Origin of the sequence: Christiangramia sp. OXR-203 (genome assembly GCF_034372165.1) — a bacterium.
GTDB lineage: Bacteria > Bacteroidota > Bacteroidia > Flavobacteriales > Flavobacteriaceae > Christiangramia.
The window spans coordinates 2190788-2306130 of record NZ_CP139698.1; the positions used below are offsets into that span (position 1 = coordinate 2190788).

At 37.5% G+C, this 115343-nt stretch carries 108 protein-coding genes (1 of these 108 cut by a window edge); 67 read left to right on the forward strand and 41 right to left on the reverse strand.

Going from position 1 to position 115343, the window contains the following annotated elements; translation table 11 throughout:
• Window positions 1–442, forward strand: the 3' end of a protein-coding gene (locus T8I65_RS10105; protein ID WP_322300488.1) for a mechanosensitive ion channel family protein. Its footprint begins 608 nt before the window's first position; the window shows 442 of its 1050 coding nt (coding positions 609–1050); the start codon falls outside the window, past its left edge; the stop codon is at window positions 440–442.
• Here T8I65_RS10105 and T8I65_RS10110 read toward each other — a convergent pair.
• The gene (locus T8I65_RS10110; protein ID WP_322300489.1) at window positions 439–2235 is read right to left on the reverse strand and encodes a glycoside hydrolase family 15 protein; all 1797 of its coding nucleotides are present in this window, start codon (window positions 2233–2235) and stop codon (window positions 439–441) included. The two genes, T8I65_RS10105 and T8I65_RS10110, sit on opposite strands and share 4 nt — an antisense overlap.
• Window positions 2236–2330: 95 nt before the next feature.
• Between T8I65_RS10110 and T8I65_RS10115 the strand changes: the two genes are divergently transcribed.
• From T8I65_RS10115 to T8I65_RS10140, 6 genes are all read left to right on the forward strand, one after another.
• Window positions 2331–4544, forward strand: a complete 2214-nt coding sequence (locus tag T8I65_RS10115; protein ID WP_322300490.1) for a bifunctional alpha,alpha-trehalose-phosphate synthase (UDP-forming)/trehalose-phosphatase — start codon at window positions 2331–2333, stop codon at window positions 4542–4544.
• A gap of 137 nt (window positions 4545–4681) precedes the next feature.
• On the forward strand, window positions 4682–4966 hold the full coding sequence (locus T8I65_RS10120) for a YtxH domain-containing protein (RefSeq protein WP_322300491.1): 285 nt from the start codon (window positions 4682–4684) through the stop codon (window positions 4964–4966).
• A 106-nt stretch (window positions 4967–5072) separates the two neighbouring features.
• Window positions 5073–6428, forward strand: a complete 1356-nt coding sequence (locus T8I65_RS10125) for a M28 family metallopeptidase (RefSeq protein WP_322300492.1) — start codon at window positions 5073–5075, stop codon at window positions 6426–6428.
• 148 nt (window positions 6429–6576) lie between these two features.
• Window positions 6577–6768 (forward strand): hypothetical protein, encoded by a 192-nt coding sequence (locus tag T8I65_RS10130; RefSeq protein ID WP_322300493.1) that lies wholly within the window; start codon window positions 6577–6579, stop codon window positions 6766–6768.
• A gap of 10 nt (window positions 6769–6778) precedes the next feature.
• Window positions 6779–7702, forward strand: coding sequence for a PRC-barrel domain-containing protein (locus T8I65_RS10135; protein ID WP_322300494.1), 924 nt, complete (start codon window positions 6779–6781; stop codon window positions 7700–7702).
• A gap of 102 nt (window positions 7703–7804) precedes the next feature.
• Window positions 7805–11026, forward strand: a complete 3222-nt coding sequence (locus T8I65_RS10140) for a VPS10 domain-containing protein (protein WP_322300495.1) — start codon at window positions 7805–7807, stop codon at window positions 11024–11026.
• A gap of 46 nt (window positions 11027–11072) precedes the next feature.
• On the opposite strand, the gene T8I65_RS10145 is transcribed toward T8I65_RS10140, so the two are convergent.
• Window positions 11073–12038, reverse strand: coding sequence for an App1 family protein (locus T8I65_RS10145; RefSeq protein WP_322300496.1), 966 nt, complete (start codon window positions 12036–12038; stop codon window positions 11073–11075).
• Between the two features lie 70 nt (window positions 12039–12108).
• Between T8I65_RS10145 and T8I65_RS10150 the strand changes: the two genes are divergently transcribed.
• Entirely contained in the window at window positions 12109–13011 is a 903-nt protein-coding gene (locus tag T8I65_RS10150; protein WP_322300497.1) for a diacylglycerol/lipid kinase family protein, read from the forward strand.
• Here T8I65_RS10150 and T8I65_RS10155 read toward each other — a convergent pair.
• From T8I65_RS10155 to T8I65_RS10195, 9 genes are all read right to left on the reverse strand, one after another.
• Window positions 12986–13909: a hypothetical protein gene (locus T8I65_RS10155; RefSeq protein ID WP_322300498.1), complete on the reverse strand. Its 924-nt coding sequence runs from the start codon at window positions 13907–13909 to the stop codon at window positions 12986–12988. The two genes, T8I65_RS10150 and T8I65_RS10155, sit on opposite strands and share 26 nt — an antisense overlap.
• A 1-nt stretch (window position 13910) precedes the next feature.
• The gene (locus T8I65_RS10160; RefSeq protein ID WP_322300499.1) at window positions 13911–15275 is read right to left on the reverse strand and encodes a vanadium-dependent haloperoxidase; all 1365 of its coding nucleotides are present in this window, start codon (window positions 15273–15275) and stop codon (window positions 13911–13913) included.
• Window positions 15259–18561, reverse strand: a complete 3303-nt coding sequence (locus T8I65_RS10165; protein ID WP_416173197.1) for a VCBS repeat-containing protein — start codon at window positions 18559–18561, stop codon at window positions 15259–15261. The genes T8I65_RS10160 and T8I65_RS10165 overlap by 17 nt, the downstream gene beginning before the upstream one ends.
• Window positions 18521–21892 carry a VCBS repeat-containing protein gene (locus T8I65_RS10170; RefSeq protein WP_322300501.1) on the reverse strand — a complete coding sequence of 1124 codons (3372 nt, stop codon included), beginning with the start codon at window positions 21890–21892 and terminating at the stop codon, window positions 18521–18523. Before T8I65_RS10170 ends, T8I65_RS10165 begins: the two co-directional genes overlap by 41 nt.
• Window positions 21885–25169, reverse strand: a complete 3285-nt coding sequence (locus T8I65_RS10175) for a VCBS repeat-containing protein (RefSeq protein ID WP_322300502.1) — start codon at window positions 25167–25169, stop codon at window positions 21885–21887. Before T8I65_RS10175 ends, T8I65_RS10170 begins: the two co-directional genes overlap by 8 nt.
• 104 nt (window positions 25170–25273) lie before the next feature.
• Window positions 25274–26878: a RagB/SusD family nutrient uptake outer membrane protein gene (locus T8I65_RS10180; protein WP_322300503.1), complete on the reverse strand. Its 1605-nt coding sequence runs from the start codon at window positions 26876–26878 to the stop codon at window positions 25274–25276.
• 10 nt (window positions 26879–26888) lie between these two features.
• Window positions 26889–29987: a SusC/RagA family TonB-linked outer membrane protein gene (locus T8I65_RS10185; protein WP_322300504.1), complete on the reverse strand. Its 3099-nt coding sequence runs from the start codon at window positions 29985–29987 to the stop codon at window positions 26889–26891.
• Between the two features lie 284 nt (window positions 29988–30271).
• Window positions 30272–30916 (reverse strand): gluconate 2-dehydrogenase subunit 3 family protein, encoded by a 645-nt coding sequence (locus tag T8I65_RS10190; protein WP_322300505.1) that lies wholly within the window; start codon window positions 30914–30916, stop codon window positions 30272–30274.
• A gap of 11 nt (window positions 30917–30927) precedes the next feature.
• Window positions 30928–32628, reverse strand: a complete 1701-nt coding sequence (locus tag T8I65_RS10195; protein ID WP_322300506.1) for a GMC family oxidoreductase — start codon at window positions 32626–32628, stop codon at window positions 30928–30930.
• Window positions 32629–32777: 149 nt separating this feature from the next.
• Here T8I65_RS10195 and T8I65_RS10200 point away from each other — a divergent pair, with 149 nt between their 5' ends.
• The 9 genes from T8I65_RS10200 to T8I65_RS10240 all read left to right on the forward strand — a co-directional run bounded on the left by T8I65_RS10200 (window position 32778) and on the right by T8I65_RS10240 (window position 41433).
• Window positions 32778–33776: a sugar phosphate isomerase/epimerase family protein gene (locus tag T8I65_RS10200; protein ID WP_322300507.1), complete on the forward strand. Its 999-nt coding sequence runs from the start codon at window positions 32778–32780 to the stop codon at window positions 33774–33776.
• A 23-nt stretch (window positions 33777–33799) separates the two neighbouring features.
• Window positions 33800–35038, forward strand: coding sequence for a nucleoside permease (locus T8I65_RS10205; protein ID WP_322300508.1), 1239 nt, complete (start codon window positions 33800–33802; stop codon window positions 35036–35038).
• Window positions 35039–35045: 7 nt separating this feature from the next.
• Entirely contained in the window at window positions 35046–36188 is a 1143-nt protein-coding gene (locus T8I65_RS10210) for a Gfo/Idh/MocA family oxidoreductase (protein ID WP_322302795.1), read from the forward strand.
• A 4-nt stretch (window positions 36189–36192) separates the two neighbouring features.
• Window positions 36193–37245, forward strand: a complete 1053-nt coding sequence (locus T8I65_RS10215) for a sugar phosphate isomerase/epimerase (protein WP_322302796.1) — start codon at window positions 36193–36195, stop codon at window positions 37243–37245.
• Between the two features lie 10 nt (window positions 37246–37255).
• Window positions 37256–38005, forward strand: coding sequence for a DUF1080 domain-containing protein (locus T8I65_RS10220; protein WP_322300509.1), 750 nt, complete (start codon window positions 37256–37258; stop codon window positions 38003–38005).
• Window positions 38006–38099: 94 nt separating this feature from the next.
• Window positions 38100–39311 (forward strand): alpha/beta fold hydrolase, encoded by a 1212-nt coding sequence (locus T8I65_RS10225; RefSeq protein WP_322300510.1) that lies wholly within the window; start codon window positions 38100–38102, stop codon window positions 39309–39311.
• A 102-nt stretch (window positions 39312–39413) separates the two neighbouring features.
• Window positions 39414–40007 (forward strand): superoxide dismutase family protein, encoded by a 594-nt coding sequence (locus T8I65_RS10230; RefSeq protein ID WP_322300511.1) that lies wholly within the window; start codon window positions 39414–39416, stop codon window positions 40005–40007.
• A gap of 89 nt (window positions 40008–40096) precedes the next feature.
• Complete coding sequence (locus T8I65_RS10235) at window positions 40097–40627, forward strand: RNA polymerase sigma factor (protein ID WP_295179557.1); 531 nt, start codon at window positions 40097–40099, stop codon at window positions 40625–40627.
• A gap of 2 nt (window positions 40628–40629) precedes the next feature.
• A complete protein-coding gene (locus T8I65_RS10240) occupies window positions 40630–41433 on the forward strand; it encodes an anti-sigma factor (protein ID WP_322300512.1) in 804 nt (267 codons plus the stop codon).
• Window positions 41434–41739: 306 nt separating this feature from the next.
• Here the strand turns inward: T8I65_RS10240 and T8I65_RS10245 are convergent, their stop codons facing one another.
• The 3 genes from T8I65_RS10245 to T8I65_RS10255 form a co-directional block, all read right to left on the reverse strand.
• On the reverse strand, window positions 41740–42438 hold the full coding sequence (locus tag T8I65_RS10245; protein WP_322302797.1) for a LytTR family DNA-binding domain-containing protein: 699 nt from the start codon (window positions 42436–42438) through the stop codon (window positions 41740–41742).
• Between the two features lie 66 nt (window positions 42439–42504).
• The gene (locus tag T8I65_RS10250) at window positions 42505–42819 is read right to left on the reverse strand and encodes a 2TM domain-containing protein (protein ID WP_322300513.1); all 315 of its coding nucleotides are present in this window, start codon (window positions 42817–42819) and stop codon (window positions 42505–42507) included.
• Window positions 42819–44144: a 2TM domain-containing protein gene (locus T8I65_RS10255; RefSeq protein ID WP_322300514.1), complete on the reverse strand. Its 1326-nt coding sequence runs from the start codon at window positions 44142–44144 to the stop codon at window positions 42819–42821. Before T8I65_RS10255 ends, T8I65_RS10250 begins: the two co-directional genes overlap by 1 nt.
• A gap of 174 nt (window positions 44145–44318) precedes the next feature.
• Here T8I65_RS10255 and T8I65_RS10260 point away from each other — a divergent pair, with 174 nt between their 5' ends.
• Window positions 44319–44753 (forward strand): hemerythrin domain-containing protein, encoded by a 435-nt coding sequence (locus T8I65_RS10260; protein ID WP_322300515.1) that lies wholly within the window; start codon window positions 44319–44321, stop codon window positions 44751–44753.
• Window positions 44754–44783: 30 nt separating this feature from the next.
• Here T8I65_RS10260 and T8I65_RS10265 read toward each other — a convergent pair whose 3' ends face one another.
• A complete protein-coding gene (locus T8I65_RS10265; RefSeq protein WP_322300516.1) occupies window positions 44784–46091 on the reverse strand; it encodes an NAD(P)/FAD-dependent oxidoreductase in 1308 nt (435 codons plus the stop codon).
• A gap of 125 nt (window positions 46092–46216) precedes the next feature.
• On the opposite strand from T8I65_RS10265, the gene T8I65_RS10270 reads away from it, so the two are divergent.
• Entirely contained in the window at window positions 46217–46711 is a 495-nt protein-coding gene (locus T8I65_RS10270; protein WP_141877963.1) for an RNA polymerase sigma factor, read from the forward strand.
• A 9-nt stretch (window positions 46712–46720) separates the two neighbouring features.
• Window positions 46721–47356 carry a hypothetical protein gene (locus T8I65_RS10275; RefSeq protein WP_322300517.1) on the forward strand — a complete coding sequence of 212 codons (636 nt, stop codon included), beginning with the start codon at window positions 46721–46723 and terminating at the stop codon, window positions 47354–47356.
• 34 nt (window positions 47357–47390) lie between these two features.
• Here the strand turns inward: T8I65_RS10275 and T8I65_RS10280 are convergent, their stop codons facing one another.
• Window positions 47391–48194 (reverse strand): lysophospholipid acyltransferase family protein, encoded by an 804-nt coding sequence (locus tag T8I65_RS10280; protein WP_322300518.1) that lies wholly within the window; start codon window positions 48192–48194, stop codon window positions 47391–47393.
• A 73-nt stretch (window positions 48195–48267) separates the two neighbouring features.
• Entirely contained in the window at window positions 48268–48906 is a 639-nt protein-coding gene (locus T8I65_RS10285; protein WP_322300519.1) for a CoA pyrophosphatase, read from the reverse strand.
• Here T8I65_RS10285 and T8I65_RS10290 point away from each other — a divergent pair.
• Complete coding sequence (locus T8I65_RS10290) at window positions 48905–49678, forward strand: peptidylprolyl isomerase (protein WP_322300520.1); 774 nt, start codon at window positions 48905–48907, stop codon at window positions 49676–49678. The two genes, T8I65_RS10285 and T8I65_RS10290, sit on opposite strands and share 2 nt — an antisense overlap.
• Here the strand turns inward: T8I65_RS10290 and T8I65_RS10295 are convergent, their stop codons facing one another.
• On the reverse strand, window positions 49679–50392 hold the full coding sequence (locus tag T8I65_RS10295) for an RDD family protein (protein ID WP_322300521.1): 714 nt from the start codon (window positions 50390–50392) through the stop codon (window positions 49679–49681).
• A gap of 34 nt (window positions 50393–50426) precedes the next feature.
• On the opposite strand from T8I65_RS10295, the gene T8I65_RS10300 reads away from it, so the two are divergent.
• From T8I65_RS10300 to T8I65_RS10335, 8 genes are all read left to right on the forward strand, one after another.
• On the forward strand, window positions 50427–51389 hold the full coding sequence (locus T8I65_RS10300) for a stage II sporulation protein M (RefSeq protein WP_322300522.1): 963 nt from the start codon (window positions 50427–50429) through the stop codon (window positions 51387–51389).
• A complete protein-coding gene (locus T8I65_RS10305; protein ID WP_322300523.1) occupies window positions 51382–52242 on the forward strand; it encodes a hypothetical protein in 861 nt (286 codons plus the stop codon). Before T8I65_RS10300 ends, T8I65_RS10305 begins: the two co-directional genes overlap by 8 nt.
• A 1-nt stretch (window position 52243) precedes the next feature.
• Entirely contained in the window at window positions 52244–53002 is a 759-nt protein-coding gene (locus T8I65_RS10310; RefSeq protein ID WP_322300524.1) for a DUF4129 domain-containing protein, read from the forward strand.
• Window positions 52995–54200, forward strand: a complete 1206-nt coding sequence (locus T8I65_RS10315; protein WP_322300525.1) for a DUF4350 domain-containing protein — start codon at window positions 52995–52997, stop codon at window positions 54198–54200. The genes T8I65_RS10310 and T8I65_RS10315 overlap by 8 nt, the downstream gene beginning before the upstream one ends.
• On the forward strand, window positions 54178–55182 hold the full coding sequence (locus T8I65_RS10320) for a MoxR family ATPase (protein ID WP_322300526.1): 1005 nt from the start codon (window positions 54178–54180) through the stop codon (window positions 55180–55182). The genes T8I65_RS10315 and T8I65_RS10320 overlap by 23 nt, the downstream gene beginning before the upstream one ends.
• Window positions 55182–56516: a DUF58 domain-containing protein gene (locus T8I65_RS10325; RefSeq protein ID WP_322300527.1), complete on the forward strand. Its 1335-nt coding sequence runs from the start codon at window positions 55182–55184 to the stop codon at window positions 56514–56516. Before T8I65_RS10320 ends, T8I65_RS10325 begins: the two co-directional genes overlap by 1 nt.
• A 94-nt stretch (window positions 56517–56610) precedes the next feature.
• Window positions 56611–57024, forward strand: coding sequence for a DUF2141 domain-containing protein (locus T8I65_RS10330; RefSeq protein ID WP_322300528.1), 414 nt, complete (start codon window positions 56611–56613; stop codon window positions 57022–57024).
• Window positions 57025–57142: 118 nt separating this feature from the next.
• Complete coding sequence (locus tag T8I65_RS10335; RefSeq protein WP_322300529.1) at window positions 57143–58102, forward strand: LysR substrate-binding domain-containing protein; 960 nt, start codon at window positions 57143–57145, stop codon at window positions 58100–58102.
• Window positions 58103–58129: 27 nt separating this feature from the next.
• Here the strand turns inward: T8I65_RS10335 and T8I65_RS10340 are convergent, their stop codons facing one another.
• From T8I65_RS10340 to T8I65_RS10350, 3 genes are all read right to left on the reverse strand, one after another.
• Complete coding sequence (locus T8I65_RS10340; protein WP_322300530.1) at window positions 58130–58327, reverse strand: hypothetical protein; 198 nt, start codon at window positions 58325–58327, stop codon at window positions 58130–58132.
• Window positions 58328–58460: 133 nt separating this feature from the next.
• Entirely contained in the window at window positions 58461–59261 is an 801-nt protein-coding gene (locus tag T8I65_RS10345) for a TIGR00266 family protein (RefSeq protein WP_322300531.1), read from the reverse strand.
• 60 nt (window positions 59262–59321) lie between these two features.
• Entirely contained in the window at window positions 59322–59783 is a 462-nt protein-coding gene (locus T8I65_RS10350; protein ID WP_322300532.1) for a DUF4442 domain-containing protein, read from the reverse strand.
• Between the two features lie 165 nt (window positions 59784–59948).
• On the opposite strand from T8I65_RS10350, the gene T8I65_RS10355 reads away from it, so the two are divergent.
• The 7 genes from T8I65_RS10355 to T8I65_RS10385 all read left to right on the forward strand — a co-directional run bounded on the left by T8I65_RS10355 (window position 59949) and on the right by T8I65_RS10385 (window position 64326).
• Window positions 59949–60074 carry a hypothetical protein gene (locus T8I65_RS10355; protein ID WP_322300533.1) on the forward strand — a complete coding sequence of 42 codons (126 nt, stop codon included), beginning with the start codon at window positions 59949–59951 and terminating at the stop codon, window positions 60072–60074.
• 17 nt (window positions 60075–60091) lie between these two features.
• Window positions 60092–60628 carry a DUF4870 domain-containing protein gene (locus T8I65_RS10360; RefSeq protein ID WP_322300534.1) on the forward strand — a complete coding sequence of 179 codons (537 nt, stop codon included), beginning with the start codon at window positions 60092–60094 and terminating at the stop codon, window positions 60626–60628.
• Window positions 60625–60969: a PadR family transcriptional regulator gene (locus T8I65_RS10365; RefSeq protein ID WP_322300535.1), complete on the forward strand. Its 345-nt coding sequence runs from the start codon at window positions 60625–60627 to the stop codon at window positions 60967–60969. Before T8I65_RS10360 ends, T8I65_RS10365 begins: the two co-directional genes overlap by 4 nt.
• Window positions 60962–62734, forward strand: a complete 1773-nt coding sequence (locus T8I65_RS10370) for a PspC domain-containing protein (RefSeq protein ID WP_322300536.1) — start codon at window positions 60962–60964, stop codon at window positions 62732–62734. The genes T8I65_RS10365 and T8I65_RS10370 overlap by 8 nt, the downstream gene beginning before the upstream one ends.
• A gap of 1 nt (window position 62735) precedes the next feature.
• A complete protein-coding gene (locus T8I65_RS10375) occupies window positions 62736–62891 on the forward strand; it encodes a hypothetical protein (protein WP_322300537.1) in 156 nt (51 codons plus the stop codon).
• Between the two features lie 212 nt (window positions 62892–63103).
• A complete protein-coding gene (locus T8I65_RS10380; RefSeq protein WP_322300538.1) occupies window positions 63104–63946 on the forward strand; it encodes a GIN domain-containing protein in 843 nt (280 codons plus the stop codon).
• Between the two features lie 77 nt (window positions 63947–64023).
• Window positions 64024–64326, forward strand: a complete 303-nt coding sequence (locus tag T8I65_RS10385; RefSeq protein ID WP_322300539.1) for a hypothetical protein — start codon at window positions 64024–64026, stop codon at window positions 64324–64326.
• Between the two features lie 66 nt (window positions 64327–64392).
• Here T8I65_RS10385 and trxB read toward each other — a convergent pair whose 3' ends face one another.
• Complete coding sequence (gene trxB, locus T8I65_RS10390) at window positions 64393–65385, reverse strand: thioredoxin-disulfide reductase (protein ID WP_295181966.1); 993 nt, start codon at window positions 65383–65385, stop codon at window positions 64393–64395.
• A gap of 155 nt (window positions 65386–65540) precedes the next feature.
• On the opposite strand from trxB, the gene T8I65_RS10395 reads away from it, so the two are divergent.
• From T8I65_RS10395 to T8I65_RS10415, 5 genes are all read left to right on the forward strand, one after another.
• Entirely contained in the window at window positions 65541–66179 is a 639-nt protein-coding gene (locus T8I65_RS10395; RefSeq protein ID WP_322300540.1) for a trimeric intracellular cation channel family protein, read from the forward strand.
• A 106-nt stretch (window positions 66180–66285) separates the two neighbouring features.
• Window positions 66286–66933 carry a response regulator transcription factor gene (locus T8I65_RS10400; RefSeq protein ID WP_322300541.1) on the forward strand — a complete coding sequence of 216 codons (648 nt, stop codon included), beginning with the start codon at window positions 66286–66288 and terminating at the stop codon, window positions 66931–66933.
• A gap of 155 nt (window positions 66934–67088) precedes the next feature.
• Window positions 67089–67856, forward strand: coding sequence for a hypothetical protein (locus T8I65_RS10405; RefSeq protein ID WP_322300542.1), 768 nt, complete (start codon window positions 67089–67091; stop codon window positions 67854–67856).
• Window positions 67857–67860: 4 nt separating this feature from the next.
• A complete protein-coding gene (locus T8I65_RS10410) occupies window positions 67861–68385 on the forward strand; it encodes a nuclear transport factor 2 family protein (protein WP_322300543.1) in 525 nt (174 codons plus the stop codon).
• Between the two features lie 94 nt (window positions 68386–68479).
• Window positions 68480–69172 carry a hypothetical protein gene (locus T8I65_RS10415; protein WP_322300544.1) on the forward strand — a complete coding sequence of 231 codons (693 nt, stop codon included), beginning with the start codon at window positions 68480–68482 and terminating at the stop codon, window positions 69170–69172.
• Window positions 69173–69262: 90 nt separating this feature from the next.
• Here T8I65_RS10415 and T8I65_RS10420 read toward each other — a convergent pair whose 3' ends face one another.
• From T8I65_RS10420 to T8I65_RS10455, 8 genes are all read right to left on the reverse strand, one after another.
• Entirely contained in the window at window positions 69263–69676 is a 414-nt protein-coding gene (locus T8I65_RS10420; protein WP_322300545.1) for a DUF6691 family protein, read from the reverse strand.
• 3 nt (window positions 69677–69679) lie between these two features.
• Window positions 69680–70237, reverse strand: a complete 558-nt coding sequence (locus T8I65_RS10425; protein ID WP_322300546.1) for a YeeE/YedE family protein — start codon at window positions 70235–70237, stop codon at window positions 69680–69682.
• 64 nt (window positions 70238–70301) lie between these two features.
• Window positions 70302–71204 carry an NAD(P)-dependent oxidoreductase gene (locus T8I65_RS10430; protein WP_322300547.1) on the reverse strand — a complete coding sequence of 301 codons (903 nt, stop codon included), beginning with the start codon at window positions 71202–71204 and terminating at the stop codon, window positions 70302–70304.
• Between the two features lie 69 nt (window positions 71205–71273).
• Complete coding sequence (locus T8I65_RS10435; RefSeq protein WP_322300548.1) at window positions 71274–72815, reverse strand: acyl-CoA carboxylase subunit beta; 1542 nt, start codon at window positions 72813–72815, stop codon at window positions 71274–71276.
• A gap of 25 nt (window positions 72816–72840) precedes the next feature.
• Window positions 72841–74283 (reverse strand): acetyl-CoA carboxylase biotin carboxylase subunit, encoded by a 1443-nt coding sequence (gene accC / locus T8I65_RS10440; RefSeq protein ID WP_322300549.1) that lies wholly within the window; start codon window positions 74281–74283, stop codon window positions 72841–72843.
• Between the two features lie 31 nt (window positions 74284–74314).
• Window positions 74315–74800, reverse strand: coding sequence for an acetyl-CoA carboxylase biotin carboxyl carrier protein subunit (locus T8I65_RS10445; RefSeq protein ID WP_141877994.1), 486 nt, complete (start codon window positions 74798–74800; stop codon window positions 74315–74317).
• 211 nt (window positions 74801–75011) lie between these two features.
• Window positions 75012–76352 (reverse strand): MBL fold metallo-hydrolase, encoded by a 1341-nt coding sequence (locus T8I65_RS10450; protein WP_322300550.1) that lies wholly within the window; start codon window positions 76350–76352, stop codon window positions 75012–75014.
• A gap of 30 nt (window positions 76353–76382) precedes the next feature.
• Window positions 76383–77255 carry a sterol desaturase family protein gene (locus T8I65_RS10455; RefSeq protein WP_322302798.1) on the reverse strand — a complete coding sequence of 291 codons (873 nt, stop codon included), beginning with the start codon at window positions 77253–77255 and terminating at the stop codon, window positions 76383–76385.
• Between the two features lie 168 nt (window positions 77256–77423).
• On the opposite strand from T8I65_RS10455, the gene T8I65_RS10460 reads away from it, so the two are divergent.
• On the forward strand, window positions 77424–78422 hold the full coding sequence (locus tag T8I65_RS10460) for an aldo/keto reductase (protein ID WP_322300551.1): 999 nt from the start codon (window positions 77424–77426) through the stop codon (window positions 78420–78422).
• A 29-nt stretch (window positions 78423–78451) separates the two neighbouring features.
• On the opposite strand, the gene T8I65_RS10465 is transcribed toward T8I65_RS10460, so the two are convergent.
• From T8I65_RS10465 to T8I65_RS10510, 10 genes are all read right to left on the reverse strand, one after another.
• Window positions 78452–78862, reverse strand: coding sequence for a hypothetical protein (locus T8I65_RS10465; RefSeq protein WP_322300552.1), 411 nt, complete (start codon window positions 78860–78862; stop codon window positions 78452–78454).
• A gap of 131 nt (window positions 78863–78993) precedes the next feature.
• Window positions 78994–79695, reverse strand: coding sequence for a nitroreductase family protein (locus T8I65_RS10470; RefSeq protein ID WP_322300553.1), 702 nt, complete (start codon window positions 79693–79695; stop codon window positions 78994–78996).
• A 7-nt stretch (window positions 79696–79702) separates the two neighbouring features.
• Window positions 79703–81109, reverse strand: a complete 1407-nt coding sequence (locus T8I65_RS10475; protein WP_322300554.1) for a coniferyl aldehyde dehydrogenase — start codon at window positions 81107–81109, stop codon at window positions 79703–79705.
• Window positions 81110–81181: 72 nt separating this feature from the next.
• Window positions 81182–81793 (reverse strand): class I SAM-dependent methyltransferase, encoded by a 612-nt coding sequence (locus tag T8I65_RS10480; protein ID WP_322300555.1) that lies wholly within the window; start codon window positions 81791–81793, stop codon window positions 81182–81184.
• Between the two features lie 2 nt (window positions 81794–81795).
• A complete protein-coding gene (locus T8I65_RS10485) occupies window positions 81796–82284 on the reverse strand; it encodes a DUF2231 domain-containing protein (protein ID WP_322300556.1) in 489 nt (162 codons plus the stop codon).
• Entirely contained in the window at window positions 82284–82598 is a 315-nt protein-coding gene (locus tag T8I65_RS10490; protein WP_322300557.1) for a hypothetical protein, read from the reverse strand. The genes T8I65_RS10485 and T8I65_RS10490 overlap by 1 nt, the downstream gene beginning before the upstream one ends.
• Before the next feature lie 77 nt (window positions 82599–82675).
• Window positions 82676–83719: a cytochrome d ubiquinol oxidase subunit II gene (locus T8I65_RS10495; RefSeq protein WP_322300558.1), complete on the reverse strand. Its 1044-nt coding sequence runs from the start codon at window positions 83717–83719 to the stop codon at window positions 82676–82678.
• A gap of 2 nt (window positions 83720–83721) precedes the next feature.
• Window positions 83722–85023, reverse strand: coding sequence for a cytochrome ubiquinol oxidase subunit I (locus tag T8I65_RS10500; RefSeq protein WP_322300559.1), 1302 nt, complete (start codon window positions 85021–85023; stop codon window positions 83722–83724).
• A gap of 196 nt (window positions 85024–85219) precedes the next feature.
• The gene (locus T8I65_RS10505; RefSeq protein ID WP_322300560.1) at window positions 85220–86020 is read right to left on the reverse strand and encodes a sulfite exporter TauE/SafE family protein; all 801 of its coding nucleotides are present in this window, start codon (window positions 86018–86020) and stop codon (window positions 85220–85222) included.
• Between the two features lie 69 nt (window positions 86021–86089).
• Window positions 86090–86587 carry a Crp/Fnr family transcriptional regulator gene (locus tag T8I65_RS10510; RefSeq protein ID WP_416173216.1) on the reverse strand — a complete coding sequence of 166 codons (498 nt, stop codon included), beginning with the start codon at window positions 86585–86587 and terminating at the stop codon, window positions 86090–86092.
• A gap of 381 nt (window positions 86588–86968) precedes the next feature.
• Here T8I65_RS10510 and T8I65_RS10515 point away from each other — a divergent pair, with 381 nt between their 5' ends.
• From T8I65_RS10515 to T8I65_RS10625, 23 genes are all read left to right on the forward strand, one after another.
• Window positions 86969–88351, forward strand: a complete 1383-nt coding sequence (locus T8I65_RS10515) for an NAD-dependent succinate-semialdehyde dehydrogenase (RefSeq protein WP_322300561.1) — start codon at window positions 86969–86971, stop codon at window positions 88349–88351.
• 164 nt (window positions 88352–88515) lie between these two features.
• The gene (gene xerA / locus T8I65_RS10520; protein ID WP_322300562.1) at window positions 88516–89673 is read left to right on the forward strand and encodes a site-specific tyrosine recombinase/integron integrase; all 1158 of its coding nucleotides are present in this window, start codon (window positions 88516–88518) and stop codon (window positions 89671–89673) included.
• Window positions 89674–90419: 746 nt separating this feature from the next.
• Window positions 90420–91307, forward strand: a complete 888-nt coding sequence (locus T8I65_RS10525; RefSeq protein WP_322300563.1) for a carboxypeptidase-like regulatory domain-containing protein — start codon at window positions 90420–90422, stop codon at window positions 91305–91307.
• 1029 nt (window positions 91308–92336) lie between these two features.
• Window positions 92337–92630, forward strand: coding sequence for a type II toxin-antitoxin system HigB family toxin (locus tag T8I65_RS10530; RefSeq protein WP_322300564.1), 294 nt, complete (start codon window positions 92337–92339; stop codon window positions 92628–92630).
• Between the two features lie 4 nt (window positions 92631–92634).
• Window positions 92635–92991, forward strand: coding sequence for a helix-turn-helix domain-containing protein (locus T8I65_RS10535; RefSeq protein ID WP_322300565.1), 357 nt, complete (start codon window positions 92635–92637; stop codon window positions 92989–92991).
• A 170-nt stretch (window positions 92992–93161) separates the two neighbouring features.
• The gene (locus T8I65_RS10540) at window positions 93162–93761 is read left to right on the forward strand and encodes a hypothetical protein (RefSeq protein WP_322300566.1); all 600 of its coding nucleotides are present in this window, start codon (window positions 93162–93164) and stop codon (window positions 93759–93761) included.
• 281 nt (window positions 93762–94042) lie between these two features.
• On the forward strand, window positions 94043–94612 hold the full coding sequence (locus T8I65_RS10545; protein WP_322300567.1) for a hypothetical protein: 570 nt from the start codon (window positions 94043–94045) through the stop codon (window positions 94610–94612).
• 214 nt (window positions 94613–94826) lie between these two features.
• Window positions 94827–95642: an RNA helicase gene (locus T8I65_RS10550; RefSeq protein WP_322300568.1), complete on the forward strand. Its 816-nt coding sequence runs from the start codon at window positions 94827–94829 to the stop codon at window positions 95640–95642.
• A 1462-nt stretch (window positions 95643–97104) separates the two neighbouring features.
• A complete protein-coding gene (locus T8I65_RS10555) occupies window positions 97105–98256 on the forward strand; it encodes an alpha/beta hydrolase (RefSeq protein ID WP_322300569.1) in 1152 nt (383 codons plus the stop codon).
• A gap of 171 nt (window positions 98257–98427) precedes the next feature.
• On the forward strand, window positions 98428–99228 hold the full coding sequence (locus T8I65_RS10560) for a hypothetical protein (protein ID WP_322300570.1): 801 nt from the start codon (window positions 98428–98430) through the stop codon (window positions 99226–99228).
• A 788-nt stretch (window positions 99229–100016) separates the two neighbouring features.
• The gene (locus T8I65_RS10565; protein WP_322300571.1) at window positions 100017–101288 is read left to right on the forward strand and encodes a reverse transcriptase domain-containing protein; all 1272 of its coding nucleotides are present in this window, start codon (window positions 100017–100019) and stop codon (window positions 101286–101288) included.
• Between the two features lie 142 nt (window positions 101289–101430).
• Complete coding sequence (locus tag T8I65_RS10570; RefSeq protein ID WP_322300572.1) at window positions 101431–102495, forward strand: hypothetical protein; 1065 nt, start codon at window positions 101431–101433, stop codon at window positions 102493–102495.
• 50 nt (window positions 102496–102545) lie between these two features.
• Window positions 102546–103304 carry a phospholipase D family protein gene (locus T8I65_RS10575; protein ID WP_322300573.1) on the forward strand — a complete coding sequence of 253 codons (759 nt, stop codon included), beginning with the start codon at window positions 102546–102548 and terminating at the stop codon, window positions 103302–103304.
• 163 nt (window positions 103305–103467) lie between these two features.
• Window positions 103468–103980 (forward strand): hypothetical protein, encoded by a 513-nt coding sequence (locus tag T8I65_RS10580; protein WP_322300574.1) that lies wholly within the window; start codon window positions 103468–103470, stop codon window positions 103978–103980.
• A 167-nt stretch (window positions 103981–104147) separates the two neighbouring features.
• The gene (locus tag T8I65_RS10585; protein WP_322300575.1) at window positions 104148–104843 is read left to right on the forward strand and encodes an HNH endonuclease signature motif containing protein; all 696 of its coding nucleotides are present in this window, start codon (window positions 104148–104150) and stop codon (window positions 104841–104843) included.
• A 2-nt stretch (window positions 104844–104845) separates the two neighbouring features.
• Complete coding sequence (locus T8I65_RS10590; protein WP_322300576.1) at window positions 104846–105505, forward strand: hypothetical protein; 660 nt, start codon at window positions 104846–104848, stop codon at window positions 105503–105505.
• Entirely contained in the window at window positions 105487–105780 is a 294-nt protein-coding gene (locus tag T8I65_RS10595) for a nucleotidyltransferase domain-containing protein (protein WP_322300577.1), read from the forward strand. The genes T8I65_RS10590 and T8I65_RS10595 overlap by 19 nt, the downstream gene beginning before the upstream one ends.
• A 193-nt stretch (window positions 105781–105973) precedes the next feature.
• Window positions 105974–106546, forward strand: a complete 573-nt coding sequence (locus T8I65_RS10600; protein ID WP_322300578.1) for a hypothetical protein — start codon at window positions 105974–105976, stop codon at window positions 106544–106546.
• A gap of 186 nt (window positions 106547–106732) precedes the next feature.
• Entirely contained in the window at window positions 106733–107353 is a 621-nt protein-coding gene (locus T8I65_RS10605; protein WP_322300579.1) for a hypothetical protein, read from the forward strand.
• Window positions 107354–107514: 161 nt separating this feature from the next.
• Window positions 107515–108300, forward strand: coding sequence for a hypothetical protein (locus T8I65_RS10610; RefSeq protein ID WP_322300580.1), 786 nt, complete (start codon window positions 107515–107517; stop codon window positions 108298–108300).
• Window positions 108301–108471: 171 nt separating this feature from the next.
• The gene (locus T8I65_RS10615) at window positions 108472–109290 is read left to right on the forward strand and encodes a sulfurtransferase (RefSeq protein ID WP_322300581.1); all 819 of its coding nucleotides are present in this window, start codon (window positions 108472–108474) and stop codon (window positions 109288–109290) included.
• A 225-nt stretch (window positions 109291–109515) separates the two neighbouring features.
• Window positions 109516–110928 carry a S41 family peptidase gene (locus T8I65_RS10620; protein ID WP_322300582.1) on the forward strand — a complete coding sequence of 471 codons (1413 nt, stop codon included), beginning with the start codon at window positions 109516–109518 and terminating at the stop codon, window positions 110926–110928.
• A 56-nt stretch (window positions 110929–110984) separates the two neighbouring features.
• On the forward strand, window positions 110985–111677 hold the full coding sequence (locus tag T8I65_RS10625; RefSeq protein WP_322300583.1) for an aspartate/glutamate racemase family protein: 693 nt from the start codon (window positions 110985–110987) through the stop codon (window positions 111675–111677).
• A 559-nt stretch (window positions 111678–112236) separates the two neighbouring features.
• On the opposite strand, the gene T8I65_RS10630 is transcribed toward T8I65_RS10625, so the two are convergent.
• Window positions 112237–113484 (reverse strand): IS256 family transposase, encoded by a 1248-nt coding sequence (locus T8I65_RS10630; protein ID WP_322300584.1) that lies wholly within the window; start codon window positions 113482–113484, stop codon window positions 112237–112239.
• 124 nt (window positions 113485–113608) lie between these two features.
• On the opposite strand from T8I65_RS10630, the gene T8I65_RS10635 reads away from it, so the two are divergent.
• Together T8I65_RS10635 and T8I65_RS10640 are read left to right on the forward strand one after the other, a co-directional pair.
• Entirely contained in the window at window positions 113609–114034 is a 426-nt protein-coding gene (locus T8I65_RS10635) for a hypothetical protein (protein WP_322300585.1), read from the forward strand.
• A gap of 707 nt (window positions 114035–114741) precedes the next feature.
• Entirely contained in the window at window positions 114742–115221 is a 480-nt protein-coding gene (locus T8I65_RS10640) for a hypothetical protein (RefSeq protein WP_322300586.1), read from the forward strand.
• Window positions 115222–115343 lie beyond the last annotated feature (122 nt).

Here is a 115343-nt window from a genome sequence, read left to right on the forward strand (position 1 = left end):
TGAAGGTGAATGGGGTTGGATCGAAGAGATCAATCTTACTTATGTGGTGGTTCGGGTTTGGGATAAAAGACGACTCGTTGTTCCCACAACATATTTTATTGAAAAAACCTTCCAGAACTGGACAAGAAGTTCCGCAGATATACTGGGAACAGTTTTTATTTATGCAGATTATGGTTTGCCTTTAGAACCGCTTCGGGAAGAACTCACAAGACTATTAAATAATACTCCTCTCTGGGATGGTAATGTAAATGTACTTCAGGTTACAAATGCTTCGGAAAAGACTGTGGAGCTAAGAATACTGGTAAGTGCAAAAAATTCACCTACAGCCTGGGATCTTCGTGTACATCTAAGAGAGAAATTGCTTGATTTCATACAAAAAAATTACCCGGGACATCTTCCGAAGGCCCGGGTAAGTATAGAAAAGGATCAGGAATTAAATTAATCCTGAAATAAGGCATTTTCCGCAGAAATTCCTTTTGAGAAATTCGCAGCTGTTTCAATAAGTGCTAAATGTGAATATGCCTGTGGGAAATTCCCGAGCAGGCGTTTGGTTTTAAAATCGATATCCTCACTAAATAAACCTAAATGGTTACTGTATGATAACAACTGGTCAAACATATCTTTTGCTTTCTTCTTCTCTCCAATTTTATATAGACTATCAATTAGCCAGAAGGTACAGATCGTAAAGGATGAGGTTGGTTTCCCAAAATCATCATTATTCTTATATCTATACATCAGTCCGTCTTCACAAAGCTCCCTTTCAGTAGCCTGAACAGTGCTCACAAATCGTGGATCATTTGCCTCTATAAAACCATAAGGCTGCATCAAAAGCGTAGATGCATCAAGATCTGCCGAACCATAGGATTGTGTATAAGCCTGTTTTTCCTCGTTCCATCCATTCTCATAGATATCCTGGTAAATTTCTTCTCTTAACGCGATCCATTTGGTATCGTTAATTCCCATTCTTAGGACCTCACCAATTTTTATAGCTCTGTCCACAGCTACCCAGCAAAGCAGTTTTGAAAATACAAAGTGTCTGTCCTCTGTACGAAGCTCCCAGATACCTTTATCTGGTTTCTTCCAGTTTTCTTCCACGATCATGACAATACCGCGAACCACGGTCCACAGCGCTTCAGAGTTTTCAAGTGAAGTTTCAAACATGAGAAATTGCTGGTAGATCACTTCCATCAAAATCCCGTAAATATCGTTCTGCTTTTGGATATAAGCGGCATTACCAGTACGAACGGGACTGGATCCTTCATAGCCTTTTAAATGACTTAAAATATGTTCGGTTAGTTCCTTTTCACCGTTGATCCCGTACATGATCTGGATCTTCTCATCCTTATGCGGAATAATATCTATAATGAACTGAAGGAAATCCTTGGCAGATTTAATATGCCCCAGACCTGCCATCACCTTGATCACCATGGAAGCATCACGAATCCAGCAAAAACGGTAATCCCAGTTTCGCTCCTCTCCTATAGTTTCCGGAAGACTTGTAGTCGCGGCGGCAAGTACAGCACCTGACTTTTTATAGCTCAATGCTTTAAGTACAAGCGCACTTCTCATGATCTCTTTCCCATAATGCGTATATCTGGTTGTATTATCTGCCCAATTCATCCAGTAAACCTTCGTTCTCTGGAATTTCAAATAAGACCTGTCCAGGGTCTGTTCTACCAGTTTTTCGTGATAGCCTACCAGGCAATATGCATTTCCAGAAAGAGTGATCTCCTTTTGTTCCAGAATATCATTCAGGTTCAAACTTGAATATAGATATGCAGAATCATATTTACCTTCTTTGGTAAAACTCTTTATATAATCACCCTTATTCTCGTTATAGGTTTTCTCTCTTGCAAAATCCAGTTTTGGATCATATTTGATCCTGAATTTTGGTTCGCCTTTCATTAATCTGAAGAATCTAATAACATCTGGCGGCGCATAATAAGATCCATCTTCACGAGGATACCTGGGCATAAAATCTATTAGCTGAAAGGCATCAGTTCCATTATCGAACACCGTACTTAAGATATTAGTGTCCCAAAGATATTCTTGCTTCACATTATAATCGTCGCCGATAAGTATTTCAAAACTTCCTCCAATTTCATCATCAAGTATTTTTGCGAAAACTGCCGAGGAGTTAAAATTTGGCATACAGCACCAATCCAGAGAGCCTGTTTTGGAGATTAAAGCTGCACTTTTACAATTACTTATTATTCCGTAGTCGAGATTATCCATATATCTTAAAAATCTTATAAATCAATGGCTGTCTTAAATGATTTTCGGAAATTTAATAAAAATCAATTTCGCGACCACGGCATTTATAATTAATTATGAGCAAAACAATCATTATTTCCAACCGCTTACCATTGCAAATTTCTATTTCTGAAGATCATCTCGAAGTAACACCTAGTGTGGGAGGACTCGCAACAGGCTTAAAATCATTTCATAAAGATGGAGACAGTATCTGGATAGGATGGCCAGGAATGACTGAAGAGGAAATTCCCGAAAATCTGAAGGATGAAGTTCAGCAGAAGGCCCGGGAAGAAAATTGTGTAGCCGTCCATCTAAATGCCAATGAGATCGACGGCTTTTATTATGGCTTTAGTAATCGTACTATCTGGCCTCTATTCCATTATTTTATGGAGTATACTGAATCTGACGATGATTACTGGCATACCTACAAGGAAGTAAATCAAAAGTATGCAGATGAAATATTGAAACATTATAAAGAAGGTGATGTCATCTGGGTTCATGATTATCAACTTTTACTGGTTCCTAATATGGTAAGAGAACAGGCACCAGATGCTATCATTGGATTCTTCAATCATATCCCATTCCCTTCTTATGAAGTTTTTAGAACGCTTCCATGGAGAGATGAAGTTTTACAGGGAATGCTTGGGGCTGATCTTATTGGTTTTCACACCTATGATTATGAAAGACATTTTTTAAGTTCGGTAAGTCGTATTCTGCGACACCAGGTAGATTTTAACCAGATCACCCTCCCAGACAGGATCGTTAAAGTAGATTCTTTCCCTATGGGTATCGATTACAAGAAGTTTGAGCAGGCTGCACTTGATCATTACGAAAGCACTTCCGCAGACCAGTCTGAATTACAAAAAAGACTGGACCACCATTTAGAATCTACACCAGATGCCAAATTGATCCTTAGTATAGACAGACTGGATTATACTAAAGGTATTGCACACCGTATAAGAGCTTATGAATACTTCCTGGACAAGAACCCGGAGTATATTGAAAAAGTAAGGCTGGTGATGCTGGCTGTGCCATCGAGATCTAATGTACCACAGTATAGAAGGCTGAAACGTGAAATTGATGAATTGGTTGGACGCATCAACGGTAAATTTTCTACCGTGAGCTGGACACCTATCTGGTATTTCTATCGTTCCATGCCTTTTGAAAACCTGATCGACCTTTATACTACCTGTGAGATCGCCCTACTAACACCAATTCGTGATGGAATGAATCTGGTAGCTAAGGAGTATATCGCAACGCGAACAGATCATACAGGAGTTCTGATCCTAAGTGAAATGGCCGGAGCTGCCCATGAAATGAACGAAGCGCTAATAATTAATCCTAATAATTTTGAGCAGGTGGCCGAAGCCTTAAAAACCGCGTTTGAAATGCCTAAGGAAGAGCAGATCGAAAGAAATAAGATGCTTCAGAAGCGATTAAGGCGGTATAGTGTAGAAAAATGGGCAGGTGATTTTATGAAATCTCTTAGATCCACCAAAGAGAACAGAGAGTCCTTTCAATCCATTAAGATCAATTCTGAAATTTCACAGGAGATCATGACTAAATTTCAGCAAGCCAAAAGAAGGATTTTATTTATTGATTATGATGGAACATTAGTGAACTTTACAGACAAACCAGAGAACGCCCGCCCAGATGCCGATCTTAAAGAACTTATACGTGAACTTAATGCAGATGATAAAACCGATGTTATATTAATAAGCGGTAGAGATAAAGATACTTTGGGAACATGGTGGAAAGATGTACCGATAGAACTAATTTCTGAACATGGAGTTTGGATGAGACAGATTGATGGAGAATGGGAACTTTCAGAGAATGTAAAAAGTGAATGGATGGATGCAGTTCGTCCTGTGATCGAAAATTTTGTGGATAGAACACCAGGTACATTCATAGAAGAAAAGAATTACTCTCTGGCATGGCACTACAGAAAGGCAGATCCAGAACTAGGAGAGATTCGTGCCAATGAATTGAGCAACACTTTAAAAGAGCTTATTTCCAATCGTGGACTAAGCGTTCTGGAAGGAAATAAAGTGTTGGAGATTAAGAGTAGCGGTGTGAATAAAGGAAAGGCCTCTACTAAAAAACTGGTAGGTAAGGATTACGATTTTATTTTCGCAATTGGTGACGATTGGACAGATGAGTATATGTTTGAAGATCTTCCGGAAGATAGCGTTACCGTTAAAGTAGGTATTAAGAAAACAAGTGCCAGATACTATGTGGAGGGTACTCCGAAAGTTCGAACCTTACTGGAAAAATTCAGAGCAAATAGTTGAACGATTTTAGGTGTTAAATAATTTGTGAATTCTATTTAAAGTTTAGATATACATTAACTAGCAGAAGATGGCCTAGGTTCAAATTCTCTTTAATTTAGCAGCTGAATTTAAATCGAACCAATTTAAAACCAAATTCTATGAAATCAGGAAAATTATTATTGGGACTAGTATCAGGAGCAGCTGCAGGAGCAGTACTTGGATTACTATACGCACCAAAAAAAGGAACAGAAACGAGAAAAACTATTGCTGATACCAGCAACGGTTATATCAAAGACGCTAACAAAGGAATCAACGATTTTACTGATTCTTTGAGCCACAAGATGGAAGCTCTTAAATCTAAGACTAAGGCAGGTTTTGCCAGCAATAAGTCTGAAGAAAAGATCAACCAGGCTAAAGCAGAAATGCACGAAATGCAAGCCTAATTTTATTGGATCATAAAGATCAATAAATTAAAGCTCCGGTAACACCGGGGCTTTCTTATTTTATAGAGTTAAATAACTTCCCTATTTTTAAAAGAAATTTCCATTTATGATGAAAACTACCTTTAAGACTGCTATCCTAATACTAGGATTATGCATCATATCCATTAATTCCAAAGCTCAGAACACAGATCAAAAAATCTACGAGATCATTCAGAATGTAAGTGCAGATCGTATCGAAAACGATATCCGTAAACTTGCGGGTTTCGGTACACGAAATACGTTTAGTGATACAGTATCTGAAACTCGTGGAATTGGGGCTGCCAGACGTTGGATAAAATCTGAATTTGACAAAATCTCTACAGATTGTAATGATTGTCTCGATGTGTTTTATCAAAAAGATTATGTGACTCCCAAAGACGGACAAAGAATTCCAAAGGAAGCATGGGTAGTTAACGTAGTTGCGATCCAGAAAGGAAGTAAGTACCCTAATCGTTATGTCATCATGAGCGGTGATATTGATTCAAGAAATGGCGATACCATGGATTTCACTACAGATGCTCCCGGAGCGAACGATAATGCCAGCGGAATGGCTGGAACCTTGGAAGCCGCGAGAGTCTTATCAAATTATGATTTTGAAAGTAGTATTATCTATGTAGGTTTATCTGGAGAAGAACAAGGTCTTTTTGGCGGGAAAGGTCTGGCAGAATATGCAAAAAAAGAAGGCTGGGATATTATTGGTATTCTGAATAATGATATGATCGGAAATATTGAAGGTGTAGATGGAGTGATCGATAACCGCAGTTTCCGAATCTTTTCTGAACCAGTTCCACCTACCGAAACGGAGAATGAAAGAAGAATGAGAAGATTCTATGGTGGAGAAGTTGATGGAATTTCAAGACAGTTGGCAAGATATATACATTCAAATGTAGAGACATATATGCCAGAAATGAACCCAATGATGATCTACAGACTGGATAGATTTGGCCGTGGTGGGCACCACCGACCTTTTAATGATCTTGGATTTGCTGGGGTTCGTATAATGGAAGCTCATGAGAACTATAATAGGCAACACCAGGATATTCGAACAGAGCATGGCATAGAATACGGCGATGTGGTCTCTGGCGTTAATTTTGACTATGCTAAGAAATTAACAGCGGTAAATGCTATCAACCTTGCCTCTCTGGCCTGGGCACCACCTGCACCTGAAAAAGTTGAAATTGGTGGAATTGTTGAACCCAATACAAAGTTGAGATGGGAAGCGGTTGATGCTGAGATCGCTGGTTACAAGATCTATTGGAGAGACACAACTTCACCGCAATGGCAATACTCCAGGTTCGTAGGTGATATCACAGATTTTACTTTAGAGGGAATTGTTATAGATAATTACCTGTTTGGAGTTGCTGCAGTAGGTAAGAATGGCCATGAAAGTCTGGTTGTTTTCCCAAGTGGCACTTTTAGATAGATTATAACCTAAGAACTATACGTGAAGAGCCGGGGCATTAGTCCTGGCTTTTTTTATGCGTTGTTTCTAATTAACAATACTTTACACAATACTTACAGCTTTTTGGCACTGCTCTGTAGTACATTAGAATAACCAAAAAATCAACAATATGGCAGAAATAAAAATTAGAAAGAAAAAACCAGTTTGGCCGTGGATTCTCTTAGTGATTATCCTCGCAATTCTTGCGTTCTTATATTTCTACGGAAGTATGGCTGAAAACGATGATAACGAAATTGATGAGACTGATGATATTACTTTGATATTTGAGAGATCTAATGAAAACACAAACCTCCTGAGTTAAAATATTAGTTATGAGTACAAAAGAAAAACACCTGGTACATTTAAGCCAGCTAAAAGGATACAAAGTAGACAATCATGATCATGATATTCGTGGTTGGAAACTACTGGATCGAGATAAAAAGACAATAGGAAAAGTAGATAACCTCTTAGTGAATAAAGAATTGGGAAAAGTAGTCTATGTAGATGTTCAGGTAGAACAGGACATTATAGACAAAAACCACGACCCCTACTCCACTCAGCATCAAAGTGAGTTTAAGGAGTTTATCAACAAAGAAGGTGAAAATCATATCATCATTCCAATTGGACTAATCGATATCAACGCTACTGAAAAGTACGTATTTACAGATGGAATAGATTACCAGACTTTCGCCGAAACCAAGCGCTATAGATCCGGGACAGATATTAGCAGAAATTATGAGCAGCATGTATTGGGATCCTACAATAGAGATAGAGATCATAACAATCATGATGAGTTACACAAGACCGAAAACACTGATCATAATCATACTACTTTAGATGAATCTATAATGAATGAAAATCGCGATCACAGATATGATAAGCTTTCCGAAGAAGAAAGGCGGGTTGAGAGAGAACGAGAAAATATGCAATATTCTTCAGAAGACCGTAAAGCTGCGGTGGATACAAACATTGATACCGGCCGGGACGATCGCCAATTCTTAGATCGTAAGGCTGGTGAAGAGCTAAACACTTCGGAAAAAAGAATTTCGCAGGATGATTCCTATTCCGGGCGAGCATTAAATGAATCGAGAAAACCTATAGATGATCACCATCGTTCCCAGGATTTTCACGATAAACATAAAGGATTCAAACCTGAAAAGTCAATCGACGAAGATCATCAATGGCAGCATGATGACCGAAACTTAGATGATCCTGAAGATTTTTATAGTCGGAGGGAATTCAACAGAAGAAAATAATACGAAGGGACTTTAAAAAGTCCCTTTTTTTTGATTTGTGTTTAAAAATCGATTAATAGAAAATTGCTAACTTGAGATCATATTAAAAATTTGAACATTTTCATGAAATATTCCTACCTATTAAAGCTTTTTGCTTTAATAATTACCACCAATCTTACAGCACAGAACTTCGATCTTGAACTTTTTAAAAACAAAACTCCCCGAAATATTGGTCCAGCCGGGATGAGTGGACGTGTAACTTCCATAGATGTGGTTACCAGCGACCCAGATATTATGTACGCAGGGACAGCATCCGGTGGATTATGGAAATCTACCAGTGCAGGTATTAAATGGGAACCTGTATTTGATAATGAAGTTACCGCTTCTATAGGAGCTGTTGCGGTGCAGCAATCAAATCCATCGGTTATCTGGGTTGGAACTGGTGAAGGTAATCCCAGAAATAGCCTCAATGGTGGCTACGGAATTTATAAAAGTCTTGATGGAGGCAGAACCTGGAATAGTATGGGCCTGGAAAAAACCCGTCATATCCACCGTGTTATCATACATCCCGATAATCCCGATATAGTTTATGCAGCGGCAATAGGTTCACCCTGGGGTGCGCACGAGGAAAGAGGAGTTTACAAAACTACCGATGGTGGTGAATCCTGGAACAAAATTCTGTATACCAATAATCTTTCTGGTGCTGCAGACCTGGTGATGGATCCAAATAATCCCAATAAACTGGTGGCTGCGATGTGGGAACATAAGAGGGATCCCTGGTTTTTTAAATCGGGTGGTGAAGGTTCCGGGCTTTACATAACCTTCGATGGTGGAAAGACATGGAAAATGAAAACAGAAAAGGACGGACTTCCCAAGGGAGAACTGGGTAGAATTGGACTTGCCATCGCAGCTTCCGATTCCAATATTATGTATGCTTTAGTTGAGTCGAAAAAGAATGCTCTCTACAAATCTGAAGATGGTGGGTATAGCTGGAAAATGATAAACGATAAGGATGAAATTGGAAACCGACCATTTTATTATTCAGATTTGTTTGTAGACCCTCAGAATGAGAATCGTTTGTATTCTGTTTTTACCTACGTAAACGTTTCTGAAGATGGCGGTAATAGTTTTAAAGAATTGATGCCGGCTTATGGCGTAGACAATGGTATACATCCAGATCATCACGCCTTCTGGATTCATCCGGAAGATGGAAGTTTTTTAATGGACGGGAATGATGGCGGACTCAATATTTCTAAAGATCGTGGAAAAAGCTGGAGATTTGTAGCCAATCTTCCTGTTGCACAGTTCTATCATATTGCTGTGGACAATGAATTTCCATACAATGTGTATGGCGGAATGCAGGACAATGGAAGCTGGAGAGGTCCCGCCTACGTATGGAAAGCACAGGGAATCCGAAATTCTTACTGGCAGGAAATTAGCTTTGGTGATGGCTTTGATGTCGTTCCAGATCCAGATGACAGCAGATATGGATGGAGTATGAGTCAGCAGGGATATGTTAGCAGATACGATCATGAAACCGGGAATAACTATTCGGTAAGACCTACACATCCAGATCCTGATGTGGAACTTCGATTTAATTGGAATTCAGCTATAAATATTGATCCGTTCAATAACAATACTATTTACTTCGGAAGTCAATTTGTTCACAAAAGCACAGATAAAGGCTTAACCTGGGAGATTATTTCACCAGACCTAACTACCAATGATCCTGAAAAGCAGAAGCAAACTGAAAGTGGCGGACTTACCATGGATGCCACCGGAGCTGAAAACTTTACCACCATCCTTGTTATTGAGCCTTCTCCATTAGAAGAAGATATGTTATGGGTTGGGACAGATGATGGGAAAGTTCAATATACCCGCGATGGTGGCGCAAACTGGACAGACGTATCAGATAACTTACCAAAACTACCGGAAGGGAGCTGGATCGTACAAATTAAGGCTAGTAATAAGCGAAAAGGCGAAGCATTGCTAGTCGCAAATGATTACCGAAGATTCAATTATGAGCCTTACGCTTATAGAACCAGAAATTATGGAAAAAGCTGGGAGCGAATTGTTGGCAACAAGGATACTGAGAGCTATGCCCTTAGCATTGTAGAAGACCCGGTGGAAGAAAATCTATTGTTCCTGGGAACTGATGATGGACTGTATATTTCGCTTGATGCAGGTAAGAACTGGGAGAAATACACCCATGGTTTCCCTACAGTTTCAGTAAAGGATTTGGTGATACATCCACGTGAGCATGATCTGGTCATTGGAACCTTTGGGCGTGCAGCCTGGGTTCTTGACGATATCAGGCCATTTAGAAAACTTGCAGGCGAAAATACGATCCTGGAGAATAAACTAACCTTGTTTGAACCACCTGTAGCTTATCACAATGCCACACAGCAACCAACTGGAAGTAGATTTGGTGGTGATGCAGTCTATCAGGGTGAAAATCGCGAGCAGGGAGCACGAATCTCTTACTTTATAAAAATCGATTCTTCGGAAGAGAAAATTAAGGATGAGAAAGCGAATATAATAAAAGATAAAACTGCTGATGAAGAGGTAGATAAAAAAGCTAATGCCGATAGTATAAATCTGAAGATCTACGATGCAGACCGTTTGATAAGAACCTTGAAGCAGAAGGCTCCGGATAGCACTGGAATTTACACTATAAAATGGTATCTGGATGAAAAGGGAGCAGACAGGCCTTCAAGATCTATCAGAGAATCGAAAAGAGAACCAGGCGGTGTCGCTGTAAAACCGGGCGATTACCGACTCGTGATGAGTTTTAACGGAGAAACTTCCGAAGAAATGATGGAGGTGAAATCAGATCCTCGTCTGGAGGTTTCAGAAAAGAGTATTTCAGAAGTATACGAAGCAGCCCAGAAGATCGAAAAATGGCAACAAACCGCTGCAGATGCAGTAGAACAATTAATAAAGAGTAAGAACAAAGCAGAAAATTTCGCCGAAGATCTTAAACAAAACCTGAAAGATACTTCAGAAAGGAAGTCGGCAATAAGGAGTGTAGACTCCATTAAAAAGAAACTGGAGGAACATATCGCGCTCTTTTTAGGAAAAGTTGATGATAGACAGGGTATAACAAGAAATAGAGATAATACAGTGATGACAAGGCTTGGTACGGCATCCAGTTATGTACGATCCAGGCAGAATGGTATCACTAAAACTGAAGAAATCCTTATGAATCAGGCGCGGGAAGAGCTTCAGGAAGCTTTGAACAAAACGAACAAATTCTATAGGGATGTATGGCCAGATTTTAAGGAAGAAATGAACCAAATAGAAATGTCGGCTTTTAAAGAAACCAAAATATTTGAAATAGAATAAGCAGATTAAAAGCTCTTCTCCGGAAGGGCTTTTTTTCCAATGCACTCTAGATTATTCCGATCTTCTCAGAATGTTCTATGGCAAGCTTACTATCCCTGAAATAGCAGGTTTTTACATTCATACTTTCAATATTAGCCAGCACTTCCTGAATTTCTTTTTTTGGAGATTTAGAAGTCTGCCGTATATAGATCGCTCTAATATTTTTTGGAAATGTTTTGCAAATTCGTTCGTATAAATAAGGATCATGCTGAGAGTCATCACCTAAAAGGACATATTCCAGATGTGGATAAAATGATATAATATCTTTGATCTTAACAAACTTATGATCGTGATCTCCCCTACCCGTTTTAATGAAATCCATCAATCCGGTCTTTATCTGCTTTAATTTGATCACAGCTTTAGGAAGATCGTGCAAACGTGCGAATTCATCAATAAAATCGTATAGATTCCATTCACTGGATGACACATAAAAAAATGAATTAAACGAATTATCTTCTTCTCTACCCGCCCTGCTTAGCTTATGATAATGATCCTTTACCTCTTCAAATATCTTACGATTGTTGATATTCTTAGACAGCATTACGTAGATCTTTTTAAAAAACTTACTGCTGTGTGAAACAAGGAAAGTATCATCGATATCTGAAATGATAGCAAGTTTGCCAGGATGCGGCTTTAGCAGCTCACCTTTTTCTATCATTCCAATATCGCCAGTGTTACAGGTAACTTCATACTCGTGCCAACCCGGCTCTATCTTAGAGTCATAGGGTACAGTAAATCTAAAATATCCATCATCCAAGGTTCTTGTGCTAACTTCCATATCCTGAAATTTTAAATGAACTTCATAGTTGGGTAACGGTTCAATACGAAATTTATGAAGTAAAGCATAAGCGTGTTTAATTCCTTTCCTGTCTACACTATATTTATCTGGAGCCCAGGATTGGAACAGATGTCCAAAAACAACTAGTTCTTCTTCATTTACATAACCCCGATAAAGTTTAAGATCAAGCTTCAAAATTTGGCCTTTTTTTAAAATCACTCCGTTCCAAAATACTTAATTTTAGAGGTATATCAACCAATAACACATGAATTTTAACCAAGTTTTATTGATAGTGAACCCGATTTCCGGTGATTTGGATAAAAAGCAGATTATCCAACAGGCACGTGATTATGCAAAAACTCATCAAATAACTATACATCTTTTCGCTACTACTGGAAAAGAGGACGTTCAGAAGATCCAGGATCGCTTGAAATCGCTAAAGATCGAAAGGATCATTGCAATAGGTGGGGATGGGACTATTAACCTGGTAGCCAAAGCGATAAAAAGCTATAGTATTCCCTTAGGCATTATTCCCGCAGGATCTGCAAATGGATTAGCTACAAATTTTGGGATTCCCGAATCTCTTGAAGAACAGGTGAAAATAGCCTTTGGTGACACTATTTTTGAAATGGATCTACTAAAAATGAATGACGATATCTGTCTTCATCTCAGTGATTTTGGTGTAAATGCTGAACTTATTCAGAATTATGAAGATTCCAAATTTCGTGGGAAATTCGGGTATTTATTGCAATCACTTCCAACATTAATAAATAGTGAATATCCTTTTGATTTTGAAGTAGAAACCAACTTTAAAAAACGACAAACCAGCGGTGCACTTCTTGCCATAGCGAATGCAAATAAGTATGGTACTGGGGCTAATATCAATCCCACTGGAAAGATGGACGATGGTAAGTTTGAGATCATTATTTATAAAAAACTAGATTTGGTAGAAATAGTTAAGACTGTACGTAATGAAACCGATATTAATTCTGATGTTGTGGAAACCTTTCAGGTAAAAGAAGCAAAGATCACCTGTAAAAAGCCTGTAGCCTTTCAGATCGATGGAGAATTCAAAGGAGAAAGTTCTGAAGTGAAAATTTGTATTATGGATGACAAACTAAAGGTTGTGGTACCGGCAGATTTTAATTCTCAGGCTTCACAGGCATAAAGATCTCGGCTTTCCAGCTTAATGCTTCACCACCAGTTTTAGGATTGTTCCAGAAGATCTCCAGTGGTAAATTACTTGTCTTAAGGTCCCTGTTCTTAGCTTCAGAAAGCAATTCGTGCCATGCAAGATCTGAGCTTCTGTAATTCCCATTATAGATCGCTTTCAAAGATGTAGTAGCTGGAAATTGCTGAAATTCAATAAATGTATTGGGTCTTATATCCTGGGCAAGATTTACCGGGAAACAAAAATTGTAATCTATGGTCCCCGCCTCCTGATCCCAGGCTCGAATTTTTACAAAAGGGTATCCGGTCAGTTTTAACCGATGAGCTATCTGGAAGTCTTCGAGATAACCAATATCCCTGACCATCTGCATTGCCTTGTTCTCAACCTTAATATCTTCAGCAGGTTTGCAAATACAATCTAGTGCCGGGGAATAAACAATACTGTCTATAACCTGCACTTTATAAGCCGACTGCTTTATAAGAAGCTCCTTACCAAATTTGAGAAATGAATTTTCGAGGCTATCTATATATTCACTTCTAGAAAATGGATTCAATAACGCCAGTCTGTTTTTAATTTTCTCACCCGATGCTACATTTAAAGAAATATTAGTAACGGTATCTTCTTGATTTTCAAGCTCCCAAAGAAGATCAAGTTCCCGCTCTCCAAATTGCAGGGTTTGTTTTAGTGCATCATATCCGTCAGTTTGCTGATAGGAGACTGCCGGTTCACTATCAAAAATGCTATAACTTTCTATTTTTTTAAGTTCTTGCTGAACCATGGCAGGTGAATGATTTGCCCGAAATCTAAACTGGTAATCGTATTCTTTTATAAATAAAAACCAAACCAGGCTAAAGAGTAGAACACCCAGCAGGATAATAATAAACTTCTTCATCATGTTATTTGGAAGCTAATTCAGAATTTTCAGTAGATTTTGTCATTTGAAGATTATCGATGACATATTTTCCAAGATCCTGTCCCTGGGCCAAGCCAACTTCAATGGCAGCCCGGTAATGAATACCTCCGTATAATCTGCTGTTTGCCGCCTCTTGTGAAGCTTTATTGAATGATTCGAAGCTTCTAACCGGTAGTCCATAATCTACTTCAGTATCATCATCAAATGCAAAGTTATCACCAAAAATATCTGTCAAAGCCGTGGCTGCAGCCGCAGAAATTACAGAATGTCCACTTGTATATTCTGGAAATGGCGGTGTTTGCAGTACAGATGTCCAGTTCTCGTCTATATATTTATTGATAATCGTTTCAGGTCTAACAAGGTTGCTACGATACTTTTCATCCCAGCAACTAATAAAACCATCTGCGATAGCTATGGCAGTCTTAGAATACGCATAAACAGATTTACTGAAGTCGGCTTCATCCTTCTGGCAGGCAATTTTTACAATTCCCATCCAGTGACCTCCCGGAGTGATCTTTTTAGTAGCAAACATTAAGTGTCCTCTTAATATCGAAACATAAGGATTGCAGTCCCAGAACTTAGCGATCGCCATTTCTTCGCTGTTCTCCTCGTCTTTAGCGATTTTCTCTCTAATATTATAAACTTCCATGAGTTCTGTGTGAAATCTAGAGCCTTCTTCCATAGAAAATTCTGGTGGTGGTGCCGGTTTAAACTGATCAGCTTCTTTGATCACGAAAGGTCTGATTTTCATCCAGTGCGGTTCGATCCCATCCATATAAGAAGGAGGCGTTGGCTGCCATCTGCTTTCATCATCTGTAAGAATAGAAAATTTGGGCATGGTTCGCGTTTCAGAATAATTATCCTTTTTTAACCAATCCTTTATATGAGCGGCTACCCTTTTCCCATAAGCTTCGGAAACTTTAAAGGATCTTTCATTCGTATTTTTCCACTTGGTAAATAAACTATCACTTTTGATAGTCACTTTATCTTCTGAAAATACCAGGCTGGTTGCTATGTCGTAAAATGCTACAATTGCAGCAACTTCAGGGTTTGTGAGATCAGATTCTGGAGCCGGAACTTCCTCGAGATTGGTCAACTGACCTGAAAGACTTTGATAATTCTCATCAAACTGCGCCATGACTTCATAAGCAGCGATATTGGAATATGCATATACTCTACTTGCCACAGGAGGTGAAAAGATATCGTGCACCATCGTTTTACTGATGTGTTCATTGGCAGTATGAAAATCATCTGCTGTTACAACGATCTCTTTCTCTTCCTTTGAACAGGAAATGAAAAGAAGCAGACAACATGATAAGATGGTAATATTTTTAAAAACTGAATTCATAGATTTCAATTTCTGAATTATTTATGGTCACTATAAGATAGGACTTGTTAGCAATTTTAATAATCGAAAAATCTTTAACAGATTTTTGTGATAAATTTAAACCAATTTCATCAGAATCGAGAATTTTATCCTGATTTAACATCAGCATTCCACCCATCGCATCAAATCTACCATGATACGGCGTTATCCCAAAATAATTACCACCTACCAGCACTTCCGTCCTGCCATCTTCATTGAAATCATAACTGAGCATTGCACGTATAGGAGCTGTTTGCAGCTCTTTATCAAAAGCCCTAAAACTGAATTTCCCATTGTTATTCTCCAGGTAGCCAGATGATAATGTATGTACTTCCAGCAGGCTTGCAGAGTCTAGTTCTTCTTTAGAAAAGATCTCATCAATGCTTTTTCCTGCATAGTCTTTATACTGAGGGAACTTCTTACGCATCTGGTTCAGCTGTGCGCTCAATTCGTCAAGACCATACGGCATATAATACTTCCCACCCTTTTCCATTGCGATGATGGTTTCAGTCAGGCCATTTTGATCAAAATCCTTATGATATAATTTTAGAGGATGCTCGGCAGAAGCTTTTAGTTTAGTATTTAGGCCCCAGTTACCCAAAAGGTAATCCATATCTCCATCGTGATCAATATCAGAAGCTATCAAGGTTTGCCATAATCCATTGAGTGGCATATTTTCCAAAGCAGCCGATTTTGCAAATGTTCCGTTGTTATTTTCAAGGATTTGAGGAGACATCCACTCGCCTACCATCATCATATCCAGATCTTGATCACTATCAATATCTGTCCAGATCATATCATTCACCATTCCAATGTTCTCAAAAATCCCAGGTTGTACTTCAGTAAATTTGCCGTTGTCATTTCGTAATAGTACCGACTTTGGGATCGCTCCATACTGATAATTCTGTGCGTTACTGCCGATAAAAATATCCACATCACCGTCATCATCATAATCGGCAGTTTTGATCACAGAAGAATTAAGGAATAGTTGAGGAAGCAACTCCGACTTCTGGAAATCCCCTTCTTTAGAATTATAATAGATCCTGTCCTGCAACCACTTATTCTTACCAACAGATTCTCCTCCGCCTGAAGCTATCAGGATATCCTGGAGTCCGTTACTATTGAGATCTGCAATAGTTATCGAAGCGTCTTCGGCCAATGAGTCACTTGATATTGCCTTAAAATTCTTTTTTCTGAATTCACCTTTTTGCTGATAATATACAGCTGTAGGCTTAAACCTGGATGCTCCAAAAATGATATCTTCTGCCCCGTCATTATTCAAATCTGCTACCTGAACGGCAGGTCCAAGATCTGAAGTTTGATGTGGTATCAATTTTTGCACATCAAAATCATTATAAATATTCTCCTTATGCTCATAATCGATCCCAAAGTTTTCAGTTCTTTTGAATTGAAAATCGCTTCGGGATTTAAATATTTCAGAAGTTTTGATACTATCATTTGCATTGGAAAAATTGAGCGAAAGAGTAGAATTTAATTCTGGTGAAATGATACGTTGAGAACGATTTCCAGGCCAGAATAGTCTTAGACTATCTACAGTTTCTCCTTGTTTTAAGCCGAAATGTATCAAAGGTTCAGATGAAGACTGAAAAGCTTTAGTGCTATATAATTGTCGTACTTGAAAACCTTCAGAAGTAAAAATAACAGCTTTGGTGCCTATTCCGAAGAAATTCAAATCTGGTCCCTGAAGTTTCAGTTTTAAATAATTTCCTTCAACAAAATCATTGATATAGATACTGGCAGGTGCATTAATGTTATTGGTTACAATATCGAGATCGCCATCATTATCCAGATCGCCATAGGCCACTCCCGTTGAAATAATGGAATCATTTGCGATCCATTTATTGGTTACATTTTCAAACTGTCCACTCCCAGAACCCTTAAAGGCATAATTTGTTACTGCTCCTGAAGGCATTTTATCGAGCACTTCATTATCTACGATCGTGGTTTTATCAAGCTTCTTCTGAATTTGCTCGTTAGAAGTATATTTCACGTAATCCAGATCATTAGGACGTCTGGGAATCCCGTTACTTATAAAAAGATCCTGAGATCCATCCTGATCAAAATCTGCAAAAAGAGGTCCCCAACTCCAGTCTGTAGCTGCTACTCCGCTCATCAAAGCTGTTTCCGCAAAGAATTTACCGCCTTTATTGATCTGCAACATATTACGGGTGTATTGCGGGTGATAACCGAGTTTCTCTATACGAAAACGGTCAAGGTTCACATTGTCATCTCCTGCGGAAGATTTTAGAACGGTTTCGTCTTCTGGAAGCATGTCCAGTGTGATCAAGTCTACGAATCCATCATTATTGATATCCGCCGCGTCATTTCCCATAGAAAACCTGGAAGTATGACCAAATCTGGTTTTCAATTCCTCGCTGAAAGTACCGTCCCCGTTATTAAGGTAGTAGTAATCATCTTCATGAAAATCATTTCCTATATAAACATCTGTAAAGCCATCGTTATTAAAATCGGCAGTAGTAATACCAAGTCCATACGAATTCGCGCCACCATAGATTCCCGCTTGCTCACTGACGTCCCTAAACTTACCGTTTTCGTTAAGCATCAATTTATCACCGCTTTCATAAACCCGGTTATTCCTGATATTTGCCGGCCCGAATGATTCATTGGTATGTACGGCATGATTCAAAATATATGCATCAAGATCACCATCATTGTCAAGGTCAAAAAATGAAGTCTGGGAACTGTAAGTGTCCAGATCAAGACCATATTCAGCCGCCCTTTCGGTAAAAGTAAGATCACCGTTATTGATGAATAATTCGTTATGGCCGAGAAATCCATTCACGCCTACTACTGCAGAAACGTAGATATCCAATAATCCATCGCCATTTACATCGGCCATGGTGGTACCTGTATTCCATGTGCTTTGACCACCAACTCCAGCCGTTTCAGTAATATCTTCAAATTTCAGGGATCCCTTATTGAGATACAACCGATTTTGAACCTGGTTTCCGGTGAAATAAATATCTGGAAGTCCGTCGTTATTGATGTCTCCAATACTTACGCCTCCTCCATTGTAGAAATAGAGATAATCCAGAATGTTCTGGTCCCGGGTTTCTGTAAGCTCGTTGATAAAATCAATGCCAGTTACCTCTGCCTTGAGATTACTGAAAAACAGTGATTCCTGCTCCTTTTCTCTGTCCTTAGCACAGGAGAAAAGAAAAATAACCAGGAAAGAAAGAAAGAATCTACGGATTGCTGATTTCAAAAATTCGAGGTTTTTGGTCATTAATAGCAGCGATTATAAAAGTCTTCCCATTCTTATCACGAATACGTTTCAGGAACTTGACTTCGTCCCGAATATGAAAACCACTTTCTTTAAAATCTTTCCATTCAAAATTCATATTTCCGTCGCCAAGCAATACGTTACCATAACCAGCATCAAGTCGGCTAAATTGTGGTTTAAATTCAAAATCATTACCGGCCATCACCAAATCAAGATTGCCATCATTGTTCACATCTACGCAGGAAATTCCGCAAACGCATGAAAACTGAACTCTTCCCGGAAGTTTCTGAATTTTAAACTGACCTGTCCCGTCATTGATAGCAATAATAGTTTCTGAAATATTTGCCTGCTTCACGATGGAATTCTGAATTTTTTGATCGGGAATTAATTCCTGCACGGTTCTCTTAGCGTATTCTGAAGCTTTTATATTTTCCTTTTTCAGAAAAACCAGCTGGGAGATCATCTCTTTCTTCATATGCAATGGATAGTCCTTGCCTTCACTATGCAGGGTTACGATCTGCTCGATAGTTCCGTTATCATCATAATCGTTGACCCATAATTTCATTGGATTTTCAAAACTGGTCTCATACGTCAGGTTCGCTCCCTTATTCCCTAAAACCAGGTCCATATCGCCATCATTATCCAGATCTGCAGCTTCCACAGTATTCCACCATCCCGTATACTTTTCCAGGTCATTCTTTAGCAAGCTTAATCTTTTTCCGGAATTTGTATAAACATGAGGTGCACCCCAATCTGAAACTGTGATCAAATCTTTTTTTCCGTCGCCATCGATATCTTCCCAGGTGGCATCAGTAATCATTCCGGCATATTTAACATCATAAGCGACCCTTTCTGTAGCGTTTACAAATTCACCATTCCCTTGATTTTCGAGAAATAAATGTTGTGGATCAATTCCATAATTTACCGCAACACTTCTGGATCCTATAAAAATATCCACATCGCCATCGTTGTCGAAATCATGGGGAGCGATCGTAGCCACGTTTTGTTCTACAGAAGGGATCTTCGCCTGAGTTGGTTTAAAATTTCCGCGACCATCGTTGAGGTAAAGTCTTGGACGGTAATTCGTCGATTCACCAATCTCATTACCTCCAGAGCCTATCATTAGATCTATTTTACCGTCGCCATTTGCATCAAAGAATGCAGCTGCAGTATCTTCGAACATAGCATCGGCAGTTAAAGCGGGTTGATTCATCTTCTGCAGATTTCCATTTCCACGATTCAGATAAATAGTTCCAGCTTGTTTTTTAGCACCTCCAATAAATACATCCTCATTTCCATCATTGTTGATATCACCAACTGCCATTGCCGGACCTTCCTGACTCAATTTTTTATAGATCATTCCTTCAAAATCGAAATCTGTGTATTGATTTTCGGAATGACTTTCCAGTTTATCGTTGGAAACTTCGGTAAGCAGGGTTTTTGATTTTGTTTGCTTCCTGATCTTAAACTGATCTTTAGCTTCGGAATGATCCAGCACCAGAGTTTGATTGGCTTTTACATTTTCAAGCAATTGAGTTGCATTGTCTGGCCAAATCACTCTCAAGGAATCAAGATTCTGTTTCTTGCCTAAGCCAATATTCATCACATAATCCATGGAGGACTGAAAGCCGCGAGAAGGATTTTGATCCTGCAAAATAATCTCTTCTCCGGTATATATCTTGACAACTGCTCCAATCGCAAACCTGTTCTTATCGGCACCCTTCAGCTTAATTCTAAGGTAATTGTGAACTGCAATTTTTTCAGAATTGTTTCTGTAAATAAAGGAATTCATATTTACGTTATTTACGACCAGATCAAGATCTCCATCATTATCAAGATCACCGTAAGCGCTACCGTTACTAAGACCTGGCAAACCTAATCCCCATTCTTCAGCTTTATTCTTAAATTTCAGATTACCCTGATTTTGAAAAGCATAATTAGGCAGTTTGGTTACCGGCATCTTATTGATAATAGAATCAATTGCTTCCTTTTTACCAGTTAATGCCATTTTCTGAATGATCTCATTGGCAAAGAATTCAACAAAATCGAGATCGGTTAGATCATGATTAATTCCGTTCGTGACATATATATCACGGTTTCCATCATTATCCATATCAAAAATAAGACCTGCCCAACTCCAGTCTGTACTTTCAACGCCACTAAAATGAGCGATCTCTGAAAATGACTCGTTCCCATTATTTAATTGCAGCGTATTATGAATGTATTGCTGGAAAAAATCCTTGCTTTGCTTCAGTTTAAAGACGTTGTAACCTTCGAATTCCATCACAGATTTCACCCTTTCTTCACTATCGGGAAGCATATCGGTGATAAAAATATCAGCAAAACCATCATTATTGATATCTGCCATATCCACTCCCATCGCAGAAAGACATAAGTGCTGCGTCCAGTTTTCAATTTCTTCAGTAAAGGTGCCATCCTGATTATTGATGTATAAATAATCACGCTCGTAGAAATCATTGGACACATAAATATCTGGATACAGGTCGTTGTTGAAATCACTAACCATCACACCAAGCCCAAAACCTATCAGACTTCCGAAGATACCTGCGTCCTCGCTTACATCGGTAAATACGCCGTCATCATTTCTAAGCAGCATATCTCCTACTCCTCTGAAAATTTTTGGCACTCCCTCCCAGTCTTGCGCTCGAATATTCCTTTGCTCGGCAAAACCAAGAGTACTCACAGGAATGTTGGAATTATTTAAAATATAGGCATCCAGATCACCATCCTTATCATAATCAAAGAAGGATGCATGAGTGCTAAATCCGGTTTCCGCAAGGTTATATTCCTGAGCTCTTTGAGTAAAAGTTAAATCACCATTATTTATATACAGATCATTATCGTGATTATCGCCTTCCATATTTCCGGCATTACTTACATAAATATCGAGGAGGCCGTCGTTATTGATATCTACCATATTGACTCCGGTGGACCATGGTTTGTTACCTTCCACGCCAGCAGATTCACTAATATCTTCAAACTCGAAATTACCCTTGTTAAGATATAATTTGTTCGGCTTCATATTGGCGGTTAGATAGATGTCTGGGAGTCCGTCATTATTAATATCACCAATGGCAACACCACCACCATTATAAAAGTTCCGGTACTTGAAAATATTGAAGTCTGGCTGATTCTTGACTTCGTTGATAAAATCAATTCCTGTTTCTTCTGGAAGCATTTCGGTAAAAAGAGTATTCTGAGAGCGGATTTTTTCTTCGGAATCATTCTCTTCACTTTTTTTATTTGAATCGCAAGAGACTATAAATATTGAAAAGCAAATAGCTAAAACCTGAAAGTAACTGGTTCTATTCATTTTTATTCGTTGATTTTAAAATTACAGGAGTATCGTCGTTCCTGGTAATGACCACGTATTCCTGGTTCCCCACACATATTTTCCCTATGTCACGTGCTGACCCGGAGATCGCTGGAAATTCTTTCGAAACTGTGAAATTCGCGTTGCCATCATTTAATAGTAAAACACCGTGTGAAGCATCTAATCTACCTAATTGAGTGCTTATTTCATAGTTATTTCCTGCCAAAAGAATGTCTTGGAGACCATCAGCATTATAATCTGAAACTTCTATAGACATCATTACTGAAACCTGAGCTTCAAAAGCTAATTCATGTTTTTTGAAGGTTCCATTTCCTAGATTTTCAAAATAGCAGGAGGCTAGCTCCGTGACGTTTTTCAGCTGAGCTTCTTCTAATTTTTCCTTCGGAAATATATCTGAAAGCTCTGCATTCGCAAACTGTTCATAGGTATTGAATCTTTTCTTCAAATATGGCAGTTGTTGATCCAGTTCATCTTTTGAAGCAAATACGGTTTCTTCACCTTTATAGAAATATGTTAGAATAGGATCTGAAGTAGCGTTCCCATCAAAGTCATTCAGGTAAAGATTTACGGGCTCTTCCCGCGATGCAGTAAGCCTGGAATTAAGACCCCAATTCGCAGCCACAAGATCAAGGTCTCCATCGTTATCAAAGTCGGCCAGCTCCAGATCATTCCACCAACCTTGATAATCTGATAAATTACTATCCATTCTCGAAAAAGACTTGCCGCTATTATTGAGATAGATCTCCGGTGCATTCCAATGTCCTGCCAGTATTACGTCCAAATAACCATCTCTGTTGAAATCAACCCATTTTGATGTTTGAACGCTCCCGGGAAGTTCTTTGAAGTATTTCCTGGTGGCATCTCTAAATTTACCTTTATCGTTGATAAAAAAAAACTGTTCTGAAGTGGAACCAAATTCATGCGGTTTAATACTGGAGGAGATAAAGACGTCCTGAAATCCATCATTATTAATGTCTGCCACACTAACCCCTGAAGCATTTAAGGAAATTCCGTTAAAATTGTTACTGTCTTTTCTGAATTGACCATCTTCGTTCACATATAGTTTTGGTTGAATTGCATCACCAGATCTAAATTCATTTCCACCGCTTACCACCAGAATATCGAGATCGCCATCATTATCGTGATCCAGCAAAGCGATGCCGGTATTTTCTGAAATGGCATCAGCCTCAAATGCTGGAGTCTCAAATTTTTCAAAAGTTTCATCGTTCTGGAAGAAAACCTGCAGTGGCTGTGACTTGCCACCGCCCAGAACCAGATCCATTTGGCCATCTCCATTTAAATCCCCAGTCGCCATCGTTGGTCCTGGGTTTGAATACGCAAACAAGCTCAAAGGTTGCCTATTGAAATCAAGACTTGCCTGTTCAACATGCTTGTAGTTCAAAATAGAATCGTTAGCAATTTCATATGCTGGTAGTTTAGCGGTTTCTTTTCTATTCTTTTCTGAAGCTGAATACTTAACAGTTACTTTTTGATTTGCATTCACTTTTCCTAATACCGTTTTGCTGCCATCATACCATTTGACCGTAACAGAATCTACTACTGTATTCGATCCCAAACCAAAATGCAATCCTGGAGCGAGTGAAGACAAATAACCTCTGGTCAGGTAATGTTCTTTCATCTGTGTTACTTCCTTTGTATGAACAGTGACCTTTGCTCCAATCCCGAATCTATTTCTATCAGGACCTTGTAGATCGATCTTTAGGAAGTTGCTTTCAGTTGTAGTGTTTTCAAAAATAAAGGCAGCATCTTCAGTATTATTGGTAACCAGATCAAGATCGCCATCATTGTCAAGATCTACATAAACACTACCATGACTAAAGCTTTTTTGAGCAGGTAACCACTCTTCAGAAGCATTTGTGAACTTTTGATCACCGCTATTCTGGAAAATGTAATTATTAACCTTTTTTTCTGGAAGTCGTTTAGTAAGATTCTCGAGGTCTATTTTTTCACCGGTGCTAATTTGTTGCTGAATCTCTTCCGTAGAAATGAATTTTATATAATCCATATTATTGGTTGCACCTTTGATACCATTGGTGATGAATAGATCCTGATGCAAATCGTTATCAAAATCGGCAAACAAAGCACTCCAGGACCATTCGGTTGCAGCAATGCCACTCAGGTAAGCTACTTCAGAAAACTTCAGATCTCCGCGATTCATATGCAATGTGTTTTGCATATACTGCGGAGCAAATCCATTTCTTAGATAATTGGAATATGTCTGAAAGGGAAACTCCAGTCCGGAAGTCTTATAGGTATGTAAATCTTCGGGTAGCATATCAAGGGATACAATATCTGCCAGTCCATCATTGTTCATGTCGGCAATATCATTTCCCATGGAGTAATGCGAGGTATGACCAAAACTATCTGGGCTGCTGGTAATTAGATCCTGAAATGTACCATCCTGCTGATTGATATAGACGTAATCGTTCTCGAAGAAATCATTTCCAACGTAGATATCGGGATAATTGTCATTATTTAGATCACCAACGGCGACACCAAGGCCATAGCCCGTAGGACCCTGAAATATGCCTGTTTCTTCGGAAACATCTACAAAAGTTCCTCCGTCATTTCTGAAGATTCGATCTCCTGCCCGGGTATCGAATGAACTACGTTTATTGCCCCGACCATAATTTCTATTGGGATGAATGGAATGATTGAGTAAGAAAAGATCCAGGTCTCCATCCAGATCATAATCCAGGAAGACTGATTGAGTAGAGAACCCACTGAAATCCAGGCCGTATTCCTTAGAGCTTTCCTTAAATTTCAAATTCCCGTCGTCATCAACTCCCTTATTTATGTATAATAAGTTATGACCTTGAAGCCCTAAAATGCCTGCTACTTTTGAAAGATAGAGATCCATGAGCCCATCATTGTTAATATCGATATTGGAAACTCCTGTGGTCCAGCCTTCAGAATTATCAATATTACATTGAGCTGTTACATCCTGAAATTTAAAATTTCCAAGATTGAGATAGAGTTTATCTGATGCTTCATTAGAGGTGAAATATAGATCTGGAAGTCCATCATTATTATAATCTGCAGTAGCCACTCCAGCGCCATTATAGTAATATAAATAATTAAGGATGTTTAGGTTAGAGTCCGGATCAAGCTGATTGCTGAAATCAATTCCGGTTGATTCACTGCTTTTTTTAAGAAAAAGAGTTTGCTTTTTCTCACAGGCTGAGAACAGGATAAAGATAAAAATGAAATATGTAAGCCGAATGGCTTTTTCCATAATAAATCGCTTTGAGGAGCAGGTTGAAAGATAAATAATTTTAACAAATGTATAACAAAAAAAGAGGGCTAAAATAGCCCTCTTTTCATTCAATTTTTAAAAGTTTAGTAACCCTCGTTCTGAGTTAAATTCGGGTTAGATATAATCGCCGACGCCGGGATTGGGTATAATGTTCTGTAATCTTCAGAAGCATCTTTATAACCCCATGCTTCAGTAAACTTACCAAAACGGATCAGGTCATTTCTTCTCCAGAATTCAGAGTAAAGTTCTCTACCACGTTCATCGATAATATCTTCAGAAGTAACTGAACTAAGAGGAGAAGCCTTACGTATCGTTCTAAGTTCATTCACCAATTCTGTAGCGTCTCCACCACCGCCGTTAAGTGCAGCTTCAGCTTTCATGAGATGAGCATCCGCATATCTGAAAACGATCTTGTGCCCGGTGAAAGAACCATTCGTTGGGTGGTACTTGATCACACGAACCCCGGTAGACTGACCATTACCTAAAAGTCCAGGAAGTTCTTTTGTAAAACTAAGATCTTTACCAGCTTCAGCCTGTAGTTTAGAACCATCGATCCCGTATTGCTGTCCTATTAACATCCCAAATCCTATTTGAGAACCATCAAGCATACCATCACCATCTTCATCAATCTCGTCTGCTACACCATCACCATCAAAGTCAACTCCTACAGGCGATCCTTCCGTTGGAACGTATCCTCTACGCTCTTCCTGACCATCTCCCATAAAATTTGAATTTGGATCACCTTCGAAAAGGTCATAAAATTCAGCTAGAGTGGTAAAACCATTCCAACCACCACCACCATTCGCTGGTGTATTCTGGTTATAGTGTAATGTATGCCACATAACGTTTCCAACTCCGGAATTTGTATACCAGATAGTTTCATTATCAAGTTTTGGAGAGAAGATTCCAAAGTAACCTTCTTCCAGACCAAAGCCCATAGCACTAATTGCGTCCACATTGCTAATCACCTGTTGCATGTCCCCAGCGTCTGGTGAACCCGTCCCTGTATAGATATGCTTATTAAGATACATTTTAGCAAGCATAAAGTGAACTGCTGCTTTAGTCGCACGATTCGTAGCTTCTGTTCCTGGCGAGGCCGTAGCAATATTCGCCGCAGCTGTATTCAGATCTTCCATGATAAAGTCGAAAGCTTCTGCTCTGGACATTACCGTAGGATCTACTTCAATTCCTTCATCTGGTCCTCTAAACGGCACCTGACCGTAAAGATCCATCACCCAGAATGTAGCGAAAGCTCTTAAAAACCTTGCTTCTGCTTCCTGTTGTGGAGTAGCATTACTCCTCTCGTCAATGATTTCAGTAGTTCTGAAAATGATAGAGTTCTGCTCATTCCAGGTATCTCTTACATGCTGGTGAATTGGAGACCAGCTGTGCTGATGTAATGTTCTCCAAACACCATTATCACCCCAGTCTGTTCCTCTGGTGGGCACCAGGAATTCATCTGTACTTACCTCGTTAAGAGCGTAAAGGTTAGCCTGATTTTCTAATTGTCCCCGTACAGCATCATAGATACCGCTCAAGGTCGCATCTACGTCACCAACTCCGGTAAATTCTCCGGTCTGGTTTACGATGATCGAATCTGTTTCCTCAATTTCCAGGTCTGTACATGCACTAAAGACGAACAGTGCGCAGGCTGGAATTAAAGTAAAATACTTTCTATTTTTCATCATTAATTTTTTTTTAAAATTTAGCATTTAATCCAAATGTTACCGTTCTAGGTCTAGGGAATGCTGTATAATCGATACCAGCTGTTGGTAAACCATTTAGTGACTTATCTACACTAACTTCCGGATCAAGACCTGAATAGTCTGTGATCACGAAAAGGTTTTGACCGTTTACATAAACCCTTAGATTTTCTACGAAAGAGTCTTCAGCAAGAGGAATAGTATAACCAAGACTTGCATTTTGTAATCTTAAGAAATCACCTTTTTCAAGAAATCTTGTAGATACATCTGGAGCATTCGCTGGAAGTTCTCCGTTTGTAAGTACATCTGTAGTTACGTTTCTACCACTGTTTATACTACCTGCAGTAAAGAATGCATTGGCAGTATTGTTATAGATATAGTGACCAAACTGTCCTGCAAAGAAAATTGAGGCATCAAAGTTTCCAAATTCAGCTCTGGTATTAATACCAAGGTTTGTAGTTGGAAGTGCACTCTTATCAACGAACTGCTGCTCATCTCCATTAGGATAGATAGAAAGACCATTTTCATCAAATCCACCGAACTCTCTTAAGTAGTAAGAAAACAATGGACGCCCTTCAGCTAATAGCTGAGCAAAAGCTCCGGTAAGACCCTGACCTGAAATTTGAGCCGTCTGGATCAGACCATCAAAATCCTGAAGTTCATTATCGTTATAAGCTACGTTGAAACCAAAGTTCCAGAAGAAATTGTCATTATCAATGATATCATAATCAATTGCGAATTCAACACCCTTATTAATTACACTAGCATCAAGATTCTGGAAAGTGAAAGGTACCGGTGAAGGCTGAGCCTGTTCTGCCACAAGAAGAAGATCCTGTGTATCCTTATAGTAAAAATCAAGACTACCAGATAATCTATCATTCATGAATCCATAATCGATCCCGACATTAGCCTGAGCAGTTTCTTCCCATTTCAATCCTGGGTTAGCGAATCCTGCAGTTCCAAGTCCACCACCATTTATGTTTCCACCATTATCAATTCCGTAGCCATTAAGCACACGACGAATAGTAAAGTTTCCATATCCAAGACCTTCCTGGTTACCAGTGATACCATAACCAAGTCTAAGTTTCAAGGTAGATAAAGCGTCTGGAGAAAAATCTTCCTGGTCGATCTTCCATGCAAATGCACCTGAAGGGAAGTAACCATATCTATTGTCTGGACCAAATCTTGAAGATCCATCTGCTCTCATGGTAAATGTAAATAAGTATTTATCCATCAAAGAATAGTTCAACCTGGTAAAGAATGATTGAATTTCATCTGTATTATCGTAAGTTCCACTTGTAAGTACTCTGGTATTGATTCCACCTGGACCGTTTACAGATTCTCCTAATACAGGACCATTGTCTGTAAATAATCTATCTACAAGCAAGCCATCAGCATTGTAACGTAACTGGTTAAAACCACCATTTATCGCTCCATATAACGCATCAATATCGCTTCTTAATTCTGAAGACATTGCCCCATTATCTGTGGATACAAATCCAAAACCATTAGCATATCTACCTTCTCTCTGGAAATCCTGGAAAGAATAACCAACTAAAGCTGAAAAAGTAGAGTTATCAAACTGCTTATCGTAGTTCACTACAAACTCCATCAATCTGTTCGTAGCTTCAAGATCGTTTAACTGAGCACGACCATTTCCTGGTGATCCATTATCAAAGTTGATCACATTTCCTGAAACTGAAGCATTCTGCTCAGATTCAGCTCTGTCATAACCTAAAGTTACTTTTGCATTCAGGTTTTCAAGAATGTCATAATCTGCAGAAAGGTTTAAAAGGATTCTGTCGGTTTCTGTTTCATTCTTAACATACTCAAGAATTTCTAATGGGTTTCTACTGTTTCCAACCGGGTCAAAACCTACTTCAGCAGGCCATGTTGGATTTGCGTAATACGCTGCTCCCAGCAAGTCACCTGTAGATGGACCATCATTACCAATAGGCGCCGCTTCATCCTGTACATTGGAAAGTGTCAATTGTAAACCAAGATTTAACTTATCATCAAAGAATCTTTGATTAGCATTTAAACGACCTGTTAGACGTTCCATTTTTGAGTTCTCAACAACACCTTCAATTCCATTATATCCTAAAGATACACGAAGGTTACCGGAACTATAACTATTCATATAAGATAAAGCATGGTTTTGAGAGATCGCAGTTCTTAGGATCTGATCCTGCCAGTCTGTATCTGCACCAAAATCCTGTGCCTCTCTGTCTCCACCATATTGCTCTACAGCATCCAGGAATTGTTCAGCGTTTAATAGATCAAATTCATTTGCTGCATTTGCAATACTTACAGAACCATCATAAGTAAATGAACCGCCCTGGGCTCCTCTACCAGACTTGGTCTGTATAATTACCACCCCATTCGCACCTCTGGAACCATAAATTGCAGTTGCAGACGCATCCTTTAAAACACTGATGCTTTCAATATCGCTAGGGTTTAAGAAGTTTAATGGGTTTCTTGAAGAGCTAGACCCAATTCCAAGGTCACCACCACCTGCAGCGGTAGCATCACCAGCTAATGGTACACCATCCACAACGAATAATGGATTGTTATTAGATCTTACTGAAGTTGTTCCTCGAATACGAAGCGCAATCCCAGCTCCAGGTTCACCACTTGCCTGCGTAATCTGTACACCAGCCGTTTTACCCTGAATTAATTCTTCCGGTGAAGAAATATTACCTTTATTAAATTCTTCGGATGTTACCGAAGCAACTGCACCGGTCGCATCCCTTACAGTTGTGGTTCCATAACCAATTAAAACTACCTCTTCCAGTTCAGAAGCATCTGTTTCAAGGTTTACATCGATAGTGTTACGACCGCTAACCTTTATCTCCTGTGTTACATAACCAACGAAGCTATACATAAGTATAGCGTCTGCCGGAACATTATTAATGGTGTAATTACCATCAAAATCTGTAGTGGTACCCGTCGATGTTCCCTTGATGGAAACAGTTGCACCGGGCAGCGGACCACTCTCATCTGTCACTGTTCCGGTTACAGTTTGCGCTTTTGCCATACCGAAGGTAATAAGTGCTCCGATGAACAAAAGGCTCCTGAAAATCAATTTTCTCATAAGTTAAAGTTTTAGTTGGAATCGCTCAATTACACGTTGAGCACGATAAATTTATATAATTTATTGTTAACAAAACAATCGGCATTCTGAATTTATAGGATTTCGCAAACGTTTGAAATTTATAAATGTCAATTTCTTGAAGCAATTTTTAAGGAATCCACAAAAAGATGGCGATAATGCAATGTAATGAGCATTATCGCCATAATATTAAAAATTTCATAATTTGATTTTTTTTACCAACAACTGTTGATAAATCTCAAATTTTTGTGATTCTGACTAAGAATCTATAAAGACATCGCTTTTCCGCCACCAAGTTCACTAACCGGGCCGCAAGGGATGTACTCTCCAGGAATTGGATCATACCACATAACATTCTCACCTACTTCTTCGCTGTTCTTCCATGCCCAGATTGCCATATCTCTAACATTATTTAGGTATGCATAAGCTCCAGCATCTGAATCCATTTCAACATCAGGCTCCTGATTTTGAGCATCCTGAGTTTCGGTATTACGCTTCATGTATTTCTCCCGATCTGCCGGAGTCGCTTTCAGATACTTTTTAAGTATTAGATCATATTCTTCTTTAGTTCCATTATCCTGAGATTTTTCAAATTCTTTTTCAAAGGATTTCGCAAAAGCATCTGCAGATCGATTAAATTCTTCAGCCCTTTCCGGCTCAGCTACGGTGTCCATATAAGAATCAATGAACTGTGCAATATTCAGGTCTGAAGCTCCTGGCGTATCTGTTGCGGGTAAAATTGTATCAAGAACCTGCTTTAATGCTAGTCCGTTTGAAGCACTTAGGTACACGGGTTGCCAGTCATAATCAGGTTCATTCTTGCAACTTTGCAAAAGACTTAATACCGAAGGCCCTACGACAAAAACTCCTGCACCCAGTCCGAGATTTTTTATTAATTGTCTTCTATTCATGATTAAAACTATTATGCATTAGACTTTTTAAAGTTTTTGGAAGCATGATCTGCCGCTCTTGCAGTCATGGCCATATAGGTCAAGGAAGGGTTCTGGCAACCGGCAGAAGTCATAAATGCACCATCGGTTACATATACGTTTTTAGCTTCGTGAACCTGGTTGTTTCCATTAAGTACAGATGTCTTTGGATCTCTACCCATTCTGGCCATTCCCATTTCGTGAATTCCAAGACCTGGAGCCCCAATATCATCGTAACCACTAACATCTTTAAATCCAGCTTTTTCAAGCATCTGTACTGCCTGATCCACCATATCCTTACGCATCTTCAGCTCATTCTCTTTAAACTCGGCATCAAAAGTTACGGTTGGTAGCCCCCATTCGTCCAGTTTATTGTAATCAAGACTCATTTTATTTTCGTGATATGGTAGAGTTTCTCCAAAGCCCATCAATCCCATGTTCCAGCCTCCTGGTTCTGTTACCGCTTTCTTAAGGTCTTCACCAAAGCCTGCTTCCGCAACGCTATCTGTCCAATTGGTACGGCTGGCTCCACCCTGGTAACCATAACCTCTTAAGAAATCAACTTCACTATTACCGTTAAGGTTTCTGAATCTGGGCAGATATATTCCATTAGGCTTTCTTCCTTTATAGTACATGTTCTGGAAACCATCATAATTTCCGGAAGCTCCTGCTTTAAAATGGTGATCCATCACATTATGCCCCAGTTCTCCTGAGTCATTCCCCATTCCCTCAGGAAAACGATCAGATTTTGACTGCATAAGGATACTAGTAGACGCCACGGCTGAAGCACATAAGAAAACGACATTGGCTTTAAACTCCATAGCCTCTCCACTTTCAGTATCTACAACTTTTACTCCAGTAGCAAGTTTGGTATCTGCATCATACAGCACTTCGCTCACGATGGAATTTGGTCTTAAGGTCATGTTCCCGGTTCTTTCCGCAGCAGGTAAAGTAGAAGAATTACTGCTAAAATACCCTCCATAAGGACAACCACGAATACATCTATTTCTAAACTGACATTTAGAACGGCCTTCGAACTTCTTATCACCGGTAATATGGGCAACACGACCGGAAGTCATTACCCGACCGTTGAAATTTTCAGAAATACTTTGTCTAAGATGATCCTCCACACAATTTAATTCCATTGGTGGTAAGAACTGACCATCTGGCAATTGACTCAAACCTAACTTCTCACCGCAAACTCCTATATAAGATTCTACATAATCGTACCAGGGTGAAATATCCTTATAACGAATAGGCCAGTCCACTCCTACTCCGTCATTTTTATTCGCTTCAAAATCAAGATCGCTTAATCTGTAACTATGTCTTCCCCACATGATCGATCTACCTCCAACGTGGTATCCACGCATCCAGTCAAATCTTTTAGTTTCATTATAGGGATGCTTAATATCATCTACAAACCAGTGTTTGCTAGGTTCAGCAACAGTATAGCCGGTTCTTGCCTGCTTGAGTTGTCGTTGTTTCTCTTCACGTGGAACCTGTCCTTTAAATTTGTAATCCCATGGATCATCATTCATAGTTGGATAGTCCTTGACATGCTCTACCATACGACCACGCTCCAGAACAAGTGTTTTAAAACCCTTCTCTGTGAGCTCTTTAGCTGCCCATCCACCACTAATACCTGTTCCAACAACTATGGCATCATAGCTGTCATTTTCATAATAGTTATTCACAATTCATTGATTTATCGTTGAAAAAATAGTTCGAAGTCTACCAAATATATAAATTAATGACTATAATTTTACATCTTTAAAAAAAAGACTACATTTAATTTTCAATCTATCAATGGCATTAAAGCCATACAACCTAAGCATACCAAAAAATGAATTTTAGATCACTTAGAGCCTGCAGTCTCTTTCTTGCTATTAGCCTTTCCCTATCCTTAACCTCTTGTAAAGATCAAACTGAATCCAGCAAAGAGAATGAATCCCAGGAAGTTGCAGAAAAAACAAATGATTCTTTATTCTTCAAGATTTCACTAGCACAATGGTCCCTTCACCGTCCAATTTTTGAAGGCAGCCTGAACCCAATGGATTTTGCCGAAAAATCCAGTGAAATGGGTTTTGAAGGGGTTGAATATGTTACAAGTTTTTATGCTGAAAAAGTAAAGGATTCCAAAACTCCTGAAGAGGATTTACAAAAAGTACTGGACACACTTAAAAACAGAAGTGAAGAATTTGGTGTTCAAAACTTACTACTTATGATCGATGGCGAAGGAGATCTTGCAACCAATGACTCTGTAGCAAGAAACCAGGCAGTAGAAAATCATAAAAAATGGGTGGATGCCGCTCAATTTCTGGGTTGTCATTCTATAAGAGTGAATCTGTTTGGTGACGAGGAAAGAGAGAACTGGAAAAATAATTCTATAGATGCCCTCAAAAAGCTATCTGAATATGCCGCAACCAAGGATATTAATGTATTAGTAGAAAATCACGGATACTTATCTTCAGATGCAGATCTTCTGGTTAGTGTAATGGATGCCGTTAACATGGAAAACTGCGGAACTTTGCCAGATTTTGGGAATTTCTGTTTAAAACGTGAAGGCGGTGCCAGATGGCAGGCAGAATGTATCGAAGAATTCCCAAAATATGAAGGCGTGGAGAAATTGATGAAACATGCAAAAGCTGTAAGTGCAAAATCTTACACCTTCGACATGGAAGGCAATGAAGAAGTTATCGATTATAAAAAGATGCTACAAATCGTTAAAGATGGTGGCTATACAGGCTTTATCGGTATTGAATATGAAGGTACAGACATGGATCCTGAAAAAGGGATCAATGCCACCAGAGATCTACTTATCAAAGCAGGAAAGCAAATTTAAACCAATTCCAACAAGTCCTATTTATGAGCAAATTAGTCCGCTTCCAACTATCCTTAATGATGTTCTTAGAATTTTTCATTTGGGGTGGCTGGTTCGTTACACTGGGAACCTATCTCGGTTACAATTTAGATGCAACAGACGTTCAGATCTCAACCGCTTTTTCTACGCAATCCTGGGGAGCTATCATCGCACCTTTTATTGTAGGAATGATTGCCGACAGGTTTTTTAACGCTGAAAAGATCCTCGGAATTTTACATCTTACCGGTGCAATTTTGATGTACTTCATGTATCAAAGCACAGATTTTGCTGAATTCTATCCATTGGTACTTGCTTACATGATCGCCTATATGCCAACACTGGCTCTTGTTAACTCGGTTAGCTTTAACCAGATGAAAGATCCCGCAAAAGAGTTCTCCTTTATACGCGTTTTTGGGACAATTGGATGGATCATAGCAGGGCTGGTTATCAGTTATATTTTCTTCTGGGATTCTCCGGAATCCAGACAGGAAGGAATGCTGAAAAACACATTTTTGATGGTAAGTATTGCTTCAGCATTTTTAGGAATTTTCAGTTTTACGCTTCCAAAAACACCACCATCTGCAGATAAATCTAAAAAGGTAAGTGTAGTAGAAACACTAGGACTGGATGCGTTGGGATTACTGAAAGACAGAAATTTTCTCATGTTCTTCCTGGCATCTGTACTAATATGCATACCGCTAGCCTTTTATTATCAAAATACAAATCCATTCCTTTCTGAAGTTGGAGTAGAAAACCCAACCGGTTTAATGACCATCGGGCAGGCATCTGAAGTTTTATTCCTGTTACTACTACCCTTCTTCTTTAAGAGATTTGGTTTCAAATTGACCATTATCGCTGGAATGCTGGCCTGGACCCTGCGTTACCTGCTTTTCGCTTATGGAAATTCCGGAGAACTTATATTTATGCTCATTACCGGGATCGCCTTACATGGGATCTGTTATGATTTCTTTTTCGTTTCGGGACAGATCTATACAGATTTTAAAGCCGGTTCAAAATATAAAAGTTCAGCACAGGGATTGATCACTCTCGCTACCTATGGCGTGGGAATGTTGATAGGTTTCTATGTGGCTGGTTTGATCACCAATGCTTACGTTACCGGAAATAAAATGCATGATTGGGAAACTATTTGGGTATATCCTGCGGCATTTGCATTTGGAGTCCTGCTCCTTTTTGCCTTATTTTTCAGGAACGAAAAGATCGACAAAAAAGATATTGAAATTTAAACATTGAATTATGAGTAAGATCAAACTCGGAATATTAGGTGGCGGTGAAGAATCTCTTATTGGAATTCTGCACAGAGTCGCGGCCAATATGTTCGACCAGTTTGAAATTGTAGGTGGTGTATTTGATACCAATCATCAAAAAAGTATTGATTTTGGTGGAAAACTTCAGCTTGATACCTCAAGAGTCTATCGTGATCTAGACCACCTTGTAGATGAAGAAGCAAAGCTTTCAGAAGAAGATAGAATGCAGGTGGTTTCGGTACTCACTCCTAATTTTCTGCATTTCCCAATGGCAAAACAGTTGCTTGAGAATGGATATAATGTGATTTGCGAAAAACCATTGACAACCACTTTCGAAGAAGCTAAGATCCTGAATGAACTTCAGAAGAAAAATAATAAGATTTTCGCGGTAACTTACACTTACACTGGATATCCAATGATCAGGCAGATGAAAACGATGATCGCAAATGGTGAAATAGGTGAAATTCAGAAAGTAGATGTACAATACTACCAGGGATGGATCAATCCTTTAATTCATGATAAGGAGAAACGAGCGTCCACATGGAGACTAGATCCGGAAAAGTCCGGAATTAGCTGTTGTATTGGTGACATTGGGACACACGCATTTAATATGGCGGAGTACGTTACCGGAATGCAGGTGAAAAATATCCTATCAGACCTTAATTATCTATATGAAGATAATCCTATGGATATTGACGGAACCGTTCTTTTACGCTTTTCTGAAAAGATCAAAGGTGTTCTAAGAGCAAGCCAGATCGCTACAGGTGAAGAGAATAATTTTTCAGTCAAGATATATGGAGATAAAGGCGGTTTAAAATGGGAACAGGAAAATCCGAATTATCTCTATTTACTGAAGGAGGATCAACCACTACAAGTCCTTAAACCAGGTCATGCTTATAACAGCGACTTCTCTCTTGAAGGCACTAAACTTCCTGCAGGACATCCTGAAGGGATTTTTGACTCTATGGGGAATATCTATTATGGAGTTGCGCAGGCAATAAAAGATAACAGCAAATTTGAAGGAGCTTATCCTAAATTACATGATGGTTACAGAGGGATGCATTTTATAGAACAAACAGTAGCTTCCCACAAACAGGGTAATGTTTGGGTAAGCATGGAAGAAGAATAATATGATGAAGACAATAAAAGGACCGGCAGTTTTTCTGGCTCAGTTTATGGACGATCATGCGCCTTTCAATTCCCTGGAAGGTTTGTGCAAATGGGCTGCAGACTTAGGCTATAAAGGAATTCAGATCCCTACCTGGGAAACCAGGCTTATAGATCTTAAAAAGGCTGCTGAAAGTAAAACATATTGCGATGAACTTGCAGGAACCGTAGGATCTTATGGACTTGAGATCACCGAACTAAGCACACACCTGCAGGGACAGCTAGTTGCTGTACATCCTGCTTATGATTTAATGTTCGATAATTTTGCTCCAGATGATTATAAGAATAATCCAAAAGCAAGAACCGAATGGGCAGTAGATCAATTAAAATATGCGGCTAAGGCCAGTAGAAATTTAGGAATTGATGTTCATGGAACCTTTAGTGGAGCTTTGTTATGGCACACCTTTCACCCATGGCCTCAGCGACCTGAAGGACTTGTGGAAATGGGTTTTAAAGAACTTGCAGACAGATGGATGCCAATCCTGAATACTTTTGATGAACAGGGAGTTGACGTTTGTTATGAGATACATCCTGGAGAGGACCTGCATGATGGGGTGACCTTTGAACGCTTTCTGGAGGCTACCAATAATCATAAACGAGTGAATATTCTTTATGACCCAAGCCATTTTGTTTTACAGCAACTGGATTACCTGGAGTACATAGATCATTACCATGAGTTCATAAAAATGTTCCATGTCAAAGATGCTGAATTTAAGCCCACGGGCAAAAAAGGAATGTTTGGTGGCTATGGGGACTGGAAAGATCGCGCTGGAAGATACAGGCATCCAGGCGACGGACAGGTAGATTTTAAAAATGCCTTTTCTAAGCTAACTGAATACGGCTGTGACGTATGGGCAGTTCTGGAATGGGAATGCTGTATTAAAAGCCCTGAACAAGGTGCCAGAGAAGGTGCTCCATTTATTCAGAAGCATATTATTGAAGCAACTCAAAAGCGTTTTGATGATTTTGCAGGTTCAGAAATCGATGAAAATAAACTCAGGAATATTTTAGGAATTTAAACACATAACAATGAAAAGATTAGCAATTATAGGCTGTTCAATATTAGCGCTTACTGCGTGTAAGAACGAAAATAAAGAAACCGAAGCTGAGAATATGGACACTCAGGAGTCGGTTACCATGCAGGAAGAAGAGCAGGAATGGCAGGAACTATTTAATGGTGAAGATCTTCAGGGCTGGAAAGCATATAATAAAGACAGCATCTCTTCCCAGTGGAAGGTGGAAAATGGTGTGATCGCATTTGAACCTTCAGCTGAAGAAAGAGAATCTTCTGAAAATCTTATCACTGAAGATGAATTCGGGAACTTCGAAATGAGTTTTGAATGGAAAATTTCCGAAGGTGGAAATAGTGGTGTGATGTGGGCAGTTCAGGAAGACGAGAAATATGCTGAACCTTATTTAACAGGACCGGAAATTCAGGTACTGGACAATCAAAAGCATCCTGATGCTAAAAATGGTCCAAACCGAACTGCAGGAGCTCTTTACGATATGGTTCCTCCAAGTGAAGATGCAACCAAACCTACAGGAGAATGGAACAAAGAGACAATTTATATCAACCACGAAGAGAATAAAGGATGGGTAGAATTAAATGGAACTCGCGTTACTGAATTTCCTGTACATGGAGAAAAATGGGAAGAAATGGTGAAAAACTCAAAGTTTAGTGAATGGGAAGGTTTTGGCACTAATCGTAGCGGCCATATTGCCTTACAGGATCATGATGACAAGGTTTGGTATCGTAACATAAAGATTAAGGAATTATAAAATTCTGCTAAATAATAATTAAAGCTGCGTGATGCAGCTTTTTTTATACCCCATACTCTACAAAATAAAGTATCTTAAAAAATAAATTTGATACATGAACAAGAAGGATATAAGCTTTAAAAATGCAGATGGAAAAGAACTGAAGGGAGTTCTGGAATTACCACTTAATGAAACCCCTACAAACTTCGCGATCTTTGCCCACTGTTTTACCTGTAACAAAAATTTTCACGCTCCTACGAATATTAGCCGAACGCTGGCATCGCATGGCTACGGAGTTCTTAGATTCGATTTTACGGGCCTGGGAGATAGTGAAGGAGACTTTGAAGACACCAACTTTTCAGGAAATGTAGAAGATCTAATTTCAGCAGCGAAGTACCTGGAAGAAAATTACCATGCTCCCAGTATTATGATTGGACATTCACTGGGAGGAGCTGCAGCCTTATTTGCCTCAAAACAGCTCGAAAGTATTCGCTGCATGGTCACTATAAATGCACCTTCCAATCTTACCCACGTAAAATCCCATTTCAAATCCAATATGAAGGAAATTGAAGAACAGGGTTATGCCGAAGTGAATATTGGCGGTAGAGAATTCAGGATCAAACAACAATTTGTGAAAGACCTGGATGATAATGAGGATGCAACAGCGCTTCAAGAAATTAGAAAAGCTTTGCTAATATTACATTCTCCACAAGATAACATTGTGTCCATAGATCATGCTGAAGATTTGTATAGATCTGCATGGCATCCAAAAAGCTTCGTTAGCCTGGACGGAGCAGACCATATGCTGAGCGATAAAAGTGACTCATTATATACAGGAAACCTGATTGCTACCTGGGCTGCACGTTATATAGATTCCGAAGAAAAGGAAGAATTAAGTACAGATCATGAGGTAGTCGCTAACCTTGGTGAACATGGCTATACTACCCAGATTAGAACAGGGAATCATAGTTTTATTGCAGATGAACCTGCTAAAGTTGGTGGCGCAGATCTTGGTCCTACTCCTTACGAGTTGGTTTCGGCGGGACTTGCCGCCTGTACCTCCATGACCATTCAAATGTATGCCCGCCGCAAGAACTGGAGTATACAGAATGTAGAAACGCATGTAAGTTATTCGAAAAAACATGCTGATGACTGCGAAAATTGCGAAGATGCCGGTGCTAAAATTGATACTTTCGAAAGAGAGATCTCGATCAAAGGTGATCTTGATGAAAAGCAACTGGAACGTGTGCTGCAGATCGCAGATAAATGCCCGGTCCATAAAACCTTATCCTCTACAGGGAAAATAAATTCAAAATTGCGTGATTAAGCGGATATGGTTCTATTGTTAAGCTCTCCTTAAACTTTTGGCTGCACATGACAATAGGACTAATTTAGACCTGTAAACCGAATTTTAACCAATCGATACAGTATGAAACGTATTAGTTTATCTCTAGTTCTTTGCGCCGGATTAGTTTTCACAGGATGTAAGAACGACAAGAAAGAAAAAGAAATGGATGACCAGAACGAGACAGAAATGTCTTCAGAAATGGACAGCCAGAAAAATGAAGAAAAAAAGAAAGCAAAAGTTACTTTGCAATCTGTTAGCAACTCAGCCCTTAGTGGTAATGTAGTATTTACGCAAGAAGATGGTGAGGTTTCCATGACTGCAATTATCAGTGGTCTTGCTGAAGGAACTCACGCTATTCATATTCACGAAAAAGGAGACTGTTCAGCAGCAGATGGTAAATCTGCCGGTGGACACTGGAACCCAACTGGTGAAGACCATGGAAAATGGGGTGATCCAGAAGGTTTCCATAAAGGAGATATAGGAAATTTCGAAGTTGATGAGAATGGAAATGGAACCGTTAATCTTACTACCGATGAGTGGTGTCTTGATTGTGGTGACAAGAATAAAGATCTTGCAGGAAAAGCAGTGATCGTTCATGACGGTGTAGATGATTATACATCTCAACCTTCAGGAGCAGCCGGAACCAGAGTTGGTTGTGGAGTTATTGAAATGTAATAAGCATCCAATATTATTTGAAAGCGGCTATTTAGCCGCTTTTTTTATACCATATTATGAAGTATATTTATTTTTTCTAAACATTATTTATGCAGCAGGACGGTTTAATCCTTGAACTTCAGAATGGTAATCAAAGAGCTTTCGAAAGAATCTATGAGCTTTATTCTGAAAGTGTTTACGGTATTATATTCAGTATAGTGAACGATCAGGATATTGCAGAGGAAATACTACAGGATGTCTTTTTAAAGATCTGGAATAACGCTTCATCATACAATTCAAGCAAAGGCCGGTTTTTCACCTGGATCTTAAATATCGCCCGGAACGCTTCTATAGATCAGCTTCGCTCCAAGAGACACAAGAACAGCCAGAAAAACCTGACAGCAGATAATTTCGTAGATATTCTGGAAAGTAAGTCTAACTTCTCTGCTCAGGCAGATGCTATTGGAATTCAGAAATATATTGATGTTCTAAAGCCTGTTTGTAAGAAATTGATAGACTTGCTCTTCTTTAAAGGATTTACACAGAAGGAAACAGCGGAAGAGCTGGATATGCCACTGGGCACGGTTAAAACCAGAAACAGAGCGTGTATTAATTCACTTCGGAATATGTTAGCTGAATAAGAATGAATATCAAAGAATACATAGAATCAGGGATTTTAGAGCTTTATGTTTATGGAGCTTTAACCGAAACTGAAAGCAGGGAAGTATCTGCAATACTTAAGGAGCATCCCGAGGTTGAAAAGGAAGTGGAAGAGATCGAAGCTGCATTACTCAAACTCTCGGCAGCAACCGCTCCTTACAATCCAGAAGCCTTACTAGCCAGCATAAGAACCAAGCTAGCTGGAAAAGGTAATCGTAAAGTGGTAACCATGGAAACTGAAAGTAGAACACCGTGGGTATCTTATATTGGCTGGGCAGCCAGTATCTTGCTATTAGTTGGTTTATTCTTCCTTTTCGAAGATAACAACGATCTAAGAGAGCAACTAAATTCTGAAAAAGTACGCAGCGCGAGAATGGAACAGCAAATTGTTGATATTCGTGAAAACGCAGAAAAAAGCGAAGATCTCCTTGCCATTCTTAGAAGTAAGAACGTTTCAAGGGTAAGTCTGCTAGGTCAGAACGTAGCTCCTGAAGCATATGCAGCGGTTTACTGGAACAAGGAAGATAACAAGGCGTACATTGATGCTAAGGAATTACCTGAGCCTCCAAGAGGTAAAGTGTACCAGGTCTGGTCACTAAAACTGGATCCTTTAACACCAACGAGTATAGGCCTTCTGGATACTTACGCAGTGGACGATAACAAAATATTCGAGCTTGACAATGCAAACCAGTCTGAAGCTTTTGGTATCACACTAGAGCCTGAAGGTGGTAGTGAATCACCAACCATGGAACAACTTTATGTACTTGGTGCAGTATCTGCTCCTTAAAAATTAGGACAACCTTCTACAGATATTTAAAACCCTGCATTAGAACGCAGGGTTTTGTTTTCTGAGATCAAAAAATATATATTATATAAATTAATAAGCCCCACGCAAATGCGTGGGGCTTACTTTGTAAACGTTAGAAGGATTTTCGAGGGTCCTCACTCCTAACATCTAACCAACCAAAAAAATCAAAAACTCAAATCGACATAATTCGACCAAAAATTATTCAAACAAACCGAGTTTATATATCAAGATATACGGAAGCTTCTTCCTTGCGGTTTTAAAATAATCAACTTTAACATTTTAACATCAATTGTTTAGCCATGATTTAAAGTCTTTTACCCGCTCACGGCTTACAATGATCTGGAATTCAGTAAAGTTTTCGATCTTCACTTCCAGTCTTGAATTGGAATAGGTTAGTATATCTTTGATTGCCTTAATGTTCAGGATACATTTTCGATTCACCCGGTAGAATTTTTGAGGGTCTAACTCATCCTCCAGTTGTTCCAGCGGAATATCAATCGGATAATTTCTTCCGGAATAACAATGCATATAAGTTGCTTTATTTTCAGAATAAAGGCAGGCGATTTCGCTGGCTTCAACCAATTTTAAATGCTGGCCAACTTGGGCTGTGAACCGGGATTTATAAGTTTTTTGGGATGACTGACCAGTCAACATGCTTCTAATTTCCTGCAGGTCCAGCCCTTCATTCTTCCTCGTGCTTTCAAATTTTGTGATCGCGGCTTCCAGTTCCTCGTCATCTATAGGCTTCAGCAGGTAATCGATACTATTTAATTTGAAGGCTTTCAAAGCATATTCATCGTAGGCAGTCGTGAAGATAATGGCACTCTTAGGAGAAACCTGTTCAAAGATCTCAAAGGAGAGTCCGTCGCTCAACTGTATGTCCAGAAATATTAGCTCCGGATCTGGATTATGCTGGAACCATTTAATAGCATCGCTCACTGAATGTAGCATTACTTCCGTGGTCAATCCAAGATCAGTAAGCATTCTATGTAAGCGTCTTGCGGCAGGTTTTTCGTCTTCAATAATTACTACTTTCGTCACAGTTCTGGTTTATTTCCAAAGTTGCTTTTTGTCCTTTTCCATGATCTCTTTGATCTTGCGCTCTTCCCATGATTTTCTGAAGATGAAATTTGGCCCGAATACGCTCGCCCAATGTGCGAATAAACCTATCCCCCAAAAGAACAGTGTAGAATAGTTCTGCCACCTGGTAAGACCCTCTTCAAAGCCTGTCTGGCGTGTACTTACCACGAAAATGGCTATATTAACGAATATATACACGATAAGGTGAACGTAAAACCCTTTGATATCTTTGATTCTTTTCTGCGCCTGCTTGTAACGCATATCTTTTCTATAATCGATTTCCATTAGTTCCAGCTTTTATTTTGTTGTTGATCCTTTTCCATTAATTCTCTGATTTTACGCTCTTCCCATTCAGATCCATATCCAAATACTGAAAAACCGTGAATGGTCAATCCAATACCCCATCCAAATAACGGAAACCAGAACCATTGAAAACCCCAGTAGGTATAGTAATTTATAAATATTAGAAAAGGGATAACTACGCAGTAAGATATAAGGTTTCCATAAAATTCCTTAATCTCCTTTACTCTCTGTTTTGCTTTGAAATAAGCATTTTGCTCGTTAATAGTGGTCGATTCCATAATTGATATTTGTTTAGTTAGTATTGGGAGTTTCACCTTGAAGTGATCCTCATTTTGTTCGATTAATACTTTACGTTCGGTCACCACATCGTAGCGGTTCACGATATTCTGAAGCCCTACGCCTTTACGATCACCCAGAACTTCTTTTTTCTGAAAGTTGTTCTGTACAACCAGGTAACCATTTTCCTCAATGATTTTAATATGCAAAGGTCTGCTGTCGCTTACCACGTTATGTTTGATGGTATTTTCTAGCAATAGTTGTAATGATAAAGGAACTACTTTTGCTTCTTCTGAAGATAATTGCTCTGGCAGTTCAAAGAAGATACTGTCTTCAAAACGCATTTCGAGTAATTTCATATAGGTCTTTGCAAATTTCAGTTCTTCTGAAAGTGGTACAAGATCTTTATCTTTCTGTTCCAGCACATAACGGTAGACTTTCGAAAGTGAGGTAGTAAAACGTTGTGCCTGGTAAGGATTTTCATCTATTAGGGAAGCAAGAACATTCAAACTATTAAAGAGAAAATGTGGATCTAATTGATTCTTTAGTGCATCAAATTTAGCTGAAGCAGTTCCTGCAATGATCTTTTGCTCCTTAACTCTCTTCTCCTGAAGTGCTTTATAAAAATAGATGAGGTGAAAAATCAGGGTAACGATCGTGGTAAATAGTAGCGGAAAGAAATAAAAGCTAAGACTTTCATTCTCCAGGAATTCAGGTAATGGCTGTTTTCCGAAAACAGTTTTATCAATAAGTCTGCATAGAAAATATCCCAGCAAGGTCAATATGATCGAACCGGAAGAAGCTATAAAAGCTCTTTTGAGTCCGGCATCTTTCCAGCCTACCTTTTTATTAAAGTAATAGAAGTAAAGTACGTTTATAGAGGTAAGGACAAATGAATAGAAGAAATACATGGCCAGGTTTTCCCAGTCTGTAAGTGCTCTAAAGCTAAATCCATTAAAAGTAGCATCCAGTAGAGCTATGACTAAGCTCACAATAACACTGATCTTTAATATTTTTAATAGGTTCTTCATTTGTGTAATTCTATATCAAAGATGTACTCTTTCTCCCTTTTACTGAAAGTTTTATTACTGAACTGTCAATTCTGCTGGCTGAACTGTTAGAAGCATATCCATTGTATTCTGTAAATTAGAAAATCTTTAACATAAAAATGAATAACTTAGAAACAAATCATAAAATTCAAACGCATGACAATTTTTGAAGCATTAAGACAGGAGCACGAAATCCAGCGTGACCTGATCGACAAGCTTATAAAAACCGAAGGAAAAACTGAAGAAAGAAAAAAGATCTTTGAGGATCTAAAACATGAATTAAAAATTCATGAGGATGCTGAAGAGCGCCATTTCTATATTCCGCTAATGGAAAAAGATATGACCCAGGAAAAGGCAAGACATAGTGTTGCTGAGCATCACGAAATGGATGAACTGGTGAAACAACTGGAAGATACCGAAATGGACGCTTCTAACTGGTTGAAGATCGCCAAAGATCTCGAACATCAATTGATCCATCATCTTGATGAAGAAGAGCAGGAAGTATTTCAATTAGCAGGTAAAGTACTAACCGATAATCAAAAAACTTCATTGGCTTCAGATTATAATAAAGAAATTAAAGAAAGAAGATAAATTATAAAGGCCGTCATATGACGGCCTTTTTTATGCTTTGTCCTTATCCATAGACATTCGTTCTTCATGACCTTTAAAAGGTCTTATGATCAATCGCGCAGCCTTGTCAAAATTCACGTAATTGTATAACCAGTTAAAGAAAGTAACAGCACGGTTACGGAAGCCTACCAAAAACCACAGGTGCACGAACATCCATACGAACCAGGCAAAGAAGCCTGAAAACTTCCATTTATGCAGGTCTACTACTGCCCTGTTTCGACCTACAGTAGCCATGGTTCCTTTATCAAAATAATCGAAAGCTTCCAGAGGCTCACCTTTGATCAATCTTTTTATATTTTTAGCTAGATGTTTCCCTTGCTGTATCGCAGGCTGAGCCACCATAGGATGGCCTCTAGGGAAGTCCTCGGTAGCCATTAATGCAATATCACCAATAGCGAATATATTCTCATAACCGTTTATCTGGTTAAAGGCATTTACCTCGTAACGGTTCGCTTTTTCGACCATGGCCGAAGCATTCAATCCTTCTACGGGTGCTCCGGTAACTCCAGCAGACCAGATAAAAGTTTCGGTTTTTAGAGCCAGTTCAGTATTAGTTTTCACCAGGTGACCATCGTAGTTTTCGACCATCGTATTCAAGTGTACTTTCACACCGAGTTCTTCCAGCATTGCCTGAGCCTTTTCAGAAGCATGTTCACTCATAGGAGGTAATACCCGTCCCATTCCTTCCAGAAGATGAATGTTCATTTCGTTAGGATCCAGATCAGGATAATCTTTAGGTACTATATGATTTCGAAGTTCTGCAATCGCACCGCTAAGCTCTACACCTGTAGGTCCTGCTCCGGCAAGCACAAAATTCAGTAATGATTTACGTTTTTCAGGATCATCTGTGATGGTAGCCTGCTCCAGATTTTCAAGAATAAGACTACGGATATTCAGGGCTTGCGGAACAGTTTTCATCCACATTCCATGTTCTTCAATACTATCATTTCCGAAGAAATTTGTTTTTGAACCCGTCGCGATGACCAGATAATCGTAGATAATATCACCAATACTGGTATGAACGGTATTTTTTTCCGCAGAAATTGATTTTACCTCCGTAAGTCTGAAAAAACAGCGATCACTGGAACGAGTAATTTTTCTCAATGGATATGCGATCGAATCTGGTTCCAGTCCCGAAGTGGAAACCTGGTATAGTAATGGCTGAAAAGTGTGGTAATTATGGCGATCCAGCAAGACCATTTGCACATCCTGCTTCATTAAATTTCTTGCCAGTGCCAGCCCGGCGAAGCCACCACCAACTACTACAACTCTTGGTAAATCAGACTTTGGAATAATCATTTTCGGTTGGTTTTATTCAAATTTAAGATTCTTAAAAGCAAAGTAAGATGGATTAACTATAAATTAAAGATTTTTGTAACGCTACAGGCTTTTTATCTACCTATTAGTGCTAACCAAGAAGATTCGTGAACAAAGACCTAGAACATCAGTTTGTAACAAACCTGGAGCAAAACCAGAACATTGCACACAAAATCTGCCGTATCTATACCAATGATCAGGAATCACATAATGATCTTTTTCAGGAAATTACGATACAGTTATGGAAAGCTTACCCAAAGTTCCGGGGAGATTCAAAGTTTAGTACCTGGATGTACAGGGTCGCTTTGAATACGGCCATCACGCTTTACCGAAAAAAGAAGAAAAGTATACGAACCCAGGATTATGATAGTGTTCACTTTAAAATAAAAACGGAAGCTTATGATGATACTGCAGAACAACATTTGAAACTAATGTATGATGCGATCAAACAATTGAACGATATCGACAAGGCACTGGTCTTTCTTTATCTTGAAGATAAAAATTATGCCGAGATCTCTGAAACTCTTGGGATCACAGAAGTTAATGCACGTGTAAAAATGAATAGAGTGAAAACGAAATTACAAAACATTATAAATCCTTAATAGCGCCGTATGGATAATTTAGATCTATTAAAAAAGGATTGGAAGAAGCAGGAGAAATCTATTCCCCAGCTTTCTTACGACGAACTATATAAACTTATCTGGAAGCGCTCTTCTTCTATCGTGAAGTGGATATTTTTTATAAGTATTATCGAGTTTGGACTAGGAGCAGTATTAAATATTTTCATCGCTGATGATGAATACTGGGCAAAAATGGAAGAATATAATCTTACACTATTTCTTATCATCACTTATGTGGTCTCATACCTTGTCACCTTCTATTTCATTTACAAGTTTTATAAAAACTACAAAGCTATCAATGCTACAGATAACGCTGCAGTATTGATGAAAACCATTTTAAAAGTTAGAAAAACAGTAAAATATTACATAGGATTTATACTGATATCAAGTGGCTTTGTCTTTATATTTTCTTTGATTTTTATATTGAGAAACCATGTTTTAACTGCGGAGACAGTAACTTCTGATATGTCGTTTGACTGGAAGCAATGGCTATTATTTATAGGAGGAACATTACTTGCTCTGGCGGTAATCTTGGGTGTTATCTGGTTGATCTATACGATGGTATATGGAATCCTGCTGCGAAGATTGCACCGAAATTATAAGGAATTAAAAAAGTTAGAAATGTAAAAGTGAAGGCCGGAAGTGATTCCGGCTTTTTTTATCAATATCCGAAACGTCTTTGTTCGTTCAGGTCTTCCATCGCCTGTATTTCTTCAGAAGGAATTACTTTCAGAAATGAAGGATGTTGCTCAATAGCATATTCCAGTTTCTTTACAATATCTTCAATACTATCATTCTCGTAATCAAATTCAAGAGGTTTCTTGATCTGGAAGGTTTGAAGTATACCACGCTTTTTGATTCTGAGACCTTTTTTATCAAATGATCTTCGGAAGCCATCGATCACAATTGGAATCACGATAGGTTTGTGATTTTTAATGATATGAGCCGTTCCCTTTCGGATAGGTTTAAAAGGTTTCGTAGTTCCCTGCGGAAACGTGATCACCCATCCATCATCAAGTGCCTTACCAATGTTTTGAGTATCGTTGGGATTGACATCTCTTTTGACCTCCTGCCCTTTTGCTCTCCATGTTCGTTCCACAGTTATCGCTCCGGCATAAGCCATAATTCTAGCGAGAAGTCCCGCCCGCATGGTTTCCTTTGCAGCAACATAATATATATTCATTTTAGGCTGCCAGATATACCCTACATTCTTAATGCTATCTACCCGCCCGCTTAAACTAGCGTTGAAAACATGGAACATAGCGGTAACATCAGCGAAATATGTTTGATGGTTGGAAACAAAAAGCACATTGGTATCTGGCAGGTTCTTAATGATCTCAGAGCCTTCTATCTGTAATTCATTATATCCACGATAGCGCCTGTGAGTTAAAACACCGAATATGCGAATAAGCCACTTCTTTAAGAACTGATAATGTCCAAACGGATTTTTCTTAAACAACCCCATGCTACTTATTTTATCTATTGAAATTTTTAGATTTCCTTAACAAAACCGGGCAAATATAGTAATATCTCTCAAATTAAATTCTAAGCAGCATTTCCCGAACTTCAGCGAGCATCATTCCAGTAGCTCCCCACACAACTTTATTGTTCAGTTTATAAGCTGGCACTTCAATTTCAGTGGCATAAGAAGTACTCAGCGTTTCGTTTCTTAGATTATTATCATCCAGAAATTCACTCAGAAGTACCTCCATAATTTCTTCTACTTCAGATTCCTGCGGAATAAGTTCTGGAGTATGATCCAGCAGGCCTATAAATGGATAAACCCAGAAATTGGACGGCGGAATATATAACCTGGACAATTTTGCGATGACTTCTACTGAATCTTGTGGAATTCCCACTTCTTCTTCAGTTTCTCTTAAAGCGGTATGTTCCATATCTCTATCTTCAGGTTCTACCCGACCACCTGGAAATCCTACCTGATTGGAGTGCACTCCTTTATAGGTTTTTCTAAGGATTAATACCATTCGTGTTTTTTGCTGCATGTCTGGATAGAATAATGCCATTACTCCAGCTTCCTGAGGTTTTAGCTGCTCCATATCCAGCTCCTCCAATTCCTTAATTCGCATCATTGGAGCCAGTTTTCGGTGTGCCTCCTCTCCCGGCAACGGCATTTTTTTTAACTTTGAAATCCTGTTTTTAAAATCTTTGAATTCCATGTTTAGAAAGTCTCTTTTACTAACAATTTTTTCAGTTCTCTTTTTCGCAAGTTGTGAAGATAAGCAAAGTTCCTCAGAAAAGTCGGCTAAACCTACTGCAGCAGAGCTTGAACTTCAAAGAAAGAAAGACTCTACACAGCAGGCCAGAGATAGTATTTTGAAGGTTCGAAAAGCAGAGATTCAACGCGCAAATATTAAAACTGAATTCGAGAAGAATGACATGTATCCCATCGCACAAGAAGAATTGATGCCTACTTTACGCAAATATGGTAATGAGCATCCTGAAACCAGGATAAGAATCAAAACAAATTTCGGGAATATCGATGTTCAGTTATACCGGGATACTCCGCTGCACCGGGCAAACTTTATTATGCTTGCAAAAAATGACTATTTTGATAATACATTTTTCCATAGGGTTGCACCGGGTTTCGTGATACAGGGTGGCAATGCAGACAACCAGATCACTGCAGATAATCGAGGTGACGTGGGAAGTTATTTGATCCCGAGCGAGTACGAAGCAGGACATCAACATAGCTACGGAGCCTTTTCAGCTGCAAAATATGCCGAGCAGAACGTTAGTAAAGCCTCTTCCCCATTTGAATTTTTTATCGTTATGAATAAAAATGGAACTCCGCATCTAGACAATGATCATACGGTTTTTGGTCGTGTAATAAGTGGAATGGATGTAGCTGAAAAGATTTCCCAGGTTGAAACCGGAGAATCTGAATGGCCTATTAATAATATAGAAATGGATATTGAAGTTCTGGAATAACTATTGGCTAGTGTAGTAATTATAGTCGGTTACCACTCTATCCAAAAATTCCATAGGTCTTTCTTCAAATCTTACATCCAGCAATTCAGCAACCTTTTCACTTAGGTTCAGGATGATATGGTGATGTCCTTCAGCTTTAGCATTCTGGTACAAATTCTTAATCTCCTGCACATCTTTATCTGAAAGCACGGTAACCTGAGGATATTTAGGTGTATAATCTTCAGAAAAACTGGCACCCAGTGTATGCTCAATTCCAAATTTCTTTTTTTCAGTAATAACCGTTGTACCCGCCGCGAGATCTCCCAGTCGCTGCCCCTTACCAGTAAATAATATAGTTACAACCGCAACAGCACCGCTACTTGCCGAAATATCTATTAATCGAAGTAACCAACGGGTTAGATAATTAGAAAATGTAGGACGACTACCATCCTTACGTACCACGCGGATATCAAGAATTGCCTTTCCTGGCGTCTGCCCGTTCCAGAAAGTTTCCCATAACAAATAGTATAACATAGTAGGTAGCCCAAGAACAGTATAATACATCCATTGGTCTCCTGCACCATTGGTCGCTCCTGCGATGATTAGACCAGAAAGGATCATATAGATCACGATAATGGCGAGATCTATAAAAAAAGCAAGGATCCTCTCACCCACTCCCGCAATATTGTGCTGAATATTGATATTTTGGGCAGTTTCGATTTGAAAATTATCCATTAAATATGTTACTTTGGTTCAATTAAATCTAAGAATGCGCGAGGCAGCTTTTGTAAGGCAAAATAAAGATAAATGGGTCAAGTATGAAAGTCTGCTTCAGAAATATAAATCGCTGGATCCAGATCAACTGTCCAATCTTTACGTGGAGCTTAGCGACGACCTAAGTTATGCTTCTACCTTTTATCCGGGTTCCAATACTGTACAGTACTTAAACGGACTAGCAACTACTGCCCACCAGAATATCTACAAGACAAAAAAAGAATCTAAAAGCAGGTTCATCACGTTTTTTACTAAAGAATTCCCGAAGGAATTTCATAAGCACCAAAAGCAACTGTTATGGAGTTTTCTAATATTTGCAGGTTTTAGCCTGGTTGGAGCTTATAGTGCGGCTACAGATGGTTCGTTTTTAAGATCTATTCTAGGCGATGCTTATGTGAACATGACGCTTGAAAATATTGCGAACAAAGACCCGATGGCTGTATATAAACAGGCTTCAGAAACAAATATGTTCCTGGGTATCACCATCAACAATATTCGCGTAGCCTTAACAGCATTTTCATTAGGAGTGCTCGCCGGGATCGGGACTGTTTTTGTGATGATGCAAAACGGAGTTATGCTCGGTAGTTTTCAATATTTCTTTTATGAACAGGGTTTGCTCTGGGAATCTGCCAGAACGATCTGGATCCATGGAACCATAGAAATTTCGGTTATTATTGTAGCTGGCTGCGCAGGCCTGGTGGTTGGAAAAAGTATCCTTTTCCCGGGAACTTACAGCCGGCTGAAATCTTTTACCATGGGAATTAAGGACGGACTCAAAATTGTAATTAGTACAGTTCCGTTTTTTATTATAGCCGGATTCCTCGAAGGATTTGTGACAAGGATCACTCAAATGCCAGACTGGCTTGCAATCTTGATAATTAGCCTATCATTACTACTAATCTTATTCTATTACGTTATATACCCAATCCTATTATCTAACAAAACCAAAAATGCATAACGATCACATTGTTTTTAAACAACAGCGAGAACTTGGGGAGATCCTGAGTGTGACTTTCAAATTTATTAGAGAGAATTATAAAACCGGGCTGCGATTATTCTTTAAACTCGTTGGGCCCTCATTCATTCTACTGGTTGCCGCAATTACTTTTTACACCTACACTACGCTTGGGAGTAGTTTATTTACTAATGGAAACCTGGATGCTTCCAACGTGATCATTGCGCTAGCACTGCTTATGATCGCCTACCTAGCATATTTCACCTCTATGACCGGGACTATGAATCATATGATCCTGTCGTATATAAATAACGACGGACACATAAAAGATGAGGAGGTCAAAAATGGTTTGAAACAGGACTTCGGAAAGATCCTGCTGTTGTCTATACTTACTGGTATTATAACATTCGCCGCGTTCATGTTCTTTGTGATCCCGGGGATTTATGTGTTTGTTCCTTTATCACTGGTTACTGCGATCCTGGTCTTCCGTAGAAATGGAGTAACCGATAGTATTTCTGAAAGTTTTCAGCTGGTTAAAGACAATTGGTGGATGACCTTCGCCACGCTTCTTTGTATATACCTGGTGATCTATGTTATCGGACTTATCTTCCAGCTCCCTGCACTTATTTATATATTCATTCGCGCTTTTACAGTAGCCTCAGAATCATCTGCAGCAGAACCTCAGGATATGTTTGGAACTGGATATATAATAATTAACGCGATCTCTTCCGCAATACAATATATCATTTACAGTATGACCGTAATTGGGGTTGCCTTTGTCTACTTTCATCTAAACGAAAAGAAAAATTTCACCGGTACCTACGAAACAATTCAAAACCTGGGAAACAACCGATAGTTTGAAGTTATATCTGCTGTATTTTTTAATGCTTCTGAGTCTTACTCAGGAGATACACGCTCAAGAGGATTCAATTTCCAAGAGAGATATTCAGGTGGAAATGTCTGAAGATCTTTTTCCGGTTGAATTTGATACTGCTGAAATTGAAGAGTACAAAAAGCAGGATGCCTATAATTATATTGAGAGTACAGAGGAAGATAGCTGGTGGGTTCGTTTTAAAAAATGGCTGAACCTCAAGTATAATCAATTTATAAACTGGCTTTTCGGAAGTTATGATGCAAACGGAATCCTGGCATTTTTTATTAGGATCTTCCCGTACGTGATTATTTTTGCCGTTCTGGCTTTGATCGTCTGGTTATTCACCCGACTTAATCCAGGCGCTAAGATCCTTGCAGAGCCCGGAAAAAGTAAAGTGATCCTTAGCGAGGAAGAGGAACTGGTAAAAAATGAAGATCTAGGCAGTCTCATTAGTAAAGCAGTTTCAGAAGAAAATTACAGGTTTGCAGTGCGTTATCAATACCTGCGGAGTTTAAAATTGCTGGATGAAAATGATCTTATTCAGTATGAATTTCAGAAGACTAATAAAGAATATTTACAGGAGATCCAAGAGAAACGATTACAACAGCTGTTTGCAGAGGTCACCAAGTTCTATGAGTTTATCTGGTATGGTAACTTCAAGGTTTCATCCGCAGATTATAAAATAGCCGCAAATGGATTTAGCAAGATCGAAAATGAATTAAAACCGGTCAATAATGCATAGGACCTACAAGTTTGCGATCGCAATTTTCGTACTAGTGGTCATTGTACTTACCTGGCTGGAAACATCTGTCAAAGAAGAGATCAACTGGAATCCAAGTTATACACATTCCGATGAAATTCCGCTTGGCTCGAAGGTTTTTTATGAAAGCTGGAAACGAACTTCGGGAGATAGTCTGGAATTGCTCAAGATTCCGCCATATGAATTTTTAAATTCTGAAGAGGCCAAAGGCACTTATTTCTTTTTTAATAAAGGTGTTGGGTTTGATGATGATGAGCTGGATCATTTGCTGAACTGGATTGCTGAAGGAAATACTGTATTTATTTCAGCACATAATTATAGTCAGAATCTGAAGGATACTTTAAATATCGAAACAGGTTCTGAAATTGATGTAGATGGTTTTACTGAAGCTCAGGACCTGAACTTTTACAATCCGAATATTAAACAGAAAGATGATGCCGTATTCGATAAGCAGGTAACGAAATCTTTTTTTACTGAAATTGACACCTTAAATCATACAGCACTAGGATTTACGCGCAAAGACAAACTGTTGCCTAAGGTCAATTTTATAAGAGCAGAATTTGGAGAAGGAGCGATTTTGCTACATACAGCACCGCAGGTTTTTAGTAATTACTTCATGCTGAAGGAGGATAATTATAAATATACCGGCAATCTTCTGGCGTATCTACCTGCTGGTAAAGTTTACTGGGATGCGTATTATAAATCTGGAAAATCTTTCTACAGTTCCTCGCTTTATATTTTACTCAATAACAGATCCCTGAAATGGGCCTATTATGCCGTGCTTTTATGCATCGTCCTGTATATCATTTTTGAAGGCAAAAGAAAGCAACGAGCAATTCCGGTCATAGATCCACCAAAGAACCGGTCTTATGAGTATACAGGAATCGTCTCGAGTTTATACCTCGAACAAAATCGATTTCAGGAACTGGGAAATAAAAAGATCGCTTTATTTCTCGAATTTATCCGACGTGAATATCGGCTGCAAACTTCAAAAATAGATGCTGAATTTAAACAGGATCTGGCTGCTAAAAGCTCAAATTCACTGGAAGCTACCAACGAACTTTTTAAGAAAATAGAATCATTTCAAAAGAATAAGAACAGCTCAAAACAAGAGTTTCTGGAGCTAAGTACTTATATTAATCATTACAAATTTACCGATGGAAAATCAGGAGCAACATAAACCACAGGACAAATTAAAATTTGAGAACAGGATTCCACTGGAAGGCCTGAAATCTTCTGTGGATAAGCTAAAATCACAGTTAGGAAAAGTGATCGTAGGCCAGGAGAATTTCGTAGAACTTTTGATCGTAGGCCTACTTGCAAACGGACATGTTCTTATAGAAGGTGTTCCAGGAGTGGCCAAGACGGTGACCGCAAAGTTATTTGCTAAAAGTCTCAAAACCGACTTCAGTAGAATTCAATTTACACCAGATCTTATGCCCAGTGACGTTTTGGGAACTTCGATCTTCAATGCAAAAACTTCGGAATTTGAATTTAAGAAAGGTCCTATTTTTTCGAATGTAGTGCTTATCGATGAAATCAACAGAGCTCCGGCAAAAACACAGTCAGCTTTATTCGAAGTGATGGAAGAAAGGCAGGTTACGATTGATGGGAACCTTTATCCTATGCAACCACCTTTTATGGTGCTGGCCACGCAGAACCCCATAGAACAGGAAGGAACCTATGCCCTACCGGAAGCGCAACTGGATAGATTTTTATTCAAGATCAAGGTAGATTACCCAAAACTGGAAGAAGAGATCGAAATTTTAAAAGGTCACCATCTTAGAAAAGGCAATTTGCCGGAAGCTGAAATTTCACCGGTTCTCGATCCAAATGAGATCGCTAAATTACGCTCCCAGATCCATGAGATCGTACTAGAGGATAAATTGATGAATTATATCGCAGAACTTGTTATGAAAACGAGAAATCATTCTCATCTATATCTTGGCGCAAGTCCTAGAGCTTCCATAGCGATCATGAATGCTTCTAAAGCATACGCTGCCATCCATGGTAGAGACTTTGTAATTCCGGAAGATATTAAGAATGTACTGAAACCTGTATTAAGTCACAGGCTTATACTTTCTCCAGATAGAGAAATGGAAGGAATGAAAGCGGATGACGTCGTGGATATGATCACTCAATCTGTAGAAATTCCCCGATAGTGCTGAAGTTTCTGAAAAGTCTATATTTTAAAGAACTGTTCTTCTATTGCCTGATAGGGATCGCGGTCTTATTCCTGATCTCGTTCTGGGTGGACTGGCTCTACAGCATTACCTGGATCATCAGCATGATACTGGCAATAGCAACTTTGCTGGATATAATCGCGTTATATTCTGGAAAAGCAGTGTTAGCAGAACGCATACTGCCAGAGAAATTTTCCAATTCAGATCCTAATCAAGTAATTCTTAAACTTCGGAATAACTACAGGTTTCCAGTTACAGCTGAAGTGATCGATGAAGTACCTCTACAATTTCAGAAAAGAGATTTTTTAAAAAGTAAAAAGCTCGGCTCCCGTTCCGAAGAAAAATTAGAATATCAATTAATTCCGCTCGAACGTGGAGAATACATCTTCGGTAACCTGAATATTTATATTTCCAGCAAGCTTGGGCTTGTAAGAAGAAGGTATGTTACTGGAAAAAAGCAATCTGTAAAAGTCTATCCATCTTTCGTACAGATGAAAAAACTGGATTTTCTCGCCTTGGATCAAAAGATCAATTTGCAGGGAATGAAACGTATTAGGCGGATTGGACATACGATGGAATTCGAACAGATCAAAGAATATGTTCGTGGCGATGATGTACGAACCATCAACTGGAAGGCGACAGCAAAACAAAATGCCTTGATGGTTAATCAATTCCAGGATGAGCGTTCCCAACCGGTTTATAGTATCATTGATACCGGAAGGGTCATGAAGATGCCTTTTGAGGGCCTATCCTTACTGGATTATGCGATTAATAGTTCTCTGGCATTTTCGAATATTGCACTGCGCAAAAAAGACAAGGTTGGCTTGCTGAGTTTTAGTAATAAAGTTCATGGTATTCTGAAAGCCAGCTCAAGACTTAGCCAGCTGCAACAGATCATGGAGTCTTTATATCGTGTAGACACAGGCTACCTAGACAGTGATTTTAGCATGCTTTACGCGCGAGTTCAAAAAAGTATTACCCATCGTAGCCTTATTATGTTATATACTAATTTCGAACATATGAGTGCGCTGCAAAGGCAGCTACCTTATTTAAAAGCGATCAGTAAAAAGCATTTACTGGTAGTCATATTCTTCGAAAACACTGAAATTACCGGACTTACCGAACAATCCGCAGAAAAGGATATTTCTACGATGGCGCACCAGACGATTGCTGAGTCTTTTCAACATGACAAGATCATAATGGTCAAAGAGCTGGAAAAATTTGGCATCCAGACCATACTTACTCCTCCAAAGGGTCTAAGTATTAATACGATCAACAAATACCTAGAAGTAAAAGCTCGCGGACTCATATAAACAATTCAGCCTCAAAATTCGACAGTTCAGATATAATTACTTATAAACAAGGAGGTTATGATCTACATTTGAAATGTAATTAAAACCAATCCTTATGAAAACTGTATTATTATTACTCGCATTATTTATTGGAAGTCTATTGAATGCTCAGACTGCAACCACTCACGAACTTGAAGTTACAATCCCTAATGTCACTAACGACAACGGCGAAGTGCTATTCGCACTTTACAAGGAGGAAAACTTTATGAGAGAACCTACATTTTCTCAAAAATCTGATATTATAGACGGTAAAGCAACGGTAAAATTTGAAGATCTGCCAGAAGGAGATTATGCTCTGGTTGTAATGCATGACGAAAATAGCAATGGTAGAATGGATTTTGAAACTAATGGCATGCCGAAGGAAAGTTATGCTACGAGCGGAGAGAGCAAATTTATGGGACCGCCAATGTGGAGTGATACTAAATTCAAGCTTGATGATTCCACAAAAGAAATAAGTCTGAGGTTTTGAGGTCTTAGAGAAATGTATCAAAACCCGCCGATTGGTGGGTTTTTTGTATAGATAAAACAAAGTTAAAGACTATATGGAATAGGAAATTCTTATACCTTTGTAGTTCAAATCTATTCATATGACTATTACCCAGTTGCATTATGTTTTAGCTGTTGCTGAACATAAGAATTTTACCAAAGCCGCTCAAAAAGTTTTCGTAACCCAGCCAACGCTGAGTATGCAAATTCAAAAGCTGGAAGAAGAACTGGACATTACTATATTTGACCGTACCAAAAAGCCGATCCAGCTGACAGAAGTTGGGCAGAAGATCGTTCAACAGGCTCGTAACATTGTTAACGAAAGCGATAGGATCAAGGATATCGTAGATCAGCAAAAAGGATTTATTGGTGGAATATTCAGATTAGGAGTGATTCCTACCATCATGCCAACGTTGTTACCTATGTTCATAGGTAATTTTATGAAGAAGTTTCCGAAGGTAAAGTTGAAGATAGAAGAGCTGCATACGGAAGCGATCCTCGAAAAACTAAAGGAAGGACACCTGGATGCGGCCATCGCAGCTACTCCGCTTCAAATTGACGGAATCAAGGAGAATGTGCTTTATTACGAGCCCTTTGTTCCCTATATTCCGAAGGAAATGGACATGCATACCAATGAGAAGATCGATATAGATAGCCTTGATATCAATAAGATCCTACTACTAGAAGATGGTCATTGTTTCAAGGATGGTATCATCAATCTTTGCAAGGCAAACCGGGAATATGATGGTGACCAGTTACAACTGGAAAGCGGTAGTTTCGAAACACTTATTAAACTGGCCAATGAAGGTCTCGGGATGACGCTACTTCCCTACCTGCACACCTTAGAACTCAAGGAATCTGAAAAAAAGAACTTAAAGATGTTCAACGATCCCGTTCCTGCCCGGGAAGTGAGTTTGATCTATAACCGTAGTGAATTAAAAATGCAGATCATAGAAGCTTTACGCAGCACGATCGCCAGTGTCGTAAAAGGTGCAATAACCTACCAAAATGTGAAGATCATAAGTCCTTTGAATCACAAAAAGGATTTTCAGAAGAACTAAAAAAAGCGGCTAAAAGCCGCTTTTTATTTAAGTGTTCAAATAAATTAAACATTGATTTAATTCAGGGTTCTGTTTGGTTAGTGGGAGAATCCAGAGTCGTAACTCTTCGATCTCATGTGGAAGCAATCTATCGATCGCTTTCTTAACTTCTCTACAGAACAAGCTTGGATCAAAACTAACTTTATCAAGTATCGTCTTGGTGTATTCAAACATCGCTCTCGCCATATTTTGAAGTATTTAAGTTTAGGATTAGGTTAAAATTAAATGTAGAGATGTACTATAGGCATTTAGATTTTTGGTTAGAACAATATAGTTATATTAAGAACAATATTTAAGTATTTGTTAATTTTTTAACAAATTAAAACCTGTTATCGCCACTTAAAACATCACCAATTCCTCCAAGTAAACTACCTTCTCCTTTATCTTTACCACCCATTTGCGGCGCTGCCTGCAATACGCGATTCGCCAGCCTGCTAAAAGGTAATGACTGGATATAAACCGTACCCGGACCTGTAAGGGAAGCAAAGAATAAACCTTCACCTCCAAAGATGGTATTTTTAATTCCACCTACAAATTCTATATCATAATCTATGGTTTGGGTAAAACCTATGATGCATCCTGTATCGATCTTAAGTTTTTCACCTGGACCTAACTCTTTTCTGGCCATTGTTCCGCCAGAATGAACAAATGCCATCCCATCGCCTTCAATTTTCTGCATGATAAAACCTTCACCTCCAAAAAATCCGCGGCCAAGCTTTTTACTGAATTCTATACCAATGGCCACGCCCTTTGCAGCACATAGAAAGGCATCTTTCTGACAAATGAATTTTCCATTGAATTGGGTTAGATCTATAGGAATGATCTTACCTGGATAAGGTGAGGCAAAACTTATACGCTTTTTTCCCTGGATCTCATTGGAGAAGATCGTCATGAACAGACTTTCCCCTGTAAGCAATCTCTTTCCGGCACCAAGGACCTTTCCAAGGAAACCTTCATTTTGCTTTGATCCGTCGCCAAAGATGGTATCCATTCGAATGCCATCGTCCATCATCATAAAGTTTCCAGCCTCGGCAATGACCGCTTCCTGTGGATCGAGTTCAAGCTCCACATATTGCATTTCTTCTCCAAATATCTGGTAATCTATTTCATGTGCATTCATACTGATTATATTTTGATTGATGTTTGTTCTATATGATGAGTAGGGATTTTCAGAGGAGTGTTACTTTCTTTGTTTAAGTTTAACAGTCCATTCAAATTCAAAGACCGAAACTTCAACCCCTTCCTCGTTAAGTCCAATAGCTTTCATCCACATAGTTTGTCCTTCTCCGGTAGCAATCGTTCGATCGATAGCCTCCTTAACTTTCTGTCCATCATGACAGGTGAATCTTATTTTACCAGTGGCCTTCTTCGAGAATACTGATTTGTTCTGCGCCACCAGCATGGAGATCTTTTTACCAGATTCCTGGATTTTCCCTATAACCAGAGCTCCCGTACTAAGCTCTGCAGCCATGGCCTGAACAGCAAAATACATGGAATTAAAGGGATTTTGATTGATCCAACGATGGGTAACACCAACGGCGCATTCGGTTTCATCTATATGTTTAACTCTAACCCCACACAACCAGGCACTTGGAAGTTTTAGCATTAGAAAAGAATTCAACTTAGAGGGATTTAGCTTCATGAGCGTAGTTTATTATCAAATTTTTATAAAAATATGAAATAAGAACGAGACCGTAATTCTTAAATATTTGTTAACTTTTAGTACTTTGCTTTGCATAATACCTTCTTTTAGACATATATTTGCATAAGAACCTAATAGGTATAAAATCATCAAAATCAAAACATCATGAAAAGATCAATCAAAAAACAATCAGTCACCAGCGTTTTACCAGGAACATTAGCAGATAGAATCAAGATCTATGTTACCGTCTTCGCCATCTACGTGTACGTTTTCAGCACGATCATTTTTTAATAATTAAATCTCTAAGCATGCAGGATACTAACGCTCATAAAAATCGTACTCTAACTACCGTACTTCATCTATCGGTATTTACGAAGTATTTCATACCACTGGGTAATTTTATATTCCCGATGCTACTCTGGTTAAGTCAGAAAGAAGATGCATTTGTAGATCGTCATGGGAGAAATGCTTTAAATTTCCAAATCAGCACTTTTCTATATACGGTACTACTGGTAGCAATTGGAGGTGCCACTTTCCTATATTTTGCACTAAAATTCAATCTAGTAGAACCTTTAATGACTAACGACTCTTTTGAAGTCAACCAGTTTTCAGAAGCATTACCCTTTATCATCATCATGGGTATTCTGGGAATATTATTACTTGGACTATTTGTTCTGGAAATCTTTGCAGTCATCTCTGCAAGTCTTTCAGCAAACGAAGGAAAAGATTACAGTTACCCTCTAACCATCAATTTTTTAAGTTCGGACAAACCGGATGAAACAAATCATCAAAATCATCAATCAAAAAATGAACAGTTTAATGACACCCAAAAACAAACACTATGAAGATTGAAAATACCAAAGCCCAGATGCGTAAGGGTGTATTGGAATATTGCATTCTCTCGGTTCTAAGAGACGAAGATGCCTATGTGGCTGAAATTCTGGACACATTGAAAGACGCAAAACTGCTGGTAGTTGAGGGTACGATCTATCCTTTATTAACCAGGTTGAAAAATGCGGGACTTCTCAATTATCGTTGGGAAGAATCTACAAGCGGGCCGCCCCGTAAATATTACGGACTTACCGAAACAGGAAAAATATTTCTCAGGGAATTAACGGGTACCTGGGATGAATTACAAACTGCCGTTAACATCGTAACCACTCAAAAAAAGAACAATCATGAATAAGACAGTTAACATAAATCTTGCCGGCGTTTTCTTTCACATAGATGAGGATGCCTATGCCAGACTTCAACGATATTTGGAGACTATCAGGCATTCGTTTTCAAATACGCAGGGTCGTGATGAGATCATCTCAGATATCGAAGCTCGTATTGCTGAATTATTCAATGATAAAGTCAAGAATGACAGGCAGGTTATTAGCATTAAAGAAGTAGAAGAAGTCATCACGATCATGGGGCAACCTGAAGATTATATGGTCGATGAGGAGATCTTCGAAGATGAACCAACAACCACGCACAGGTCTGCAAGAACTCGTGGAAAACAATTATACCGTGATACTGAAAATGGATTTGTAGGTGGTGTGTCTTCAGGACTTGGTCATTACCTGGCGATCGATGCGATCTGGGTAAGATTGCTTTGGGTATTGCTTACGATCTTTTCCAGTGGTGGTTTTCTATTAATATACATTGCCTTCTGGATCTTTGTTCCTGAAGCAAAAACCACGGCAGATAAACTTGCCATGCGCGGTGAAGAAGTAACAGTTAGTAACATCGAAAAGAAGATTCGTGAGGGTTTTCATGATGTTTCAGACAGTATAAAAAATGTTGACTATGATAAGTTCGGGAAAAAGGCATCTGCTGGAGCAAGTTCTGCAGCAACCACGCTAGGGAATATTATCAAGTTCTGTCTGAAACTATTTGTGAAATTCATTGGGATCATCCTAATCCTTTTCGCCGGTTCCACCCTTATTGCGCTATTTGTTGGGTTATTTGCAGTTGGCACATTTGGGATCGTTGATGCACCGTGGACTGAATATATCGATGTAGTGAATAGTGGCGCTCCTATATGGCTTACTTCACTGCTTATATTTTTCGCAGTAGGAATCCCTTTCTTCTTCCTGTTCGTTCTTGGATTGAAGATACTGGTAAGGAACCTAAGATCTGTGGGTAGAATTGCCCTGCTAACATTACTTGGAGTCTGGTTAATTTCGATCATTGGACTTTCAGTAATTGGTATTAGCCAGGCGACCAATCGTGCTTTTGATGGTGAGGTTGCAACAACAGAAACTTTGAAGGTAACTTCAGCAGATACTATCTACCTGCGTATGAAGCATAATCCTGAAATGAGTAGCAGAACCAGAAGATCATCAGACTTCAGAATTGTATATGAAGAAGACACTAAAATGATCGTTGGAAATGATATCAGGCTTATCGTTAGATCTACCAGAGATTCCGTAGGAAAAATGGAGATATTGAAGTCGGCTGAAGGTAAAAATTATAATGAAGCCAGAAATCGGGCCAAGGCGATACGTTACGGTCGCAGCCTGGTAGGAAATGAACTTTTGCTGGATAGTTATTTTATTACAGAAGCAAAGTCTGGTTACAGAGATCAGGAAGTACAGATCACGTTATATCTTCCTGAAGGCACCACTCTTTATGCTGATGATAATACTTCTACGTTTCACCGAAATACCGATTCTTACGAAGACATTCTGCATAATGGCGAAGAAGAGCATTTCCTGAAGATCATCGACGGCGGCACCAGTTGTGAGGATTGTCCTGTGGAAGATGTTTGGGACGATGATAATACAGACTGGAATGACGAAGATACCTGGGAAGATGATCATGACACTTCAGATGACTTTAATGCAAGGGTGGACGTAAACAGTGAAGAAGTTAATATTAGACTGAATGATAACGGCGTAGAGATCCAGGATAAGGATGGTGACCGTGTAAGAATAGACAGTAACGGAGTACAAATACAGAACTAGTATGAGCTCACTAATCAACCTCGTCATCAGCTTTTTTGTAGGATTGGTATTATATATTCAGCCTATAAACAAAGAAACTGTGGATATTGAAGAACCACTAAACAGTACTGAAATATTTCAGAAGCTGGAAAATTATCAGAAGATTCTGGATAGTTGAAAATTTAAAGCCTCCCTTGTGGAGGCTTTTTTTTCTTCTGAAAACTCTTCCGCTAAGAAATATCTGAGCTCTATAATATGTGCAGTTCGACCCGCTTTGAACCGTGATTTTTGACAATGGATTACGAGCTTTGTAATAATTAGTCCTATCTTTTGCAAAAAAGTATCTGGACGGTTAAACTGAAAGATCGAATAAGAAAACATAAAAATATCATGCTAAAGAAACTTCCACTATTACTACTAATCATTTTATGTAGTTGTAAAGCCCAGGACAAGGTAAAAGGTAGCCGAAACGTAAAAACCGAACAATATGATCTTGAAAAATTTCATTCAATCCAGATCAAAGGAGAATTTGAAGTCGGAATTCTAAAGGGAAGAAGATCCATGATCGAAATAGAAGCCGATGATAATATTCATGATCTCATAATGACTGAAGTTCTTGATGGTACCCTTTATATTAAACCCATTAAGAAACTTTCCCGTACCAAGAAACAGGAATTGAGAATTACATTTTCCGATACCTTAAAAAGCATACTTATAGGAGGTGACGTGGAACTAGAATCTCTACAGGACCTTTATGTAAATGATTTCAAGCTTGAAACCGGGAAAGACGCCAAAGCTTTTCTAACACTTACGGCCAGTAAATTCAATTTTATCCACAAGGATGATGCAGAAGCTGAACTCAATGTCATCGCTAAGGAAATTGTTTGTCAGTTAAATCAGTCTTCAAAGGTTGAGGCACTATTGAATGCTCCTGATGTTGAGATCGATATTTATGAAAAAGCCTCTGCCAGAATAGACGGCGAAACCCAAATTTTCAACTTAAGAGCAGACCAGTCTTCCAAATTCGATGGCGAGAATTTTAGCAGTCTTAAAGCTGAAGTGCTGGCACAGGGAAATTCATCATCCAGGGTAAACGTGAGTGATACCTTGAATTTGATTGCTTCAGGGAAAAGTGAGGTCGAAGTATATAATACACCGGTGATCAAACTCTTAAAGTTTTCAGATGAAGCTAGTTTGTCCAAAAAAGAATTCAGCAAAGGTCTATTTAAATAAATGCTAAATTTTGATCCTCAATTCATTCTGAATAAATGGATTGAATACATTTGCAGCCAAAATAAACTAATAGAAAAATGAAAATTATCACTAAAAATATTGTTTTTGTATTGCTATTATCTTTGGCGTTAGTGTCTTGCAGAGATGAGCAGAAGACAGAAGAAGAAAAATCTGAAGTTGAAAGAATGATGGAGGATCCTGATAATAAAGTTGAAGTTAAAGATGGCGGAGACAAGATCAAGATCGAAACTCCCGAAGGAGATGAGATCAAGATCAAAAAGGATGATGGCGAGTATAAGAAGAAAGTTGACAGAGCCGATGGTTCAGAAACCAAGATCAAGGTGGACGATGGAGAAGTAAAGGTGAAGACCGACAATTAATATCTTAAGTTAGTATCAAAAAAAGTCCCGCAATTGCGGGACTTTTTCTTATATAAACTACCTGAGTTAAACTGTTTCAGGTCTAGTTTGTGGCTTTTGAATATCTTCTTCAGTTTCGATCTCAGCAAGATATCTTTCTGCATCCAATGCTGCCATACAACCTGTTCCAGCTGCGGTGATCGCCTGTCTGTAAACCTTATCCTGAACATCACCAGAAGCGAAAACACCTGGGATATTAGTTCTGGTAGTCTTACTCTCGGTTATCACGTAACCGGTTTCATCCATATCTAACCAACCTTTGAAAATATCGGTATTTGGTTTATGTCCAATAGCAACAAAGAATCCAGTAATGTCAATTTCTTCCTTCTCTCCAGTTTGATTATTCACCATTCTAAGTCCTTCTACTACCTGCTCTCCAAGAATCTCATCAACTTCTGTATTGTAACGAAGATCAATGTTCTTGGTAGTTTCCACACGGTGCTGCATTGCTTTAGAAGCTTTCATATAGTCCTTACGAACCAGCATGGTCACTTTATTACAGATATTCGATAAGTAAGTAGCTTCTTCTGCAGCGGTATCACCTCCACCTACGATAGCTACATCCTGGCCTTTATAGAAGAACCCGTCACATACTGCACATGCAGATACTCCTCCACCTCTTAATTTTTGTTCACTAGGCAAACCTAAATACTTGGCAGTTGCCCCGGTAGATATGATCACACTTTCAGCCTCGATCCAGGTCTTGTTGTCTACAAGAGCTCTGTGGATCCCTCCTACTTCTTTTGAAAAATCAACTTCAGTGATCATTCCAATTCTCACCTTCGTTCCAAAACGCTCAGCCTGCTGTTGCAGATCCATCATCATTTTTGGACCATCGATACCTTCAGGATAACCTGGAAAATTATCAACTTCCGTAGTGGTAGTTAACTGTCCGCCTGGTTCCATCCCGGTATACATAACTGGTTTCATATCTGCCCTTGCGGCATAGATCGCTGCTGTATAACCCGCAGGACCTGAACCTATGATCAGGCATTTTATTCTTTCGATAGTATCACTCATGTCTTTTGGTTTTCTATGTTATAAAAGTAGGTAGTTTGTACTAAAACTTACAAAATTAGCTATTAAGTTATCCTTATTAAATTCAGAAGCTAAAATAAGCACGAAACTATCACACAATCAGGCAAATTTAAAAGATAAAACTACCTTTGCCAAGTATGGAAATAAGTTTGTTTAGCATCCTGGATATCCTTGGTACCATCGCATTCGCGATTTCCGGTGCTTTATCTGCCATGAACCGTAGACTTGATCTCTTCGGAATCTTTATTATTGCCTTCGTTACAGCGATTGGCGGTGGAACTGTGCGGGATATTCTCATTGGTGATACACCAGTTACCTGGATGGAAAACATTATGTACATATACCTCATTGGTATTGTAACCATACTGGCGATCGTCTTTAGAAATAAGCTGGATTATTTGAAGAAATCACTTTTCCTGTTTGATACTATAGGACTGGGTGTTTTTACCATTACCGGTGTTGAAACCGGAATACAAAACGACCTCGACCCCATAATATCTGTAGCCCTTGGTGCTATGACCGGAACTTTTGGTGGTGTCATTCGTGATATTCTTTGTAATGAGATCCCGGTGATCTTTAGAAAAGAGATCTACGCAACCGCCTGCCTCATTGGAGCACTTGCTTATGTAACGCTATATGACCTGGGAATGAATGCGGATTTTATTTACCTCGCGACAGCGCTTACAGTAATTAGCATAAGACTTGTTGTTGTAAAATATAAGATCACACTTCCCTCCTTCTACCCTACTTCTCCCGGAAGTTCCAGAATAAGATAAAATACCTCATACATCTCTGGTTATCAATAGTTTCAGTATATTTATAGTATACTTTTGATGAATGACCAGGCAAGCGAAGATAATTATCGTTGAAAATAATATTCCCATGGCTGCAAAGTTATCTTTACGGCTTAACAAACTGGGCTATCAAATTACAGGGATATTCTCAAGAGCAAAAGATGCACTTAATTTTATAGAACAGGATGCTCCAGATCTTATTTTGATGGAAGATCATCTTAAAGGTCAGCTGAATGGGTTTGAATCCAATAAGTCAAAAGGAGATCATTCAGTCTTATATTTCAACGGAAGCAAAACAAAGTCTCTTCAGAAGTTAATTTTCAATAAACTGAAAGATCAGAAACAATTATTCAAAGAGGAGATTTCAGAATCGCTTGACCGATTAAGAAAAAAGCCAGCGAAAACAGACTGTCAACTTATTCTGAAAGACCGCATCTTTGTTCGCTGCCAGGATACCATGGTAAGAATTTCGCTTGATGATATTCACTACATCGAAGCAGACCGTAATTATTGCAAGGTATATTCCAGGAACAAGAAATTCCTTCTGGTTTGTTCCCTGAAGGAGGTCAACGACAAAATTACTGATAAACGATTTCTAAGGATTCATAGATCCTATATTGCCAATCTTACTCATATCGATGAAATTGGAAGCAATCATGTCGTACTTGCTTCTCATATACTTCCTCTAAGTAAAAATATGAGACTAGAGCTATTTCAACATTTACAGGTCATATAGCGTTGTAGCCTCACCCTCCTTATCTTCAAATTTTTTCTCTTCGGAAACTTTTTAGCTACGCCCGGACATTTTTAGCCTGGTTACGTCCAAAACCTACTCATATACAATGGATTACTTGCTAAATTCAAGGTTATTAACCATAAAAACCAGACCAAATGAAATTACTACGATCCTTTTCGATTCTTCTGACTCTTGCGCTATGTTCTACAAGTTTATTGACCGCGCAAAGTGATAATTATCAAATGTATGTTGTTCACGAAGATCGCGTTAAAGACGGTATGATGGACAAGCATATTGAAGCCGACAAAGCCTTGCTGAAAGCTGCGAAAAAGCATAATATGGAGGGAATGGAATGGCTGGCATTTCAGGCAGATGATAATCGCGTAATGTACCTCACGGAAATTGACAATTTCGCTGAACTGGATAAGAATCCATTCAAGGACCTGCAGGAAAAAATGGGCGAGGAAGCTTTTGAAAAGCTATTTGAACCTTTTGCTGAAACTTTTACCAAACACGGAGATTATATCCTAAATCTTGATAAAGAGCATTCCTATATGCCTGAAGGTATGGATCAAAGTATGGAAGGCATGAACTACAGAGAACTCATATTTTATCATATTCCTCCAGGAAAAATGGATAAAGCTGTGGAGATGGCCAAAGCTGCCAAGAAACTTTACGAAGATAAAGGTTCAAAAGCTTACTACCGACTATATAGAAGTGGCTTCGGAACTATGGATTCCTATTTTATGGTAGCAATATCCGGGAAAGATGCTGCTTCCTTAGAAAAATTGAGAAAAGAGAATGGAGAGTTACTTGGTGAAGAAGGTGAAAAACTATCTTCTGAAATTGAGAAAGTTTTCTCTAAACGTGAAGTTGTCACAGGACATGTAAAGCCTGAGATCTCTTACCAGTCTGAAAATTAAGAATATGAAAAATCTATTAATGTTATTCTCATGCATCTTTCTATTTATTTCCTGTGATAAGAATAATAAGGAGGAAGAAAAGATCCGGTATACGCAGGATTCAGAACAGATCAATACTTTTAAATCTGTTTTAAAGAATTATGAAAATGGAGAATGGGAGGAATATCAATCTCATTTCGCAGACAGCGTTGAACTATTTTATAATAGTCGGGAACCAATGGATGTATCTGCCGCGATAGCTATGCATAAGCAAAATAATTCGGCACTTTCTTCCTATGATTTCGTGGATTCTGAAAATGAATTTGAAATGGTAGTGACAGATGCCGGTGAAACCTGGGTTAATTTCTGGGGAGAATGGGAAGGTACGATCGCAGAAAACGATTCAATGATCGTAATCCCGGTGCATATAACCGCCAGATTTGAGGACGGTAAGATTGTAAAGGAATATCTCTATTTCAATAATGCCGGAATGAACGACGCTCTTAGAATGCTGGAAGAATCCCGAAGAATGGAGGATTCCATCGAGTAGCAATTTACAGAAAAGAACTGTAAAAGTTTCAAGGTAATACTTCAGCAAAAGCTGCTGATATTGTATATATAAATCATTAATATCAATTAATACAATGAATATAAGATCTTATAAATATCCAGGAATCCCGGTTTTCACCTTACTCTTCCTGTTTTCAGTAATCGCAGTAAACGCACAGGATGCGATAAAGATTGATCCTGACCATTACAAGGTAGAACTGGAGAATGATCAGGTTAGAGTCCTTCGAATTAACTACAATGCCGGGGAATCCTCAAAAATGCATACGCATCCTGAGGGAGTAGCCGTGTTTCTTACCGAGCATACTGCAAGTATGAAAACCGGAGACGGAAAGACGCTTAAAATGCAGGGAAATAGCGGAGATGTTTTATGGGTGGACAAGACGAAACACGAACCCATGAACATTGGTGATAACTCGTTTGAAGTAATTCAGATAGAACTAAAGAACAATACCAAAGCAGCTGGTAAAAAAAGTCTGCACTTATTCAAGCTTCCAGATGATGTTAGCGAAAAGCAAGTAAGTGATTTCCTTAAAGAAATGAATCATGCAATTAGTGAAGAAGGATATCCGGAAGCCGGTTATCATTTGTACAAAATCGCAGATAATGGTGATTACAGCTATTTTATGGAAGGTGTCTGGCCAGATTCGGCTACCTACGATAAGATCCATAATTCTGAAAAGTGGAAAACTGTTGCTGAAAAAGGTAAAGAAATGATAGATAAAATAAGGACCCAGGAATTATATATGAAGGCTGAAAAAGTGAATTAGCCAGAGCTTATTTCTAGAGTTCAGATTTAATTAAAAAAGCTTGCTGAGATTTAAAATTTCAGCAAGCTTATTAATGTTATAGACTATTGACTAATGCGGAAGTTTATCACGTAAAAGTCCGTAAACAAAAGTTCCAAGCATTGCTGCCAGGAAAACTACGATCACGGCTACATAACCTGCTCCAATGAGCGTGTAAATTGGTCCCGGGCAGGCTCCAGCAAGCGCCCATCCCAATCCAAAAATAATTCCGCCATACATATATCTACTAAAGCTTTTCTCCTTTGGCTGAAAAGTGATTGGTTCACCCTGAACATCCTTCATTCCTTTTTTCTTGATCAGTAAAGTTCCAAGAACGCCTATAACCAAAGCTGAACCAATGATCCCATACATATGAAATGATTCGAACCTGAACATCTCGTAGATCCTGAACCAGGAAGCTGCTTCAGATTTAAACATCACGATACCGAACATGATTCCTATTACTAAATATCCTATTACTCTCATCTCTTAAAAAATTAAAGGGAACAACACATGGATCATAAATAATCCACCTATAAAAAATCCAACAACAGCGATCAACGAAGGCAGCTGTAAATTACTCAGCCCTGAAATTGCATGTCCAGAAGTACATCCACCAGCCCATCTAGCACCAAAACCTATCAAAAATCCGCCAATTATCAGGATACTAAGCGCTTTCAAGTCTGTTAAAGCATCAATACCATATAACTCATCTGGAAGATATGCCTCACCTGCACTGGAAAAACCCAGTTCATTAAGGTTTGCGACCGTGTCTGGATGAATGGTAACTGCAGGATCTACCGTTAAAAAATTCATGGCAATAAAACCACCAATGGCAGCTCCAACAATCACCACAAGATTCCACTTTTGAGCTCTCCAGTTAAAATCAAAGAAGCCGGCAGATTTATCTGCTCCACACATAGTACATAAAGTTCGAAGGTTTGAAGACATTCCAAACTGCTTCCCCATAAAGATGAGGAGGAACATAATGAGTGCGATAAGCGGTCCAGCCACATACCAGGGCCAGCCCTGAAAAATTAGATCCATAATTGTTTTTTATTGATTGCAAAGATGCGAGAAGTGCACCGATATTAAAGTAACAATGGTTACACTATTTATCATCACAAAAGTCTGCCAGGTTTTGTAGTGTTTTTTCAGAAAGCCTTACAAGAGTTTGTGAAGACCAGCCTGCACTTTTATCGTGGGCGATCACATTCTCTCGTTTCTTTATTTCTTCGGAAAGCTCTTTCCCTCCATCACCATCGAAGATCCCAAAATTGGAATCCTGCGCTATCCAGTTACTGAAGCTATCAATTTCAAAAGGAAGACCCAGGCTGGTATTGATAACAATTTTAGAATTTCCAAACTTCTGAAAATATTCCGAAGTCATTACCTGAGTATTTTTTGGTAAATGGAAGCTTAGAACATCACATGTTTCTGCTAATTCCGGTAATTCAAGATAAGTCAAACCTTTCTCCTCGTAATCCTCTTTCCTGGAATTACTATGATAATAAAGGTCTGCTCCAAACGGCTTTAAGCAATCTGCCAGCAGCTTTCCGGTAGTCCCCAGACCCACAATTCCAATTTTAAGATCGGTGAGCTCCCTGGGCATGTCTTTCCATTGTTTACCAGAATAGCCATTTAGTAACTGAATCAATTCAGAAATGATGAATTCAGCTACTCCGGGATCTCCATAATCGCGAATACCGCGTACTTCGATCCCTTGATCCCGGGCGAACTTTACCGCCACATTGGCCGCTTCATCATCATAAAGACTACAAGCCATTCCTATATATTTTAAGCTCGAACAGGATTCTATAATGCTTTCAGTGATCTGGGTATGCCAGGACACGATTATTGCTTCTGCATCACCAATCCTTTCTATAATTGTTTGCTCATCTTCCGGATAATCATCATACACCTCTACCTGGTCTTCAGAATATTCCTTCAGTTTACTTATGGACTCATCGTTCATCTTCGTATAGTCCACTAAAACGATCTTATTGAATTTCATAATCTTCAATTTTCAGTAAAAAATAAATGCTGAATTTTCATTCAGCATTTCTAAGTAATTTGACATTCCCTATAACGGAATATTGCCATGTTTTCTATCCGGTCTTAGAACCGCTTTGTTTTCAAGTGCACTAAATGCACGTATCAACTTTCTTCTGGTATCTTTTGGCATGATCACCTCATCAATAAAGCCACGTTGTGCAGCTTCAAAAGGTGTGGCAAATTTTTCAGCATATTCAGCTTCCTTTTCTGCCAGTTTCTTTTCCGGATCCTCTGCCTGTGATATCTCTTTTCTAAATATAATTTCCGAAGCTCCCTTTGCTCCCATTACTGCAATTTCCGCAGTTGGCCACGCAAAGTTAAGATCGGCTCCAATATGCTTGGAATTCATTACATCGTAAGCACCTCCATACGCCTTCCTGGTGATCACCGTTACTTTTGGTACGGTCGCCTCACTAAGTGCATATAATAATTTTGCACCATGCAGGATGATCCCGTTCCATTCCTGATCTGTTCCCGGAAGGAAACCTGGTACGTCAACCAGCACCAGTAGCGGAATGTTAAAGCAATCACAGAACCTGGTAAATCTCGCTGCTTTTTTTGAAGCGTCCACATCCAGAACTCCCGCAAGACTCATAGGCTGGTTTGCAATAATCCCCACACTTCGTCCTCCAATTCTTGAAAAACCAACAATAATATTCTCGGCGTAATCTTTATGAATTTCGAAAAAAGAATCTGTGTCTATGATACCATGAATTACTTCATGCATGTCATAAGGCTTATTGGAACTATCAGGAACAATACTTTCCAGTATTTCCCTGTGTTCATCACCTAATTTAAATTCCAGCTTTTCCGGTGCAGTTTTATTATTCTGCGGCATATAACTTATCAATTGCTTGATGTTTTCAAGACAGATAATATCGTTTGCAGCAGTCACATGCGTAACACCGGATTTTGTAGAATGCGTGCTGGCTCCTCCAAGTTCTTCGGAAGTCACCTCTTCATTAGTTACCGTTTTCACTACGTTTGGACCGGTAACGAACATATAGGAAGTATCCTCCACCATCAGGGTGAAGTCGGTCATAGCGGGCGAATAAACAGCGCCACCGGCACAAGGTCCCATGATAGCAGAAATTTGAGGAACTACGCCTGAAGCTTTTACGTTCCTGTGAAAGATATCTGCATAACCACCAAGAGATTTAACTCCTTCCTGGATTCTTGCTCCTCCGGAATCGTTTAGTCCAATAAGCGGTGCTCCAACTTTTACAGCCATGTCCATGATCTTACAGATCTTCTCGGCATGAGTTTCAGAAAGTGAACCCCCAAAAACCGTGAAATCCTGAGCAAATACATACACAAGCCTTCCGTTAATAGTTCCGTAACCTGTAACAACCCCATCACCATAGAATTTCTGCTTTTCCATTCCGAAGTCGGTCGTACGGTGGGTCACCAGGATACCGATTTCCTCAAAGGAATTTTCATCCAGAAGATAATCTACCCGTTCTCTGGCGGTCAGCTTCTTTTTTTCGTGTTGCTTGGCTATTCTTTGTTCACCTCCACCCATGTGGGCTTCAGCAATTTTTTCTTTTAATTTTTCTAGATTCTGACTCATTCGTATGATTCTGAATTATATAGAATTAGTTTGAAGGCAGCCTTAGCTGTTCCTTGTCATTTAAATATTGTTTCAGCGCCAGTAATGCTGCCAGTCTGGCTTCCTGTTCTGTTTCCTCTTTCAGTGCTTCCGGAGAATAATATTTCTTAACGAAATGGGTGTCAAAATCACCACTTCTAAAAGCATCATGCTGGAAAACGAATTTTCCGAAGGCAAGTGTCGTTGAAACACCTTCCACGATATAATTATCGATCGCTTTGATCATTACCTCTATGGCTTCTTCCCGGGTTTTACCGTAGGTTACCAGTTTTGCAAGCATAGGATCGTAATAGATCGGCACTTCCATTCCTTCTTCAAAACCATTGTCCATTCTGATTCCTTCTCCCTGCGGAATCTGATATTTCTCAAGGGTTCCCGTACTTGGCATAAAATCTTCTAAAGGATCTTCAGCATAAACGCGGAGTTCCATGGCGTGTCCTTTGATCTTTAAGTCATCCTGGCTAAAAGCTATTGCTTCACCGCGAGCGATCCTGATTTGCTGTTCAACAAGATCCACCCCTGTTATATATTCGGTCACAGGATGTTCTACCTGCAATCTTGTATTCATTTCGAGGAAGTAAAAATTCCTGTTTTCATCGAACAAAAATTCTACAGTTCCAGCACCCACATAATCACAGGCCTTGGCCACTTTTACAGCTGCCTCACCCATTTTTGCACGCAAGTCATCATCAAGAACCACAGAAGGTGCTTCTTCAACAACCTTCTGGTGTCTACGCTGCACGCTACATTCTCTTTCGAAAAGGTGTAAATAATTACCGTGAGTATCTGATAATACCTGTATCTCAATATGTCTTGGAGAAGAAACGTATTTCTCGATAAAAACCGAACCATCGCCAAAAGCCGATTCAGCTTCGCTAATCGCTCTCTTCATCTGGTCTTCCAGGTTTTCTTCTTTCTCGACAACACGCATTCCTTTACCACCGCCACCAGCAGAGGCTTTGATTAGAATTGGAAAGCCAATGTCTCTTCCAATTGCCTTTGCTTTTTCAGTATCGGTGATCGCTTCGTCAATCCCGGGAACCATAGGAATATCGTAGGCTTTTACCGCATCTTTCGCAGCAAGCTTACTTCCCATTACCTTGATCGCCTTACTACCAGGACCAATCCAGGTGATACCATTGTCTTCCACTGCTTCTGCAAAACCTGCATTCTCACTAAGGAAACCGTAACCTGGGTGAATCCCGTCAACGCCAAGTTGTTTGGCAACTTCAATGATCTTATCTCCTTTAAGGTAAGATTCGCTGGATGCCGCAGGTCCAATGCAAACCGCTTCATCTGCAAACCGAACATGAGGTGCATTTCTATCTGCTTCAGAATAAACTGCAACCGTATCTATACCCATACGTTTTACAGTTTTCATTACTCTAAGCGCGATCTCGCCTCTATTTGCTACTAATATTTTCTTCATATTTCTAATCCTGAAATTTTGAATATTATCATTATTCCATTTCGATCAATAACTGATTCTTTTCAACAGTATCTGCCTTGCTTACGCTAACAGATTTTACCACACCATCCCTGGGTGCCGTAAGTGTATTTTCCATCTTCATGGCCTCAAGAACCAGCAGGTAATCACCTTCTTTGACCTCATCGCCTTCTTTTACATTTACTTCCAGAATAAGTCCCGGCATAGGTGCCTTGATATCATTTACTTGCTGAGAGCTACCTAATGAAAGTCCCATCTCCTCTATCAACTGGTCCAGATCGTTATTGATCCTTACCGAATAAATATTGGAATTGATCTTAATGTCATATTTTCTGTGAAGGAAATCTGGTTTAAAGACTTCTGCGGAAAAGGAACGATTATCTTTTAAGATATGATAATGTGCTTCTGAAGTTTTCTGGGTATCCAGTGCAGCGATCTCTTCCTGGCTGAACTCGAACTCAAAATCTTCATTTACTTTAACCTTGTATTTTTTATCCATAAATACGTTTATGTATTGATTTTAACCGTAGGAGCGTAAATATAGAAAAATTACAAAGCAATTTCTATTGCTGAAATATCAAAAAAAGGTCAAAATTCTTAAACTTCTATCTAAAGGTTTCTCGATTTGAAGCCGATCATTAAAAATTTCACAGCTTTCCATAAAAAAAGCCCGGGAATTTCCCGGGCTCTAATTTTGAATTTAGTTACTATTATTTAAATTCCTTGATATCGTCACTAAGGTCATACACCCTGGTGGCTTCAAAGATATTTTCAAGAATGCTGCTTCCTGCGGCAGATCTATAACCTCCGGCGCAGTGAACTACTACTGGTTTGTGAGATGGGATCTCTGTTACCTCATCACGAAGTTCGTTCAATGGAACGGCGATAGCGTGTTCAAAGAACTTACCTTCATTCACTTCACTGGTATTCCTAATATCCACGATCGTGTAGTTATTCTGGTTGTTTTTGAAATCTTCGAGGTCAAATTCTCTGCTTTCCACTGGAAGATCTTCTCCAAGCGTATAAACGCCTTTGATCTGTTTTTCATACCCAATCTTTGCAGCTCTTTCCAGTACTTCCTCAAGTTGGTCTACAGATTCTATAACCAGGTAGAATGCTTCTTCCGGTTTAACGATCGCACCTAACCAGGTTTCGAACTTATCCTTTTCTGATCGGCACATGATATTGATACTGTTAGAAAGATGACCGTTCTTAAAGGTTTCTTCGTCCCTGGTATCTACTACCAGCATATCTTCATCTTCTTTCTCAGTTACATAAAGACGTACTTCATTAGCCCATTTGGTACGTTGTACATTCTCGGGTCCGGTTTTGTTCGCATCTACATCGAAACCAAAATAACTAGGAATAAAGGGCTGATCCTTTAGTATTTCTTCAATAAATTCTTCTTCTGTCTGTTCTTTAAATGCCCAGTTGCCCTGTCTTTCATTTCCAAGTGTACTTGAAGAATCATCGCTCATATTTTTTCCGCAGAGAGAACCTGCACCGTGAGCAGGATACACCAACGCATCATCTGGAAGATCTGTGAATTTATTCTTGATCGTATGATACATATCACTAGCAAGTTCCTTACGTTTAGCAGTCATATTTCCAGCCTTTTCCCGAAGATCTGGTCTACCTACATTTCCAATGAACAAGGTATCCCCGGTAAAAAGAGCAGTGTCTTTATCATCTTTTGCCACTACCGTAATACTATCTGGGGAGTGCCCTGGCGTATTAATCGCACTAAAGGTGATCTTTCCCATTTCAAAACTGTCGCCATCATCAAATCCCTGGTGGGGATAATCTGCTCCTACCATCTCACTGGTATATATAGTCGCTCCCGTTTCCTGGTGAATTTGCATATGTCCGCTAATAAAATCGGCATGGGGATGTGTTTCAAAAATTGCCACGATCTTGGCATTTCTAGATTCAGCATAAGAATAATACTGCATTGGGTTTCTGGATGGATCTACCAGTGCCATTTTTCCTTCACTTACGATCGCGTAAGAGTAATGTGCCAGTGGTTCGTCTTTAAATTGCTTTATATCCATAATATGATCTTTATTTATTGTTCTTAAATTTTATTTTCTTCTGAAGGGATAAAGGGTCTGACTTTTAAAAGTCTCCGGAAAATTCTCATCCCCATGAAATCCCAATTCTATTTGTTTTCCATTCTTCGGAATATAGGCGGTACCAAAAATATAATCCCAAATACTAAGACTTAATCCGAAATTCATTCCGAAGGGTCTGTCCTCTGGCAATTCTTTACTATGATGCCAGATATGCATTTTTGGACTATTAAAAATGTATCCCAGCGGCCCATAGCTCCAGCCTAAGTTAGCATGATTTAAATGGCCTACGAGCACCGCGAACATATGTACCACGAAAAATTCCTGAATCCCAAAACCAATCATGGCCAGCGGAATATATTGTACTGTTTTATAGATGATGGTTTCCATAAAATGAAACCGGAACTGTGCCGCAAAACCCATTTGCTTTACACTGTGATGTACCTTGTGAAATTCCCATAACCATGTTCTCCGATGTAATTGCCTGTGCACGTTCCACTGAATAAAATCGGCGATCAAGAACATAATAAGTAATTGCATCCAGGCGGGTAGCTGATCTATTTGAAATGCAACAATATTACTGATCCCGAAAAGTCCCAGAAAATCATTGAAGATCTCCACAGCTACATTACTAAGCGCATTATACCCAAAAAGAGAAAACAGGAAGAAATTGAATACTATATAAAAAGAATCCAGCCAGAATCCCTTACGTATTGGTTTCTGCTCTTTTCTCCATGGGATCAATACCTCTAACGTCCAAACCAACAGGGACAAACCTATAAGCCAGTAAAAATAACTGGTCCAGGTAGGACTGGTGATCTCGTTCCAAAGGTAATTTGCATACCCGGAAAAAGAATTTCGAATGATCTCAAGATATTTCTCCACTTTCATTGCTTTACAAAAATAGAAATATCTTATGGGTTAGGAAGTAACATTGGTTACAGTTCTTTTTTGAGAACCTTAACGAACGAAAACCTTGTATGTTAGAGTGCGTTAAACATCCCTTTAAGGCTATAGGTTTTCCCTAATTTTATACTGCTAAAAAAATGAATTATGAGTAGAGAAGTTTTAAAACAGAAGTTTGGACTAGGTGGTGTAGCCATTGGAAACGGTTTCAAAGTACTTAGCGATAAAGAAGCAGAACAAACCCTTGAAGGTGCATGGAATGCAGGTGTACGTTATTACGACACCTCTCCCTGGTATGGATTGGGATTAAGTGAAAGAAGGTTTGGACATTTTCTGCATAACAAAAAACGTGAGGATTATATCCTAACGACCAAAGCAGGTAGATTACTAAAGGCTAATGGCAATAAGCCGGAAACAATGTGGAACGAACCTGCTCCATTCGATTATGAATATGACTATTCGGCGGAAGCTGTGAGAAGATCTGTAGAAGATAGTTTACAAAGACTGGGAGTTGAAAGCATAGATTATGTATTTATCCATGATCTTTCACCAGATCATAACGATGAATATAAAGATGGTACAACCTGGCTGGATCATTTTGAAGTAGCTAGAACTGGTGCGATGCCGGAACTTACCAGAATGCGTGAAGAAGGAATTATCAAAGGTTGGGGCCTTGGAGTAAATACCATAGAACCTATTGTAAAGACCCTGGAAGAGACAGATGCAGACCCTGATCTGTTCCTTTCTGCTATTCAATACTCCATGATCGATCATAAAAAATCACTGGATGAGTTATTTCCGGTGATCGAAAAACACGATGTGGGACTTATTTCCGCAGCACCATTTAGTGCTGGTCTTTTATCAGGACAGAAGCGCTATAACTATGGTGGAGAAATGCCAGATGATAAAGTAAAGCAGTTAAACGGAATGAAAGAGGTTGCAAAGAAATATGACGTGGATCTAAGTAAGGCTTCCATACAATTCTCCTACGCAACTAAAGTAGTAAATACGGTGCTGGCAGGTGCCAGTAAGCCGGAACAGGTAGAAGAAAACATGAAAGCATTTGATGCGAAGATCCCATCAGGTTTCTGGCAGGAACTTAAAGAAAGGAACCTCATCGATAATAGATGCGAAACTCCAGAATAGTTACTCACCCCGGTCTACGCCGGGGTTTTTTATTTTAGTTCCAGCCTTAAGTAATAATTCCTACCAAAGCTGAGGAAGAATATTAAATAACCCAGTAATACCATTAAGATTACTCCAAGAACGAGGCTGTTATAATCATATTTTAAATACAGAAAAAAATATAGCAAAGCGATAAGGATCGCAGAGGGCATAAAGTATTTTGACATCACAAAGCCTGAAACCTGAACATGAATAGTATCATCCTTCCCTAATGTTAAAGCAAGCGGCTGACTCCCACACCAGTCTATTTTCGCTTCCAGACTATATACACCAGGTGGAACCGCATACTTCTTTATTTCATGATCGCCTATATCACCAATCTTTCGTCCATTAAGATATAGCTCAAAACTTCTCATTTTATTTGCCCACTCTGAATCACGTTGTATGTATATAACTGGCATTAAATCGATTAGTTTAGGTTTTGTAACAAATGTTACATTCGGTACTTGAGATTTCTTCTACATTGCAAGCGGTTAGATTTTACAGGTTTTTAAAATCGAACGCCGTATCACCCTACAGATGCGGCGTTTTTTTATTCGTAAAACTCTGTGATCTGTGATAGCGTTTTTCGCTCAATATCCGGTACCAGCGCATTTTTCGCAGCATAACCTACCGGCAATAATAAAAAAGGTCTTTCATTCTTTGGTCGCTTGAGAATGTTTAAGAGAAAGTTCATAGGACTCGGAGTGTGCGTCAAAGTGACAAGTCCGGCATTATGAATCGCAGAAATTAGCATTCCGCAAGCAATCCCAACCGACTCATTTACATAGTAATTTGTTAGTTTCTCTTCCTCTAATCCAATTTCATAAGCTTCCTTAAAAACTACTATGATCCAGGGGGCGATCTCCAGAAACTCCTTATTGGTATCGGTTCCAAGAGGCGCCAGATCCTTCAGCCATTGTTCGCTCATTCTGCTACTATAATTTGCCTGCTCTTCCTCTTCTGCAGCGATTCTAATTTTCCGTTTGATTTCTTCGGAAGAGATTGCGCAAAATTTCCAGGGCTGCTTATGTGCACCTGAAGGAGCCGTTCCAGCAGAAAGAATCAATTGCTCAATAACTTCTTTCGCTACCGGTCGATCTGAAAAATGCCTGACAGATCTACGCTCAGAAAGTTCTGAATAAAACTTCCTGGCTCTTAACAGCATTTCGGCCTCGGTAAACTCTTCGGAATAAAAGGGAATGTGCGGGAATCCGTTTACCTCAACTATTTTCCTTTCTAATTTTCCTTCCATAAAAACTTTAAACTTTGCTAATATCTCCCATTACGCCTATTAATTTCTTTTTAATCTCGGTATAAGGTGGATGCAGAATATCTGTTGCAGCGAACTTCTTCTGCTGCATGACCGCCCGCTTTTTCGAGAAGGTTTTAAATCCGTCAAAACCATGATAGTGGCCCATTCCGCTTGCTCCCACTCCCCCAAAAGGTAGTCTGTGTTGTGCCAGATGATAAATAGTATCATTAATGGTCACTCCCCCTGAAAGCGTAAATTTTAAAAGATGATCTATACGATCCTGGTTATCATCAAAATAATAAAGCGCCAGAGGTTTCGCATTTGCGTTTACATACTCGATTGCCTGCTCCACGGAATCAAGGTTTAAAACGGGCAATAGCGGACCAAAGATCTCTTCCTGCATGATCTCCATATCACTGCTAACGTCAAAGACCAATTTTGGAGTCATCATACCTTCAGGTAACTCATTGGTTTCGCATAATTCGATAATTTCTGCACCTTTTTGTTTAGCGTCTTCCAGTAAAGAGGTCAAACGTTTAAAATGTTTATCGCTAATGATATAGGAATACTGTTTGTTATTCGCGACATCTGGATAAAACTTTTCTACTACCTGTTTGCTGTATTCTATAAGCTTATCGTTTAAATCTGCAGGCATGACCAGGTAATCTGGTGCGACACAGGTTTGCCCCGCATTAAAAAGTTTACCAGCCAGGATCCTCTTTGCAGCCAGTTCCAGATCGTAAGATTCGTGAATGATCGCTGGAGATTTACCACCAAGTTCCAGAGTGACCGGTGTAAGATTAGGTGCAGCTGCTGCCATGATCAATTTTCCCACGCGGGTGGAACCGGTAAAGAATAGATGATCAAATGGGAGTGAAGAAAAATCTTTGGCAAGCTCTGCATCGCCAGTAACACAGTGAATATAAGAAGAGTCAAATGTCTTGTTGATCAAATCTTTGATCACTTCCGCCGATGCCGGAGCAATTTCCGAAGGTTTGATGATCGCATGATTTCCCGCAGCTATGGCGTCCACCAATGGACTTAGGGTTAACAGGATCTGGTAATTCCACGCACCCATGATGCCAACTGCACCTAAAGGCTGGAATCGATAGAATGCCGTAGATGGTAATAGAAACCATGAACTGCGAACCGATTTCCGTTTTATCCAGTTTTTAAGATGGCGTCTGGCATGTTTGATCTCATCATGTAGCGGAAAAAGTTCCAGGATGGTGGTTTCTTCAGCACTACGATGTCCAAAATCCTGAGAAACGGCTTCTATCAATCGTTCCTGGTTTTTTTCTACCATTTCTGAAAGACTAGCCAGAGCCTCCATTCTCTGTTCGTATTCCGGAGGTGATTTTGTAAATGCCTTTTGCTGAATTTTTAGTAGATCTGATAGTTCTTGTGAAGTCATAGAGTAGCCTTTAAAATTGAAGGAACATTCTAAATTTAAAGTTTTCTATGAATATGCGACTGAGTTCGCTCTTTATTTTCTTCTGAAGAGCCCTGTAGAAAAATTCTGTTTTGCTCCCCACGGAGTTGTATGATCCCGATTCTCGAGCCTCACCGTCTCAAAATCTGATTCTAATAGTTCCTCCAGAGCTGAAGTTGCATATTTCCTGATGGTGATTCCACTGCATTTATCGGGTCCGTTTTCAGAAAAAACTGATAGTAGACAATATGCGCCTTTCTTTAAAGAATTCTTTAATACTGTTAAGTAATCCTCAACCGGCTTATCCTCGGTAAGAAAGTGCAGGGCCGCACGATCATGCCAAAGTTCGAAGGATGTATCTGGTTTAAAGTTAGTTATATCAGACTCTATCCAGTTAATTTTTTCAGCCTTCTCTCCCAACCTGTTCTGCGAATCCTGCAGTGCTTTTGCTGAAATATCCAAAACATGAATATTCTTATATCCCAGTTCCAGTAGATGATCTGCGAGAAAGCTATTTCCTCCACCAATATCAATGATATTCGCTTGAGGAGAAAGACCAAGAGACCTGATGATCTCAAGGCTGTGTTCCGGCTTTGGCTGGTACCAGCTGGTTTCTTCAAACTGCCTGGTATTATAAATCTTTTCCCAGTGTTCTTTTAAATCCATTTTCAATTAAATTCTGCACAATTTTCAGAAGGAATATTCACGCCTGCGGCTTGCTGGTAAACCAGGCTTGCACCTAAATGACCTACATAAGCAAGACAAACAGCACCCGCCACTAGAAGCAGAACGACCACAAGATTAGTCAGTTTATTCCTGAAGTTTTCGAAGTAATAAAATACTATCTCCAATAAAAGCCCAATACTAAATAACCAGGCGGTCGTGTAGGCAAAGTTCTCATGATCTTTTAAAATGGTTGGATCACATAATTTACGGGAAACGACCCCATCTGCCAGATCACCGGTATAAATAGAAATCCAGATCCCAATAACTCCCAGGATGAGTAAAAGTCGGCCACCAAAATGCCAGGTTTCTCTTCCAGACCATAGACTCATGATCTTAAAAAGGGTTGCCAGTAATAGTAAAACTATTGGAAAATGAACGGACAGAGGATGAAAAACCTCTGTCCGCCAAAATTCTGGAATTTGAGTTTCCATTATTCCATGATTTTTACTGAAATAGGATCCAGTCTTTTTCCGTTCTTTTCTACTTCTACTTCTACTTTCTGTCCTTCTTCAAGTTCAGAAAATTCTACATCGCTTCCATTTCTGGTCAGGCTTGTAGTTTCAGTAAAATATAGCTCCAAAGTCTTGTCATCATCTGTAGTAACATAGATCTCTGTTTTGTCTGCTTCTACTTCTTTTACTGTTCCCTGGTAAGTTCCAGATTCCACAGCATCTGTACTTTCACCACAAGCAACGAACAATAAGATCGCGCTCATAAACATACCTTTCAAAATTGTTGATTTCATAGTCTTAAATTTAAATTAGATTGTAGAGGCTGAAATTAATGAAATTCTATTAGCCCATAAATAGAGTTCCCGATTATTTAATCTTCAGCAGTATGTTTTCCTGATCTGGACGGAATCCTGATCATATTGAAAGATTTCATCAAATGAAATAATCCCGGCAATATGATCCCTCCTCCAATGATCAATGAAATTCCCAGCACGTGCATTACAGATTCCGGAGCAGTGCTTTCGAGCATATTCACTTCCGAAGTACTGGTAATAATAAGGCGCGGAAAATGAGTATACACAGCAGCAAATATGACCAGTAAGATCTGTAATCCTGCGTAAATCCTGGTCTGTACACGTTTTTGTTTCCAGATAGCAAACCATAGAGGAATCAGTAATAATGCTGAGAGTACGATCGCTATTAGAGATATACTATTCTGAAGAAATTCTTTAATAAAAGCCATATCATACCAGTACCCATAGAAAAGCACTGCACCACCCACCAATACTAACACAACGGTGAAAATTGCCGATTTCCGACTATACATTTTCCTGATATCTCCTTCAGTTTCTCCAATTAATAATGTTGAAGCCAGGAATGTACAAAGTGCAGCATAGAATAATCCTGTTAGAACAGTAAAGGTATTTAGCCACGGATACATAAAAATTTCAGCAAACGTAGTATTAGAGTAATCATCTGTAACTACAATCTTACCGCTTAACAATGCACCAAATGACATTCCGAGGAAAATTGGAGTAATAAGGCTTGATATCCTGAACATGCGATTATACCAAACCTGTGTTCCATCGATCACCGCATCATAATGCCTGAAAATAAATGCAACTCCCCGCATGGTAATTCCTAATAACACCAGTGTAAGTGGAATATGAAGATAGATGATGATGATATTGAAATAAGCCGGAAAAGCGATCCATAGAATAACAATCAGGATAATAAGCCAGATATGATTGGCTTCCCAGACCGGTCCCATGACTTTATAGACCGTAAGTTTATTCAATTCCCTGTTCTCCCGGGATGAAAAAAGCTCTACGATGCCAGCCCCAAAGTCGGCACCACCCAAAAGAACATATAGAAATAGAGAGAAAAACGTAAAAAATAGCACTACGTATAACATACCTACCCGATTGAGTTATTAAGAACCTTGATCTGCCTGTGCATTAGCCAGGTTACCATCGCTGCAAGGATGGCGTAAACAGTAACGTATAGGTAAAAGCTGAATTCTAAACCAGGCATTGGGGTTACAGCTTCAGAAGTTCGCATGATATTGTACACGATCCAGGGTTGTCTTCCTACCTCGGTAACTACCCAACCTGCTTCCACGGCTACAAATCCTAAAGGAGTTAGTATCGCGAACAGCCACCAGTATTTCTTATTATCCAGCCAGCTTTTCTTCTTTAAACTGATAAAATAGATCAAAGCCGCCAGCATTAGTAAACTACCAATTCCCACCATGGTCTGGAAAGCGTAATGTACAACAGGAACCGGTGGGAGATCTTCTTCAGGAAAATCATTCAGTCCTTTTACCTCAGCATCAAAATCTCCAAAGGCCAGGAAGGATAATGCTTTTGGTATTTCTAACATATTACTCACAGTTTTATTTTCCGCATCCACAATTCCGCCGATATAAAGTGGAGCTCCTTTTTGGGTTTCATAATGCGCTTCCATCGCGGCAAGTTTTACCGGCTGTCTTTGTGCGACATCCTTGGCAGATAGATCACCACTTATAGGTTGTAAAAGCGCTGCGACCGCACCAAATACAATGGCAATTTTAAAAGCAGCCTTGTGCAGATCTGGGCGTTTGTTACGTAATATTTGTATGGCGTGAAGACCGGCAACGGCAAAGCCAGTAGCAGCGAAAGCAGCCAGGGTCATATGCAGAGCCTGGGTGAACCATGCGTCATTAAGAAAAGCCTTTACCGGATCTATATTCACATAAGCGCCATTTACCACATCAAAACCAGTTGGTGAATTCATCCAGGCATTGGCAGATACTACGAGAATCCCTGAGATCACTCCTGAAATTCCCACGATGATCCCAGTGATCCAGTGAAAAGTTTCCGGAAGTTTTTTCCAGCCATACAGGTAAAAACCAAGCGCGATCGCTTCTACAAAGAAGGCCGCACCTTCCAGGGAAAATGGCATTCCTATTACAGGACCGGCATGTTTCATAAATTCTGGCCAGAGCATTCCCAGCTCAAAGGACAGTGCGGTTCCCGAAACTGCACCGGTGACAAAAAAAATGGCAACTCCGCGTTGCCAGGCTTTAGTAAGTTTTAAATAAATAGGTTTGCGGGTATTTAGCCACTTTTTATGAGAAACGACCATAAAAAAGGGCATGACCATACCAATACATGCAAAAATAATATGAAATCCGAGGGTAAAAGCCATTTGGAGTCTGGCGTAATCGAGGTTTTCCATGACGGAATGATTTGGATGATATTCCGACCTCAAAAAGTAGGTTGGAACACCTGTTCTTTCGGTTTGTAAATTTAATGATTTTAATAGGCCTGATCCCTTCAGCAACACTTTAATTTCTGAATTTAACGCATGTTGCATGAAGTCTTAAGAAGGATCAAAAACTTAATAATTTTACGAATTAAAACTTCAGAAGAGATTATAGTAGTTCGCTTAGAATAATATAGATACCCATCACCAAAACGAACCAGCCAAAGCCTTTTTTCAACTTCTTCCCATCTATGAATTTGTTCAGATAAACTCCCAGCCAGATTCCTGCAATGGAGAGCCCGGTAAATATAAGTAGAAACGGCCAGTCAATTTCAAGGTTTTGAACATCCCCAATAAAACCGATCAAACTTTTAAACGCGATAATGAGTAAGGAAGTGGCCACAGCTTTTTTCATGGGAAGCTTAGCCAGTAAAACCAATGCCGGGATGATAAGGAAACCACCACCAGCTCCAACGATTCCGGTTAACAGTCCCACCACGATCCCTTCTAAAATAATCAAAGGATAGTTATACTGCACTGCTTGTTCTTCACCAGTATCCTCAGTACGTTTTTGAGTGATCATCGAAATTGAGGCAACCACCATGATAATAGCGAAAAACAACATGATCCCGATATTCTTGGTAATCGTGAGTCCGCCAATACTAAAGATCTCCTCTGGAATTGCCGGGACGAGGTACATCCTGGTTAGATATACGGCAATAAATGCGGGAATTGCAAAAACGATTGCGGTCCTGAAATCTATCAATTTCTTCGGAAGGTTTCTAATCGCGCCTACTAAAGCTGAAGTTCCCACCACAAAAAGAGAATAAGCAGTCGCGGTCACAGGATTTATTGCCATGAGGTAAACCAGCACCGGCACCGTAAGTATGGAACCTCCGCCACCTATGAGTCCAAGCACTACTCCAATAAGTAAAGCTCCAAAATAACCGAGAATTTCAAGAATATCCATAGTAATTTAATTTCGGAGCAAATGTATTGGGTTCATAGAGTACGTGCAGTAACAAGTGTTACAGAAGGATTATAGATCGATGACCTTGATCTGGTTTCTCTGTAATTTGATCTTGCCATCCAGTTCTAGCTTCTTTAATAACCTGGAAACCACCACCCTGGACGTATGAAGGTCGTATGCAATCTGTTGATGGGTACTTTGCACATTCTCATCTCCATTGATCTTAGCCTTGTCCCGCAGGTATTTCATAATACGCTGATCCATATTAAGGAATGCGATCGTGTCTATAGTATCCAGCATTTCAGAAAGACGGGAGTGATAGCTTTCAAAAACAAAATTTCTCCAGCTTTTAAATCTCGCGGTCCATTCTTCCATTTTGGCAATAGGCACCATAATCATGGTAGTATCGGTTTCGGCTACCGCACGAATCTCAGATTTGGTCTGGCCCATACAACAATTAAGAGTCATGGCACAGGTATCTCCTCTTTCTATAAAGTAAAGCAGCAATTCATCACCGTCACCGTCTTCGCGTAAAATTTTTATAGCGCCATTTAGCAACAACGGCATCCCGGTAACATAATCGCCAAACTCAATAATGCGCTCCCCTGCATCGATCTTACGAATAGATCCACATTCGGCGATCTCTTCGAGCAATTCTTTTTCAAATAGAAAGCCGTAGGCCTCCTGTAATTCGGTCATCATGGGTTAGGATTTTTACCCTTTAAAATTAGCAAGATTATCGAGAACAATTCCCAGCGATTTGGTAGGATACTTCGGAAGTATCACGGAAATCAAAAATTACTGATACTACAGAAGTAAGTTTTATAAAAATTTTAAAGTTATAGGGCCTTCCGAAGAATTCATTTAACGAAGTCTTATTAAGCTTCGGCTCTCTTAAGACGTACCTTAGTGTTCAAGAAAAATTGCTAAACAAAAAAGATAAAAATTATGTCGAAGGATTCAAAAATGACCACTATTAACCCAGCAACCGGAAAGGAAATCCAATCTTATGATACGATGACCAATGATGAAATGAACAAGGCGATCGAGTCCTGTCATGAAGCATTCCTGGAATGGAAAATGAAGCCTGCTGAAGAGCGCGCAAAAATTATTGTTAATATTGGAAAAGAACTTGACAAGAATAAAGACAAACTTGCCAAATTAATGACAGAGGAAATGGGGAAACTGGAAAAGCAGGGATACCAGGAAATTGAACTCTGTTCAGCTATTTGTGATTATACCGCTGAAAACGGACCAAAAAGTTTACAGGATGAAGAAAGAGAATTACCAGAAGGTGGAAAAGGTTTTATCACCTACTCTCCTATGGGCGTGATCTACGGAATCCAACCATGGAATTTCCCAACTTACCAGGTAGTGCGTTATTCTATCGCTAATCTTATGGCCGGAAACGGAGTATTGCTGAAGCATGCTGAAAACGTAACCGGAACAGGAATTTTACTGGAGCAAATTTATAAGGACGCAGGATTACCCGAGAACTTATTTAAGACTCTGGTAATTTCTCATGACCAGAGTGATGAGGTAATCGAAAACGAACGAGTTCGCGGTGTAACTCTTACAGGAAGCCCTGGCGCCGGAAGGATTATTGGTGAAAAAGCAGGGAAAGCGCTTAAGAAAACGGTATTAGAACTGGGAAGTAACGATGCTTATATCGTACTTGATGATGCAGATCTTGATCTTGCTGTAAAAACCTGTGTACAGGGACGTCTCTATAATAATGGTGAAACCTGTGTTGCTGCGAAAAGATTTATCGTAGTAGATGCGGTTTATGACAAATTTAGAGATGCTTTTGTAGAGCAGATGAAGAATATGAAGGCAGGAGATCCTACAAGCGAAGATAGCGATCTGGGACCAATGGCCAGAAAAGATCTACGTGAAGAACTTCATGAGCAGGTAGAAGAGAGTGTGAAAAAAGGCGCAAAGATCCTTTGTGGAGGGAAAATTCCAGAAGGCGACGGATTCTATTATCCAGCTACTGTGCTTGAAAATCTTGAGCCGGGACAACCAGCTTATGATGATGAGCTTTTTGGACCTGTAGCTTCTTTAATCAAAGCGAAAGATACTGATGATGCGATGAGAATTGCGAATGACAGTAGATTTGGTCTTGGTGGAGGAATTTTCTCTAAAGACGAAGCTAAGGCTAAGGAATTAGCTCAAAAGCACTTTGATACCGGAATGGTATTTATCAATTCCTTTGGACTTGCCAAGCCTAACATGCCATTTGGTGGTGTGAAGGATTCAGGTTATGGTAGAGAACATGGTGGATTTGGATTGCATGAATTTGTAAATGCAAAATCTGTAATGATGGCGTAAGTCATTATTCATTTCTATATATACAAGGGAGCTACGGCTCCCTTTTTTATGGACAAATTTTAAATAAACCTCTTAACCAGCGCTTTCTGTTTTTAAACGTTTTCACGACCAACGCGACCTTATGAATCGGATTTTCATTTATGTTTGAAGGTTAATTAAATTTTATGAAGCAATTGAATTTGTTTCTATTCAGACATAAAAATGCTGAACAGATAGGTATAGACTTTAGATTTGACATGGAACTAAAGGCTCATTTAAAAAAGCTCAATGAAGTGAGGTGGAGTCGAACCCATTCCTGCTTCTATATTCCAGCGGGTAAACAATACCTGGAGAGCCTTAACTCCCACTTCAAATCTATAGAGGTAGAAATTAATACTGCTCTACTCGACTTTTCCAGAATTCCAGATATCGCCATTGTAGAAACTGTTGAAGTAAGACAGGCCATGCGAAAGTTCGTGCGATATTTAAAAGGTTTGAGACATAGCCCAAGTACGATCAAAACCTATTCTTCATTTGTGCACTCATTTCTGAAATTTCATCATGAAAAAGAGAATTACACGCATAGGGATGTCGCCAGGTTTATAGAATCTGAAGTTGCTCTGAAACGCTATTCTATAAGTACGCACCGGCAATGTATTAGCGCTTTAAAGCATTATTTTGAATTTAATGAAAATGCTTTATTTGATCTTAACGCGTTGAAGCGTCCCAAGAAAAGCAGTTATCTACCTACGGTTCTAAGCAAGGAAGAGTTAATCGATCTATTGCGACTTACCCGAAATTTGAAACATCGTAGTATTCTCGCGCTTATATATTCTTCTGGCTTACGAATTGGTGAGCTGATCAATCTTGAGTTGCGGGATCTTGATATTGATAGAAGGCAAATTCTGGTTAGACAGGCAAAAGGTAGGAAAGACCGTTATGTGATGATGGCAGAAAGTTTTCTTCCATTATTACTGAATTATTTACAAACTTATGAACCTAAGCGTTACTTCGCTGAAGGTAACGGCGGAAAATACTCCAGTTCCGCGATTCGCGGATTCCTGAAGGATTCCTGCGAAAGAGCAAAGATTAGAAAAAGGGTGACTCCGCATACGCTAAGACACAGTTTCGCCACGCATATGCTGGAGAACGGAACAGATCTAAGATATATCCAAGAACTGCTAGGCCACGCTAAACCGGAAACTACGATGATCTATACGCATGTAACCAAAAAAGACCTCCTGAAAATTGAGAGTCCGCTTGATTCCACTATCAAAAAGCTATTGGAGAAGGGAGATAAAGAACAGTCGGATCTGCGTTTATCCCGAAACATACTCGGATAAATATGTATATTTGGGTGGATATAACGAGTTATATACAATGGCTCCAAAACCACCTGAGTTCAATAACTTAACGTAACAAATCATAACTTACAATTTCCAAAGCTAGATTAAAGTGTAACGTTTCTATAAATAATTAACTAATAGCTTAAAATAAGATTTAGAATAAATTCATAGGATACTAAAAATCCAATCACAAACATTAAACTAAAATTATCATGGCTAGAATATTGAAATCAAAAAAAACTCATCTACTTATTTTTCTATTCACATTCGTAATTGCATTCATAATATTAAGCACTATATTTTCAGATTGGGAACATTTCAAAGCGGGACTTTTTGGATACTAAACTATTCTTAATAAATGTGATATACTCCCAAGCTTAATGTTGTAATAGTTAGTTGGAAAAATCCACTTCTTAAATGACAAGTAAAAATGGAGATCCTATAAGCACTCAAGTATTATAATTGAGTTTTAAATAAAGATTTCTGTGGTTAATTATTGGTTTGATAAGAAGAATAGGACTATATCAACTTCTGATTAATATAGCCGGAACACGTTTAAAACTTAAAAGAGGTCCAATTTATAACTGTAACTGTCGCCACAGTATATAACAACGGTTAATCGCCAATAGACGGCAGCGTTAGAAAGAAAATAATTAAATTGACCAACAAACCAATACTAAGCCGACAACTCCGCGTCCCTTATTCCGCCAACTGGCGATAACCGAGACCGTTGCCCACAATATATGACAAGAAAGCTACTTATAATTATTGGACTCATCAGCTTCCAATTTTCAATTGCTCAAATTCAAGGAACAATTATTAACTCTGATACTAATCAGTCCATTTCATTTGCAAGTATTTGGATTGAGAATACAAATATTGGAACCACATCTGATAAAAATGGAGTATATCAGCTAGACAAGACTGATAACTCAAATATTGTTGTCTTTTCAGCTATAGGGTATCAAACCCAACGTATTGAATTTGATTTATTAAAAGATAGCATACGATTAAAATCAATATCAGAACCATATCCTAAACTTGAGAATATAAATAGTTCTAGAAAGAAAAAAAGAACAACTAGTATTGGTAAATACGACAAAGCGAAAACTAAGAGATTTTTTGGGGCAGGTAATTTACCTGGGATAACAGCGCGATTTTTTGAGTATAATAATTCATATTCCAAAACACCGTTTTTAAACGAAATTTCTATCCTAACCAGTAGTGATATTTCTAGAGCTAAATTTCTAATTAAATTATATAAAAAGGACAGCGTTGGTAATCCAGGAGATTACATATATCATAAAAATATTATCGGCGTATCACGACGTGGTAAAAGATCCACGAAAATAAATCTTTCGGATTTGAATATAAAATTTCCAGAAAAAGGTCTTTTTGTCGGAATAGAGTGGTTAATTATAGAAGATAACAAATTTGAATATTCGTATATATCACCGGGCAAAAAGGGAGAATTAACAGATATATCATATGAGCCAGCATTCGGAATGATTTCGAGTTCGACATTAAATAATTCGTGGAGCTTCTTTCAAGGACATTGGACTAGAATCCCTAAAGATCCAAGAAACCACGAGTTTAAACTTTTAGCATTAGAATTAGAGTTATCAGACTAATATACCGTGGGCAACATCGGTTGATCGCCAATAAGCGGCACCGTTAATAAGATAATAATTAACTTGACCAACAATCCAATACTAAGCCGACAAATCCGCGTCCCTTACTCCGCCAACTGGCGATAACCGAAACCGTTGGCAATAATACTTAAACAGCGAATTGAAATGCAAAATAGATTTTACCAATTATCTAAAAAGGAAAAAAGGAACTTCTATCTAAATCTGACTATCGTTATTTTAGTGATTCTCATTCCCGTTTTTGCACTCTCTTTTTATTTCAAAATCTATTTTCTAGCACCTTTAATTTTCTGGATCCTACTTTCAATTACAGCTCCATTTTTCGATATACCATCAATGAATAAAAATGGAAATTTGAAATACGAATCATCGCTGTTAATTTCAGAAAAAGAAAAAATAACCAAATAAAAATACACGGAGGATCCCTATTTGACTATTACTTTGTCTTAAATAATCAAGATAAGGGAAGTAAAAGAAGAAATATTATTCTCTTAGAATATTTAAATGGTATCCTCGAAATAATTGAATCAAACAAAGAAAAGCCAGATTTAAAAATTACAGGAACTACATATATTTTGAACCAGAGAACAGCGAATAAAATTGGTTTCAAAGTTCAAGAAATGGATACAATTCAATTAATTATCCTACTTCTAAATTATCCAAACCTGATTTTCACAAAATCTTTCTCTCATAAAAAATTATCCTTTCCAGACTTGAAGAATATTAAAACATATAAATCTAGTATTAAAGAATTGGATGAGAATAAACAGAAAATTACTCAAATTAGAAATACAATAAAAAGTACTATTGCCAACATCGGTTAATCGCAAATAACGGGTATTGCCGAAAAAGTGTAATTTTAGAAACCAAGAGAGAAAATAATTAATCCGACAAGTCCGCGTCCCTACTCCCGCAACTTGCGATAACCGTAACCGTTAGCTCCAATATTTTATCAAGAAAATAGTTCCCAATTTGGGATTTTAATTTATCTTTGTTATAAAATAATTTAATGTGAGAATTATTGCAAAACGAACCTTACGTGATTTTTGGATAAAACACGCCGATAGTGAACAGCAATTAAAAGCCTGGTATCGAGAAACAGAAAAAACAGAATGGGAAAATATAAATGATTTAAAAAAAGACTATCCCAGCGCAAGTATTTTACAAGACAATAGAATCGTTTTCAATATAAAAGGAAACAACTATCGATTAATTGTAAAATTTAACTTTGAATATCAAGTTTGCTACATAAGATTTATTGGAACTCACGCGGAATATGATAAAATAGACGCTAATAATATTTAGAAAAATGAATATAAAACCAATTAGAAACGAAGAAGATTATCAAAATGCTCTTCAAAGACTTGATGAAATTTTTGATGCAAAAAGAGGTACAGAAGAAGGTGACGAACTAGAAATACTAGTTATTCTCGTTGATAATTATGAGAATGAACATTTTCCAATCGGTATGCCTGATCCAATAGAAGCTATAAAATTCAGAATGGAACAAATGGGAATGAAACAAAAAGACCTGGCAGAGGTTTTCGGTTTCAAAAGCAGAGTAAGTGAAATTTTGAACAAGAAAAGAAAACTGACTTTGGAAATGGTAAGAAAGTTAAATACTACTCTTCATATTCCAACAGAGGTTTTGATCCAAGATTATTAATCGGAACACAAATACTGGAGCTAACAACGGTTCACCGCAAATAAGCGGCAGCGTTAGAAAGAAAATAATTAACTTGACCAACAAACCAATACTAAGCCGACAAATCCGCCTCCCCTATTCCGCCAACTTGCGGTAACCGAAACCGTTGGCAGCAATATTTCAAGAAAACAGTGAATAAGAAAAGTTTAGGAAAGAAGAATAAAGAGCTTCTAAAAATTGCAGAAAATATAATGAAGGCTGGAAATTCTTCTGTTCAGAAAAAAGACTTTTATATCCTCTCAATTATTAATAGAACGATTTCTTTGAATAAGGCATTTATTCTTTTAGTAGAGAATAAAAATTCGCTTTCTGCAGTTTCTATCTTAAGAATGCAACTCGATAATTTATTGAGATTAAATGCGATCAATATTGTAGATAATATTGATGATTTTTTAAAACATTTTTATGACGGGAAACCGATAAACACATTCAAGATAAAAAAGCAAAGATTTACGGATAAATTCTTAGCAACAGAATTGGATAAAAAGGTTCCCCAAACTTTAGATTTATATAATTACTTATGTGATTATATTCATTTTAGTGATAAACATTTTGATGCAACAAAAACGTTTTCAAAAAATGAAAAAGCTCTATTTAGAATAGTAATTGGTGAGTCCGATATTTTTAATAAAGGTCAAATCACCACTTTCTACGAGAATATAATCTATATATCTAATTCTATAGAAATGATTGGGCAAGAATGGATAAATTCAAAAGAAAATTTGAACTAGAAATACGGCTGCCAACAACGTATATCGCAAATGGCGGGTTTCATAGAAAAGTACTAAATTAGTTTTGATAACAAACAAAAGCGTTAAGCCGACAAATCCGCATCCATAAATCCGCGCCACTTGTCGATATACGAGACCGTTGTGCCAAATTAATAAGAAAAATAATCTTTCAATTTATGTTCGGAATTTTAAAAATCCGAATTATTTTACAGAGCATTTTTCTACTTATTTTAAAAAGATTAAAAATTATAAACTATATATTCAACTTTAAATATTCCAAAATGAGAAAATTATTACTCCTTTTATTGCTTGTTAATTATTCAGTTTTCGCTCAATTAAAAATTAAAGATGATAAAACTGTATTTTATGAAGAAGTCATTGAAACAGATAAAACTACAAAAGAAGTTCACGACGCCGTAGAAGAATTTTTGGCTACTAATTCTGGCAATTCTAACTACACTATTAAAATTAATAACGAAGACCAAATCTTATCAAAAGGTCAAATTAGTGTAATTGGGCCAAACAAATTAGAAATTGTGCTAAACACAGAGTTCAAAGATGGCAGATATAGAATCCTAATGGATCCAATTTCGTGGAATGGTAAAAGTCCATTAACAGAATCAATGAATTTTGATAAAGAGAAAGCTAAAGAAGATATGAAACAAATGTATATTGATAAAGGAATGGAAAAAACTTACGAAAAAAAGGATAAGAAAGGAGAAATTGATGCTGATATACAAGAGTTCGTCAAGATGCAAACTATGCTATATGATAAATCTAAAGAAAAGATTATAAATTTCGCCAATTCCTTGAAAAAATATGTATCCAATAAGGAAAATTCAGAATGGTAAAAATCGGATTTAAGAAGAATAAATATTCTTAAATTAGATGAAACTCAATATCCATAAATTAACTTGGCACAACATCGGTTCATCGCAAATAGCGGGTATTGTGCTGAAAATTGTTATTTTAGAGACCATTATAAAAACCACTAAGCCGACAAATCCGCATCCTTACTCCCGCAACTTGCGATAACCGTAACCGTTAGGCAAAATAAAATCAATCATGGAAGAAACTCCTAAATCAGAAAATCATAAAAAAATGAAATGTGGTATTATAATGCCGATAGCTTCTCATTCTGATTATCCAACCGATCATTGGACCGACGTTTTAGATATACTTATTGAAGCTATAGAAGAGACGGACTTCGAGCCTAGATTGGTAAGTGATGATGTAGCCGTTGGACTAATTCATGATAGAATAGTAACAAATATTTACAATGATGAAATTATTGTTTGTGATGTTAGCTCTAAAAACCCGAATGTGATGTTTGAATTGGGATTAAGATTAGCTTTTGATAAGCCGACTATTATAATTAAAGATGAACTTACTGGTTATTCTTTTGATACTGGAGTTATTGAGCATATAAATTATCCATCTTCACTGCGGTTCAATGAAATCGTTAAATTTAAAATAGAACTAAAAAAGAGGATTAATGCTACTTATAAAAAATCTCAAGAAGAAAGTGACTATTCTCCATTTCTAAAAAGCTTCGGAAAAAAAATTGTGCCGGCATCAATTCAGCAAACCGAGATTCCAGAAGGAAAATTTATTTTAGAGCAAATTAATTTAATGAGAAACGATTTGCGATCTCTGAAAAATAAAGATTCTGCAGTAAAATCTTTTAATAATAATACAAAAAATGAGAGAATGGTTTTGGAGTACTATATAAAAGATCAAATTGCAAAAGGTAAAATACCGAATGAAAGAGATGCTATAACCTTGAGAAATGCTTTGTTGCATCAAGGTGTAGACTTAGAAGTAGATTTCATAAAGGATTATCTCAGAAATATTGATCATTTCTTACCAAAAAAACTATAGAAGATTTTACTTAGCCTAACAACGGTTACCGCAAATGGCGGGTTTTACAAAAAAGAACTAAATTAGTTTCCATAACAAACCAAACCGTAAACCGACAAATCCGCATCCATAATTCCGCGCCACTTGTCGTTAACCGGGACCGTTATATACAATGGCTCCAAAACCACCTGAGTTCAATAACTTAACGTAACAAATCATAACTTACAATTTCCAAAGCTAGATTAAAGTGTAACGTTTCTATAAATAATTAACTAATAGCTTAAAATAAGATTTAGAATAAATTCATAGGATACTAAAAATCCAATCACAAACATTAAACTAAAATTATCATGGCTAGAATATTGAAATCAAAAAAAACTCATCTACTTATTTTTCTATTCACATTCGTAATTGCATTCATAATATTAAGCACTATATTTTCAGATTGGGAACATTTCAAAGCGGGACTTTTTGGATACTAAACTATTCTTAATAAATGTGATATACTCCCAAGCTTAATGTTGTAATAGTTAGTTGGAAAAATCCACTTCTTAAATGACAAGTAAAAATGGAGATCCTATAAGCACTCAAGTATTATAATTGAGTTTTAAATAAAGATTTCTGTGGTTAATTATTGGTTTGATAAGAAGAATAGGACTATATCAACTTCTGATTAATATAGCCGGAACACGTTTAAAACTTAAAAGAGGTCCAATTTATAACTGTAACTGTCGCCACAGTATATAACAACGGTTAATCGCCAATAGACGGCAGCGTTAGAAAGAAAATAATTAAATTGACCAACAAACCAATACTAAGCCGACAACTCCGCGTCCCTTATTCCGCCAACTGGCGATAACCGAGACCGTTGTAAAGCAGTATTTAGAATGTGAAAACAAAAAAAAGAAGGCGAATCTGAATAAAAAAAACCAATCTCCCGCAACTGTTGCGCTGACCTTTTTAAGATTTTAGTAAAAACAAAAACCACTCAAACGCAAGGTTTATGGGAAAAGTTTACAAGGTTGAAAAATGGATAAATTGAATGCTCTTAAAATCAGTTTGCGGATTCTTACACTAACTTGAAAAAGAGAAAAAAAAAATTCAGGTTGTTATTCTGACTTTTACTCAAGAATGAAAAATGGATAAATTGAATGCCTTTAGATCTATAAAACCGATTTTTACTCAGCCGTAAAAAAAATGCATAAACGATTAAGAAGAAAAGAATTCAAACGGACTCTTACTCAAACGTGAAAAATTGATTTGAAATTTAGAAAAGAAGAAAAACAAAAAAGCAGACAACAGAACAACATATTCCGAAGTAAATACCGCATTACAACATCGTTTAACAGCAAATAGCGGGCATTGTGGTGAAAAGTGCTATTTTAGACATCAAGTGAAAACCAACTAAGCCGACAAGAACGCGTCCTTACTCCACGCCACTTGCGTTAAACAAGACCGTTATGTGTAAGCTTTAAACAAACCTATGATTAAAAAAATATCTCTTATCGTTTTAATTTCATGTATTTCATGGACTTACGCTCAAGAAATTAAATTTAAAACATCTGAAAAAGGAATAAATATCGGCCATATCGATACAATTTATTCTAAGATTTTAAATGAGGAAAGAGAAATTCTCATTTACCTCCCAGAAAGTATAAAATATGATGACTATAAAAGAGAAAAATATCCTGTAATATATCTTCTAGATGGTAGATATAATTTTCTTCAATTGGTAGCTTTGGAAAGACAGTATGCCGAAAAAAATGACACTAAAATTCTGCCAGAAATGATAATTGTTGGTATTTCAAATGAAAACCAAAATAAAAGACAATTAGATTATTCCCCAACTATTTCAGGAAATCCTGAAAGCTACGGCAGAGGCGATCAATTTTTAGGTTTTATAAATGAGGAATTATTTAAGTACATAGAAAATCGATATCCAGCATCAGATCAAAATAGAACTATTATCGGACATTCTTTTGGAGGAGTTGCGGTATTGAATGCACTATCAAGACATTCAGATTTGTTTGAAAATTATTTGTTGATTGATGCAAGTTTTTGGTTTGAGAATGAACTATTTCTAAATGATTCAGAGTATGGTCTAAAGAATAAAAATCTGACTAATAAAAACCTGTTCATAGGTATTGCCAATACTTCTCAATATGGTAGCACTCTTGAAACGATTCAGAAAGACACCCTTAGTGTGAATAAGTATGTTCGTCATTCCTTAGAATTAAAAGATCAATTGAATACATCTTCCACTGGACCAAATTTAAAATGGAAATATTATGAAAATGATAGCCATGGAAGCACTGTTTTTCCAGCACAATTAGATGCCTTAAGATTTTTTTACTCTTGGTTTGAATTTAAAGAAGAAAGAAAATATCAAGGGAAATACGAACTTCCAACAAGCGAAGAAGAATCATTTTCTCGATTGACTGAAAAACATTTTAAAATGGTTTCAGATGAATTAGGTTATAATTTCTATCCAACTGTTCCTTGGCTAATCAATAATTCTGACATGCTTTTAAATTATCATAAACTTCCTAATCAGGCGAAAGAATTACTTTATCTATCAAAAAAATATTATCCGAAAAACGAACAAATTGAAAAAAAATTACAACAAATAAACTAGTTTTGGGTAAAAGCCTACACATAACATCGGTTAAGCGCAAATAGCGGGCAGTCCGGTGAAAAGTGTTATTTTAGTGACCAATTAACAAACAACAAAACCGACAAGTTCGCGTCCCAACCCCACGCCACTTGCCTTAACCAAGACCGTTGTGCTTAATACAAAAGAAAATTAATGTCGGAAGAAAGAATCTTTACTCAAAAAGAAATTTATGAAATCAGACAAATTGCATCTGAACTAAATTTTCCAATGAAATTAACAATTGACAAAGGATTTAGGGAAATTGGTTTTGATTATTTTGAATCCACTTACTTTAATTCAATTTTAAAAAAAAATGATAAAGGATATCAGATGAATTTCGTTTCATCTCAAGGAAAAAATTCTTTTTATGAAAATAAAGACTGGTTTCAATTTAAAAACATGATATTAAAATGGGTTGAGGCTTTAAAAAGAGAAAACCCCTTTTATTTAAACAAAAGAGAAAATATTGATAAACTCAGTCCTAGATTTTACAAATTACTTCAAGAAACAATAATGATAAACAATCTCGGATTTGATGAGAGTTCTGGAATGTTAATGAGAAAAAATTTAGAAATTATAGTTAAAGATTATCTGCTAGTTGTTCTTCCTGAAAAATTTGCTGTATCAATTAATAAAAAAACTATTGGTAGAATTGTACATGATTTCTATGAAATAAATGAAATGGAATTGATTCCAAAAAAATCTGAAAAATTGGAATGTATTCAAAAAGAACTAATCGAATTGAAATCTTTTTTTAAAATAATTAGCAACACTTTTAAAATTGGTAATGATTTCGCACATTATGAAAGAAAACTCAAAAATTTTACATCAAACAATATGTTAGAAAATTTGAATAAAATCGTAGAGTATGTTAGTCATCATTTGGAAGAAAGAGAAATTAAGAACAAAAGGATTAAATTAAACAATGACTTTGAGTCTGATACATTAATCTAACAATTGTACTAAGCACAACATCGTATAACAGCAAATAGCGGGCATTGTGCTGAAAAGTGTTATTTTAGTGACCAAGTAAAAAACAACAAAACCGACAAGAACGCGTCCCTACTCCACGCCACTTGCGTTATACAAGACCGTTATATGGCATTTTTACAGACAGTTTGTCACTATAAATTTAATGGTAAGAAAATTGTAACTTGCTGACCAGTTCATTGATATAAAGATATTGGATTTAGACTTTAGGTTCACTCATAAATCTATCGTCAGGATTGCCCTAGAACATCTATGGAGAATATTTGTCCGAACTATTTTCATCGGGCTGTATTTCACATTAAGTTGTTCTGTGTCGATTCCGTTTGATGCCGTTGTGTATGACAGCACAATGCCTTTGGAAACAATGGTATCAAGCTCTTTTCAGAGTAGGAAGGACGGGGCGCCAGCATTTTCTGCAAAAAATGCAAAAAAGTTGCAAAAGTCAGAAAAAACCTTAAATTTGAATGAAATGGGTACAAACAGAAACTTCAATTTAGGCTGCAGTGCTAAATCCACTTCCGCCGTCCAAAACGCCGATGAGATTTCACTTGATTTTCAAATCAAGATTGCGTTAGACTTTAGGTTCACTCATTAATCTATCGTCAGGATTGCCCTAGAACATCTATGGAGAATATTTGTCCGAACTATTTTCATCGGGCTGTATTTCACATTAAGTTGTTCTGTGTCTACATTGTAAGGTGCTGTCATACGGACATAATGTCTTCCATAAGGCCTTTGCAACACAAGAATTAATGGCAAAAACATTACTAGAAAAAATTTCCTCCCAAGAGAATTTACTAAATGCTTGGGGAAAACTTAACAAGACTAATAAATCTTCACACGGATTAGATAAAATTTCCATTGAAGAATTTGGGGATAATATTGATGATAAAATACTATCAATATCCAACAAACTTCAGTCCGGCACTTATCAATTTTCCCAAAACAGAGCAGTTTTAATTCCAAAAGATAATGGAAAGTTTAGACCACTTCAAGTTCCAAATATTTCAGACCGATTGGTTCTAAAAGCTATTGCCATTGAGCTGGAAGATCAATTTAAATCAGTAATTAAAAAAAGTGATGGAGTAAGTTTTGCTTATCAAAAGAAGTTAGGAGTTAAAGATGCTATTGATAAGATTAAAGAATTATATGACAAAGGTAACCATTTTGTATTGGAAGCTGATTTAGTGAACTTTTTCGGTACCGTAGACAAAGACGAACTCTTAAATAAGCAAATATTCCCCAAACTTAAAGATGACAGTTTAAACAATCTCATTACATCTGCTTTAAACCAAAAAATTGGTGGTTTAGATAAAATTAAAACGAAGGATAGGAAATATTTTAAAGGTTTAAACAATGGAATACCTCAAGGTAATCCATTATCTCCGTTATTATCCAACATTTACCTCTCCCCGTTTGATATTTTTCTTAAGAGTAATAATTATAACCTGGTCCGCTATGCAGATGATTTTGTAATTCTATGCGAGAGCGAAGAATTATGTAGAAAGGCTTACGAAGACAGTAAAAAAATGCTAAATAAGTTGAATTTGGAAATCCACCCTTTAGAAGAAAAAGGGAAAACAAACATTATCAATATTAACAAAGAACCTTTCGATTTTCTTTCAATCACCTTCAATGGAAGTAAATTTTACCCATCAGAAAAAAACGTTTCTAGATTTAAAAGTAAAATAAGAGATATTTGTAATGGAACTGTAGACTACAATGTTCTAACTCTACTCAAGAAAATTTCGAATGTTTATGAAGGATGGATATCTGCCTTCTACTATACAGAAATTGAGAGGTATTCAGAAGAAATAGACTACTATATTAATCGACAATTATTCTTAGTTTTAAGTAAGTATGACTGGAAATTTACTCCAAAAACTAAAGGGAAATTACCAAGAGAATACAAACAAAAGGGTGAAAGCGCAGATTGCCTTTCAAAAAAACAAAGATCAAAATCTGGTATTCCTCTTTGCGAAGAACTTCTTAAAATTAAACGGAGTAGTAAAAACGCCACATAACAACGGTTCATCGCCAATAAGCGGCACCGTTAGAATGAAAATAATTAACTTGACCAACAAACCAATACTAAACCGACAAATCCGCGTCACCTACTCCGCCAACTGGCGATAACCGAGACCGTTAGCAAACATTTTTAAGCGAATGAAGTACATCAAAATTATTCTGATTCCCATAATTTTTGCAATTGGTATAAGATTAATATTCGGAGCAGATATATTCGACGATTTTATATCAGTAATGTCGTGGACATTTTTTATTACAACACCAGCTGGAATTGGTGCTTTAATGATCTATTTCAGTCCTGCTGAGAAAGTGGAATCTTTAAAATATAGAATTTTCTATCCTTGGATTCCAGTCTTTTTAGTATTAGCTATTACCATGGTATTAATGATAGAAGGTTGGGCTTGTTGGCTGATGATTCTTCCCTTATTCCTAATTTTTGCTTCAATAGGTGGACTTACTGCTGGATATTTCAAATTAAAAAATAGAAAATCAGAAAATTTAAACATATCTATATTAGTACTTTTGCCATTTTTAATTGGACCAATTGAGCACTCAATTAATACCAACAAACAAGTATTTAGAACATATACATCAATTGTTATCAATGGTGAGAAGGAAACTATATGGAATAACGTAACTAACGTTAGAGCTATTTCAAATTCAGAAGACAATTCTCAGTTGACTAAAATATTAGGTTTTCCAAGACCTGTGGAAGCTACATTAGACAAAAATGAAATTGGAGGATATCGAGAAGCTAAATTTGAAAAAGGACTAATATTTCATGAAACAGTAACCGAATATAAGTATCTGGAATTCATGAAATTTAAAATAAAAGCAAACACTTATGAAATTCCTTCAACAACATTAGATCGACACATATTAATTGGTGGTCAATATTTCGACATGCTAGATGGAACTTATGAATTAAAAAAAATAGATTCAGATAAATATAAATTGATCCTCTATTCAAATTTTTCTTTAAATACAACTTTTAACTTTTATGCAGGAATATGGGGGAAATTTATAATGAAGGATATTCAAAATAATATTCTAGAAATCATTAAAGAAAGGAGTGAAAAAACGTTTGCTAACAACGGTTCATCGCCAATAAGCGGCAGCGTTAGAAAGAAAATAATTAACTTGACCAACAAACCAATATTAAGCCGACAATTCCGCGTCGCTTACTCCGCCAACTGGCGATAACCGGGACCGTTGTAAAAAATTTTTAACCAAAAAAAATAACTTTAAAATCTATGGCAAAATATTTAAGAACTTCAAGCATAACTGCCGAATTAGAAAATTTAATAAGAGATGCAAGAAAAGAATTATATATAATTAGCCCTTACCTTAAACTATCTGATCATATAAAAGAATTACTTAACGATAAAGAAAGAGAAAAAGTAGATGTCAGAATCATATTTGGAAAACAAGAACTTGCTCCAACAGAGATGAGTTACTTAGAAGATTTAAAATATGTTCGATTATACTTTTCTAAGAATCTTCACGCAAAATGCTACTTGAATGAAAGTAAAATGATAATTGCCTCAATGAACTTATATGAATTCTCACAACAAAACAATAGAGAAATGGGAATTCTCATTGACATTGAAAATGAAGAGGATAAGAATGTTTATGAAGATGCAGCAAAAGATATAGAATCAATTATTCATAATAGTGAAGACTTCTCATATGTAAAAGCTCCTCAAAAAGAATTTTTAAGAGATTCTAAAAAAACAAAAACAACAGAAAACTCTTTACCAAAAAATAAAAATTTTAAACAAAAAGATTATTCTAAATCAAATTACAAAACCACAAAAGAGTTATCTGAAATGACAGGAATTAGTAGCCGTAAAATTAATTCTTCCCTCAAGAAAAATGGATTTATGATAAAAAAGGATGATGATTGGTTTGCAACTACAAAAGGAGAGGAATTTGGTGGATTACAAAAAGAAGGTCAATATGGTAAATTCATAGTTTGGCCAGAAGAAATAATTGATAGTATTTTAAAATAATTTGAACAAAAAAACTTTTTACAACAACGGTTCATCGCCAATAAGCGGTAGCATTAAAAAGAAAATAATTAACTTGACCAACAACAAAATACTAAGCCGACAAATCCGCGTCCCTTACTCCGCCAACTGGCGATAACCGAGACCGTTGTGCCTAATGCATAAGATGAGAAACCTAATTACAATAATTCTGATTTTAATTCCGACAATAATTTTTAGTCAGAATAACGATCAATTTAATAATGAAGAACTTATTTGTCCACAAATATATTCTGCAACTGAATATTTGAAAAAGGACGAAACATTAAAAACAAGAAAGATAAAATTTGATCAATTCATAAGAGATGGTTGGAATTATGATAGTTTCGCACCTGACTACATTTCTTATAAATTGGATATTCCTAAAGAAAAAGTTTTTTCAACTAATTCAGAAAGAGCAAATATTATCTACAGGAAAATTGAAAATTCAAATTTTAAAAAAGGAAAGATCTTTGAAATTGATTGCTTAAAAAAGAAAAGTAAACCAAATGCAATTATTTCTAAAATTGATTCTGAAACAATGTTGATTCAAGTCACTGAAAAACGACTTGGAAAAGAAGGCTCAAGTGGCAGATTATATTTATTCATATTTGATAATTCAAACATTAAAAAAGTACTTTCAAAAGGATGGATAGAATAAATGCACTAGGCACAACAACGGTTCATCGCCAATAAGCGGCACCGTTAGAAAGAAAATAATTAACTTGACCAACAAACCAATACTAAGCCGACAATTCCGCGTCCCTTACTCCGCCAACTGGCGATAACCGAGACCGTTGTATGCAATACCTCAAGAAATAGAATAATATGAAATGTACTAAAGGTCGAGTAAATCCTAATGCACATACAAAGCTCAAATTATTTGCAGATTCTGGAGGTTACTGTCAAAATCCTAATTGTAATGAAAATTTATTCTTAAGTATAGGTAAATCAGAAATTCATATCGCGGAAATGGCTCACATAATAAGTGATAGTGATACAGGTCCCAGATCTGATAAAGATTTATCAAAAGATAAAAGAAGTACTTTTTCCAATCTAATTCTTTTATGTCCAACTTGTCATACCAAAATTGATAAGGCGGAAAAAGAATTTCCTGAAAAGATTATTATTCAATGGAAAAATAATCATAGTGAGAGGATAAAAAATCTATTTAAGATAAGAGAATATGATAATAGATTCGAGACTAGAAAAAATGTAGTAAAAATCTTGAATGAAAATAAAACCATTTTTAAGACTTATGGACCTCTCACGGAAGAACGTTTTAATCCAGAAAGTAACGTCCCAAAAATATGGCTTTCAAAAATTAGACAAATAATTTTACCTAATAATCGGAAATTATTAGGCATTATCGATGGTAATTACTCTAAACTAAAAGAATTTGAAATTGAAACTGTAGAATTGTTTAGACAACATGTGTTAGATTTAGAAGATAGGCATATTAATAACGTAGAGATCAATGCTACTCAATTCCCTAAAGAACTCAATAATATATTTAAAGATTAACTATGGCTAGAAAATCCACCTTTGAATGGATAATAGAAAAAACTGAAAATTATGATGAAATTGATTCAGTTGATATTTTAGATCAGAACCTTTTACAAATTTCAAGAGATGACGGCGAGGTTATAATAGTAACAACAATATCTAATAAGAATATAAGCCTTGCCGATATAAAAAGTCTAATTGAAAAGAATGATGCAAACTTCATTTTACACACAAAAAAAGATCCGTTTATTTGCGGATCAGTGTATGTTTTTTTAGAAGGGAGAAGTAAGATTATTGGTAGTTTCGGTGATCTTTTTAGAGTACTCAAAGAATCTGATATATCTAATTACTTACATCCACAAACCAAATTTATTACAAGAGGATTAAATCAGCACGATAAAGTCATAGATATAACTCGGATAGATAACAAAAGATATGAGATAAAAAGATACAATCTACCTTCTGTCACGATTATAGCCCTTGATGATTATGATATAGGTTTGGAATCAATTCGAAGCGCAATTGAAAATTATGGAGAATTTGATGCAGTTCTAAAAGCTAATCCTAATGGGAAAATCACAGAATCAGCATATGAACTTGCTGAATCCAAAAATTTTAAAATTTTAAAATGGGGTGAACTTATGGGTAAACTTAATTTAAAATGGAACTGGAAGAAATAAATAAAGAACTTGAAATTCTCTATGAAGAACTTGAAAAAAAACTAAAAAATGTTCACGTCTATTTATTCGGATCAATATTAAATAATCCAAAAAAAGCTAATGACCTGGATATTTTAATTTTATATAATGATATAGATCAAGTAAAATTTATAAAAGAAAAATGTGATATTATTAATCTTATTTATCCTATACATATTTTGTATCTGACCTTTCAAGAAGAAAAAGAATTACAATTCACTTCTGAGCAGAATACCAAATTAGTTTTTAAGATATAGTTATCGGTACTGCATACAACATCGGTTCATCGCAAATAACGGGTATTGCAGAAAAAGTGTAATTTTAGAAACCAGGAAAGAAAATAACTAATCCGACAAGTCCGCGTCCCTACTCCCGCAACTTGCGATAACCGTAACCGTTGGGCACAATTGGTTAAGAAAGATCAGTTTCATTAAAGAAAAAAAAACTGAAATGATAAAAAGATGCTTTATTGGTATTATTCTTAAGGTCTTTACCATTATCACTGTAACATCTTGCGGAGTCCAAAAACAAGATAATTCGGTAGAAACACAAAATAATTATATAATTCAGGAAATAACAAGAACTAAAAATTCCATTGATCCTGAAATATCATATTACTATATTTCTAATATAGATTCAATTACAAATCAAAATGCGCAAATAAATTTAGTTTTTGATTGTGATTTACAGATAGCTGCTTGTTGTAGAGATATTGAATTAAATCAAAAAGGAAAGGACTTGAAAGTCGATACATTTTTCTATTTAAAAGATGATAAGTGCATAAATCCAGATATTTTTAAACAAGGTAACCCAATAAATATTAACCTATCCAAGGGTAATTTCGAATCTGAATTAAAAATTTTTAAAGTTGAAATAGAAACTTGTAAATGTCACGGTAAATACACTAACCGAAGCAAAAAATATAGAGATTCAATTTATATTTATCCTTATGAATTAAAGTTTTTAAAAATCAGTAAAGAAGAAGAAAAAATAATAAAAAGAAATTTGAAAGGTATCGGCTAAAACCAACAGTGCCCAACAACGCATATTCGCAATTGCGGCCATTGAACTAAAAGAAAGTTTAATAGAAACCAAGAATTAAAAACTAAATCGGACAAATCCGTATATTCACTACCACAACTGACGAATATACGAGACCGTTGTGCAGCATTTAATATCAAAATCCAATTTGGAAAAGAAAAAGGAAAAATGAAAAAAATAATATTTCTGATACTTTTAATTATCACTTTTAATCCACTATTCTCTCAAACGGAAAAAGAAAAACTTTTCGAAAAAAATATTGATTCAATTATGGCGGAATTACGTTTTAGTTATCAGTACGATCAAGCAATGAGAGAATATATACTTTTCAAAACATTTGATAAATCAATCATTGATAGTCTTGAAACTCTAGACGATCCAAGAGAATACATTTTTGCACACAATTTTGAAACAAATAAAGTAAAAAGAATTTGGGATGAATTTATTCATCCGGCAGATGATAAATTCACAGAACTAATGATTGATATATCTAACAAATATGGATATCCAAGTTTAAAAAGAATCAATAAATATTATGATGGCATTGTTCCGCCAGAATTTGACCCAACAATCTTATTGATTCACTCACGAAAAAAATATTGGTCTGAAATCAACACAATGGTTGAACGTGAATTTAAAAATGGAAATATGGGGAAATGTGACTATGGTTATATAAAATGGCATATTTCGGGCCGTAAAGAAAATTCATTTTTAAAGGAAAACGGAATTAAGTTCGCAGCTGGAGATAATGGACAGGTATATTATATTGATTCGTGCGAAGACAAGTAATTAAACGCAGCACAACAACGGTTCATCGCCAATAAGCGGTAGCGTTAGAAAGAAAATAATTAACTTGACCAACAAACCAATACTAAGCCGACAAATCCGCGTCCCTTACTCCGCCAACTGGCGATAACCGAGACCGTTGCCAACAAGTATTTTAGAGAAAATTGACTGAACTATATAAGAAAAAAGGAATTTGTATTTGGTGTTCAAGATCAAGTAATGAAACTTCATTTCTGACTAAACCACATACCATTCCTAAAAAATTAAATGCACACAAAATTGGATTTGATATTTGTGATCAATGCAATAAATATTTTGGCTCGGATAATAACGAAGAAAAAATTAAATATTCAATTGATAAAATTACAAAAGAGATATTTAATGTTCATAGATTTCTATTGAGCAACAAAAAAGACTCTAATTCTTGGAAAAAATTTAAATCTCAATTTTTCAATTATTATCACTCAAAAAATGCACTTAAAATCAAAATTGATTATCGAAAAAATATTGGTTTTGAAGAAGCATTTACTAAAAAATTTAAGAGAGGGATTTATAATATTTTCCTTCAAGAATATCATAGAAATACAGAAAATGGTTTAGACGCACAATTTGATGAAATTAGAAATTTTGTAAGATATGATATCGGAGATTTGCCATTATATCATCTCAAAAATCGGACAGGAATTCGTTTAACTGAGGATCTAGATATGCCACTGGAATTTTCATTCAATCAACACGTCCAAAGTATTATAGATAGATATGGATTTTATCATATGACACTTAAAGGTTTAAATTTTTTCATCGCAGTAAACCAAAAAGCTTTCGAAAATATTGATAATTACTTAATTCCAGAATGTAAATATTTAATGGGTTCTGGATTTGTTTTTAATAAATTGATAGAGATCAAAAAAATTTCTCAAATTGATTTTACAATACAAGATTGGAGTTAAAAATACCAGTTGGCAACATCGGTTCATCGCAAATAACGGGTCTAGTCGAAAAAGTGTAATTTTAGAAATCAAGAAAGAAATTGGTTAATCCGACAAGTCCGCGTCCTTACCCCCGCAACTTGCGATAACCGTAACCGTTACCCAAAATTATAAACCAAGTTTTCGTTGCTAATGAAAAATCCGATTTTAAGCGTTGAAGAATTAAATGAAATTTTAGCAAATGAAAATATTATAATATTAGATTGTAGCACGGAATCTAATATAGCAGGGATTCAATCAGACGTTGAAAACATTAAGATTAAAGGAGCGAGAAAATTTGACCTTAAAAATGATTTTAGCGACTCTGAATCCATTTTCCCCAACACGCTGCCTAATCCTGAGCAATTTCAAATTAAGAGCAGAAAATTAGGTATAAATGACTCAAGCAAAATAATCTTGTATGATAATTTAGGTGTTTACCATAGTCCAAGAGTTTGGTGGATGTTTAAAATTATGGGTCATAAAGATGTATCGGTTCTTAATGGAGGATTACCAGAATGGATTAAAAGAAAATTTCCCACTCAACAAGAATATGATTTGGAATTTAATGAAGGAAATTTTAAATCCGACTTCCAGAATAATATGATTTCAGATCTAAATTTTATAAAGCATAATTTAGAAAATGATGAAATATTAGTAATTGACGCAAGAAGTTCTAAACGATTTAATAGTTTAGAAACAGAGCCGAGAAAAAACTTAAGAAGTGGAAACATACCAAATTCAATAAATATTCCATTTGAAAAAGTTCTAAACAGTGGGAAATTTAAAAAATCAGAGGATTTGAAATTAATATTTGAAAACATAAATGAAACTTCTAAGAAATTGATCTTTAGTTGTGGATCAGGAGTAACAGCTTGCATAGTTTATTTAGCGAGTGAATTAGTACTGGAAAATAAAAAATCTTTATACGATGGTTCCTGGACTGAATGGGGAACTTTGGAGAAAATCTAAATATTATAACTTTGGGTAACAACGGTTCACCGCAAATAACGGGTAGTTGGTTGAAAACTGTTATTTTAGAGACCAATTATTAAAACAACTAAGCCGACAAATCCGCGTTCCTACTCCCGCAACTTGCGGTAACCGGGACCGTTGGCAACAAGCTAATATGATGATCCTGCAACAATAAAATTTTTTTATCGTCTTTAAACTATCAACTCTAAAACAATTAAAAAGATGAAAAAAATTTTTCTATTAATTTTTATTCTAAGTCTAAACACAGCTTCTTCTCAAAACGAATGTAATTGTGCGGATGCAATGCAAAAAATTATAAGCCAAATTGAAAATGACTATCCTGGATTTCAAGAAAAGACCAAGGATACGTTAATTTACAATAGTCTAAAAAAACAATTGATTAGCGAATCCGAAAAGACAAATAATGATAAATGTATTGATATTCTTAAAAAATACACATCATTCTTTAAAGACGGTCATATTTGGATTTTACCAAATGAACAAGATAAACCGATAGTCAAAAAGAAAAAAAACGAACCTGAAAAATTCGACATAAATATTACAGAGTTTAAAAGAAAAGTTAAAAAATCAACAGATAAATTTGAGGGGATTTGGAAAAATGAAAACTATACGGTCGGAATAAAAAAAACAGGCGAAACCCAATATACAGGTTTTATAATTGAAACCGATAATCCAAATTGGAAACCGAATGATATAAAATTTCAATTAAACGGTAAAAAAGACGTGGCTTATTATCTGTCCGACCATTCTTTGTATAATGACACTTATGAATTGTATGATAATTATCTTCTTCACATAAATAACTTGAAGTCAAATTTTATCAATCAAAATATTTATGAAAAATTAAACCCAACAGAAATTAAAGACAAAATAAATGTAATTGACGGCTTTTATTTTAAAAAACTAACAACAAAGTCGGCATTATTAAGAATATCCAGTTTCAATTATCCTTATGTAGAACGAATTGAAAAATTAATTGAAGAAAACAAATCATTAATTGAAAAAAGCGAAAATCTGATTATCGATATTAGGAATAATGGCGGAGGTACAGATAATGCTTATGCGGACATACTTCCGTTGATAATTACTAATCCAATTAGAAATATTGGCGTAGAACTTTTATCTACTCAAGGTTTGATTGATGGAGTTACTAAATACAAAAACGGTCTTGAAGAAAAAGATTCATTAAAGAACAAATCAAAAATACAAGAATTAGATAGCCTCATTTTTATTTACAAACAAAACTTGGGTAAATTTATAAATCTTGATGAAAAAACCGTAGAAATCGACACTATTAAAAAAGCTGAAAATAGCCCTAAAGAGGTCATTATTCTAACAAATAGTGGAGTAGGCAGTTCAGCAGAAAATTTTGTTTTAAAAGCTAAACAAAGCAAAAAAGTCAAAATATTAGGAACACCAACAGCCGGAGTTTTAGATTATGCGAATGCCTATTTTTTTAAATTTGGTTGCGATAATTACAAATTACTATTACCAACTTATAAATCGTTACGGCTTCCAGAATATCCAATCGACAACATAGGAATCCAACCTGATGTTTATTTGGATGAAACAGTAGGAGATTGGGTACAATATGCGATAGATTATTTAGAATAAGAAAGAAAGTCATAAAAACAGATGTTGGACTCCTGTTATTCACAATAGAGATTAATATGAAAAAAATAGGATTAATTGGAGGAATGAGTTGGGAATCTTCTCAAGTTTATTACAAAATCATAAATGAAAAAGTACGTGAAAAATTAGGTGGGTTTCATTCATCAAAATGCATCTTGGAGTCCGTGGACTTCGCAGAAATAGAAAAGTTACAATATAGGAACGACTGGACAGGATTAAATAAAATAATGTCTGAATCTGCAAAAAACTTAGAGAATGCAAAAGCTGATATTATCATTTTATGTACAAATACTATGCATTTATGCAGTGATGAAATAATAAAGAATATAAATATTCCATTTCTACATATTGCAGAGGCTACAGGCGAAAAGATTGTTGAAAAAGGTATTGATAAAGTTTTGTTGCTTGGCACAAAATTCACAATGGAAAAAGAATTTTTCAAGAACACTCTCTACAACAATTTTGGTATTGAAGTAATTATACCAAATAAAGATGATAGAGAGACTATACATAAAGTGATATATGAAGAATTAGTTCACGGAAAATTACTACATCAGTCCAAAGAAAAATTCAGCAAAATAATCAATGATTCTATAAAAATTGGAGCTGCAGGAGTTATTTTAGGTTGTACAGAAATTCCTTTATTGATTCAAAATAAGGATGTAGATATTCCTGTATTTGATACTACAAGAATTCACGCTGAAAGTGCAGTTGAATTTGCGTTAAATTAGCCGGTTGCCAACAACGGTTCATCGCAAATAACGGGTAGTTTGCTGAAAATTGTTATTTTAGAGACCAATTATGAAAACAACTAAGCCGACAAGTCCGCGTCCTTACTCCCGCAACTTGCGATAACCGGGACCGTTGGCAATAATTTTTTAACAGAGAATGTCTGAATCAATTTACTTACTGGCAACTATTGAAGCTAAAGGTGAAAACAGAAAAGATATTAATAAGGTAAGAAGTTTAACGGAAAAAGATTTTCAAGAGTATTCCAGATATATTTCAGATTTAAATGACTATGAAAAAGAAAATTCTCTTTTTGAATTAATCCCATTAAATCATAAAGATTTTCAATCCAGAGTAACATATTATACTCGAGAATATAAGATTAATATAAACCAAGGAAATTCAGTTTATATTGACCTTAATAGACATATTTTGAATTGTCTATTTTCCTTTAGAACATATTTAGATCATAGTGAATCAAGACTTAAAAGAAAGTTTGGAAAAAATTCAAAAGAATTAAAACACTTTAAAGGGGAGTGTAATTTAAACTCTGTCCGGTCCTCAGCCCCTCCGGGGGGTACCCCCCGGAGGGGCTGTGCTCAAATCGAGCGGCATGCGGCCCTCAAATTTAATAAAAAATTGTTGGGCGGTCGTTGCCCAGTTCTGTAATGGCGATGTCCACTTCTTCTGAATGTTCATGGTCGCCAGATAGATCAGCTTCATAAGGGCCATGTCGCTGGTGAACGCGCCCTTGGTCTTGGTCACCTTCCGCACCTGCCTGTGGAACCCCTCTACGGCGTTGGTGGTGTATATAATCTTCCTGATGGGGGCGGAATATGCGAAGTAGCTCGATAGGTTCTCCCAGTTGTCGTTCCAGCTCTGGATGACCACCGGGTACTTCTTGCCCCATTTTTCCTCCAGGTCCAGCAGTTCGTCCTCGGCCTCCTCCTTGCCGTTGGCCCTGTATACCAGTTTCAGGTCGCGCATGAACTCCTTTTGGTCCTTGGAGGCTACGTACTTGAGCGAGTTGCGTATCTGGTGCACGATGCACAGTTGGACATCGGTCTTTGGAAAGATGCTCAGGATGGCATCGGTGAACCCTTTCAGGTTGTCCGTACAGGCTATCAGTATGTCCTGGAGCCCACGGTTGTTCAGGTCGGTGAGCACTTGCAGCCAGAAATTGGCCCCCTCGCTTTCCGAGATGTACATGCCCAGCACGTCCTTATGGCCGTTTTTGTCGATTCCCAGTATGTTGTAGATCGCTTTGTGGCGGACCTTGCCGTCCTCCTTGACCTTGTAGTGCATGGCGTCCAGCCAGACGATACAGTACATCACGTCCAATGGCCTTCGCTGCCATGCCTTGATATCGGGTATGATCCGATCGGTGATATCGGTCAGCACGCTGTGCGAGATCTCGGTATCGTACATTTCCTTGATATGGGCGCAGATGTCCCGATAGCCCATCCCCAGACCGTAGAGGCCGATTATCTTGTCGGCCAGGTTGTCCGCCAAAATGGTCTGTCGCTTTTTTACGATCTCGGGCTCGAAGCTGCTTTGGCGGTCCTGGGGCGTTTTGATCTCGAAAGTACCCACACCGGTCTTCAGGGTCTTTTTGCCCTTGCCGTTGCGCTTGTTGCCCTTGAGACGCTCATCATCGTCAAGATGAGCCTCCATCTCGGCCTCTAGGGCCTTGTCAAGGAAATTTTGGAGCAGCGGTGCAAAAGCGCCGTCCTTGCCGAAAAGGCTTTTCCCAGTCGTAAATTGTTCAAGTGCTTTTTTTTCAATGTTGTTCAGTTCTTCCTGTGTCATTTTTCAATCTGTTTGAATATTAATATAAAAAATCTATTCAGACAGAGTTTAAATTACACCCTCCTTTAAAGGTTTAACATCAAGCTGTTACGACAATCATTTCTCATATCGTTTTTTATATAAATTGAGAAATTATGCACAACATTGTGGTTTGCCAACTGGTTCAATAATTTTTAATGAAAATGCTGATGGTAAAAGTTTGAAGATAAAAATTTCAAGAAATGCCTTGTTGGAAAAATATGACTCTTGGGGTAAACTTGTAAAATCTGAATTAGAAAAGCAAGAAGAGGAATTTGATTTGATACCATTATTAGATGAACTAGTCGATATTGTAGGTGAAATCAACAGGGAAATGGATTCTATAATAATCAAAGGATTTCAAAGACAAGGATTTTATTTATTTTCTTTAATCGATGAAGCTCAGAAAAAAGAAACTGGAACACCGTGTATTCTTAAATTCCTTCCAGGAAACAAAAAATCTGATTTTAAAATTGGCTGGTTCCCAATTCAAATAATTTCTAAAGTAACTGGAATTAAAATTGTCGAATAAAAAACAATTGCCAACATCGGTTCACCGCAAATAACGGGTTTAATCGAAAAAAGTGTAATTTTAGAAACCAGGAAAGAAAAAAGTTAAGCCGACAAGTCCGCATCCCTACTCCCGCAACTTGCGGTAACCGTAACCGTTATATGCTATTGCTCCGCACATTTTTAGCTACAATGAACAATAATTCTTCTAATCCGACAAATATGTGCATGTAAGCCTTCATCCGAAAAATCCGAAGTAAGAACTTTTAGTAAATCATTAACTTACATGATTCAGATCCGAAATGAGTTTTTACATTTATCGTTCAACTAAAATTTTATGCATAAGAACACCGACTTTCAATTGAATATTTACGCTAAAGAAGTTTCAGTTTAAACGGGAGAAATATAATGCGCGGCAAACTGGAGTTTCTCACGGTTCGGTAAAACTACGACGGACGCTCACTCTTGCGCAATGATTTCAGATAAGAAAATGATTAGAGATCTAAACTTTTAATGTTCCCGACAGCGGCAAATCTCTCGTTCTTACTCAGACGTATCGCAACAGCATATAACAACGAATATTCGCAATTGTGGCCATTTGAAATAAAATAGTATTTTTAGAAACCAAGAAACAAAAACCTAAGCCGACAAATCCGAATACGTACAACCACAACTGACGATTATTCGAAACCGTTGGCAACAAGCTTGACATAAATTAAATAAAGAAGAATGGCATTTTGGAATAATCTAAATTTTACTTTAAAAAGGAATCCAAAAAATCCGACTGAATTTGTCCAAAGATTTATTCAAGATTGTAAAAAAAGCCGTGTTCAATTAGAAATAATTAGAGAAGACCAAGTTCTAATTCAAGTGGACTCACTCCGATATACGCCATCATGGTTTAAAATTTTCAAAATCGATCCAGAAGAATTTAAAAATGGATATGCAATCTTCTTTATTCTAGATCAGGAAGAATTAGGAAAAAACCAAAAATATATCGAACTAAAAAAATCAGATTTAGAACTCCTGGAACATGATGAAATGCTTGAAAACACCCCAATAAAAACATTTGTAAAATTTATAAAGCAGACAAATGATCCGATTAAACTAGGCTTGGAAATGAAGAATATAATCGATGTTATTTTTAAAACAAATGAAAAAGATCCACAGGCACTTTTTAATTTAAGATATTTAGATGTTCAAGGTTAAACGCCAGTTGCCAACAACGGTTCACCGCAAATAACGGGTAGTTTGATGAAAATGTCTATTTTAGAGACCAATTATTAAAACCACTAATCCGACAAATTCGCGTCCTTACTCCCGCAACTTGC

Excerpts from the sequence above, each read along its gene's own strand:
- T8I65_RS10110 (WP_322300489.1), bottom strand. The coding sequence starts at position 2,235 with ATGGATAATCTCGACTACGGAATAATAAGTAATTGTAAAAGTGCAGCT.
- T8I65_RS10115 (WP_322300490.1), top strand. The coding sequence starts at position 2,331 with ATGAGCAAAACAATCATTATTTCCAACCGCTTACCATTGCAAATTTCT.
- T8I65_RS10120 (WP_322300491.1), top strand. The coding sequence starts at position 4,682 with ATGAAATCAGGAAAATTATTATTGGGACTAGTATCAGGAGCAGCTGCA.
- T8I65_RS10125 (WP_322300492.1), top strand. The coding sequence starts at position 5,073 with ATGATGAAAACTACCTTTAAGACTGCTATCCTAATACTAGGATTATGC.
- T8I65_RS10130 (WP_322300493.1), top strand. The coding sequence starts at position 6,577 with ATGGCAGAAATAAAAATTAGAAAGAAAAAACCAGTTTGGCCGTGGATT.
- T8I65_RS10135 (WP_322300494.1), top strand. The coding sequence starts at position 6,779 with ATGAGTACAAAAGAAAAACACCTGGTACATTTAAGCCAGCTAAAAGGA.
- T8I65_RS10140 (WP_322300495.1), top strand. The coding sequence starts at position 7,805 with ATGAAATATTCCTACCTATTAAAGCTTTTTGCTTTAATAATTACCACC.
- T8I65_RS10150 (WP_322300497.1), top strand. The coding sequence starts at position 12,109 with ATGAATTTTAACCAAGTTTTATTGATAGTGAACCCGATTTCCGGTGAT.
- T8I65_RS10155 (WP_322300498.1), bottom strand. The coding sequence starts at position 13,909 with ATGATGAAGAAGTTTATTATTATCCTGCTGGGTGTTCTACTCTTTAGC.
- T8I65_RS10160 (WP_322300499.1), bottom strand. The coding sequence starts at position 15,275 with ATGAATTCAGTTTTTAAAAATATTACCATCTTATCATGTTGTCTGCTT.
- T8I65_RS10165 (WP_416173197.1), bottom strand. The coding sequence starts at position 18,561 with ATGACCAAAAACCTCGAATTTTTGAAATCAGCAATCCGTAGATTCTTT.
- T8I65_RS10170 (WP_322300501.1), bottom strand. The coding sequence starts at position 21,892 with ATGAATAGAACCAGTTACTTTCAGGTTTTAGCTATTTGCTTTTCAATA.
- T8I65_RS10175 (WP_322300502.1), bottom strand. The coding sequence starts at position 25,169 with ATGGAAAAAGCCATTCGGCTTACATATTTCATTTTTATCTTTATCCTG.
- T8I65_RS10180 (WP_322300503.1), bottom strand. The coding sequence starts at position 26,878 with ATGATGAAAAATAGAAAGTATTTTACTTTAATTCCAGCCTGCGCACTG.
- T8I65_RS10185 (WP_322300504.1), bottom strand. The coding sequence starts at position 29,987 with ATGAGAAAATTGATTTTCAGGAGCCTTTTGTTCATCGGAGCACTTATT.
- T8I65_RS10190 (WP_322300505.1), bottom strand. The coding sequence starts at position 30,916 with ATGAATAGAAGACAATTAATAAAAAATCTCGGACTGGGTGCAGGAGTT.
- T8I65_RS10200 (WP_322300507.1), top strand. The coding sequence starts at position 32,778 with ATGAATTTTAGATCACTTAGAGCCTGCAGTCTCTTTCTTGCTATTAGC.
- T8I65_RS10205 (WP_322300508.1), top strand. The coding sequence starts at position 33,800 with ATGAGCAAATTAGTCCGCTTCCAACTATCCTTAATGATGTTCTTAGAA.
- T8I65_RS10215 (WP_322302796.1), top strand. The coding sequence starts at position 36,193 with ATGAAGACAATAAAAGGACCGGCAGTTTTTCTGGCTCAGTTTATGGAC.
- T8I65_RS10220 (WP_322300509.1), top strand. The coding sequence starts at position 37,256 with ATGAAAAGATTAGCAATTATAGGCTGTTCAATATTAGCGCTTACTGCG.
- T8I65_RS10225 (WP_322300510.1), top strand. The coding sequence starts at position 38,100 with ATGAACAAGAAGGATATAAGCTTTAAAAATGCAGATGGAAAAGAACTG.
- T8I65_RS10230 (WP_322300511.1), top strand. The coding sequence starts at position 39,414 with ATGAAACGTATTAGTTTATCTCTAGTTCTTTGCGCCGGATTAGTTTTC.
- T8I65_RS10235 (WP_295179557.1), top strand. The coding sequence starts at position 40,097 with ATGCAGCAGGACGGTTTAATCCTTGAACTTCAGAATGGTAATCAAAGA.
- T8I65_RS10240 (WP_322300512.1), top strand. The coding sequence starts at position 40,630 with ATGAATATCAAAGAATACATAGAATCAGGGATTTTAGAGCTTTATGTT.
- T8I65_RS10245 (WP_322302797.1), bottom strand. The coding sequence starts at position 42,438 with ATGCTTACTGATCTTGGATTGACCACGGAAGTAATGCTACATTCAGTG.
- T8I65_RS10250 (WP_322300513.1), bottom strand. The coding sequence starts at position 42,819 with ATGGAAATCGATTATAGAAAAGATATGCGTTACAAGCAGGCGCAGAAA.
- T8I65_RS10255 (WP_322300514.1), bottom strand. The coding sequence starts at position 44,144 with ATGAAGAACCTATTAAAAATATTAAAGATCAGTGTTATTGTGAGCTTA.
- T8I65_RS10260 (WP_322300515.1), top strand. The coding sequence starts at position 44,319 with ATGACAATTTTTGAAGCATTAAGACAGGAGCACGAAATCCAGCGTGAC.
- T8I65_RS10265 (WP_322300516.1), bottom strand. The coding sequence starts at position 46,091 with ATGATTATTCCAAAGTCTGATTTACCAAGAGTTGTAGTAGTTGGTGGT.
- T8I65_RS10275 (WP_322300517.1), top strand. The coding sequence starts at position 46,721 with ATGGATAATTTAGATCTATTAAAAAAGGATTGGAAGAAGCAGGAGAAA.
- T8I65_RS10280 (WP_322300518.1), bottom strand. The coding sequence starts at position 48,194 with ATGGGGTTGTTTAAGAAAAATCCGTTTGGACATTATCAGTTCTTAAAG.
- T8I65_RS10290 (WP_322300520.1), top strand. The coding sequence starts at position 48,905 with ATGTTTAGAAAGTCTCTTTTACTAACAATTTTTTCAGTTCTCTTTTTC.
- T8I65_RS10285 (WP_322300519.1), bottom strand. The coding sequence starts at position 48,906 with ATGGAATTCAAAGATTTTAAAAACAGGATTTCAAAGTTAAAAAAAATG.
- T8I65_RS10295 (WP_322300521.1), bottom strand. The coding sequence starts at position 50,392 with ATGGATAATTTTCAAATCGAAACTGCCCAAAATATCAATATTCAGCAC.
- T8I65_RS10300 (WP_322300522.1), top strand. The coding sequence starts at position 50,427 with ATGCGCGAGGCAGCTTTTGTAAGGCAAAATAAAGATAAATGGGTCAAG.
- T8I65_RS10305 (WP_322300523.1), top strand. The coding sequence starts at position 51,382 with ATGCATAACGATCACATTGTTTTTAAACAACAGCGAGAACTTGGGGAG.
- T8I65_RS10315 (WP_322300525.1), top strand. The coding sequence starts at position 52,995 with ATGCATAGGACCTACAAGTTTGCGATCGCAATTTTCGTACTAGTGGTC.
- T8I65_RS10320 (WP_322300526.1), top strand. The coding sequence starts at position 54,178 with ATGGAAAATCAGGAGCAACATAAACCACAGGACAAATTAAAATTTGAG.
- T8I65_RS10330 (WP_322300528.1), top strand. The coding sequence starts at position 56,611 with ATGAAAACTGTATTATTATTACTCGCATTATTTATTGGAAGTCTATTG.
- T8I65_RS10335 (WP_322300529.1), top strand. The coding sequence starts at position 57,143 with ATGACTATTACCCAGTTGCATTATGTTTTAGCTGTTGCTGAACATAAG.
- T8I65_RS10340 (WP_322300530.1), bottom strand. The coding sequence starts at position 58,327 with ATGGCGAGAGCGATGTTTGAATACACCAAGACGATACTTGATAAAGTT.
- T8I65_RS10345 (WP_322300531.1), bottom strand. The coding sequence starts at position 59,261 with ATGAATGCACATGAAATAGATTACCAGATATTTGGAGAAGAAATGCAA.
- T8I65_RS10350 (WP_322300532.1), bottom strand. The coding sequence starts at position 59,783 with ATGAAGCTAAATCCCTCTAAGTTGAATTCTTTTCTAATGCTAAAACTT.
- T8I65_RS10355 (WP_322300533.1), top strand. The coding sequence starts at position 59,949 with ATGAAAAGATCAATCAAAAAACAATCAGTCACCAGCGTTTTACCAGGA.
- T8I65_RS10360 (WP_322300534.1), top strand. The coding sequence starts at position 60,092 with ATGCAGGATACTAACGCTCATAAAAATCGTACTCTAACTACCGTACTT.
- T8I65_RS10365 (WP_322300535.1), top strand. The coding sequence starts at position 60,625 with ATGAAGATTGAAAATACCAAAGCCCAGATGCGTAAGGGTGTATTGGAA.
- T8I65_RS10370 (WP_322300536.1), top strand. The coding sequence starts at position 60,962 with ATGAATAAGACAGTTAACATAAATCTTGCCGGCGTTTTCTTTCACATA.
- T8I65_RS10375 (WP_322300537.1), top strand. The coding sequence starts at position 62,736 with ATGAGCTCACTAATCAACCTCGTCATCAGCTTTTTTGTAGGATTGGTA.
- T8I65_RS10380 (WP_322300538.1), top strand. The coding sequence starts at position 63,104 with ATGCTAAAGAAACTTCCACTATTACTACTAATCATTTTATGTAGTTGT.
- T8I65_RS10385 (WP_322300539.1), top strand. The coding sequence starts at position 64,024 with ATGAAAATTATCACTAAAAATATTGTTTTTGTATTGCTATTATCTTTG.
- trxB (WP_295181966.1), bottom strand. The coding sequence starts at position 65,385 with ATGAGTGATACTATCGAAAGAATAAAATGCCTGATCATAGGTTCAGGT.
- T8I65_RS10395 (WP_322300540.1), top strand. The coding sequence starts at position 65,541 with ATGGAAATAAGTTTGTTTAGCATCCTGGATATCCTTGGTACCATCGCA.
- T8I65_RS10400 (WP_322300541.1), top strand. The coding sequence starts at position 66,286 with ATGGCTGCAAAGTTATCTTTACGGCTTAACAAACTGGGCTATCAAATT.
- T8I65_RS10405 (WP_322300542.1), top strand. The coding sequence starts at position 67,089 with ATGAAATTACTACGATCCTTTTCGATTCTTCTGACTCTTGCGCTATGT.
- T8I65_RS10410 (WP_322300543.1), top strand. The coding sequence starts at position 67,861 with ATGAAAAATCTATTAATGTTATTCTCATGCATCTTTCTATTTATTTCC.
- T8I65_RS10415 (WP_322300544.1), top strand. The coding sequence starts at position 68,480 with ATGAATATAAGATCTTATAAATATCCAGGAATCCCGGTTTTCACCTTA.
- T8I65_RS10420 (WP_322300545.1), bottom strand. The coding sequence starts at position 69,676 with ATGAGAGTAATAGGATATTTAGTAATAGGAATCATGTTCGGTATCGTG.
- T8I65_RS10425 (WP_322300546.1), bottom strand. The coding sequence starts at position 70,237 with ATGGATCTAATTTTTCAGGGCTGGCCCTGGTATGTGGCTGGACCGCTT.
- T8I65_RS10430 (WP_322300547.1), bottom strand. The coding sequence starts at position 71,204 with ATGAAATTCAATAAGATCGTTTTAGTGGACTATACGAAGATGAACGAT.
- T8I65_RS10435 (WP_322300548.1), bottom strand. The coding sequence starts at position 72,815 with ATGAGTCAGAATCTAGAAAAATTAAAAGAAAAAATTGCTGAAGCCCAC.
- accC (WP_322300549.1), bottom strand. The coding sequence starts at position 74,283 with ATGAAGAAAATATTAGTAGCAAATAGAGGCGAGATCGCGCTTAGAGTA.
- T8I65_RS10445 (WP_141877994.1), bottom strand. The coding sequence starts at position 74,800 with ATGGATAAAAAATACAAGGTTAAAGTAAATGAAGATTTTGAGTTCGAG.
- T8I65_RS10450 (WP_322300550.1), bottom strand. The coding sequence starts at position 76,352 with ATGGATATAAAGCAATTTAAAGACGAACCACTGGCACATTACTCTTAC.
- T8I65_RS10460 (WP_322300551.1), top strand. The coding sequence starts at position 77,424 with ATGAGTAGAGAAGTTTTAAAACAGAAGTTTGGACTAGGTGGTGTAGCC.
- T8I65_RS10465 (WP_322300552.1), bottom strand. The coding sequence starts at position 78,862 with ATGCCAGTTATATACATACAACGTGATTCAGAGTGGGCAAATAAAATG.
- T8I65_RS10470 (WP_322300553.1), bottom strand. The coding sequence starts at position 79,695 with ATGGAAGGAAAATTAGAAAGGAAAATAGTTGAGGTAAACGGATTCCCG.
- T8I65_RS10475 (WP_322300554.1), bottom strand. The coding sequence starts at position 81,109 with ATGACTTCACAAGAACTATCAGATCTACTAAAAATTCAGCAAAAGGCA.
- T8I65_RS10480 (WP_322300555.1), bottom strand. The coding sequence starts at position 81,793 with ATGGATTTAAAAGAACACTGGGAAAAGATTTATAATACCAGGCAGTTT.
- T8I65_RS10485 (WP_322300556.1), bottom strand. The coding sequence starts at position 82,284 with ATGGAAACTCAAATTCCAGAATTTTGGCGGACAGAGGTTTTTCATCCT.
- T8I65_RS10490 (WP_322300557.1), bottom strand. The coding sequence starts at position 82,598 with ATGAAATCAACAATTTTGAAAGGTATGTTTATGAGCGCGATCTTATTG.
- T8I65_RS10495 (WP_322300558.1), bottom strand. The coding sequence starts at position 83,719 with ATGTTATACGTAGTGCTATTTTTTACGTTTTTCTCTCTATTTCTATAT.
- T8I65_RS10500 (WP_322300559.1), bottom strand. The coding sequence starts at position 85,023 with ATGGAAAACCTCGATTACGCCAGACTCCAAATGGCTTTTACCCTCGGA.
- T8I65_RS10505 (WP_322300560.1), bottom strand. The coding sequence starts at position 86,020 with ATGGATATTCTTGAAATTCTCGGTTATTTTGGAGCTTTACTTATTGGA.
- T8I65_RS10510 (WP_416173216.1), bottom strand. The coding sequence starts at position 86,587 with ATGCCGTTGTTGCTAAATGGCGCTATAAAAATTTTACGCGAAGACGGT.
- T8I65_RS10515 (WP_322300561.1), top strand. The coding sequence starts at position 86,969 with ATGTCGAAGGATTCAAAAATGACCACTATTAACCCAGCAACCGGAAAG.
- xerA (WP_322300562.1), top strand. The coding sequence starts at position 88,516 with ATGAAGCAATTGAATTTGTTTCTATTCAGACATAAAAATGCTGAACAG.
- T8I65_RS10525 (WP_322300563.1), top strand. The coding sequence starts at position 90,420 with ATGACAAGAAAGCTACTTATAATTATTGGACTCATCAGCTTCCAATTT.
- T8I65_RS10535 (WP_322300565.1), top strand. The coding sequence starts at position 92,635 with ATGAATATAAAACCAATTAGAAACGAAGAAGATTATCAAAATGCTCTT.
- T8I65_RS10545 (WP_322300567.1), top strand. The coding sequence starts at position 94,043 with ATGAGAAAATTATTACTCCTTTTATTGCTTGTTAATTATTCAGTTTTC.
- T8I65_RS10550 (WP_322300568.1), top strand. The coding sequence starts at position 94,827 with ATGGAAGAAACTCCTAAATCAGAAAATCATAAAAAAATGAAATGTGGT.
- T8I65_RS10555 (WP_322300569.1), top strand. The coding sequence starts at position 97,105 with ATGATTAAAAAAATATCTCTTATCGTTTTAATTTCATGTATTTCATGG.
- T8I65_RS10560 (WP_322300570.1), top strand. The coding sequence starts at position 98,428 with ATGTCGGAAGAAAGAATCTTTACTCAAAAAGAAATTTATGAAATCAGA.
- T8I65_RS10565 (WP_322300571.1), top strand. The coding sequence starts at position 100,017 with ATGGCAAAAACATTACTAGAAAAAATTTCCTCCCAAGAGAATTTACTA.
- T8I65_RS10570 (WP_322300572.1), top strand. The coding sequence starts at position 101,431 with ATGAAGTACATCAAAATTATTCTGATTCCCATAATTTTTGCAATTGGT.
- T8I65_RS10575 (WP_322300573.1), top strand. The coding sequence starts at position 102,546 with ATGGCAAAATATTTAAGAACTTCAAGCATAACTGCCGAATTAGAAAAT.
- T8I65_RS10580 (WP_322300574.1), top strand. The coding sequence starts at position 103,468 with ATGAGAAACCTAATTACAATAATTCTGATTTTAATTCCGACAATAATT.
- T8I65_RS10585 (WP_322300575.1), top strand. The coding sequence starts at position 104,148 with ATGAAATGTACTAAAGGTCGAGTAAATCCTAATGCACATACAAAGCTC.
- T8I65_RS10590 (WP_322300576.1), top strand. The coding sequence starts at position 104,846 with ATGGCTAGAAAATCCACCTTTGAATGGATAATAGAAAAAACTGAAAAT.
- T8I65_RS10595 (WP_322300577.1), top strand. The coding sequence starts at position 105,487 with ATGGAACTGGAAGAAATAAATAAAGAACTTGAAATTCTCTATGAAGAA.
- T8I65_RS10600 (WP_322300578.1), top strand. The coding sequence starts at position 105,974 with ATGATAAAAAGATGCTTTATTGGTATTATTCTTAAGGTCTTTACCATT.
- T8I65_RS10605 (WP_322300579.1), top strand. The coding sequence starts at position 106,733 with ATGAAAAAAATAATATTTCTGATACTTTTAATTATCACTTTTAATCCA.
- T8I65_RS10615 (WP_322300581.1), top strand. The coding sequence starts at position 108,472 with ATGAAAAATCCGATTTTAAGCGTTGAAGAATTAAATGAAATTTTAGCA.
- T8I65_RS10620 (WP_322300582.1), top strand. The coding sequence starts at position 109,516 with ATGAAAAAAATTTTTCTATTAATTTTTATTCTAAGTCTAAACACAGCT.
- T8I65_RS10625 (WP_322300583.1), top strand. The coding sequence starts at position 110,985 with ATGAAAAAAATAGGATTAATTGGAGGAATGAGTTGGGAATCTTCTCAA.
- T8I65_RS10630 (WP_322300584.1), bottom strand. The coding sequence starts at position 113,484 with ATGACACAGGAAGAACTGAACAACATTGAAAAAAAAGCACTTGAACAA.
- T8I65_RS10640 (WP_322300586.1), top strand. The coding sequence starts at position 114,742 with ATGGCATTTTGGAATAATCTAAATTTTACTTTAAAAAGGAATCCAAAA.